The sequence below is a fragment of the Cryobacterium luteum genome, from assembly GCF_900110125.1.
GTDB classification, from domain to species: Bacteria; Actinomycetota; Actinomycetes; order Actinomycetales; family Microbacteriaceae; genus Cryobacterium; species Cryobacterium luteum.
This window is the reverse complement of the sequence record NZ_FOCN01000004.1, coordinates 114,074-229,416: the sequence shown is the minus strand read 5'-3', so window position 1 is coordinate 229,416 and position 115,343 is coordinate 114,074. Positions and strand designations below refer to the sequence as shown.

The 115,343-nt window shown below is 66.2% G+C and carries 98 protein-coding genes, 4 tRNA genes, 1 other RNA gene and 2 pseudogenes (2 of these 105 running past the window's edge); 53 read left to right on the top strand and 52 right to left on the bottom strand.

Annotated elements, in window-relative coordinates; genetic code table 11:
* Together BMW72_RS06745 and BMW72_RS06740 are read left to right on the top strand one after the other, a co-directional pair.
* On the top strand, positions 1–838 hold the 3' portion of the coding sequence (locus BMW72_RS06745) for a sensor histidine kinase (RefSeq protein WP_092108541.1). Its footprint begins 821 nt before the window's first position; the window shows 838 of its 1,659 coding nt (coding positions 822–1,659); the start codon falls outside the window, past its left edge; the stop codon is at positions 836–838.
* Positions 831–1,547 carry a response regulator gene (locus BMW72_RS06740; protein ID WP_370448765.1) on the top strand — a complete coding sequence of 239 codons (717 nt, stop codon included), beginning with the start codon at positions 831–833 and terminating at the stop codon, positions 1,545–1,547. The genes BMW72_RS06745 and BMW72_RS06740 overlap by 8 nt, the downstream gene beginning before the upstream one ends.
* On the opposite strand, the gene BMW72_RS06735 is transcribed toward BMW72_RS06740, so the two are convergent.
* The 3 genes from BMW72_RS06735 to BMW72_RS06725 form a co-directional block, all read right to left on the bottom strand.
* Positions 1,544–2,347, bottom strand: coding sequence for an enoyl-CoA hydratase (locus BMW72_RS06735; RefSeq protein WP_092108539.1), 804 nt, complete (start codon positions 2,345–2,347; stop codon positions 1,544–1,546). The two genes, BMW72_RS06740 and BMW72_RS06735, sit on opposite strands and share 4 nt — an antisense overlap.
* Positions 2,344–3,555 (bottom strand): enoyl-CoA hydratase/isomerase family protein, encoded by a 1,212-nt coding sequence (locus BMW72_RS06730; RefSeq protein WP_338419448.1) that lies wholly within the window; start codon positions 3,553–3,555, stop codon positions 2,344–2,346. The genes BMW72_RS06735 and BMW72_RS06730 overlap by 4 nt, the downstream gene beginning before the upstream one ends.
* A gap of 328 nt (positions 3,556–3,883) precedes the next feature.
* Positions 3,884–7,102, bottom strand: coding sequence for a beta-phosphoglucomutase family hydrolase (locus tag BMW72_RS06725; protein ID WP_134450367.1), 3,219 nt, complete (start codon positions 7,100–7,102; stop codon positions 3,884–3,886).
* Between the two features lie 319 nt (positions 7,103–7,421).
* Here BMW72_RS06725 and BMW72_RS06720 point away from each other — a divergent pair, with 319 nt between their 5' ends.
* Entirely contained in the window at positions 7,422–9,899 is a 2,478-nt protein-coding gene (locus BMW72_RS06720; protein ID WP_092108537.1) for an HAD-IC family P-type ATPase, read from the top strand.
* Between the two features lie 28 nt (positions 9,900–9,927).
* Here BMW72_RS06720 and BMW72_RS06715 read toward each other — a convergent pair whose 3' ends face one another.
* The 3 genes and pseudogenes from BMW72_RS06715 to BMW72_RS18670 all read right to left on the bottom strand — a co-directional run bounded on the left by BMW72_RS06715 (position 9,928) and on the right by BMW72_RS18670 (position 11,773).
* Positions 9,928–10,710: an HNH endonuclease signature motif containing protein gene (locus tag BMW72_RS06715; protein ID WP_166787724.1), complete on the bottom strand. Its 783-nt coding sequence runs from the start codon at positions 10,708–10,710 to the stop codon at positions 9,928–9,930.
* Between the two features lie 56 nt (positions 10,711–10,766).
* A pseudogene (locus BMW72_RS19675) lies at positions 10,767–10,997 on the bottom strand (hypothetical protein); the annotation flags it as partial.
* On the bottom strand, positions 10,934–11,773 hold the full coding sequence (locus BMW72_RS18670) for a hypothetical protein (protein WP_167361060.1): 840 nt from the start codon (positions 11,771–11,773) through the stop codon (positions 10,934–10,936). The pseudogene BMW72_RS19675 and the gene BMW72_RS18670, both read right to left, overlap by 64 nt.
* 268 nt (positions 11,774–12,041) lie before the next feature.
* Here BMW72_RS18670 and BMW72_RS06705 point away from each other — a divergent pair, with 268 nt between their 5' ends.
* Genes BMW72_RS06705 through BMW72_RS06690 form a run of 4 tightly spaced genes read left to right on the top strand, consistent with a single transcriptional unit; the run spans position 12,042 to position 18,013 of the window.
* Positions 12,042–13,616: a class I adenylate-forming enzyme family protein gene (locus BMW72_RS06705; protein WP_092108533.1), complete on the top strand. Its 1,575-nt coding sequence runs from the start codon at positions 12,042–12,044 to the stop codon at positions 13,614–13,616.
* Positions 13,613–15,481, top strand: coding sequence for a helix-turn-helix domain-containing protein (locus tag BMW72_RS06700; protein ID WP_092108531.1), 1,869 nt, complete (start codon positions 13,613–13,615; stop codon positions 15,479–15,481). The genes BMW72_RS06705 and BMW72_RS06700 overlap by 4 nt, the downstream gene beginning before the upstream one ends.
* 4 nt (positions 15,482–15,485) lie before the next feature.
* Positions 15,486–16,829 carry an MFS transporter gene (locus BMW72_RS06695; protein WP_092108529.1) on the top strand — a complete coding sequence of 448 codons (1,344 nt, stop codon included), beginning with the start codon at positions 15,486–15,488 and terminating at the stop codon, positions 16,827–16,829.
* Complete coding sequence (locus BMW72_RS06690; protein ID WP_092108527.1) at positions 16,826–18,013, top strand: acetyl-CoA acetyltransferase; 1,188 nt, start codon at positions 16,826–16,828, stop codon at positions 18,011–18,013. The genes BMW72_RS06695 and BMW72_RS06690 overlap by 4 nt, the downstream gene beginning before the upstream one ends.
* An 86-nt stretch (positions 18,014–18,099) precedes the next feature.
* On the opposite strand, the gene BMW72_RS06685 is transcribed toward BMW72_RS06690, so the two are convergent.
* Positions 18,100–18,175, bottom strand: a tRNA-Lys gene (locus tag BMW72_RS06685).
* A 125-nt stretch (positions 18,176–18,300) separates the two neighbouring features.
* On the opposite strand from BMW72_RS06685, the gene BMW72_RS06680 reads away from it, so the two are divergent.
* Complete coding sequence (locus BMW72_RS06680; RefSeq protein ID WP_092108525.1) at positions 18,301–19,158, top strand: inositol monophosphatase family protein; 858 nt, start codon at positions 18,301–18,303, stop codon at positions 19,156–19,158.
* Between the two features lie 88 nt (positions 19,159–19,246).
* Here the strand turns inward: BMW72_RS06680 and BMW72_RS06675 are convergent, their stop codons facing one another.
* A complete protein-coding gene (locus tag BMW72_RS06675) occupies positions 19,247–19,990 on the bottom strand; it encodes a trimeric intracellular cation channel family protein (protein WP_092108523.1) in 744 nt (247 codons plus the stop codon).
* Positions 19,991–20,044: 54 nt separating this feature from the next.
* Here BMW72_RS06675 and BMW72_RS06670 point away from each other — a divergent pair, with 54 nt between their 5' ends.
* The 4 genes from BMW72_RS06670 (at position 20,045) to BMW72_RS06655 (ending at position 24,634) form a co-directional block, all read left to right on the top strand.
* Positions 20,045–20,488 (top strand): RrF2 family transcriptional regulator, encoded by a 444-nt coding sequence (locus BMW72_RS06670; RefSeq protein ID WP_092108521.1) that lies wholly within the window; start codon positions 20,045–20,047, stop codon positions 20,486–20,488.
* A 116-nt stretch (positions 20,489–20,604) separates the two neighbouring features.
* Positions 20,605–21,768, top strand: coding sequence for a globin domain-containing protein (locus tag BMW72_RS06665; RefSeq protein WP_092108519.1), 1,164 nt, complete (start codon positions 20,605–20,607; stop codon positions 21,766–21,768).
* A 44-nt stretch (positions 21,769–21,812) separates the two neighbouring features.
* A complete protein-coding gene (locus tag BMW72_RS06660) occupies positions 21,813–23,348 on the top strand; it encodes a CYTH and CHAD domain-containing protein (protein WP_092108517.1) in 1,536 nt (511 codons plus the stop codon).
* A gap of 98 nt (positions 23,349–23,446) precedes the next feature.
* Positions 23,447–24,634, top strand: a complete 1,188-nt coding sequence (locus BMW72_RS06655; protein ID WP_092108515.1) for a TerC family protein — start codon at positions 23,447–23,449, stop codon at positions 24,632–24,634.
* Between the two features lie 15 nt (positions 24,635–24,649).
* On the opposite strand, the gene BMW72_RS06650 is transcribed toward BMW72_RS06655, so the two are convergent.
* Positions 24,650–25,630 carry a LysR family transcriptional regulator gene (locus tag BMW72_RS06650; RefSeq protein ID WP_092108513.1) on the bottom strand — a complete coding sequence of 327 codons (981 nt, stop codon included), beginning with the start codon at positions 25,628–25,630 and terminating at the stop codon, positions 24,650–24,652.
* Positions 25,631–25,713: 83 nt separating this feature from the next.
* Positions 25,714–27,438 carry a SulP family inorganic anion transporter gene (locus tag BMW72_RS06645; RefSeq protein ID WP_092108511.1) on the bottom strand — a complete coding sequence of 575 codons (1,725 nt, stop codon included), beginning with the start codon at positions 27,436–27,438 and terminating at the stop codon, positions 25,714–25,716.
* 151 nt (positions 27,439–27,589) lie between these two features.
* Here BMW72_RS06645 and BMW72_RS06640 point away from each other — a divergent pair, with 151 nt between their 5' ends.
* Genes BMW72_RS06640 through BMW72_RS06600 form a run of 9 tightly spaced genes read left to right on the top strand, consistent with a single transcriptional unit; the run spans position 27,590 to position 37,292 of the window.
* A complete protein-coding gene (locus BMW72_RS06640) occupies positions 27,590–28,519 on the top strand; it encodes an FAD binding domain-containing protein (RefSeq protein ID WP_241983904.1) in 930 nt (309 codons plus the stop codon).
* Between the two features lie 6 nt (positions 28,520–28,525).
* Complete coding sequence (locus tag BMW72_RS06635; RefSeq protein ID WP_092108507.1) at positions 28,526–29,026, top strand: (2Fe-2S)-binding protein; 501 nt, start codon at positions 28,526–28,528, stop codon at positions 29,024–29,026.
* Complete coding sequence (locus BMW72_RS06630; RefSeq protein WP_092108505.1) at positions 29,023–31,416, top strand: aerobic carbon-monoxide dehydrogenase large subunit; 2,394 nt, start codon at positions 29,023–29,025, stop codon at positions 31,414–31,416. Before BMW72_RS06635 ends, BMW72_RS06630 begins: the two co-directional genes overlap by 4 nt.
* Position 31,417: 1 nt before the next feature.
* Complete coding sequence (locus BMW72_RS06625; RefSeq protein ID WP_092108503.1) at positions 31,418–32,323, top strand: XdhC family protein; 906 nt, start codon at positions 31,418–31,420, stop codon at positions 32,321–32,323.
* 30 nt (positions 32,324–32,353) lie between these two features.
* Entirely contained in the window at positions 32,354–33,250 is an 897-nt protein-coding gene (locus tag BMW72_RS06620; protein ID WP_092108501.1) for an AAA family ATPase, read from the top strand.
* Entirely contained in the window at positions 33,243–34,499 is a 1,257-nt protein-coding gene (locus BMW72_RS06615) for a vWA domain-containing protein (protein WP_092108499.1), read from the top strand. Before BMW72_RS06620 ends, BMW72_RS06615 begins: the two co-directional genes overlap by 8 nt.
* Complete coding sequence (locus BMW72_RS06610; RefSeq protein ID WP_092108497.1) at positions 34,499–35,362, top strand: SRPBCC family protein; 864 nt, start codon at positions 34,499–34,501, stop codon at positions 35,360–35,362. Before BMW72_RS06615 ends, BMW72_RS06610 begins: the two co-directional genes overlap by 1 nt.
* A 23-nt stretch (positions 35,363–35,385) precedes the next feature.
* Positions 35,386–36,564, top strand: coding sequence for an XdhC family protein (locus BMW72_RS06605; RefSeq protein WP_092108495.1), 1,179 nt, complete (start codon positions 35,386–35,388; stop codon positions 36,562–36,564).
* Positions 36,561–37,292 carry a PIG-L deacetylase family protein gene (locus BMW72_RS06600; RefSeq protein ID WP_092108493.1) on the top strand — a complete coding sequence of 244 codons (732 nt, stop codon included), beginning with the start codon at positions 36,561–36,563 and terminating at the stop codon, positions 37,290–37,292. The genes BMW72_RS06605 and BMW72_RS06600 overlap by 4 nt, the downstream gene beginning before the upstream one ends.
* A gap of 90 nt (positions 37,293–37,382) precedes the next feature.
* Here BMW72_RS06600 and ssrA read toward each other — a convergent pair.
* The 5 genes from ssrA to prfB all read right to left on the bottom strand — a co-directional run bounded on the left by ssrA (position 37,383) and on the right by prfB (position 41,732).
* Positions 37,383–37,757: a transfer-messenger RNA gene (ssrA, locus tag BMW72_RS06595) on the bottom strand.
* A gap of 141 nt (positions 37,758–37,898) precedes the next feature.
* Positions 37,899–38,375, bottom strand: coding sequence for an SsrA-binding protein SmpB (gene smpB / locus BMW72_RS06590; RefSeq protein WP_092108491.1), 477 nt, complete (start codon positions 38,373–38,375; stop codon positions 37,899–37,901).
* A gap of 86 nt (positions 38,376–38,461) precedes the next feature.
* Positions 38,462–39,376, bottom strand: a complete 915-nt coding sequence (gene ftsX / locus BMW72_RS06585; RefSeq protein WP_092108489.1) for a permease-like cell division protein FtsX — start codon at positions 39,374–39,376, stop codon at positions 38,462–38,464.
* Positions 39,373–40,542: a cell division ATP-binding protein FtsE gene (gene ftsE / locus BMW72_RS06580; RefSeq protein ID WP_092108487.1), complete on the bottom strand. Its 1,170-nt coding sequence runs from the start codon at positions 40,540–40,542 to the stop codon at positions 39,373–39,375. The genes ftsX and ftsE overlap by 4 nt, the downstream gene beginning before the upstream one ends.
* A 77-nt stretch (positions 40,543–40,619) precedes the next feature.
* Entirely contained in the window at positions 40,620–41,732 is a 1,113-nt protein-coding gene (gene prfB, locus BMW72_RS06575) for a peptide chain release factor 2 (protein ID WP_092108485.1), read from the bottom strand.
* Positions 41,733–41,772: 40 nt separating this feature from the next.
* Here prfB and BMW72_RS06570 point away from each other — a divergent pair, with 40 nt between their 5' ends.
* From BMW72_RS06570 to BMW72_RS06560, 3 genes are all read left to right on the top strand, one after another.
* A complete protein-coding gene (locus BMW72_RS06570) occupies positions 41,773–43,140 on the top strand; it encodes an MFS transporter (protein ID WP_092108666.1) in 1,368 nt (455 codons plus the stop codon).
* Positions 43,141–43,449: 309 nt separating this feature from the next.
* Positions 43,450–43,887: a nitroreductase family deazaflavin-dependent oxidoreductase gene (locus BMW72_RS06565; protein ID WP_092108483.1), complete on the top strand. Its 438-nt coding sequence runs from the start codon at positions 43,450–43,452 to the stop codon at positions 43,885–43,887.
* A 2-nt stretch (positions 43,888–43,889) separates the two neighbouring features.
* Positions 43,890–44,552: a pentapeptide repeat-containing protein gene (locus BMW72_RS06560; protein ID WP_241983903.1), complete on the top strand. Its 663-nt coding sequence runs from the start codon at positions 43,890–43,892 to the stop codon at positions 44,550–44,552.
* Between the two features lie 32 nt (positions 44,553–44,584).
* On the opposite strand, the gene BMW72_RS06555 is transcribed toward BMW72_RS06560, so the two are convergent.
* The 11 genes from BMW72_RS06555 to BMW72_RS06510 all read right to left on the bottom strand — a co-directional run bounded on the left by BMW72_RS06555 (position 44,585) and on the right by BMW72_RS06510 (position 53,133).
* On the bottom strand, positions 44,585–45,469 hold the full coding sequence (locus tag BMW72_RS06555; RefSeq protein WP_092108481.1) for an EamA family transporter: 885 nt from the start codon (positions 45,467–45,469) through the stop codon (positions 44,585–44,587).
* A gap of 77 nt (positions 45,470–45,546) precedes the next feature.
* Entirely contained in the window at positions 45,547–45,819 is a 273-nt protein-coding gene (locus tag BMW72_RS06550) for a hypothetical protein (protein ID WP_092108479.1), read from the bottom strand.
* 264 nt (positions 45,820–46,083) lie between these two features.
* Positions 46,084–46,530 carry a pilus assembly protein TadG-related protein gene (locus BMW72_RS06545; RefSeq protein WP_092108477.1) on the bottom strand — a complete coding sequence of 149 codons (447 nt, stop codon included), beginning with the start codon at positions 46,528–46,530 and terminating at the stop codon, positions 46,084–46,086.
* Complete coding sequence (locus tag BMW72_RS06540; protein ID WP_092108475.1) at positions 46,527–46,985, bottom strand: hypothetical protein; 459 nt, start codon at positions 46,983–46,985, stop codon at positions 46,527–46,529. The genes BMW72_RS06545 and BMW72_RS06540 overlap by 4 nt, the downstream gene beginning before the upstream one ends.
* The gene (locus tag BMW72_RS06535) at positions 46,960–47,391 is read right to left on the bottom strand and encodes a TadE/TadG family type IV pilus assembly protein (RefSeq protein WP_244151237.1); all 432 of its coding nucleotides are present in this window, start codon (positions 47,389–47,391) and stop codon (positions 46,960–46,962) included. The genes BMW72_RS06540 and BMW72_RS06535 overlap by 26 nt, the downstream gene beginning before the upstream one ends.
* Positions 47,392–47,399: 8 nt before the next feature.
* The gene (locus BMW72_RS18665) at positions 47,400–47,576 is read right to left on the bottom strand and encodes a hypothetical protein (protein ID WP_166787722.1); all 177 of its coding nucleotides are present in this window, start codon (positions 47,574–47,576) and stop codon (positions 47,400–47,402) included.
* Between the two features lie 40 nt (positions 47,577–47,616).
* Positions 47,617–48,564, bottom strand: coding sequence for a type II secretion system F family protein (locus tag BMW72_RS06530; protein WP_092108471.1), 948 nt, complete (start codon positions 48,562–48,564; stop codon positions 47,617–47,619).
* Positions 48,565–48,577: 13 nt separating this feature from the next.
* Entirely contained in the window at positions 48,578–49,435 is an 858-nt protein-coding gene (locus tag BMW72_RS06525) for a type II secretion system F family protein (protein WP_092108469.1), read from the bottom strand.
* Positions 49,432–50,664, bottom strand: a complete 1,233-nt coding sequence (locus BMW72_RS06520; RefSeq protein ID WP_092108467.1) for a TadA family conjugal transfer-associated ATPase — start codon at positions 50,662–50,664, stop codon at positions 49,432–49,434. Before BMW72_RS06520 ends, BMW72_RS06525 begins: the two co-directional genes overlap by 4 nt.
* Positions 50,665–50,812: 148 nt before the next feature.
* Entirely contained in the window at positions 50,813–51,628 is an 816-nt protein-coding gene (locus tag BMW72_RS06515) for a 3-hydroxybutyrate dehydrogenase (protein WP_092108465.1), read from the bottom strand.
* A 98-nt stretch (positions 51,629–51,726) separates the two neighbouring features.
* Entirely contained in the window at positions 51,727–53,133 is a 1,407-nt protein-coding gene (locus tag BMW72_RS06510) for an MFS transporter (RefSeq protein WP_092108463.1), read from the bottom strand.
* A 160-nt stretch (positions 53,134–53,293) separates the two neighbouring features.
* On the opposite strand from BMW72_RS06510, the gene BMW72_RS06505 reads away from it, so the two are divergent.
* From BMW72_RS06505 to BMW72_RS06490, 4 genes are all read left to right on the top strand, one after another.
* Positions 53,294–54,229 carry a LysR family transcriptional regulator gene (locus BMW72_RS06505; RefSeq protein WP_241983901.1) on the top strand — a complete coding sequence of 312 codons (936 nt, stop codon included), beginning with the start codon at positions 53,294–53,296 and terminating at the stop codon, positions 54,227–54,229.
* Positions 54,230–54,239: 10 nt separating this feature from the next.
* Positions 54,240–54,321 (top strand) — tRNA-Leu (locus tag BMW72_RS06500).
* Between the two features lies 1 nt (position 54,322).
* Entirely contained in the window at positions 54,323–54,997 is a 675-nt protein-coding gene (locus BMW72_RS06495; RefSeq protein WP_092108459.1) for a DedA family protein, read from the top strand.
* A gap of 121 nt (positions 54,998–55,118) precedes the next feature.
* Positions 55,119–55,853, top strand: coding sequence for a DedA family protein (locus BMW72_RS06490; protein ID WP_174721745.1), 735 nt, complete (start codon positions 55,119–55,121; stop codon positions 55,851–55,853).
* Positions 55,854–55,874: 21 nt separating this feature from the next.
* On the opposite strand, the gene BMW72_RS06485 is transcribed toward BMW72_RS06490, so the two are convergent.
* From BMW72_RS06485 to murI, 4 genes are all read right to left on the bottom strand, one after another.
* Positions 55,875–56,783 carry a cation diffusion facilitator family transporter gene (locus BMW72_RS06485; protein WP_092108454.1) on the bottom strand — a complete coding sequence of 303 codons (909 nt, stop codon included), beginning with the start codon at positions 56,781–56,783 and terminating at the stop codon, positions 55,875–55,877.
* An 81-nt stretch (positions 56,784–56,864) separates the two neighbouring features.
* On the bottom strand, positions 56,865–57,461 hold the full coding sequence (rdgB, locus tag BMW72_RS06480) for an RdgB/HAM1 family non-canonical purine NTP pyrophosphatase (RefSeq protein WP_092108452.1): 597 nt from the start codon (positions 57,459–57,461) through the stop codon (positions 56,865–56,867).
* Positions 57,458–58,204: a ribonuclease PH gene (gene rph, locus BMW72_RS06475; RefSeq protein ID WP_092108450.1), complete on the bottom strand. Its 747-nt coding sequence runs from the start codon at positions 58,202–58,204 to the stop codon at positions 57,458–57,460. The genes rdgB and rph overlap by 4 nt, the downstream gene beginning before the upstream one ends.
* A gap of 9 nt (positions 58,205–58,213) precedes the next feature.
* Positions 58,214–59,071, bottom strand: coding sequence for a glutamate racemase (murI, locus tag BMW72_RS06470; protein WP_092108660.1), 858 nt, complete (start codon positions 59,069–59,071; stop codon positions 58,214–58,216).
* A 41-nt stretch (positions 59,072–59,112) separates the two neighbouring features.
* Here murI and BMW72_RS06465 point away from each other — a divergent pair, with 41 nt between their 5' ends.
* Positions 59,113–60,474, top strand: a complete 1,362-nt coding sequence (locus BMW72_RS06465; RefSeq protein WP_370448764.1) for a nicotinate phosphoribosyltransferase — start codon at positions 59,113–59,115, stop codon at positions 60,472–60,474.
* Positions 60,475–60,478: 4 nt separating this feature from the next.
* Here the strand turns inward: BMW72_RS06465 and BMW72_RS06460 are convergent, their stop codons facing one another.
* Genes BMW72_RS06460 through BMW72_RS06450 form a run of 3 tightly spaced genes read right to left on the bottom strand, consistent with a single transcriptional unit; the run spans position 60,479 to position 63,100 of the window.
* Complete coding sequence (locus BMW72_RS06460; protein ID WP_092108448.1) at positions 60,479–60,763, bottom strand: DUF3039 domain-containing protein; 285 nt, start codon at positions 60,761–60,763, stop codon at positions 60,479–60,481.
* A gap of 31 nt (positions 60,764–60,794) precedes the next feature.
* Positions 60,795–62,369: a hypothetical protein gene (locus tag BMW72_RS06455; protein WP_092108446.1), complete on the bottom strand. Its 1,575-nt coding sequence runs from the start codon at positions 62,367–62,369 to the stop codon at positions 60,795–60,797.
* Positions 62,345–63,100 carry an ABC transporter ATP-binding protein gene (locus tag BMW72_RS06450; protein ID WP_241983910.1) on the bottom strand — a complete coding sequence of 252 codons (756 nt, stop codon included), beginning with the start codon at positions 63,098–63,100 and terminating at the stop codon, positions 62,345–62,347. The genes BMW72_RS06455 and BMW72_RS06450 overlap by 25 nt, the downstream gene beginning before the upstream one ends.
* A gap of 1,100 nt (positions 63,101–64,200) precedes the next feature.
* Here BMW72_RS06450 and BMW72_RS06440 point away from each other — a divergent pair.
* The 3 genes from BMW72_RS06440 (at position 64,201) to BMW72_RS06430 (ending at position 66,636) form a co-directional block, all read left to right on the top strand.
* A complete protein-coding gene (locus BMW72_RS06440) occupies positions 64,201–64,923 on the top strand; it encodes a phosphocholine cytidylyltransferase family protein (RefSeq protein ID WP_255576205.1) in 723 nt (240 codons plus the stop codon).
* A 142-nt stretch (positions 64,924–65,065) separates the two neighbouring features.
* Positions 65,066–65,866, top strand: a complete 801-nt coding sequence (locus BMW72_RS06435) for an ABC transporter permease (protein WP_241983900.1) — start codon at positions 65,066–65,068, stop codon at positions 65,864–65,866.
* Positions 65,866–66,636 carry an ABC transporter ATP-binding protein gene (locus BMW72_RS06430; RefSeq protein WP_092108436.1) on the top strand — a complete coding sequence of 257 codons (771 nt, stop codon included), beginning with the start codon at positions 65,866–65,868 and terminating at the stop codon, positions 66,634–66,636. Before BMW72_RS06435 ends, BMW72_RS06430 begins: the two co-directional genes overlap by 1 nt.
* Here the strand turns inward: BMW72_RS06430 and BMW72_RS06425 are convergent.
* Positions 66,615–66,953: a helix-turn-helix transcriptional regulator gene (locus tag BMW72_RS06425; RefSeq protein WP_092108434.1), complete on the bottom strand. Its 339-nt coding sequence runs from the start codon at positions 66,951–66,953 to the stop codon at positions 66,615–66,617. The two genes, BMW72_RS06430 and BMW72_RS06425, sit on opposite strands and share 22 nt — an antisense overlap.
* A 92-nt stretch (positions 66,954–67,045) precedes the next feature.
* Between BMW72_RS06425 and BMW72_RS06420 the strand changes: the two genes are divergently transcribed.
* A complete protein-coding gene (locus BMW72_RS06420) occupies positions 67,046–67,891 on the top strand; it encodes a hypothetical protein (RefSeq protein ID WP_241983899.1) in 846 nt (281 codons plus the stop codon).
* 9 nt (positions 67,892–67,900) lie between these two features.
* Here the strand turns inward: BMW72_RS06420 and BMW72_RS06415 are convergent, their stop codons facing one another.
* From BMW72_RS06415 to BMW72_RS06395, 5 genes are all read right to left on the bottom strand, one after another.
* The gene (locus BMW72_RS06415; RefSeq protein WP_092108432.1) at positions 67,901–69,175 is read right to left on the bottom strand and encodes a CDP-glycerol glycerophosphotransferase family protein; all 1,275 of its coding nucleotides are present in this window, start codon (positions 69,173–69,175) and stop codon (positions 67,901–67,903) included.
* Between the two features lie 19 nt (positions 69,176–69,194).
* Positions 69,195–70,088: a glycosyltransferase family 2 protein gene (locus BMW72_RS06410; protein WP_092108430.1), complete on the bottom strand. Its 894-nt coding sequence runs from the start codon at positions 70,086–70,088 to the stop codon at positions 69,195–69,197.
* Entirely contained in the window at positions 70,075–70,899 is an 825-nt protein-coding gene (locus tag BMW72_RS06405; RefSeq protein ID WP_092108428.1) for a CDP-alcohol phosphatidyltransferase family protein, read from the bottom strand. Before BMW72_RS06405 ends, BMW72_RS06410 begins: the two co-directional genes overlap by 14 nt.
* Before the next feature lie 4 nt (positions 70,900–70,903).
* Entirely contained in the window at positions 70,904–71,914 is a 1,011-nt protein-coding gene (locus BMW72_RS06400; protein WP_255576204.1) for a glycosyltransferase family 2 protein, read from the bottom strand.
* A 192-nt stretch (positions 71,915–72,106) separates the two neighbouring features.
* Positions 72,107–73,717, bottom strand: coding sequence for a S1C family serine protease (locus BMW72_RS06395; protein ID WP_092108424.1), 1,611 nt, complete (start codon positions 73,715–73,717; stop codon positions 72,107–72,109).
* A 117-nt stretch (positions 73,718–73,834) separates the two neighbouring features.
* Between BMW72_RS06395 and BMW72_RS06390 the strand changes: the two genes are divergently transcribed.
* Positions 73,835–75,064: an aminotransferase class I/II-fold pyridoxal phosphate-dependent enzyme gene (locus tag BMW72_RS06390; RefSeq protein WP_092108422.1), complete on the top strand. Its 1,230-nt coding sequence runs from the start codon at positions 73,835–73,837 to the stop codon at positions 75,062–75,064.
* Between the two features lie 120 nt (positions 75,065–75,184).
* Here the strand turns inward: BMW72_RS06390 and BMW72_RS06385 are convergent, their stop codons facing one another.
* Positions 75,185–76,273 carry an alkene reductase gene (locus BMW72_RS06385; protein ID WP_198410990.1) on the bottom strand — a complete coding sequence of 363 codons (1,089 nt, stop codon included), beginning with the start codon at positions 76,271–76,273 and terminating at the stop codon, positions 75,185–75,187.
* A 186-nt stretch (positions 76,274–76,459) separates the two neighbouring features.
* Here BMW72_RS06385 and BMW72_RS06380 point away from each other — a divergent pair, with 186 nt between their 5' ends.
* Both BMW72_RS06380 and BMW72_RS06375 read left to right on the top strand, forming a co-directional pair.
* Positions 76,460–77,581: an alpha/beta fold hydrolase gene (locus tag BMW72_RS06380; RefSeq protein WP_092108420.1), complete on the top strand. Its 1,122-nt coding sequence runs from the start codon at positions 76,460–76,462 to the stop codon at positions 77,579–77,581.
* A 143-nt stretch (positions 77,582–77,724) separates the two neighbouring features.
* A complete protein-coding gene (locus tag BMW72_RS06375; protein WP_241983898.1) occupies positions 77,725–78,117 on the top strand; it encodes a DUF7882 family protein in 393 nt (130 codons plus the stop codon).
* A gap of 53 nt (positions 78,118–78,170) precedes the next feature.
* Here BMW72_RS06375 and BMW72_RS06370 read toward each other — a convergent pair whose 3' ends face one another.
* On the bottom strand, positions 78,171–79,016 hold the full coding sequence (locus tag BMW72_RS06370) for a carbon-nitrogen hydrolase family protein (protein WP_092108418.1): 846 nt from the start codon (positions 79,014–79,016) through the stop codon (positions 78,171–78,173).
* A gap of 114 nt (positions 79,017–79,130) precedes the next feature.
* On the opposite strand from BMW72_RS06370, the gene BMW72_RS06365 reads away from it, so the two are divergent.
* From BMW72_RS06365 to BMW72_RS06330, 8 genes are all read left to right on the top strand, one after another.
* Positions 79,131–80,681: a glycosyltransferase family 39 protein gene (locus tag BMW72_RS06365; protein ID WP_092108416.1), complete on the top strand. Its 1,551-nt coding sequence runs from the start codon at positions 79,131–79,133 to the stop codon at positions 80,679–80,681.
* 4 nt (positions 80,682–80,685) lie between these two features.
* Entirely contained in the window at positions 80,686–81,447 is a 762-nt protein-coding gene (locus BMW72_RS06360; RefSeq protein WP_092108414.1) for a polyprenol monophosphomannose synthase, read from the top strand.
* Positions 81,448–81,538: 91 nt separating this feature from the next.
* Positions 81,539–82,258, top strand: coding sequence for an NUDIX hydrolase (locus BMW72_RS06355; RefSeq protein WP_241983897.1), 720 nt, complete (start codon positions 81,539–81,541; stop codon positions 82,256–82,258).
* 41 nt (positions 82,259–82,299) lie between these two features.
* The gene (gene nadA / locus BMW72_RS06350; protein ID WP_092108412.1) at positions 82,300–83,610 is read left to right on the top strand and encodes a quinolinate synthase NadA; all 1,311 of its coding nucleotides are present in this window, start codon (positions 82,300–82,302) and stop codon (positions 83,608–83,610) included.
* Between the two features lies 1 nt (position 83,611).
* Positions 83,612–85,237 carry an L-aspartate oxidase gene (gene nadB, locus BMW72_RS06345; RefSeq protein ID WP_092108409.1) on the top strand — a complete coding sequence of 542 codons (1,626 nt, stop codon included), beginning with the start codon at positions 83,612–83,614 and terminating at the stop codon, positions 85,235–85,237.
* On the top strand, positions 85,231–86,109 hold the full coding sequence (nadC, locus tag BMW72_RS06340; RefSeq protein ID WP_092108407.1) for a carboxylating nicotinate-nucleotide diphosphorylase: 879 nt from the start codon (positions 85,231–85,233) through the stop codon (positions 86,107–86,109). Before nadB ends, nadC begins: the two co-directional genes overlap by 7 nt.
* Before the next feature lie 4 nt (positions 86,110–86,113).
* Entirely contained in the window at positions 86,114–87,256 is a 1,143-nt protein-coding gene (locus BMW72_RS06335; protein ID WP_092108405.1) for a cysteine desulfurase family protein, read from the top strand.
* Between the two features lie 90 nt (positions 87,257–87,346).
* The gene (locus tag BMW72_RS06330; protein WP_092108403.1) at positions 87,347–88,111 is read left to right on the top strand and encodes a GntR family transcriptional regulator; all 765 of its coding nucleotides are present in this window, start codon (positions 87,347–87,349) and stop codon (positions 88,109–88,111) included.
* Positions 88,112–88,132: 21 nt separating this feature from the next.
* Here BMW72_RS06330 and BMW72_RS06325 read toward each other — a convergent pair whose 3' ends face one another.
* Positions 88,133–88,858: a maleylpyruvate isomerase family mycothiol-dependent enzyme gene (locus BMW72_RS06325; RefSeq protein ID WP_166787721.1), complete on the bottom strand. Its 726-nt coding sequence runs from the start codon at positions 88,856–88,858 to the stop codon at positions 88,133–88,135.
* A 181-nt stretch (positions 88,859–89,039) separates the two neighbouring features.
* Here BMW72_RS06325 and BMW72_RS06320 point away from each other — a divergent pair, with 181 nt between their 5' ends.
* Positions 89,040–91,982, top strand: coding sequence for a hybrid sensor histidine kinase/response regulator (locus BMW72_RS06320; protein WP_134450364.1), 2,943 nt, complete (start codon positions 89,040–89,042; stop codon positions 91,980–91,982).
* 5 nt (positions 91,983–91,987) lie between these two features.
* A complete protein-coding gene (locus tag BMW72_RS06315) occupies positions 91,988–92,365 on the top strand; it encodes a response regulator (RefSeq protein WP_092108397.1) in 378 nt (125 codons plus the stop codon).
* Positions 92,366–92,525: 160 nt separating this feature from the next.
* On the opposite strand, the gene BMW72_RS06310 is transcribed toward BMW72_RS06315, so the two are convergent.
* Both BMW72_RS06310 and BMW72_RS06305 read right to left on the bottom strand, forming a co-directional pair.
* Positions 92,526–92,599: transfer RNA gene (locus BMW72_RS06310), tRNA-Met, on the bottom strand.
* A 258-nt stretch (positions 92,600–92,857) separates the two neighbouring features.
* Positions 92,858–93,706 carry an alpha/beta fold hydrolase gene (locus BMW72_RS06305; RefSeq protein ID WP_092108395.1) on the bottom strand — a complete coding sequence of 283 codons (849 nt, stop codon included), beginning with the start codon at positions 93,704–93,706 and terminating at the stop codon, positions 92,858–92,860.
* 226 nt (positions 93,707–93,932) lie between these two features.
* On the opposite strand from BMW72_RS06305, the gene BMW72_RS06300 reads away from it, so the two are divergent.
* Positions 93,933–95,027, top strand: coding sequence for an SDR family oxidoreductase (locus BMW72_RS06300; RefSeq protein ID WP_092108393.1), 1,095 nt, complete (start codon positions 93,933–93,935; stop codon positions 95,025–95,027).
* A gap of 128 nt (positions 95,028–95,155) precedes the next feature.
* Here BMW72_RS06300 and BMW72_RS06295 read toward each other — a convergent pair.
* From BMW72_RS06295 to BMW72_RS06285, 3 genes are all read right to left on the bottom strand, one after another.
* Positions 95,156–95,229: transfer RNA gene (locus tag BMW72_RS06295), tRNA-Met, on the bottom strand.
* 169 nt (positions 95,230–95,398) lie between these two features.
* Positions 95,399–98,323 (bottom strand): UPF0182 family membrane protein, encoded by a 2,925-nt coding sequence (locus tag BMW72_RS06290; RefSeq protein ID WP_174843169.1) that lies wholly within the window; start codon positions 98,321–98,323, stop codon positions 95,399–95,401.
* Positions 98,324–98,447: 124 nt separating this feature from the next.
* Positions 98,448–99,554, bottom strand: coding sequence for a YlbL family protein (locus BMW72_RS06285; RefSeq protein WP_092108391.1), 1,107 nt, complete (start codon positions 99,552–99,554; stop codon positions 98,448–98,450).
* Positions 99,555–99,770: 216 nt separating this feature from the next.
* On the opposite strand from BMW72_RS06285, the gene BMW72_RS06280 reads away from it, so the two are divergent.
* Together BMW72_RS06280 and adhP are read left to right on the top strand one after the other, a co-directional pair.
* Positions 99,771–101,072: a zinc-dependent metalloprotease gene (locus BMW72_RS06280; RefSeq protein WP_092108651.1), complete on the top strand. Its 1,302-nt coding sequence runs from the start codon at positions 99,771–99,773 to the stop codon at positions 101,070–101,072.
* 151 nt (positions 101,073–101,223) lie between these two features.
* Entirely contained in the window at positions 101,224–102,234 is a 1,011-nt protein-coding gene (adhP, locus tag BMW72_RS06275) for an alcohol dehydrogenase AdhP (protein WP_092108649.1), read from the top strand.
* Positions 102,235–103,107: 873 nt separating this feature from the next.
* Here adhP and BMW72_RS06265 read toward each other — a convergent pair.
* Together BMW72_RS06265 and nudC are read right to left on the bottom strand one after the other, a co-directional pair.
* A complete protein-coding gene (locus BMW72_RS06265; RefSeq protein ID WP_241983896.1) occupies positions 103,108–104,835 on the bottom strand; it encodes an ATP-dependent helicase in 1,728 nt (575 codons plus the stop codon).
* Positions 104,832–105,815 (bottom strand): NAD(+) diphosphatase, encoded by a 984-nt coding sequence (nudC, locus tag BMW72_RS06260; RefSeq protein WP_092108387.1) that lies wholly within the window; start codon positions 105,813–105,815, stop codon positions 104,832–104,834. Before nudC ends, BMW72_RS06265 begins: the two co-directional genes overlap by 4 nt.
* On the opposite strand from nudC, the pseudogene BMW72_RS19670 reads away from it, so the two are divergent.
* Positions 105,756–106,652: pseudogene (locus BMW72_RS19670) on the top strand (phosphotransferase); the annotation flags it as partial. The gene nudC and the pseudogene BMW72_RS19670 overlap by 60 nt on opposite strands.
* 290 nt (positions 106,653–106,942) lie before the next feature.
* On the opposite strand, the gene BMW72_RS06250 reads toward BMW72_RS19670, so the two are convergent.
* Both BMW72_RS06250 and BMW72_RS06245 read right to left on the bottom strand, forming a co-directional pair.
* A complete protein-coding gene (locus BMW72_RS06250; protein WP_092108383.1) occupies positions 106,943–110,341 on the bottom strand; it encodes an ATP-dependent helicase in 3,399 nt (1,132 codons plus the stop codon).
* Positions 110,338–113,604: an ATP-dependent helicase gene (locus tag BMW72_RS06245; protein WP_241983895.1), complete on the bottom strand. Its 3,267-nt coding sequence runs from the start codon at positions 113,602–113,604 to the stop codon at positions 110,338–110,340. The genes BMW72_RS06250 and BMW72_RS06245 overlap by 4 nt, the downstream gene beginning before the upstream one ends.
* 95 nt (positions 113,605–113,699) lie before the next feature.
* Between BMW72_RS06245 and BMW72_RS06240 the strand changes: the two genes are divergently transcribed.
* Both BMW72_RS06240 and BMW72_RS06235 read left to right on the top strand, forming a co-directional pair.
* Positions 113,700–113,924, top strand: a complete 225-nt coding sequence (locus BMW72_RS06240) for a DUF3107 domain-containing protein (RefSeq protein ID WP_092108379.1) — start codon at positions 113,700–113,702, stop codon at positions 113,922–113,924.
* A gap of 5 nt (positions 113,925–113,929) precedes the next feature.
* Complete coding sequence (locus BMW72_RS06235; RefSeq protein ID WP_092108376.1) at positions 113,930–114,238, top strand: hypothetical protein; 309 nt, start codon at positions 113,930–113,932, stop codon at positions 114,236–114,238.
* A 28-nt stretch (positions 114,239–114,266) separates the two neighbouring features.
* On the opposite strand, the gene BMW72_RS06230 is transcribed toward BMW72_RS06235, so the two are convergent.
* On the bottom strand, positions 114,267–114,953 hold the full coding sequence (locus BMW72_RS06230) for a ferritin-like fold-containing protein (RefSeq protein ID WP_092108374.1): 687 nt from the start codon (positions 114,951–114,953) through the stop codon (positions 114,267–114,269).
* A 229-nt stretch (positions 114,954–115,182) separates the two neighbouring features.
* On the opposite strand from BMW72_RS06230, the gene BMW72_RS06225 reads away from it, so the two are divergent.
* Positions 115,183–115,343, top strand: partial view of a DEAD/DEAH box helicase gene (locus BMW72_RS06225; protein WP_092108372.1) — the 5' end (the start) only. It continues 1,429 nt past the right edge of the window; the window shows 161 of its 1,590 coding nt (coding positions 1–161); it begins with the start codon at positions 115,183–115,185; its stop codon lies beyond the right edge, outside the window.

The following is a 115,343-nucleotide window of genomic DNA, read 5'->3' as shown; positions in this document are numbered from 1 at the left end:
GCAGAGCGGCCGCACCGCGCACGACGAGATCCATCTCACCGGTACCCGGGTGCTCGTGGTCAACCAGGAACCGGCCCTGGCCCCATCCACCTCGATCGCCGGCGGAAAGCCGATGGGTTTCGTGGCCACGATTCGTGACCACACCGATCTACAGAACCTGGGCAGCGAATTGCAGTCCATGCAGACTCTTTCCGACGCCTTGCGGGCACAGACCCACGAGCATTCCAATCGATTGCACACGATCGTGTCGCTCATGGAACTCGGTCGCACGCACGAGGCCCTCGAATTCGCCACGGCCGATCTTGAGTTAAGCCAGCAACTCGCCGATGAAATGGTCGGTTCGGTCGATGAACCCGTGATCAGCGCACTGATCATGGGAAAGTCGGCGCAGGCCAATGAGCTCGGGGTCACCCTGACGGTCAGCGCGTCGGGCACCCTGGCCCAGTCGGGGTTGTCGATCCAGGATCTCGTGACCGTACTGGGCAACCTGGTCGACAATGCCCTCGACGCGGCGGCCGCCGGCGCCGCCCCCCGGCGGGTGTCGGTCACGGTGTCATCGACCGAGCAGGCCGTCACGATCGAGGTCGCCGACAGCGGAGCGGGTGTGGCACTCGATGTCATCGACGACGTGCTGCGGCTCGGCTTCAGCACCAAGGGTGGCGGCTCGGTGGGTCGCTCGATCGGTGGCCGCGGGCTCGGTCTGGCGCTGGTGCGGCAGGCGGTGACCCGCCTCGGCGGCACGCTCACCATCGGGCGTCGCGAGGGCGCCGTCTTCACGGTGACCATTCCGGCCGCTCTGTGGCCGACCGTTTCGCCGGTGGCGGTCGATCATGACTGAGGCCGCTCTGCCGCTCATTCGTGTGCTCGTCGTCGAGGACGAATCGCTCGCCGCCGAGGCGCACGCCGTCTATGTCGGTCGTCTCGCCGGTTTCGAGCTCGTCGGTACGGCCCGCACCGGGCAAGATGCGTTTCGCCGGGTCGCGGCGGCTGCCTCGGCCGGCACACCGATCGACCTCGTGCTGATGGACATGAACCTGCCCGACAGCCACGGGCTCGACGTGAGTCGGCGCATCCGCGCGGCCGGTCTGGCCACCGACATCATTGCGATCACCGCGGTGCGCGACCTCGACAACGTGCGCGGGGCGATCGCAGCCGGGGTCGTGCAGTACCTGATCAAACCGTTCACCTACTCGACTTTCGCCACGAAATTGACCAGCTACCGGGACTTTCGTGCGGAGCTGAACGCGCAGGCATCCGTTGTGACGCAGTCAGCGGTCGATCATGCGTTCGCGAGCCTGCGCGCGCCCACCGATATTCCCCGGCCCAAGGGGCTGTCTGATTCGACCCTGACCCCGGTGGTCTCCTACCTGCAGGCTCAGGTCGCGCCGGTGTCGGCGAGCGAGCTCATGGAACCGCTCGGCCTGTCGCGGGTGACGGCGCGGCGTTACCTGGAGTATCTCGCCGACATGGGCCTCGTGCTGCGCGCACCGCGTTACGGAACGCCGGGTCGGCCCGAGAACGAGTACAGCTGGAAGAGCGCGCGCTAGCGGTTCGTGAAGACCGGCGTGCGCTTCTCGACGAAGGCAGCCATGCCCTCGCTCTGGTCATCGGTGGCGAACACCGAGTGGAACAGGCGACGTTCCAAGTGGATGCCGCTGCTCAGCGTCGACTCGTACGCCGCGTTCACGACCTCCTTGGCGAGCATGGCGATCGGCGCCGATTTCGCCGCGATGTCTGTAGCGGTTTTCAGGGCATCCGCTTGCAGGTCGGCTGCCGGCACGATGCGAGCGACCAGGCCGGCGCGTTCGGCTTCGACGGCATTGATGGTGCGACCGGTGAGGATCATCTCCATCGCCTTGGCCTTGCCGACGGCGCGGGTGAGGCGTTGGGATCCGCCCATGCCGGGAATGACGCCGAGCTTGATCTCCGGCTGGCCGAAGGTGGCGGTGTCGGAGGCGATGATGAAGTCGCAGATCAGGGCCAGTTCGCAGCCTCCGCCGAGGGCGTGACCGGAGACCGCGGCGATCACCGGGGTGCGCACGGCGGCCAGGCGGTCCCAGCCGGCGAACCAGTCGTTCAGGTACATGTCCATGTAGCTCATCGTCGACATCTCCTTGATGTCGGCGCCGGCGGCGAAGGCTCGCTCCGAACCGGTGATGATGATTGCACCGATCGCGGGGTCGGCGTCGAGCCGGGTGGCAGCATCGACGACGTTCTGCATGGTGGCGAAGTTGAGGGCGTTCAGCGCCTTGGGGCGGTTGAGGGTGATGACGCCGACCCGGCCGTGGCGCTCCAGCAGGATGTTGTCGTAGGAGTCTGTGGTGGTGTCTGTGCTCGTGTCGCTCACGCGGTGGCCTTTCGTTCGGTGGGTTGGTGCTCTCGGTCGGTGGTCACTGCCCGCGGCAGGCGCAGCTCGCGCTCCCCGAGCGGTGCGAAGTGCGCCTGCACGTCGGCGTCGCTCACCGCGGTGAGGGTGCTCGGCTGCCAGGACGGGTTGCGGTCCTTGTCGACGACCTGCGCGCGAATGCCCTCGATCACGTCGTGGCCCGCCACCATGCGCAGGGACACCCGGTATTCCTGCTCGAGGACGTCTTCGAGGGTGTCGAGAGCACGGGCACGGCGGAGGGCTTCCAGGGTGACGGTGACGGCGGTCGGCGATTTGGCCAGAATGCTTTTTGCCGCATCGCGGGCGACGGAGACGGGCGACTGCTGCAATCTGCCGATGATCGTCGGCAGGTCAGCTCCGGCATAGCACTCGTCAATCCACACTCGTTCGGTCAGGAGCGGTGCCGGGGGTGCCGGGGAGGCGAGCTGGGTTATCGCGGCGGCAGCGGGCATCCGTTTGAGGTCGTCGACAAGAGACTCGAGCCGGGCGGAGTCGATGAAGCTGTCGGCGAGGCCGAGCGCGATCGCGTCGGCGCCGGTCATGGTTGCCGCGGTGAGGGCGAGGTGGGTACCGAGTTCGCCGGGGGTGCGCGTGTACAGGTAGGTTCCGCCGACGTCGGGCACGAAGCCGATGGTGGTTTCGGGCATGCCGAGTTTGGTGCGTTCGGTCACGACCCGGTGGGAGGCGTGGCCGGAGAGGCCCACTCCGCCGCCGAGCACGATGCGGTCCATCAGGGCGACAAACGGTTTGGGGTAGCGCTTGATCTGCGCGTTGAGGGTGTACTCGTCGGCCCAGAATCGGGCGTTCTCGTCTGGATCGGTGCGCGCGTCGCGGTAGATCGAGACGATGTCTCCGCCGGCGCACAGGGCGCGGTCGCCGCTTCCGGTGAGCAGCACGGTCTGCACGGCGTCGTCATCGGCCCACTCGGTGAGCGCTGCGGCGATGCTGCGGATCATGTCGTGGGTGAGGGCGTTGAGGGCCTTCGGCCGGTTCAGGATAATGCAGGCCAGCGGTCCGTTACGCTGCAACAGCACCTCGTCGTGCTCGTGTGCTGAAGCGGATGCGTCAGCCCTGCAATTCCTGCCGGATAGGCCTCCGGACTCAGGTTGGGACAATTCGGTGTGAGACAAACGTGACCTTTCCGCGACGATGCGGCCGTACTCCTGCACGGACCCGGACTCCTGGCCACAGTCTAACGAGGCAACTGCCGGCCGGGCGCAAACCACTATCGCCACCGCCCGGCGTCGGGGCAGAGGGCAGCGCACACATAGTCGAACACCGCACACACTCACGCGTTATGGATGCGTCGCCCGCCTGAACCAACGCCGTTACGACGTCTGTTCCGGACGGTGTCGGACGGAGAAGGGTGGCGCGGGAGTCGTCGGGGTCTGGTCGTTTCCCCGTCAGCCCCAGCACGCCGAGGCGGTTGCGCTCGGGCGACAGGGTGACGGGGTGGAATGCGCCCTCTAACGAGGCGAATCAACCGAGGCCGACGGTCTATGAGTTGCTGTAGGCGAACTCGCGCGTCTCGCCAGGACTCAGACGAGCCGCCGTTCCGTCCACCATCACCGTGATCGGCACTGCCCCGCCCGGATAGACGGATAGGCGCAGCACGGCCGAATCCACGGTCACCCGGACCAGCTGTTGCTGGAAATACAGTGTGAAGTCGATCTGTTCGACCTCCGGGGGCAGCACTGGATGCAGCCACAGCCTGCCGTCACGCAACTCCAGACCGGTATAGCAGCGCGTGACCATGTCGATCGATCCGGCCATCGCGCCCAGGTGCACGCCGGTGTGGGTGGTACCGCCCTGGATGTCGGCCAGGTCGCTCTCCAGTGCCTGCACGAGGAAGTCCCAGGAACGCGCCCGGTCGCCGCGCGCTTCCACCCACGAGTGCACCACGTTGCTGAGGGTTGAGCCGTGGCTGGAGCGCTCGCGGTAATACTCCACGGTGCGAGGGATCGCCTCCGCCGGAAAGTCGTAGCCGAGCCCGCGCAGCACCTCGCGCAGCTCGTCGGCGCTGAACAGGTAGAGCAGCATCAGGACGTCCGCTTGTTTGCACAGTTTGTAGTTGTTGGTGCTGTCGCCCTCTCCGGCCAGGATGAGGTCGAGCCGACCGATCGCGCCGTAGCGCGCGCGGTAGCCGGCCCAGTCGAATTCCTTCAGCTGTTCGTAGCCCTCGAATTGGCTGATCACGCCGTCGGCGTGGAAGGGGACGCGCAGCCGGTTGCCGATGAGCCGCCACCGATTCGGCTCACCGGGACGCAGCCGGAGCCGGTTCCACAACTGGTCGGCGTACCGGGGCAGGAGCAGGTCAACGACATCCGCTGCCCGCCGCAACACCCAGGCGGCCATCACATTCGTATAAGCGTTGTTGCGAAGTCCCTTCCCAGGGGCATCCGCATACCCGTCGTGGAACTCATCGGGCCCCATCACGCCTGCGATGTCGTACCGGTCGGCCGCCTCGTCGTGCGTGGCCACGCTGGCGAAATACCGGGCAACCTCGACGATCAACTCGGCGCCCTGCTCGACGAGGTAGCCGAGGTCGCCGGTGGACTCGTAGAACCTCCACGCGCTGTACGCGATGGCCAGTCCCACGTGACGTTGCAGGCGTGAGTTGTCGGGCATCCAAGCGTCGTTGCGCAGGTTGAACAATTCGGTCGGCGTCTCCTCGCGCCCGTCGATGCCGCTCTGCCACGGAAACATTGCCCCCTGATGGCCGGCCGCCCGGGCGGCCGCCCGCGCTTCACCGAGCCGACGGTAGCGGTAGCCGAGCAGCGCCCGGCTCGTCTCCGGGCGGTGCATCGACAACGTCGGGTAGACGAACATCTCGTCCCAAAAAATGTGACCGCGGTAGCCCTCACCGTGCAGACCACGGGCAGGAAGCCCTGCGTCGAGGTCAGCGGTGACGGCGGCGACGCTCTGCAGCACGTGAAATGTGTTGATGTTCAGTGCCAGCTGCTGGCGCCCATCGGTGTGGGGATCGGTCTCCAGCAGCACAGTGAAGTCATTCCACAGCACTCGCCACGCGCTCTCGTGCACGGAAAGCAGTGCCGCCAAGTCGGGCAGCCGGCGCATCCGATTGGTGGCAGCGAGCGTGGGCGACGAGATGGCCCGATCGCGCGACGTGCACACGGCCACGGTTTTCTCCACGGTCAACGGATGCCCCTCTCGGGCCTCCAGGGAGATTTCGTGGGCGACCCAGCCCGCGGCATCCGTCAGCAGAGTGCGGGGCGGATGCTGCACCACCCCGTCAACAAGCACCCGTGTCCGGGCGACCATAACGATGTGAATGCCCGACTGGGAGGTCGCCATTTCAAGCAGCACGGTGTCGGCGTCCGGCTCGGTGGTAGCGCGCGGCACCAGGTGGGTGTCGGCCAGAAGGCGGTACTCTGGCACGTTGCGGTTGGCGACGCGGCCCTCCAACGCCGAGCGCACGGTGAGCAGACCCGACCAGTTTTCGGCCGCGAACGTGACAGTGAGGCCCGCCACCCCGTCGTCGTGCTGCGAGACGAAGCGCTGCTGGGTGATGCGCGTGATGCGGCCGGCAGAGTCCCTGGCACGGAATGTGCGAGTGAGCACAGCGCGACCGAGGTCGAGTGTCTGCTCGTAGTCGAGGAGCTCGGCCGTGTCGACGTCGAACCAGGGCTCGGCGTCGCCGTCGTGGATGCCGCCGGTGCGGAAGGTGAGGGGCAGCCAGTTCGGTGCGTTCACCAGGCTTTCGTCTTCGGTGCTGTGCCCGTTGACCTGGGTGTGGAGCCGGTTGTAAACGCCGGCGAGATAGGTGCCGGGATAATGCAGTGCGGTGGCATCGACCTCCGGGGCAGCACCCCGGGTGGCCCAGTAGCCGGTCCCCAGCGTGCACAGAGTCTCCCGCAACGGCTCGGCCATCGGATCGAATCCGACATAGTGCAGCCGCCACGGGTCGCTCGCGGATTCCCCGCCGGCCCAACCGGGATGGGCGGCGGCAAGGCGGGTGTCGAGGTCGCTCAGGTCGGTCACGATCAGGTGGGCACCCGCAGCACGAAGTCCCCCGTCGGCGCCGTGCCGACTGACGCCGACGACCCAGCCGAAACCTCCGTTCGATGCCGCCGTGACACCGGCCTCTGCATCTTCGAGTACGACGGTCTTCGCCGCGGTCACGTGCAGCTGTCGTGCAGCTTCGAGGAAGGTAGCCGGGTCGGGTTTGCCCGCCAAGTGCATCCGCAGGGCGTCGGTGCCGTCGACTGTGACGTCGAACAGGTCACCGACTCCGGCTGCCCGCAGCACCCGCCGGCCGTTGCGGCTCGACGTGACCACGGCAGTCGGGATGCCCCGAGCCCGTAGGCGGTGCAGCAGTGTCACGGCGTCGGGGTAGGCCCTCACCCCGTTTTCGTCGACCTCTTGGTCGAAGAAGTACTGTTTGCGGGCCGCCAGGGATTGCACGGTGGGGGTGGCCGTTGCGCCGAGCGGGCGGTGCTCCGTTCCTTCGGGCAGCTTCACGCCACGCGAAGCGAGGAAGGTGCGCACGCCGTCCTCGCGCGGGCGACCATCGACGCTGCGCCGGTAGTCCTCGACCTCGTCGAAGGGCGTGGCGTCGGGCGCCAGCATGGGCAACACCTCGTCGAAGAGACGCTTCCACGCCGCGGCGTGGACGAGGGCGGTGTCGGTGACGACGCCGTCCATGTCGAAGATGACGGCCTCGTAGCGCGTAATCGACTTCGAATATCGGGTCACACCAGCCAGTCTAGGAGCCAGCCGATCTGGGGACGCGGCGGCAGGCCGGTCTGCGTGTCCGGCGGGTCGAGGCAATCGTCGGGGTGTCTGATTGGGTGTAGCGTCAGGCCATGAGCCAGCCCCAGCCTATCAGCCGGGTCACCGCCGACGACCTGGTGGTGCTGCGGGAGCTGGTGGCGCAGGAGTTCGGGGCGTTTGAGGCGCTGGCCGAGTCGATTCCCCGCGCTTGAGCTGTCGCCGCATTGGTGGTAACTCTCTCAGTCCGCGCCGAGCCATTCCCGTAGGGTTCAGGCATGGTGAAGTTCGAGGCTGATCCGTCGTGAGCAGGACTGCCAAAATCATCGCGCACCCACACGCGCAGCTCGGCCTGTCGGGCGAGCAGGTAGCACAGCGGAACGCGGCCGGGCTCACGAACCGGTTCTCGCAGGCCTCCAGTCGAAGCTTGTGGGAAATCGTTCGCGCCAATGTGCTCACGCTGTTCAACGCGATTGTGGCGGGGAGCTTCATTCTTCTGCTCGTGCTGGGCCAGTGGAGGGATGCGCTGTTCGGATTCTCGGCCGTTGGCAACGCCGTGATCGGGGTGGTGCAGGAATACCGCGCCAAACGCGCGCTCGACCGGCTCGCCGTGATCAACACCCCGCACGCCCGCGTGCTCCGAGACGGCACCGTGCAGGACATCGAGGTCGAAGCCGTGGTGCACGAAGACATCCTGGTGCTCCGAGTCGGGGACCAGATTCCCGCCGACGCCACAACGATCGACAGCGAAAGCCTCGAAATCGACGAGTCGCTGCTCACCGGGGAGGCCGATCCCGTGCTGAAGGCTCCGGTAGACGATGTGCTCTCCGGATCGAGCGTCGTCGCCGGACACGGGCTGGCTCGAGTTACGCGCGTCGGCGCCGAGTCCTTCGCCAGCCGCCTGACGGCCGAGGCGAAACGGTTTTCGCTGGTAAATTCCGAGATTCGCAACGGACTCAACCGGGTGCTGCGGTGGATCATCTGGGCGCTGCTGCCGATCATGCTGATCGTCGTCAACGGCCAGATGCAGGCCGCGGGCGGGTGGGAACAGGCCATCAGCAGCGGCAGCTGGCGGACCGCGGTGGTCGGCGCCGTAGCGAGCATCATCGCCATGGTGCCGCTGGGACTGGTGCTGATGACGAGCGTCGCCTTCGCCGTGAGCGGCGTGCGACTGGCCCGGCACAAGGTGCTGATCCAGGAGCTGGCCGCAGTGGAGGTGCTCGCCCGGGTGGACATCATCTGCCTGGACAAGACTGGCACGCTCACCGAGGGCGCGATCGTGTTCGATGCCGTGCATTCCCTCGCCGCAACGCCCGAGACGGGGGCCGACGAATGGCCCGGTTGGCGAGAGAGTTTGGGCTGGTTTGGCGCTGACCCGAACGCCAACGCAACAGCCCGGTGCCTCGCCGAGGAATTCACGGCCGACAGCGCCCTCGGTGCCGTTGCCGCGATCCCGTTCTCGTCCGAGCGCAAGTGGAGTGCCGTCGCGTTCGGCGCTGACACTGTCGCCGCAGGAACCTGGGTACTGGGCGCCCCTGAGCTGGTACTGAATCCGGAATCACCCCGGGGGTCGGCCGCAGCCACCGTTCTGGGCGAAGCGAACACCCTCGCGTCGGCCGGTATGAGAACGCTCGTCCTCGCCCACAGCTCGGAGATGATTTCAACGAATGCCGCCGGCGCCGCAGGCACTGCGGCCGGCGCCGGCCTCCCCTCCAGATTGTCGTCGACGGTGCTGCTGACATTCCGGGAGAAGGTCCGCCCCGACGCGGCGCGCACGCTCGCCTACTTCCGCGACCAGGGTGTCGGGGTGCGCATCATCTCCGGCGACGATCCCCAGACCGTCGCTGCAGTGGCGCGGGAGGTCGGTATCCACGTCGAGGAGGGCTACGACGCCCGCACGCTCCCCGCGGACCCGGACCAGCTTGCCGACATGATGGAGCAGCAACTGGTATTCGGCCGGGTCACCCCGACACAGAAGAAGGATATGGTGCGGGCCCTCCAGCGGCGCGGCCACGTGGTCGCGATGACCGGTGATGGCGTGAACGACGCCCTCGCGCTGAAACACGCCGACATCGGAATCGCCATGAACACGGCCGCCGCGGCCACCAAGGCGGTGTCCCGTCTGGTGTTGCTGGACGGCCGATTTGACCGGCTACCGAGCGTCGTGGCGGAGGGCCGCCGCGTGATCGCCAACATCGAACGAGTCTCCGTACTGTACCTGAGCAAGACCGCGTATGCCATTGCCATGTCGATGATCTTCGGGGCGCTGATCTGGGGATTCCCCTTCCTGCCGCGCCAGCTCTCGGCGACCGACGGGCTGACCATCGGGATCCCGTCCTTCTTCCTTGCGCTGATGGCGAATACCCGCCGCTACCGGCCGGGATTCCTGAAACGCTCGCTCTGGTTCGCCGTGCCAGCCGGACTCATCGTCACCGCCGGCATCCTCGCGGTGAACGCCTATGCGCGCCTGGTCGGCGGTTTCTCCACCGAGGATGTTCAGGGGGCGTCGGTGATCACCCTCTCGCTCATCGCGCTCTGGGTTCTGGTGGTGGTCTCGCGACCGCTGAACCTGGCACGGGTCGGCATCGTGCTCGCGATGTACATCGTGCTCGTCGGTATGCTCACGATTCCCCTGCCGAGGGACTTCTTCAATCTGGCGGTGCCGCCGCCGGCGCTGCTGCAGCTGTCGGTGATCACGGCGTTCGTCGGATGCCTCGCGGTCGAGATTCTGGGACGGATCCGAGCGCGGGTCAACGCGCGGTTCCGCGGACGCCCAGTGTGAGGATAGCTTGACTTAGAACGGTTGGGGGTCAGGGTCCCCGCCATTGTCGGTGTCCCAGACGGAGTTCCAAGGGTTGGACTGGGGTGGCGCCGCGGTCGGCGGGAGCGGTGCTGGTGGTGCTTGTTGCAGGTGGGGGCTTCACGCGTGTGGCGGGGTCGGTGGCGTAGTGTTTGCCGGCGGGGCTGGTCCAGTGCAGGGTGCCGTCGGGGTCGGCGATGGGTTTCCAGTCGCTGAAGTGCTTGAGGTTGTGGTGGGCTGGGGAGAGGAAGTGCAGGTTGGTGGCGGTGGTGGGGCCGCCGAATTGTCTGTCGATGGTGTGGTCGAGGTCGCTGTGGCCGGCGGAGCGGGTGCAGCCGGGGAACCGGCAGGTTCCATCGCGCAGCCGCAGGTACTTCTTCAATGCGGCTGGTACCCGGAAGGGTTCGGCGCTGACGTCGAGGACGATGCCGGTGTGGGGGTGGGTGAGGATGCGCAGGAAACTTGTCGCGGTGCCGGCCAGGCGGCGGGCGGTCTCCGGGTCGATCGGCCCGTAGCCTTCGAGCTCGCCCGGCTCCTCACTCTTGCCCATCAGGGTGAGCACCGGCACGGTGATGTTGACGTTGGCGCCCGCAGTGAAGCTAGCGCCGAGTCCGGCGCCGAGGCCGCTGGCGGTGACGCCCTGCTGGAGCAGGTCGATGGCGACGTCGGCGCGCAGTTGACTGAGGGTGCGGGGTTCGTCGGGGCCTTGCAGGCTGATCGCGGCGTCGGTGACGCGGGTGTAGACCGCCTGGAGGTCGTCACCGGCCGCGCGCAACCACGCGTTTGCAAGCACAGGGTGGCCATGCCGTCCTGGTCGGGAAAGAACTCCACCCGGCGATCGGCGAGGCACTTGGCGCGGCGCACGGTGATGCTGTCGGGGTGGAACCGTTCCCGCAGTTTGCGGGCCTTGCCATCGAACTGGGCCGGAGTGAGGCGTTTCGCGTGCGGGAGCAGGACTGCTTCGAGCTCGGTGCGACCGGGCTGCGGGACGGAGCCGAGTTGGTCGAGCAGGCGGCTCAGGTGCCGCAGGGAGATCTCTCCGGTGCGGAGGGCGGTGAGCGTGTCGGGCCGCTCGACCACCAGTTGGCGGCTCTCTCCGAGCAGCCCGGACGCGGTGCCCTGGGGATGCGCAGCGCGCACGCCATCTCCGCGACGAGGCCTTGTTGCGCGGCGAAGGCGGCGTCCCAGTCGTGCTCGTGGCCCGGCCCCGACACGGGGCAGCCGGTTTCGGCGGTGTTGGTGGTGAAGTCCCACGCCTCGGTGAGGACCTCAGCCTTGCTCGCCTGCGCCCAGGCGATGATCTTCTCGAAGAAGAGCACCCGGTCAACGAACTGCGCCTGATGCCGCTGGAACGGACTCAAGTCATCGGCCAGACTGCCATCGGCCAGACTGCCATTGGCCGGACTGCCGTCGGCCGGGAGCTTCGGGCCCGGTTCGTCGTCGCTGTCGTGCTCCGTGCGCAGGTACTCGGCGTAGAGGAACTCCTCCCGCAGGTCATCATCGAACAGGCCCGCGGGCGGCACGGTGGCGAACACCTCGGTCAGGTCCAGGCCGGCCGGAATGGGCGGGCCATCAGGCATCTCACGGCGACAGGACTCCGGGCCGACACATTCCGGACCGACAAGATCTGATAGGAAGGGGTCGGTGCTGAAAGGCTCCGTATCGACATCTTCGAGGGCGTCGTACGGAGCGAACTGACCGAGGCCCTCAGCAATCTCGACCCGCCAGCCTGCCTGGCACCGCGCCCAGAACACTTCGAACTCGGCGCGCTCCTCGGCGGTGGAAGGCCGGTAGCCGTGGGCGGCGAAGAACGGATCGACGAGGCCCGGCTGGGGGGTGTCGCCGCTCTGGCTCATAGAACAAGTGTACCAAGCTCAACCGCTCAAGTCGAGGGATTCTCAGATCTTTTGGGAATTCTGAGCGAAGCTGCATTCGGACGTCCAGTCGCATTTCGCGAACAACATTTTGGGCGCTCTGACGTGCACAGCCGTGATGAGTGCACACCTCAACCGCACTTTTCAGTGAGGAACTCACATCGTGGTTGGGGTTGCGCGGGAATAGTGTGGACACGTCTTCGATCAACGAAGTTCGGGCAGATCCCTAAAGCAAAGGCGCTTGGTTCCCATGCACGACACAGAAACGTTCCACCAGCTATGGGCCGACGCGGTCACGGAGCACAGCAGTCGCGTATTCCTGGTCTTCAGCGACTCGGACTCCGAGCCCACCGCGTGGACCTACCGGGAGTTCGACGATCTCGTCGCCCGCACGGCAAGGACATTGTGCAATCTCGGCGTCCGGCACGGTGATCCCATCCACTTGGCGCTCCGCAACTGTCCCGCCTTCGTACTGCTCTGGCTCGCGGCGACACGACTCGGCGCGTGGATCATTCCCGTCGACCCCGCATCCACTGCTCGAGACCTGGCGTCGCAAATTCGCCGGACCAAGCCCAAAGTGGGGTTTTACGCCGCAGCAAGGCGGGATGTCTATCTTGCCGCCGCGGACGGACAACTGGAATCGGTCGTTGAGCTCACGGAGGCCGCAGCTGACGCCCTGCCCGGTTCCCCCCTTCTGGCTCCGAACACAATGATCGACGATCGTGTCTTCGATACCGTCCTGCCGATGGATCGCCTTGCCGTCATGTTCACGTCAGGCACAACGGCAGAACCCAAAGGAGTAGTGCTCACCCAGCGCAATTACCGCGGGCTTGCCGGCTCGATGGCCGAAATCATCTCACTCCAGCCGCAGCATCGATGGCTGGTCACGCTACCGCTGTTTCACGGGAACAGCCAGTTCTATTGCTTTGCGCCGGCCATCGCGGTCGGGGCCAGTGTTGCCCTCACCTCGACTTTCAGCGCATCGCGCTGGTTCTCACAGGCGGCGAGACTGGCTGCAACCCACGCGAGCCTGTTCGCCGCTCCAATCCGCATGATTCTCGCACGTCGTCCAGCGGATGCGCCGCGTCTGCACCTGAAACACGTCTGGTATGCGCAGAGCCTCGGTGACGACCACTACCGCGAGTTCGCAGACCTCACCGGCTGCCAGCCGCGGCAACTCTATGGCATGACCGAGACCACCGCGATCGTCACCGCTGACCTGGCCGCGCTGCCGAGATCGGACGTCATCGGAACTCCAATTGCTGGCCGACGGCTCGAACTGCTCGACCCAGCGACCGGCCAGCCCGTTTCGACGGGACTACCCGGCGTGATGACCCTGCAAGGCACCCCGGGAGTGGACGTATTCGCCGGTTACCTCGACGACCCGATCACGACAGCGCGCAGTTTCTCGACGAGAAACGGCGAAACGTGGTTCAGCACGGGCGATCTCGCCCGACGAGACAGCGACGGCACGCTCCGATTCGTGGGCCGGGTCGACGACGTCATCAAGGTCGCCGGAGAGAACGTCAGCCTCACAGAGATCGAGGCCGTGATCGCCCAGGCACCCGGCGTGCTCGAGGCCGCCGTTCTGGCGAAACCGGATCCGATTCGTGATCAGGTCCCCGTAGCGTTCGTGGTACCGCGCGATCGCGCTAATCCTCCCCTGCCGGAACAACTTACGATGTGGGCGCAACTCAACCTCCCGCCGCAGAGTCGCCCCCGGGAGTGGACCGTCATCGAAGAGTTGCCCCGAACGAGCGTCGGCAAAATTCGTCGCTTTCAGCTGTCGGGCGAGCTGACCCCCAACGCGCCCACACCATCATGAGCGCCGATACCGAGCCCTCGGGCAGCGCTCTGTACTCCGATCTGCTGACCCGCCTGGCCGACGGAGCCACCACCACCGAACTGCGCGGGCTTGCCGGCAGCAACGCCGTCGACCCCGCAGAAAGCGCTCTCATTGCGGCCGCCGTCACGGTGCGCACTCGAATCGACCAGCTGGAGGAGCGGGAACGGGCCTTGCTTCGGCTGGGCGACTCGGTGCGTGACATCGCCGGGCTGGATGCCGTCGACGGAGTGTTGCAGTCCATTGTCTCGCGCAGCCGCCGACTGCTCATGGCCGACGTCGCCTATTTTCTCACCTTCGATCAGAGCACCGGGGTGGCCGTGATGCGGGTGTCTGATGGCATTATCAGTGAGGCCTTCAACCGCCTCGCGGTTGATCCCGGGCAAGGCATTTCGGGCCACATCGCATCGACCCTGCGGCCAAGTTGGACCAGCGATTATCTTGCCGACGATCAGTACACCCACACCGGCCCGATTGACTCAGCCACCGTTGAAGAAGGCTTACGCGCGATCCTCGGTGTTCCCGTCATTTACGCCGGTCGCATTGTCGGTCTGTTGCTGGCTGGTGACCGGCATCCCCACGATTACCGGCCGCAGGATGTCGAGCTGCTCGTCTCACTGGCACAACACGCTGGGGTGATCATCGAGAACGCTACCGTGCACGCCCAGGACCAGCGCACTGTCGAGAACCTCGAGGCGGCCGTCGAGGCTTTGCGCGCCAGTGAAAACACCTCGCAGACAATCCTGGAATTGCAGGACCGGCTCATGACGCTGCTCATGAGCCGCGGCTCCCTGCAGGATCTGGCCACGTTGACGCAATCGGCCGTGGGCGGCACCGTTGTTCTGTGTGACGAGCGGCGGCGTGAAATTGCCCGAGCGGGACACTCGGACGCGCTGACCACCGCCATCGACTGGAACGCGCAGCCACTCTCGGCGAGCACAGCCACGCTGGGCTACGTGCTGTACCGGCCCGACGAGCTCATCGTGCCTGAACGCGATGAGACCCACATTCGGCAGATTCTGGTGCGGGCAGCATCCGTCGGGTCACTCCTGCTCGAGTCGGTGCTGGCCAGCCTCAATACCTCGCGGCAGGCCGCGTCAAATCTGATCGGTGAGCTGCTGCGGGATCCGCGCAGCGATCGCGTCGCCGTGTTGCGCAGTACGGTCGCAGTCGACCTTGCGGCGTTGGACACCGTACTGATCGCCTCTGGCTGCGACGCCTCGAGCAAATTCGACGTGCTCAGAGCTGCCCTGCGCATCGCAGATCGCCTGGGCGGATTGTCCTGCGAGGTAGAGGGCGAGGTCTTGCTGTGGCTGCCCGGCGCGAATCCACGGCGTTCCGCCGAGCAAACGGCCGCAGCGCTGTGCGCCGCAGTGGATGGCGTGGTGACCGTTGGCGCCAGCCGCAGCCTCGCAACAGCTCAAACCCTTCAAGCCGGCGTGCGCGATGCCCGAAACACCGTGCGAGCGCTCGTGGCACTGGGTCGCGCCGGGCAGGGGGCTGACAGCTCCGGAGTCGCACCGTTCCCTGCAATTCTGGCAAGCACCTCTCCCGATGACCTCGAAGAGTTCGTCCGGGACGTTCTCGGAGAACTCCTCGACTACGACAACGCACACGCCACAGAACTGGTGCGAACGCTGGAAGTCGTCTACCGGCAGTCCTCCAATGTTGCCGCAGCGGCGGAGGTTCTCTACCTGCACCCGAACACCGTTCACCAACGTCTTATCCGGATCGATCAGCTGACCGGTACGAATTGGCGCGACACCGACGTCGCGATTCAGCGCCAACTGGCGCTGACCATCCATGCCCTCCGGGCACCTCGACCCCCATCTCACACTAAGGATTGACGCAATGGCGCTCTCATCTGAAGTTTCATCACCCACCACATGGCACCGCCGCCGGGCGTTCGTCGGCGCGACCACCGGACATCTGATCGAATGGTACGACTACGGAATCTACGGCTTCCTGGCCGTCTACATTGGGCAGGCATTCTTCGTTTCGGACGACCCCATGACCAGTCTCCTCAGCAGCTTCGCCGTTTTCGCGCTGAGTTTCTTCATCCGACCGCTGGGCGGACTCTTTTTCGGCCCGATGGCCGATAAAATCGGGCGGCGCAAGACCCTGGTCACGGTCCTTATCCTCATGGCCGGCTCGACTTTTCTCCTGGGGGCCCTGCCCGCCTACGACGCTATTGGTGTTGCGGCGCCCATTCTGCTCATACTGGTGCGGTGCTTGCAAGGTTTCTCTGCTGGTGGCGAGATCGGCACGATCACGGCGTTCATCTCGGAGTACGCGGGGCCCGGCCGACGTGGGTTCTCGACCAGCTGGCTCATGGTGACTGCGGTGCTGGGTCTGGTGCTCGGCGGCCTGGTCGCCAACGGCATGAGTTTTCTGGCCGGACCCGATGTCATGCAGGCCTGGGGCTGGCGAGTTCCGTTCCTGCTTGCTGGTCCGCTCGGACTCATCTCGCTCTACATCCGCTTGAAACTCGAGGACAGCCCGGAATTCCGCTCCCTGCAGGCGGCCGGCAAAACGTCGAAGAACCCCCTCCGGGAAGTCTTCGCCTGGAAGCGTTCTCTGGCGCTCATCTTCTTCATCATCACCCTGCACAGTTCGATCTTCTATCTGGTGCTCGTCTACGCATCGACCTTCATGTCGACCCTTCTGAAGTTCGATACCGGGACCGTGCTGCTCTATGTCTTCATCGCCAGCCTGCTTTCGGCGGTCGTCATGCCTTTCGGCGGCATGTTGACCGACCGGTTCGGTCGCAAGCCCTTCCTGCTGACGGTCGCGGTACTGTCCGCGGCGACGCTGTTCTGGTTCTTTCAAGCGGCCCCTGGCGCCACTCCGTCCAGCTTCATCTGGCCACTCGTCACCAGCGCCGTGCTGTTCGGCCTGTACGCCTCCTCGACCTATGCCACGATGAGTGAGCTGCTACCGACCCGGGTGCGGTCCACCGGCATTGCCTTGGCCTACAACATCCCCGTCGCGGTCTTCGGCGGCAGCGCCCCGATGATTGCCACCGGGCTGATCTCCCGCACCGGGGACATCACCTCGCCGTGGTACTTCTTCGTTGGCACCGCCGTCGCCTCGATCATCGCCTTGATCGTGCTCCGTCCGAGCGACTTCGCTGACAATTCACCGACGCCGTCGGTCGCGCCAGCACTGGCAGAGGCCGAAGGAGCACGCGTATGAGCCTCAGCGATGAATTCGGCCGAGATGTGCTGCTGACCGGATGGGGGCACTCACGCTTCGGCAAGCTCGTCGATGAGACCCTGGAATCGCTCATCGTGCGCGTGACCATCGAGGCGATCGCACAGGCCGGTATCGAGGCCCGCGACGTGGACGAGATCTACCTCGGCCAGTTCAACGCCGGGATGCAACCGTTGGCGTTTGCATCCTCGCTCGCGCTGCAGGCATCCGCTGATCTGGCGAACGTGCCGGCCACGCGGGTCGAGAATGCCTGCTCGTCGGGCTCCGCAGCCTTTCAGCAGGGGGTGAAATCAGTCCTCGCCGGAACCGCCAGGACGGTGCTTGTCATCGGAGCAGAGAAGATGACCGGCGCCGGCGCCCAGACAGTCGGTGCTGCCCTTCTCGGCGCCGACTACGAAATGGCAGGTAAGGAGTCGCGCACGGGCTTTGCGGGGCTGTTTGCCACCGTCACCGACGCCTACGAACAGCGGTATGGCGCGATCGGCGATCCCCTGGGAACGATTGCGGCGAAGAACCATCACAACGGAATGTCCAACCCGTATGCCCACCTGCACAAGGATCTGGGTGAGGCATTCTGCCAGACTGTTTCCGAACAAAACCCCATCGTTGCCGGCTCACTCCGGCGAAGTGACTGCTCACCCGTGTCAGACGGTGCCGCAGCGGTCATCATCAGCACGCACAGGTCTGCGAATGCCGCCACCACTGGAGTGCGCCTCACGGGATTTGGCCAGGCCAACGATTTCCTGCCCAGCGCCAAGAGAGACCCTCTGGATTTTGCCGGCACGGTCGCCGCGTGGCAGCGCGCCCTGCAGATGGCTGGCGTCGAATTGGACGACCTGTCGTTCGCCGAGGTGCACGATTGCTTCACCATCGCCGAGCTCCTGACCTACGAAGCAATTGGCCTGACCCCCCGAGGTCACGGGCGCCGCGCTCTTGACGAAGGTTGGGTGTTTCGCGACGGCAGACTACCGATCAACCTTTCTGGAGGGTTGAAGTCGAAGGGACATCCCGTCGGGGCGACCGGCGTTTCGCAGCACGTGATATCGGCCATGCAGCTCACCGGAACCGCCGGAGCGATGCAACTTCCCAACGCCCAGCGAGCGGCAATTCAGAACATGGGCGGCTTGGCCGTCGCCAACTACGTCAGCGTTCTGGAAAGTATTTAACTCGAACCAGCATCTGTCACGCACACCACTCATTTGCACAAAAAAACCCGCCGTCACTATGCAGCACAGTGACGACGGGTTTTCGGTGGTGCACCCCCCCGGACTTGAACCGGGAACCCACTGATTAAGAGTCAGTTGCTCTGCCAATTGAGCTAGAGGTGCATGTGAGGCAGCGGATCAACCCGCGGCAACGTGTAACCCTAACACCCCAAGCGGGCTCGATGCCAATCGGGGCCGAAAGGGGGCGATGACCGGCATCCGTTCGCGAAATTACTATCCTTGGAAGCGTGACCGAACCGCGAATTTACGCCCTGTCCGACGACCTAGAGCTCGGCCTGGCCCTCGCCGACGCCGCCGACGCCATCTCCAGCGCCCGCTTCACCTCGCTCGACCTCGTCGTGACGACGAAACCCGACCGCACACCGGTGACGGATGCCGACCAGGCCGTCGAGCGCGCCATCCGCGCCCTGCTCGCCGAGCACCGGCCCGACGACGGTATCCTCGGCGAAGAATTTGGAACGGCCGGATCGACGACGCGCCAATGGATCATCGACCCGATTGACGGCACCGCCGGGTTCCTCCGCGGCATCCCGATCTGGGCCACCCTGATCTCCCTAGCCATCGACGGCGTGCCGGTAGTCGGCGTGGTCAGCGCCCCCGCCCTCGGCAAACGCTGGTGGGCCGCTACCGGCAGCGGCGCCTGGTCCAGCGACCTGACCCAAGCGGATGCCGCCCCCACCCGCCTGCGCGACGCCCCCACCCGCCTGCGCGACGCCCCCACCCGCCTGCGCGTCTCCGGCATCGATACCCTCGCCGAGGCATCGATCAGCTACGGCAGCCTGCAACAGTGGGATCAAGCCGGGCACCTCGACGCGCTCGTCACCCTGTCGCGCCAGGTCTGGCGCACCCGCGCCTACGGCGATATGTGGTCGTATATGCTGCTCGCCGAGGGCCACCTCGACCTGGCCGGCGAATTCGACCTGCAGCCCTACGACATGGCGGCGCTCATTCCGATCGTGCAGGAGGCCGGCGGCACCTTCACCTCGGTCGACGGCCAGCCCGGACCCTGGCACGGCAGCGCCCTGGCCACCAACACACTGCTGCACGCGGCGACGCTCGCCGTGCTGAACCCGGCGTCTTCTTGACCGACCGGCGTTCGTGAAGGGTCGCGAATCGTCGTAAAAGCGGGCCCAGAAGGACGATTGCGACCCCCCGACCGCTGCCCCCACCAAACTAAACCGAAGCAGCCGGATCGTCGGGGAAGATACCGTCGCGCACGTTGCGAGCGTCGAGGCGCCGCTGGCGCCAGGCCCGCGGATTCAACAGCAGAATCGGTTTCGGGATGCGCAGCGCATAGCCGGTCGGCAGAATCCAGCCGTAGCGTTTGGCCAGCAGCGACAGCCCGGCGCCGCTGAGAATGGCCACGCCGGTACCGATCGCCACGAACCCGAGCTTGCTCAGAATGACCATCTCGGTGCTCGCGAGCAGGGCGCTGGTGGCGTAGAGCGTGTTGCCGCCAAAGATGGTCGGCACCTTGAGCAGCATAATGTCGCGCACCATTCCGCCGCCGACCGCGGTGATGATGCCGAGCAGAATCGCCGGGAGCCAGCCCAGACCGGCTTCGAGCGCTTTCTGCGCCCCGACCGCCGACCAGCAGCCCACGGCGAGCGCGTCGAGCAGCAGCAGCACACGGCGGGTCCAGCGCCCGTTGAAGGTGACGAAGTAGGCGATAACCCCGCCGAGAATGGCGCAGATCAGGTAGGCCGGGTCGAGCAACGCGGCCGGGCTGCCCTGCTGCAGCAGCGTGTCGCGGATCATGCCGCCGCCGAGCCCGCTCATGATGGCGAGCACCACAAAACCGACGATATCGAGGCGGGCCGTGCGCGCGGCAACCCCGCCGAGGATGGCGTTGGCGAGTACACCGGCCAGGTCCACGAAGCGGATTACCTCAAACAGCGTCTCCGACTCAGTGATCACTTGCCCCATTCTCTCTTATATCTCGGGTGCAACGAGCGCGCCTACAGTTGAGGCATGAGGATCAACGCTTTTTCGGACGTCTGCCTGCGGGTCGTCATGCTGCTATGTGCCGCGCCGGAGAGCGTCACGTTCACCTCCCGGGTGGTCGCCGCCGAGGTGGGCACCCCCTACAACCACGTGAGCAAGGCGCTGCTCAAACTGCGCGAGCTCGGCCTGATCGAGGCCATTCGGGGGCGAAGCGGCGGCGTGCGCATCAGCGCGCTCGGTCGCGCCGTCACCGTCGGTTCTCTCCTGCGCCAGCTCGACACCCGCACCGACCTCGCCGCCTGCGAATCCCCCAACGGCCCCTGCCCCCTGCTCTGCGGATGCGGCCTGCGCGGCAGCCTGCGCCGCGCCCGCGACGCGTTCTACCGCGAGCTCGACGGTCTCGTCATCTCCACCCTTCCTCACGGAAAACCGAACGGCCCGGTCCTCGTTGAACTCGGTTTGGTGCGGTAGGACTAAAGTCCCTACTTTCTACGACTTGTAGAAAGTATCCGTTTAATTGGCATTTCAAATGCTACTTTTGTAGGAGACCCCCACGAACGGGTGTCTGTTACATAGAAGGAGTATTCATGCTTTCGCCCCAGTCTCTCCCCCTCATCGAAGCCACCCTGCCGCTGGTCGGCGAGCGGATGCCCCAGATCGCACGAAACTTCTACGGCCGCATGCTCACCGCCCACCCTGAATTGTTCGACGGGCTGTTCAGCCGGTCCAACCAGAAGAACGGCAGTCAGCAGCAGGCCCTCGCCGGCAGCATCGCCGTCTTCGCGACCCACCTCGTGGCGCACCCCGACACCACGCCGGAAGCCATGCTCTCCCGCATCGCCCACAAGCACATCTCCCTCGATATTCAGCCCGAGCAGTACGACATCGTCTACAAGTACCTGTTCGAGGGCATCGCCGAGGAGCTCAGCGACGTCATCACGGCCGAAATCGCCGCCGCCTGGACCGAGGTCTACTGGCTGATGGCCCACGCCCTGATCAAGATGGAGAAGGGCCTCTACGCCGGACTCGCCAGCGACAAGCCACTCGCACCCTGGATCGTCGTGAAGAAGGAAGCGGCCGGAACCGACGCCGTGACGTTCACCCTCGAACCCGCCGACGACACCCCCGTGACGCCCGCCCTGCCTGGCCAGTACGTCAGCGTCACCGCCGTCATGCCCGACGGAATCCGCCAGGTGCGTCAGTACTCCCTCTCGGCCGGCACGGCGACCACCCGCGTCTTCACCACCAAGCTCGACGCCGACGGCGAGGTCTCCCCCGTGCTGCACCGCGACGTTCAGGTCGGCGACACACTCATCCTCTCCGTTCCGTGCGGTGACATCACCCTCGACCACGGCACCGGCCCGCTGATTCTTGCCTCGGCCGGCATCGGCTGCACCCCCAGCGCCTCCATCCTGCGTTCCCTGGTGGACACCGGCTCGAAGCGTGAGGTGCTCGTGCTGCACGCCGAGAGCAACCTCGAACGCTGGGCGCTGCGCGACCAGATGAACGAGGACGTCGCCCTGCTGGAGGCGGCCGAACTCGAGCTCTGGCTGGAGATCCCGAGCGAGGGCCACCACGAGGGCTTCATGTCGCTGGACAACGTGACGATCCCGGAGGATGCCTCGGTGTACCTCTGCGGTCCGCTCCCGTTCATGCGCAGCCTGCGCTCCCAGGCGCTCGAGTCCGGCGTGCCGGCCGACCGCATCCACTATGAGATCTTCGGCCCCGACCTGTGGCTCGCCAACGCCTGACGCATGCAGGTTCCAACCTGGCGTGCCCGCGCTAGGTTGGAACAGTGGAAGCTAACGGTGGTATCGAGATAGAACGCAAGTTTGACGTCGACGAGCTGGCGGTGCTGCCCGGCTTGACCGAGCTGCCGGGCGTACACGCCGTGGCCGAACCGATGATTCACGACCTCGAAGCCGTCTATTTCGACACGAGTGACCTCAGACTCACGGTCGCGCACATCACACTGCGCCGACGCACCGGTGGCGACGACGCCGGGTGGCACCTCAAACTGCCCCAGGGCGGCGGGCGCCGCCGAGAAGTCCACGCACCCCTCGGCAAGCATTCTCAGGACGAAGCAGATGCCGTGCCCGAATCGCTCGCCCAGCTCGTGCGGGTCTACGTGCGTGACTCCCCGTTGATACCCGTGGCACGTCTAAACACCACCCGCGTGGTGCGCGCCCTGGTCGGAGCGGGCGGCGAAACCCTCGCCGTGTTCTGTGACGACCGGGTGCAGGCCGAACGGCTCGGTCACGAACCCGCATCCGCGGCCTGGCGTGAATGGGAGCTCGAACTCGTTGACGCACCCGAGGACCTGCTCGATGCGGCACAGGCCGTGCTCGCGAGCGCCGGCATCTTGGTCTCGCAGCACCCCTCGAAACTGGCACGTGCCCTCGGCGACCGGTTTCCGGCGACACCAGCACCCAACCGAAAGCGCCCGACCCCCACGAGGCCGGCCGCCACTGTGCTGCTGGCCAGCCTGCGCGAGCAGATCAGCGTCATTCGCACGCAGGATCCGGAGATTCGCCAACAACGCGCCGGTTCCGTGCACGCTATGCGGGTCGCCACCCGCCGACTGCGTTCGGTGCTGGCCACCTATGAATCCCTCGTCGATCCCGCTGTCGTGCAGCACCTGCGCACCGAACTGGGTTGGCTCGCCGCCGTGCTCGGCGGCGCCCGCGACGAAGAGGTGCTGCACCACCGCCTCGCCAGCCTGCTCGACCACGAGGCCCCGGCCCTGCTGCTCGGCCCCATCCGGGAACGCCTCGAAACCCGCTCGGGGACGGATGCCGGCAGCGCCGGTCGCATACTCGTCGCCGCCCTCGACAGCGGGCGCTACTTTCGGCTGCTCGACGCGCTCGAAGACCTCGAAGTTCCCGACGCCCTGGTCGCCACGCCGCTCTTCACCGCCGCGGCCGGCCAGGATGCCCGCGTCGTCGTTCCCGCCCTGCTCAAGAAGGAGTGGAAGAAACTGCGAAGCGCCGTGCGCCACGCCGCGAAGACCGTGCCGGGGCCGGAGCGCGACCTCGCCCTGCACGCGGTGCGCAAGCGCGCCAAGCGGCTGCGCTACGCCGCCGAGACGGCGCATCCGCTCAACCCGGAGCGTGCCGCCCGGGTGAGCGGATTCGCGCAGAAATTGCAGACCATTCTCGGTGACCAGCACGACAGCGTCATCGCCCGTGATCGCCTGCTGCAGCGCGGCGGGGTCGAGGCCTATCTCCGCGGCGAGAACACCTTCAGTTACGGCCGCCTGCACGCCCTGGAACAGCTCCGGGCAGCGGATGCCGAGGCGCACTTCTGGAAGGCCTGGTCCCGCCGCGCGTAACCCGACCTCCTGCAGCCCCACCTTCCTGGGCCGACCACCCGGGAGCGGATGTTATCGTATGGCAAACGTCCGCGGCTATTCACAGGGAAGCAAGGTTCATGACCGTTTCGCCCCTCGTCTGGGTCTCCACCATCGCCGTCATCCTGGCGCTGCTCGCCTTCGATTACTTCTTCCACATCCGCAAGGCCCACGTTCCCGCGCTGAGAGAAGCGGCCCTGTGGTCCTCGATCTACGTAGGTCTGGCCATCCTGTTCGGCATCCTGGTTTTGATCTTCGGCGGCAGCACCATGGGGTCGGAGTATTTCGCCGGCTACATCACGGAGAAGGCGTTGTCTGTGGACAACCTGTTCGTCTTCCTGATCATCATGGCGAGCTTTCGGGTACCCCGCGAAGACCAGCAAAAGGTTCTTCTGTTCGGTATCGTCTTCTCCCTGATCGCCCGCACCGGGTTCATTTTTCTGGGCGCGGCGCTGATCAACTCGTTCGCCTGGGTGTTCTATATCTTCGGCCTGATCCTGCTGATTACCGCGGGCAATCTGCTCAAGCCCGAAGCTCACGGCGACAACCAAGCGGACAACATCATGATCCGCCTGGCCAAACGGAGCTTCCACACCACCGAGCACTACGACGGCGACAAGCTGTTCACCATGCACGAGGGCAAGAAGGCGCTCACGCCCATGCTGCTGGTCATGGTGGCGATCGGCGGCACGGACATCCTGTTCGCGCTGGATTCCATTCCCGCGATCTTCGGGCTGACCCAGAACGTCTACATCGTCTTCACCGCCACCGCGTTCTCCCTGATGGGGCTGCGCCAGCTGTACTTTTTGATTGACGGGCTGCTCGACCGACTCATCTACCTGTCTTACGGTCTGGCGGCAATCCTGGCGTTCATCGGCGTCAAACTCGTGCTTCATGCCCTGCACGAAAACAACCTGCCGTTCATCAACGGCGGCGAACCGGTGCCGGTCGTGGAAATAAGCACCGGCCTGTCCCTGACCGTCATCATCGGCACCCTCATCGTCACCGTGGTGGCCTCGCTGCTGAGCAAGGCGGGCAAGGCCCAGACTGCCGTCAACAACGCCCGCCGCCACGCGGTGAGCTACCTGGATCTTGACTACACCGCTGATCCCGCCGAGCGCGAGCGGATCTACCGGCTGCTGACCGAGGAGGAAGCGCAGGTTCTGGCCATGGAGTTGAAATACCGCGACAAAGTCAAGGACATCGACCGGATCCGGGAACAGGTAACGCAAGCGCATCGGCAGCACGACGAGTACCTGGCCCGCTAGGGCCACGTGGCGCTATCAACTCCAGAGCGCCACGTGCACCTTGGAACCGCGCCGGGCCACACCACGTGAGCCGCCGGGCGCGAGCATGGCCGCGGTCGCCTCGGCGGTTGTGACGAAGCGTTGCAACGTGCGCGCGGCGGCCGTCGCCCGACCGTGATCGAGGGTGCTCGCACACCACAGCCCGGCGACCGGCGTGTTCGGCACCGAAAGCACTACGAGCGACCCGGCCGCAAGCTCGGCCCGCACAATGTGCCTAAACGCGAGCATGATCCCCTCGCCGGCGCGAACGGCACCGAGGGCATCCGTTTCGCTGCTGAGCGGCACGATGTCCGGAGCACCGATCCCGGAGGCAAGAAATGCGGCTGCGAGCCAGCTGCTCTCTGCCGTGAACTCTTCGACCCCGGCCGGGCCGGTGAACCAGAGGTCCCCCAACAGGTCGGTGAGCGGCACCGACCGCTGCCTCTGGCCCAGCGGATGCTCCGGCGCGGCGACCAGCACCCGTTGGTAGCGCAGGAAGGGCACCACGTCGAGCTGCGTCCCCTGCGGCGGACGGGAGCCAAGCGCCACGTCGTAGGCGTGATCCTGCAACAACGACCCCACATCATCGGCGGATTCGACCACCACGTCGATACCGCCAGCCTGGCCGGGCACCCGGCGAGTGAAAGCGTCGAACAGTCGGCCAGCCGCGTGTTCGGCGAAGCCCGCAGTGGCGACCACGCGCAAGCTCGCCGCAGACTCCGCGGCATGTGCGACCTCCCAACGCACCTGGTCGGCCAGACCGACGATCTCCTGGGCATGATCGGCGAGGGCCCGGCCCCCGGCCGTCAAGGCGATGCCGGACCCGGACCGCACGACCAGGGCATCCCCGAGGTCAAGGCGCAGGGCGGCAAGCGACGACGATACCGCCGGTTCGCTGATTCCGAGCGCCGCGGCGGCGGCCCGCAGCGACCCGAGTCGGGCCACCAGGGCAAAGGTCCTCAGCTGATTCAGCGTCATTGCCACAGCTCATAACCTTTCGCTTAGGTCGATACTGGCAGCCTCGGCAGCGGGGAGCAAGCAGCACGAGCCGGCCGGCCGCGTCAGGCGTCCGGGTCCCATGCGGTGCCGTCGAGGTCACCGCGGAGCGTTCCCGTGGCCTCATCGACCGCCTCTCCAACCGTGCCCGCGAACCGCTCGGCAGCAAACCGCCGGCTCAGCCCGTAATGACGCAAGAGGTCTTTCACCGGGCCTTTCATCTCGGCGAAGATGAGCGTGATGCCGCGGGAGGCCAGAAAATCGTCGAGTTCGAGCAGCTCTTCCACCGCCGTGGTGTCGATGTCGGTGATGGGCTCCGCAGCAAGGATGACCGTGTGCACCCCGCTGCCGGCGGCCGTGACCGTGGCCCGCACATAGTCGTCGAAGATACCGCCGTTGGCAAAAAAGAGCGGCGCATCGAAGCGAACGATGACGATGCCGGGTAGCCGTTCGCCCTCCGGATGCCGCGACAGGTCGTGGTAGCCGCGCAGACCGCGAATCCGGCCGAGCTCAGCCCGGTAGGGCCGCCAGGCCTGGCTGACGAAGGCGCCGAGCGAGAGGATGACGGCCACGGCGATACCCTCAATCACACCGACCACAAGCACCCCGAGGAAGGCCGCGAGCGAGAGCAGCGCGTCGACCCGGTTCATGCGCACGAGTGCGATGAACCCTGTCACATCGATGAGCCCGGCAGCGGCGACGATGACGACCGCGGCGATGGCCGCCGAGGGGAGGAAATCGGTGAGACCGGGCGCCAGCAGCATAAAGGCCAAAACGAGGACGGCGCCAACGACTCCGGTGAGCTGGGAGCGAGCCCCCGCCTGCTCGGCGACGGGGGTGCGCGAAGACGACGCCGAGACGGGGAATCCACCGAGCAGGCCGGTTGCGATATTCGACGCGCCGATCGCCAGCATTTCCTGGCTCCCGTTGACGTTCTCTCCGCGGCGGGCCGCAAACGATCGGGAGAGCACGGCGGTGTCGGCGAAGGCGATGAGCGCGATGCCGAACGCCGGAACCACCAAAGCCGCCGCATCCGCCCAGTTCAGGCCGGCGAGAGCGGGTGCGGGGAGGCCCTGGGGAAGCGCACCGACGACGGGCAGGGCATCCCGCAGCCCGAAGACTGCCGTAGCCGCCGTCGCGAGCACGACCGCCGCGAGAACGCCCGGAATCCGGGCTCGCCGCCAGGACAGCACGACAATGACCGCGAGCGAACCGAGACCGAAGACCGTGGCGGTCAGGTTGACCTGGCCCCCGATGATTCCGGCGACGATCCCGATCACGTCGCCCAGGGCCGAGTCCGTGGTGATGGAGAAACCGAACAGGGCTGGCAGCTGCGACAGGATGACCAGCAGGGCGAGCGCATTGAGGTAGCCGACGCGGATGGGTTTGGAGAGCAGGTCGGTCACGAACCCGAGGCGCAGAATTCCGCCCAGAGCGAGGATCACTCCAACCATGATCGCCAGAAGCCCGGCGAGGCCGACAGCGCGCCCATCGTCGCCGAGAGCGAGAGGCACGATCGCGGCAGCGATGATCGGGGCCAGTGCCGAGTCGGGGCCGAGCACGAGAATGCGCGACGGCCCGAACACGGCATAGGCGGCCAGAGGGATGATCGTGGCGTACAGGCCCGCTGCCGGCGGGAGCCCAGCCACCTCGGCGTAGCCGATACCGACCGGTATGAGCAGAGCGGTGAGTACCGCGCCCGCACGCAGGTCGGGGAACAGCCAGGCACGCCGATAGCCGAACGCCGTGTCGATCCCCGGCGCCCACTTTCGCAGCCTCGTCGCAGCCATGTCGTTTTCTCTCCCTGACCCATCTTGCTGCACGACCGGCGCGGGTACCGCGCCTTACCCAACGATGGCACACTCATAACCTTTCGCTTAGGTCGATGTTGACAGTCACAGGAGCGAGGGCCAAGCTGTGGCACGACGGTGTCGCGCAACGATGCGCACACCCTCTTTCGGTGAGGAGAAGCCCGTGCAGATTCCGGCTCCGTTCGATTATGTCCGCGCCAGTTCGGTCGACAACGCCCTGGCTCTGCTCGATCGCCACGGGCCGGAATCCCGCGTGGTCGCCGGCGGTCACAGCCTGCTGCCCATGATGAAGCTGCGCCTGGCCCGCCCGGACTGGCTGATCGACATCAACGATCTGTACGAGCTCGACTATCTGCTGGTCGACGGCCCGGTGTTGCGCATCGGCGCCATGACCAGGCACACCACCCTGCTCGAGTCCGACGACGTGCGGCGGCTGTTCCCCATCATCACCGACGCCGAACGGGTCATCGCCGACCCGATCGTGCGCAACCGCGGCACCATCGGCGGCTCGCTCTGCCAGGCCGACCCGGCCGAAGACCTCTCCACGGTCTGCCACGTGCTCGAAGCCGTCGCCGTCGTGCGCGGGCCGAATGGTGAGCGGATGCTGTCCATGGCCGACTTCCATCGCGGCCCGTACGAGACCGCCGTCGCCCAGAACGAGCTGCTGATCGAGGTGCGTATTCCCATCCGCGCCCGCTCGGCCAGCGCCTACGAAAAGGTCGAACGACGTGTCGGCGACTGGGCCGTCGCCGCGGCCGGCGCGAGCGTGACGCTCGCCGCCGTCGGCACGATCAGCCACGTGGCCGTCGGGCTCACCGCGGTCGGACTCGACCGGAACGTCACCGAGGTCGAAGCCGTCCTGGTCGGCCAGGCTCCCGGCGAGGAACTCTTCGCCCTGGCCGGCCGCCTGGCTGCCCTCGCCTGCGATCCCCTCGCCGACCAGCGTGGCCCGATCGATTACAAGCGGCACCTCGCCGACGAACTGACCCGCCGGGTGCTGCGAGTCGCGTGCAGCCGCGCCGCGGCATCCGTTTTCGACCTGACACTCCAGGAAGGCTGAGCCCTCATGCAGATCAGCATGACCATCAACGGCACCGAGGTTACCCGCGAGATCGAACCGCGCGTGCTGCTCGTGCATTTCATTCGCGATGACCTGCGACTCACCGGAACCCACTGGGGCTGCGACACGACCAACTGCGGCACCTGCGTCGTGCTCATGGACGGCCAGCCGGTCAAATCCTGCACCGTACTGGCCGCCATGGCCGACGGACACACGATCACGACCGTGGAGGGGCTCGCCAACGGCGCCACCCTCGACCCGGTGCAGCAAGGCTTCATGGAGGAGCACGGGCTGCAGTGCGGCTTCTGCACCCCCGGCATGATGCTCACCGCCCGCGCCCTGCTCGACCACAATCCGCACCCCGAACCGCTCGAAATTCGCGAGGCCATCTCCGGCCAGATCTGCCGCTGCACCGGTTATGCCACCATTGTGCGGTCTATCCAGTGGGCCGCCGCGCATCCCGCCGGCGCAACCGCCGAAACCACAGAAGATGAGGTGCACGCATGACCATCCTTGAGGACCGTCCGTCGAACCCGGCCGCCGGCGACCACGATCGGCCCATCGGCCACGGCCGCATGCAGCGCAAGGAAGACCCGCGCTTCGTGCGCGGCAAGGGCCACTACGTCGACGACATCGTGCTTCCCGGTATGCTGCACGGCGCCATTCTGCGCGCTCCCGTCGCCCACGCCCGATTGGTGTCGATCGACACGACCGAGGCGCTCGCACACCCCAAGGTGCTCGCGGTCATTACCGGAAGCGACCTGCAGGCGCTCGGCCTGGCTTGGGCGCCGACCCTCTCGATGGATGTGCAGGCCGTGCTGGTGACCGACAAGGTGCGTTTTCAGGGTCAGGAGGTCGCGTTCGTCGTCGCCGAAGACCGCTACGCCGCCCGCGACGCCCTCGAGCTGATCCAGGTCGAGTATGACGTCCTTGCGCCCGTCGTCGACGCCCGCAAGGCCATGGATCCGGACGCCCCCGTCATTCGCGACGACCTCGAGGGTCGCACCGACAACCACATCTTCGACTGGGAAGCCGGCAATAAAGCCGAAACGGATGCCGTCTTCGCGAGCGCCGACGTCGTGGTGAAACAGGAGATCGTCTATCCGCGGGTGCACCCGGCGCCGATGGAAACCTGCGGCGCCGTCGCCGACTTCGACCCCATCGAGGGCCGCCTCACCCTGTACGAAACAACCCAGGCCCCGCACGCCCACCGCACCCTGTTCGCCATAGTCTCCGGCATTCCGGAGCACAAGATTCGGGTGGTCTCCCCCGACATCGGCGGCGGATTCGGCAACAAGGTCGGCATCTACCCGGGCTATATCCTCGCCGTGGTTGGCTCCATCGTCACCGGCAAACCGGTGAAATGGGTCGAGGACCGCTCCGAGAATCTCATGAGCACCTCCTTCGCCCGCGACTACATCATGCAGGGCGAGATCGCGGCGACCAAAGACGGCAAGATTCTGGCACTTCGCACCAGCGTTCTCGCCGACCACGGCGCGTTCAACGCCACCGCCCAACCCACCAAATATCCGGCCGGGTTCTTCCATATCTTCACCGGCAGCTACGACCTCGCCGCCGCCCACTGCACCGTCACCGGCGTCTACACCAACAAGGCCCCGGGCGGGGTGGCTTACGCCTGCTCGTTCCGCGTCACCGAGGCGGTCTACCTGGTCGAGCGGATGGTCGATATCCTGGCCCGCAAGCTTGAGATGGATCCAGCCGAGTTGCGTTTGAAGAACTTCATCAAGAAGGAGCAGTTTCCGTACCCTAACAAGACCGGCTGGGAGTACGACTCGGGCGACTACGAACCCACCATGCGGCTGTCGATGAAGATGGCCGGCTACGACGAACTGCGCCGCGAACAGAAGGAGAAACGCGAACGCGGCGAACTGATGGGCATCGGCATCTCGTTCTTCACCGAGACGGTCGGCGCCGGACCGCGCAAGGACATGGACATTCTCGGCCTCGGCATGGCAGACGGTGCCGAACTGCGCATCCATCCCACCGGTAAAGCCGTGGTGCGCATCTCGGTGCAGAGCCAGGGGCAGGGCCACGAAACGACCTTCGCGCAGATCGTGGCGGAGGAAATCGGCATCCCGCCGGAAGACATCGACGTCGTGCACGGCGACACCGACCAGACCCCGTTCGGCCTCGGCACCTACGGCAGCCGGTCCACCCCGGTCAGCGGCGCGGCCGTGGCACTCGTCGCCCGCAAGGTGCGCGAAAAGGCCAGATTCATCGCCGCAGCAATGCTCGAAACCCGGCCGGAGGACCTCGAGTGGGAGAAGGGCCGCTGGTTTGTCAAGGGTGACCCGAGCGTGGGTAAGACCATGGCCGAGATCGCAATGGGCGCCCACGGCACAGTGGCACTGCCGGAGGGCATCGACGGCAACCTGGACGCCGAGGTCACCTACGATCCGCCCAACCTCACCTTTCCGTTCGGCGCCTATATCTGCGTGGTCGACGTCGACCCGGGCACCGGCCATGTGAAGGTACGCCGCTTCATCGCCGTCGACGACTGCGGCACCCGCATCAACCCGATGATCATCGAGGGACAGATTCACGGCGGCCTCACGGACGGTGTCGGCATGGCGCTGATGGAGATCATCGAATTCGACGCCGAGGGCAACTGCCTCGGCGGCTCCTTCATGGACTACCTGATTCCCACCGCCATGGAGGTGCCCGACTGGGAGACCGGCTTCACCGTGACCCCGTCGCCGCACCACCCGATCGGTGCCAAGGGGGTCGGCGAATCGGCCACCGTCGGTTCGCCGCCGGCTGTCGTCAACGCCGTCGTCGACGCCCTCGCCCCGTTCGGCGTGGTGCACATGGACATGCCGTGCACACCCGCCCGGGTGTGGGAGGCCATGCAGGGCCGCACGAGACCGCCGGTGTAACGTGCCCGTCACCCATCCGACCCTCGCGCAGGAACTCATCGAACGCCGCGAACCGTTCGTGCAGGCGACCGTGGTGCGCGCCCAGCGCCCCACGAGCGCGCACGCCGGCGACACGGCGCTCGTGCGGGCGACCGGCGAGATCGACGGGTTCGTCGGCGGAACGTGCGTGGAGGCATCCGTTCGGCTCTACAGCCTGCAGGTTCTCGAAAGCCGCCAGCCGCTGCTGCTCAAGGTCGTCGCCGGCGTGCCGTCGAGCATCATCGAGGACGGCGCGGTCGAGGTCTCCAACCCCTGCGTGAGCAATGGTGCGATCGAAATTTTTCTGGAACCACGCATTCCGCTGCCGCGCCTCGTCGTGGTCGGCTCGACCCCCGACGCCGAGGCGCTTGCCGCCCTGGCACCGCTGGTCGGCTTCGACCTGATACGAGCGGATGGCGCCTCCGCTTCCCTCGAGGCCGGCGACGCCGCCCTGATCGTCGCGTCGCACGGCCGCGACGAGGGGCCGGCCCTGCTCGCCGCCCTGGCCGCCGGGGTGCCCTATGTCGCACTCGTGGCGAGCCCGAAGCGCGGCGCGGCCGTGCTCGCCTCGCTCGACGTGTCGCCGGAGCAGCGCGCGCGAGTGTTCAGCCCGGCCGGCCTCAACCTCGGGGCGCGCACGCCCGGGGAGGTCGCCGTGTCGATTTTTGCGCAGCTGGTGCAGGAACGGGCCGGGCGCGGGCATCCGCTTGGTGCGGAAGTGGATGAGAAGGCGGCTGCGACTGCGATCGACCCGGTCTGCGGCATGGCGGTGGCCGCGCTGCCCACGTCGCTGCAGGTGGAGTACGACGGCTCGACGGTGTATTTCTGCTCGGCGGGCTGCCGCACGGCTTTTCTCGGGCAACCGGAGCGGTATGCGACCGCGCGCTAGCGGCCCGGCCGGTGCTTGCTGGTGCCGGCGATGGTGACCGTGCCCGAGCTGGTGCCGTCCGTCGCCGCCCTGCAACGCTCCCTCGACGCCGAGGATTACCTCGCCGATGAGGGACTCGCGACCGCTGTGTTCCTGGCCGTGCGCATGCGGCAGCCGCTGCTGCTCGAGGGCGAGCCGGGGGTCGGTAAGACCGAGATCGCCAAGGCACTCGCCCGGTTGCTCGAGACCGCACTGTTCCGGCTGCAGTGCTATGAGGGCATCAGCGCCGGGGAAGCGCTCTACGAGTGGAACTATCCGCGGCAGCTGCTCGGCATCCGCCTGGCGGAGGCGCGCGGGGTTTCCCTGGCCGAGACCGAGCTGTTCGGGCGTGATTATCTGCTGCGCCGCCCGCTGTTGCAGGCGATCGAACACCCCGGCCCGCGGCCGGCCGTGCTGCTGCTCGACGAGATCGATCGGGCCGACGCCGAGTTCGAAGCGTTCACCTTCGAGCTGCTCGCCGAGGCGGCGGTCACCATTCCCGAGCTCGGAACCGTCACGGCGCAGCATCCGCCGATCGTCATACTCACGAGCAATCGTACCCGCGACCTGCACGACGCCCTCACCCGGCGCTGCCTGTATCACTGGATCGACTACCCGGGGCCCGAGCGGATCGCGCAGATCGTGCGTCGCCGGGTGCCAAGCAGCTCGCAGGCCCTCGCGACCGAGGCCGCAGCGGCGATCACCCGGTTGCGCTCGCTCGATCTCGTGAAACCGCCGGGCATCGCCGAGGCCATCGACTGGGTGAGCGCCCTCGCCGTTCTGGGCATCGAGGAGCTCAGCGGCCGCGCGGTCGAGCAGACCTGGGGCACGGTTCTGAAGAATCGGGACGACCTCGATTCCGTTACCGCCCGCGGCGGTGCCTGGGTGGCGGAGGACGCGCATGGCTGACCGTGTTCTCGCGCCTGGGATCGAATCTGCCGCCCTCGCCGCCGGCTTCAGCACGGCCCTGCATCGGGCCGGCCTGCCGGTGTCGCCGGACCGCGCGGCGCGGCTGGCCGAAGCACTGCGACTAGTCCCGCCGACCGACCGGGCCGCCCTGTACTGGGCCTGCCGCATCGTCTTCGTTTCGCAGCAGCAGTACCTCGCCCGCTTCGACGCGGTGTTCAGCGCCGTATTCGACGGTCGGCTCGACCCGGCCGAGAGTCGCGGAGACCCCAACGCTCCCCCGGCGATCGGGTCGGAGACGCACACGAAGGCCGCCCCATCAACCAACCGGCCGACGGGAGCTCCCGAACCGCAGCCCGATCGCCCGCCAGCCCCGCTGCCCGGCTCCGACTCCGCCGACGGTGAGAACGACGGCCCGGAACGCGACGCCATCCTCGCCCTGGCGTCCCCCGACGAACACCTGCACGACATGGCGTTCGCCGACCTCAACCCCGAGGAGCTCGCCCGGTTGCAGCAGCTCATCGCCCGCATCGTGCTGTCAACCCCGACCCGGCTCAGCCGCCGCACGCATCCGTCGCCGCACAGCCGTGACCGGCTCGACGTGGCACGCACCGTGCGCGCCGCGCAACGCACCGGCGGCGACCCGATCACCCTGTACTACGCCCGTCGCCGCCCACGCCCGCGCCGACTCGTGCTGCTCTGCGACGTGTCGGGTTCGATGGAACCGTACACCCGGGTGTACCTCTCGCTGTTGCAGGGAGCAGCCTCCGGCGCCCGGGCCGAAGCCTTCGTGTTCTCCACCCGGCTCACCCGGCTGACCCGCCAGCTCGCCCTGCACAACCCGGACCAGGCCCTCGCGCAGGCGGCCGTCACCGCGACCGACTGGGCCGGCGGCACCCGGCTGGCGGCCAGCATTCGTCGATTCATCGACGATTTCGGGCGGCGCGGCCTGGCGCGCGGCGCCGTGATCGTCGTGTTCTCCGACGGGTGGGCGGAGGACGACCCGGCCGACGTCGACGCCCAGATGGCGCGCCTCCGCCGGCTCGCACACCGCATCGTCTGGGTGAATCCGCGCAAGATTGCCGCCGGCTACCGGCCGCTCGTCGGCGGCATGGCCGCCGCCCTGCCCTACTGCGACGCCTTCGTCAGCGGGCACAGCTACGCGGCCCTCACCGAGGTGGCGGCGGCGATTCGCGGCGACCCCTCAGCATCCATTCGACCATCCGTAACCATCCAGCAGAGGACACCCTGATGCAACTCGACAGCACCTTCACCGTCATCGCCCCCGTCGACACGGTGTGGACCACCCTGATGGACTTCGAACGCGTCGCTGGCTGTGTGCCCGGTGCCCAGATTCTGAACAGGCTCTCCGACGACAACTACCAGGTGGGTATGAAGGTCAAACTCGGCCCGGTGACCATGGCGTACCGCGGCCAGATGAACGTCGACGAACGCGACGCCGAGGGCCACCGCGCTGTGTTCTCCGGCAAGGGGCAGGAGACGCGCGGGCAGGGCACCGCCCAGGCAACGGTCACGCTCGTGCTGGTCGAAACCGACGGTGTCACGCAGGGCACGGTCAGCGCCGACCTGTCGTTGTCGGGTAAGGCCGCCGCCATGGGCAAGGGCGTCATCAGCAGCGTCACCGATCAGATGATGGCGCTGTTCGCGGCCAACCTGCAGGATCTCATCGAAGGCGGCGACTCTGATTCCGTCGGCGGCCCAGCCGCTGCGACCCCGGTCGGCGACCATGTCGATGACCCCGCCACCCTCGCCCAGGCCGCCCCGCGGGCGGTCACCGATATGTCCGACATTCCACCCGGGGATGCCCCCGCCGCGGACACACTTCCCGGCGTGCAGGCGGATGCCCCGCCGCAGCCCGGCCTGCCGCCACGCCCGGTCCCTCCCCGCGTCGCACCCGCCGGCGGACACCGGGCCGCGCCGAACCGGTCAGCCCCGCACCTTTCCCACCCGGCCGCCGCGCCGAGCCTCGACGCGATGAGCCTGGTCAAGGGCGTCATCACCGACCAGTTGAGCGACCCGGTGAAACTCCTGGGGCTGCTGGCCACGGTAGCGTTCATCGCATACCGAATTGGTCGGCGCGCGTCCGGCCGCTGACCCGCAACCGAAGGGAGACGGACATGCGTGAAGTTCTGGATACCCTCTTCACCGGCTGGCAGAACGGCGCCACAGCCGGCCTGGCGACGGTGGTACGCACCTTCCAGTCCGCGCCGCGCCCGCCCGGCGCCTCGATGCTGGTGCGCGCCGACGGCACCGTGGTCGGCTCGGTCTCTGGCGGCTGCGTCGAGGGCGCTGTCTATGAACTCGCCACCCAGGTAGCCGAAGACGGCGTACCCGTGCTCGTGCGCTACGGCATCAGCGACGACGACGCCTTCGCCGTCGGGCTCACCTGCGGCGGCATCCTGGATGTCTTCGTCGAGCCCGTCTCCCGGGCCACCTTCGCCCTGCTCGAGGGAGTGCACGCCGACGTCGACGCCGGCCGGCCGGTGGGGGTCGCCACGGTGATCGAGCATCCGGATGCCGCCTGGCTCGGCCACCACCTCGTGGTGCGGCCGCACGGGTTCGAGGGCGACCTCGGGTCGGACCGCGCCAACCACGCCATCGGCGATGACACCCAGGGTTTGCTCGCCGCCGGACGCAACACCACCCTCACCTACGGCCCCGACGGCGAGCGGCGCGGCGCGGGGATGCGGGTGTTCTTCGCGAGCTACGCGCCCCGCCCGCGTCTGCTGGTGTTCGGTGCGATCGACTTCGCGACCGCCCTGGCCCGGCTCGGAACCTTCCTCGGCTACCGCGTAACGGTCTGCGACGCGCGCGGTGTGTTCGCGACCGCGGCCCGGTTTCCCGGTGTCGACGAGATCGTGGTGAGCTGGCCCGACCGCTACCTGCGCGAGCAGATCGCCGGCGGGCTCATCGACCCGCGCACGGTCATCTGCGTGCTCACCCACGACCCCAAATTCGACGTTCCCCTGCTCGAAGCCGCCCTGCACGGACCATCCGTGGCGTACATCGGTGCGATGGGTTCCCGGCGCACCCACCTCGACCGTCTGGAGCGCCTGCGGGCTGTCGGGGTGACCGACACCGAGCTCGCCCGGCTGCGCAGCCCAATCGGCCTCGACCTCGGCTCCCGCACGCCTGAGGAGACCGCCGTATCGATCGCCGCCGAGATCATCTCGCTGCAGTGGGGCGGCAGTGGCGAACCGCTGCACACCCTCGTCGATGCCATCCACCACGACGATCTGGTCGACCCGAACCTGCCGCCGGATCAGACGGCCGGCCAGAAATTGATCGAGGCATGAGCCTGCTCGATGCTGTCACGTCGGTGCTGGTCGTGCACGCGCATCCGGACGACGAGACCATCAGCACCGGCGCGCTGATCGCGTCTCTCACGAGCCGCGGCATCCGCATCAGCCTGGTCACCGCCACCCGGGGTGAGCGCGGGGAGGTCGTCGTCGGACCGCTCTCGGTGCTCGCCGGCACTCCGGCCCTGGCGAAGGAACGCGAGCGTGAACTCGAACGCGCGGCGTTCACCCTCGGCGTCAGCGAAGGGTTTTGGCTCGGCGAGGCGCCGGCACGCGCGCCCGGGTTACCCGCGCGCCGTTACCGCGACTCCGGCATGGAGTGGATCCGCCCCGGGGTGGCCGGACCTGCCGCCGATTCCGACACGGATGCACTCGCCCGCGCGCCCCTCGATGAGGCCACCGCCGATCTCGTGGCGATTCTGCAGCACGTGCGACCGAGCCTCGTCATCAGCTACGACGAAACCGGCGGTTACGGTCATCCCGACCACGTGCGCGTGCACGTCGCCACGATCGCTGCCAGCCGCAGCCTCGGCATCCCCTTCGCCGAAATCCTTGACGCTCCCGCAGCGGATGCCGACTGGTTCGACCTTGAGACCCAGCACGAGACCGTCGTGGCGGCGCTCCGCTGTCACGCGAGTCAGCTGACCGTCGACGGCGACTCGATCGTGCACTCCGGTGGCCAGCGCGACCCGATCCGGACCGCGATCGGCCTGCGCCTGCGCTGAGGGCGCGTAAAACAGCTCAGGCCACCCACTGAACCTAATGGTCAGTGAGCGGCCTGATGAAAGCCACAAAACAGCGTGTGACAGAACCGATGGTGGAGATGCGGGGAATTGAACCCCGGTCCACTGCTGTGGTCATATGCCTTCTACGGGTGTATCCAGTGAAGTCGCTTTCTCGGCCCCGGAATTTGCCACTGGCATCTACTCCGACAGGCCCAGCCTTCGTTTAAGTCCCTCTACACCCCGTGGCTCAATGTAGAAGCAATCTCTCTAAATGGCGTCAGGATCCGGGTAGAGAGCATTCCCGGTCTGGCGGACTTCTTTAGTGCTTTCGCTTAGGCAGCGAGAGCGAAGTCAGTGCGCTTTGAATTGGCACTTATTGTTTTGCAGAGATCGTTTACGAGATAACCCTGCATCCTCGACCCGCTTCTCACAATTGCGCAAACAATGTCGAAACCGATCATCCCCATACACATCGGAGCCCGCGTCATAATCAACACCGCGTTGATAAACACCGGGCCGGCGATGGGTTCGTGTCACACGCTGTTCAGTTACCAAACCGCACATTTCGGTGCAGCCCTCCATCTTACAACAGACCGAGCGAGCTGGCTAGTCGCCGAGGTGGCGCTGCGCCGACATCGCGCGGTCCGATTCGCGCTTGTCGGTGCGTTCGCGCAGCGTCTGGCGCTTGTCGTACTCCTTCTTGCCCTTGGCCACGGCAATCTCCACTTTCGCCCGTCCGTCGGCGAAGTAGATGCGCAGCGGAATGAGCGTGTAGCCGCCCTCTTTGGTCTTGTGGCTGATCTTCACGATCTCCTTCTTGTGCAGGAGGAGTTTGCGCTTGCGGCGCGGCGGGTGGTTGGTCCACGATCCGCCGGAATATTCCGGAATGTGCACCGCATCCAGCCAGGCTTCTCCGCCCTCGATGAAGGCGTAACCGTCGACGAGGGTCGCCCGGCCGGCTCGCAGGGACTTCACCTCGGTGCCGCTCAAGACCATCCCGGCCTCGTAGGTGTCACTGATGAGGTAGTCATGTCGGGCCTTGCGGTTGGTCGCCACGACTTTTTCGCCACGTTCCCTGGGCATGGTTCACCTCGATTCAGATTCGTCAAGCGGATGCCGCCGGCCGATCAGGCAGACAGCCCACCAGTCTAGCGGCATCCGCTCGAGGACTAGACCTTGAGGTAGCGGGTGATCGCGAAGTTGGCCGAGAACGCGGCGAGCACCGCACCGACCACGAGCAGGATGGGCACCACGACGAGCGCATCGTCCATGCCGACCAGGGCGAAGCCGGTGAGCCTGGCCCCGAGGTAGCCCTGCACGAAGAAGTAGACGAGTGCCACGATCGCGCCTCCCGCCAGCAGCGATCCGAGCAGGGCGGCAAACACGCCCTCCAGAATGAACGGCGTTTGAATGAAGCGGTTGCTCGCACCCACCAACCGCATGATTCCGAGCTCCCGACGCCTCGAGAACGCCGACAACCGAATGGTTGTGGCAATCAGCAGCGCCGCCGCGATCAGCATCAACCCGGCAATACCGATGGCCGTGTAGCTCGCCACATTGAGCACGGAGAAGATCTGGTCAAGATATTTACGCTGGTCAGCAACATTTTCGACGCCGGCGACTCCCGACAGGCTTTCCACCAGCACCGCGGACTGGGCCGGATCCTGCAGATTCACCCAGAAGGTCTGGTTGAGCTGGTCGGCCGTGACGTAGTCGGCGACCGGGTTGCCGGCGAACTGCTTCTTGAAGTTCTCGAAGGCCTGCTCGTGCGTCTCGAAGTAGTAATTGTCGATGAATGACGCGAGGGTCGGCGATTTCAGCTGCGCCTCAACGGCGGCGATCTGCTCCGGCGAGGCATCGCCGCCGGTGCAGGTCTCCCCCGGCGAGATATCGGAGCACATGTAGATGCCGACCTGCGCCTTGTCGTACCAGAAGTTTTTCATCTGGCCGATCTGCATCTGCATGAGCACGGCGGCGCCGACGAAGGTCAGGGAGATGAAGGTCACGAGCACGACGGAGACGACCATCGAGGCGTTCCGCCGCAGGCCGTTCGCGGCTTCGGAGAGCACTAGTCCGATCCTCATCGGGTCGGCCCCACGTTCTGCTCGCCCGTTTGATCGGGTTTCTCTCCCGGCGCTCGCAGGCCGAGTTTCTCGGCGAGCGTGAGCTGCTCCGGGTCATCGTTCGCGGCGACCGGCAGCACCGGGCGCGTCATCGGCGGCACCGGGGTGGCCGGGGTGGCCGGGGCCGCCTCGGCTGTCGAAGGCTGCGGCGAGGCGGCGAATGGTGCAGCGAGCGGGGTACCCGGGGCCGGCGCGACCGGTCCGGTCGCCGCGGCGACCGCGGCCGCAGCGGCCTGGTGCAGCGACACGGAGGTCTCCGGAACGGGAGCCGAGGGGTGGGTCAGTGCCGGTTCGGGCTCGGCAGCAGCCGCGGGCCGGGCGTAGACCGGCAGGGCCGGCGCCGGGGCGCCGGCAGGGGCATCCGCTGACGCAGTGGAAGTGGAAGCGGCAGTGGCAGCGGCAGTGGCAGTAGCAGTGGAGGAGGGAAGAATGGTGGGGATGGACGCGGTGGCGTAGCCGCCCTGGCGTTCGTCACGCACGATCTCTCCATTGACCAGTTCGATCACCCGGCGCTGCATCTTGTCGACGATGCCGGCCTCGTGGGTGGCCATGATCACGGTGGTGCCGCCGGCGTTGATGCTCGCGAGCAGTGACATGATCTCGGCGCTCGTGGTGGGGTCGAGGTTTCCGGTGGGCTCGTCGGCGAGCAGAATCTGCGGTTTGTTCACGATGGCGCGGGCGATGGCCACGCGCTGCTGTTCACCACCGGAGAGCTCGTGTGGCAGGCGCTGGGCTTTTTCGGCCAGTCCCACCATCTTGAGGGTGTCGGGTACGGCTTCCTGAATGAAGCCGCGGCTCTTGCCGATGACCTGCAGGCTGAAGGCGACGTTGTCGAACACTGTCTTGTTCGGCAGCAAACGAAAGTCCTGAAAGACCACACCCATGTTGCGGCGAAAGTAGGGCACCTTGCGGTTGGAGATCGACCGCAGGTCCTGGCCCAGCACGTGAATGCTGCCGCTGGTGGGTTTTTCCTCCTTGAGCACGAGCCGCAGGCAGCTCGATTTGCCCGATCCGGAGGCGCCGACCAGAAAGACGAATTCGCCTCGCAAAATCTCGACGTCGATCGAGTTCAGTGCCGGCCGAGAGGTGCCGGGATACTTCTTGGTTATGTGATCAAAACGGATCATAGCTCTTAGAGCCTAGGCATCCGCGGGCGTTTTCCCTACAGCGACATACCCGCAGGGACCAAGCCTCAGCAAGCCCTTTAGTCTTCCGGTGCTTTCTTACGCCAGCGGATGCCGGCCGAAATGAATCCGTCCAGGTCACCGTCGAACACGTTGCTCGGGTTGTTCACCTCGTACTCGGTGCGCAGGTCCTTGACCATTTGGTAGGGCGCGAGCACGTAGCTGCGCATCTGGTCGCCCCAGCTGGCAGTGATGTTGCCGGCGAGTTCCTTCTTGGTCGCGGCTTCCTTCTCGCGTTCGAGCACGAGCAGGCGCGACTGCAGCACGCGCATGGCGGCCGCCCGGTTCTGGATCTGGCTTTTCTCGTTCTGGCAGCTCACCACCGTGCCCGTGGGCAGGTGGGTGATGCGCACGGCGGAGTCGGTGGTGTTGACCGATTGGCCGCCGGGGCCGCTCGAACGGAACACATCGACGCGGATATCCCCGTCGGGCACCTCGATCGACTCGGTCTGTTCGATCAGCGGAACTACCTCGACCGCGGCGAAGGAAGTCTGGCGTTTACCGGCCGAGTTGAACGGGCTCATCCGCACCAGGCGGTGCGTGCCGGCCTCAACGCTGAGCGTGCCGAAGGCGTAGGCGGCGTCGACCTCGAAGGTCGCGCTCTTAATGCCGGCCTCTTCGGCGTAGCTGATGTCGAGCACGCTCGTGCGCCAGTCGTGCTGCTCGGCATAGCGCAGGTACATGCGCAGCAGCATCTCGGCGAAGTCGGCGGCGTCCACTCCCCCGGCGCCGGCGCGAATGGTGATGACGGCGTTGCGTTCGTCGAACTCACCGTTGAGCAGGGTCTGCACCTCGAGCTCGCCGAGCAGCTTTTGCAGGCTCGCGAGTTCCACCGTTGCCTCGTCGGCCAGTTCCTGGTCGCCCTGGCCGTCGTTGGCCATCTCCACCAGGGTCTCGAGGTCGTCGAGCCTGGTGGTGATGCTCTCGATGCGCGCGAGCTGCGACTGCCGGTGGCTGAGATCGCTGGTCACCTTCTGGGCGTGCTCGGTGTCGTCCCACAAATCGGGCATGCCGGCCTCACCGCTGAGGTCGTCGATGTCCGCGCGCAGTCGATCGATGTCGATCACCGAGCGGATGTCGCCGAACGTGGTCCGCAGCGCGGCGATCTGTACTGAGAAATCCAAGTCAATCATGTTCTGTTCAGCCTACCGGGCTGGCGTAGCATCGACTCTGATGAGCAATACGCAGCGCCCCCTCAACCTGCGGTCCATCGCCCTGACCGCGTTTCTGCCCACCCTGCTGTTCTCGGTCGGCGAGGGCGCAATCATTCCGCTCATTCCCCTGGTCGCCAATGACCTCGGCGCCACGCTCGCCGTCGCCGGGGTGATCGCCGCCATGATCATGTTCGGCGAACTGGTCGGCGACATTCCCAGCGGCTGGATCGTCGCCCGCATCGGCGAGCGCAACTCCATGATCTATGCCTCGCTGGTCACGATCGGTGCCGTCATCATCTGCATCGTCGCGCCGAGCCCGCTCGTACTCGGCCTCGGCATCTTTCTGATCGGCATCGCCACCGCCGTCTTCGCCCTCGCCCGACACGCCTTCATGACGAGCTACGTGCCGCTGGTCTACCGGGCCCGCGCCCTGTCCACCCTCGGTGGAGTTTTTCGGGCCGGCTGGTTCGTCGGCCCGTTCCTCTCCGCCGCGCTCATCCACCTCACCGGCAGCACCCAGGCGGCGTTCTGGGTGTTCATCGTCTGCTGCGTTCTCGCCGTCGCGACGCTGGTGATCCTGCCCGATCCCACCCGGGGCCTGGCGACTCCGGGTGCCGGTCCGGCGCGGGCTGGCTCGGAGCAGGCCGGGTCTGGGCGTTCCGGTCCGTCGCGGGCTGGCTCGGAGCAGGCCGGGTCGGAACGTTCCGGGTCGGAGCAGGCTGGGTCGGAGAACGCGGCATCCGCTTTACCGGATGTCGCCACGTCCGGCACCGCTGCCGGTCTCTTTCAGACCATCCGCGCCCACCGCGGCGTGCTCGTGCGCCTCGGCACCGGCGCCGCGCTCGTCGGCGCGATGCGGGCCAGTCGCACCGTCATGCTGCCGCTCTGGGCGGTCAGCATCGGGGTGAGCGCGCCCGACACGGCCCTGATCATCGGCATCGCCGGCGGCATCGACTTTCTCTTGTTTTACGTCAGCGGCCAGATCATGGACCGCTTCGGCCGCATCTGGAGCGCCGTGCCGTCGATGATCGGACTCGGCCTCGGCCACGTCGCGCTCGCCTTCACGCACGACCTGCCGAGCACCGTGGGTTGGTTCATCGGCGTGGCGATGTTCCTCGCCCTGGCCAACGGCATCGGCAGCGGCCTGCTCATGACCCTCGGCGCCGACCTCGCTCCGCAGCGGCATCCGGCGCCGTTCCTTGGTGCCTGGCGGTTCACCGCCGACTTCGGCAGCGCCGCAGCTCCGCTCGCCGTGGCCGGCATCACCGCGCTCGCCTCGCTGTCGATCGCGAGCGGCATCATCGGGGTATTCGGACTGTTCGGCGCCGTGCTGCTCGGCCGCTACATCCCCCGCTTCGCCCCGCACCGCCCACGCAGCCTGCTCTAGCCTCCCCGTTCCCCGCCCTCTCATCCCCCGCCCCGCCCCATTCCCTCACTCAGCCTCTTCTCTTCCCCTCACTCCCCCTCGCTCCCCCCTCATTCCCCTCCCCCTGTGGCCCGTCCCCTGTGGCTAATTCAGGAAAATCTGTCGCATCTTGTCGGCCCGGCCCGTAGTCCCGCACCTGAGGACTGGCCGCACGGCCGGATCTCCTGAACTAGCCACGAGAATAACCCGCCAGCCCAGGACGCGCCGGCCCACGACCCGCCAGCGACGTTGGCGCGGAATGTTCTCGCCAGCCCGGGCGTTGGAGCGACCATGCCCCTCATCGGAGAATACGAACCAAGCACCTCCCAGTGGGTGCGCGACCAGGTCGACCAGATCGAGAAGTCCGGCGGTATGGAGGGCACGACCCTGCGCGGCATGCCCGTCATCGTGTTGACGACGGTCGGCGTGAAGAGCGGCAAGCTGCGCAAGGCCCCGCTCATGCGGGTCGAGCACGACGGCCGGTACGCCGCCGTTGCCTCCCTCGGTGGCAGCCCCAAGAACCCGGTCTGGTACGCGAACGTCGTGGCGCACCCCGAAGTCGAGCTGCAGGACGGCCCGCAGAAGTGGGACATGCGTGCTCGCGAGGTCACCGGTGACGAGAAGGCCGTCTGGTGGGAACGCGCCGTGGCCGCGTTCCCCGACTACGCCGCCTACCAGGTCAAGACCGACCGCGAGATTCCCGTCTTCGTGCTTGAACCCCTCGCCTAAGGGTGGCGAAGCCCAGCACCCGCACCCGCCACGCCTCCATCGACCGCATCACGCTGCCCGACCTCGACGAGGCCGACGGCTCCCTCCTGCGCTCCGGCGATGCCCGTGAGGCCGAGCGGTACACAAACGTTGACCTCGATGGCCGCGACCTCACCGGCATCTCCTTCGGCGAGTGTGAATTCAGCACAGCCTCCCTGCACGAGACCAGGCTGCGCGGGGCATCCTTTTCGGAGTGTCTCCTGGCCGACCTGCACGCGCCGGTGTTCAGCGCGCCGCGCTCCAGCTGGCGGGACGTGCGCATCGAGCACGCCCGGCTCGGTTCGGTCGAGGCGTACGAGGCGACGTTGCGCTCGGTGCACATCGACGGCTCCAAACTCGACTTCGTGAACCTGCGCAACGCGACCCTCACCGATGTGCTCATCAGCAACTGCATCATCGAGGAGCTCGATCTCGGCAGCGCCACCGTGCAACGCCTTGAACTGCAGAACTGCCGCATCGGCACGCTCGATGCGGGCGGGGCCAGGCTCAAAGACGTCGACCTGCGCTCGAGCGACTTCTCGGCGGTGCACGGCCTCGAGGGCCTGCGCGGTGCCACGATCGACGATGCCCAGCTGAGTCTGCTCGCCCCGCTGCTCGCCGCCCACCTCGGCCTGCGCGTCGAATAGCCCGCCGACGAGCGGATGCCGGGGAGCCCGCCCTAGGGGATCGCGGTCGCGGTCAGCTCGAGGTCAGACGTCGGGCGGTCGCGCTGGGTCGCGATCGCCGCTCCGGCGGCGACGCAGACGACGACGATGGCGATCTGCTGCAGCAGGGTGAAGGTCTCGCCGAGCACGAGAGCGCCGAAACCGGCCGCGATCACCGGGCCGAAGCTCGTGATGATCGCGTACAGCCGCGGGCTGATCCGTCGCAGAATGTAGGTGTCGAGCGTATACGGAAAGGCCGAGGACACGATACCCACGAGTACCAGCAGCCCGACCACGCCCCAGGTGAAGACCGAGAGATCGAGGGTGACCAGCGCGATCGGTACCACGATGATGAGGCTGACCACGCTCGCGATCGAGATGCCCTCAAGCCCGGCGAATTCCGTCGCCACGCGGCGGGTCAGCACGATGTAGCAGAACCAGGCGGCCGCCGCGGTGAGCGCGAGCACGATGCCGAGCGGGTCGAGCGTGCCGTCCGACCAAGTCAGTAAGAACACGCCCCCGGCGGCGGCCGCTGCGCAGACGAAGTCCAGGATGCGGCGGCTGGTCACCAGGGCGAGAGCGAACGGCCCGAGAAATTCGATCGTCGCCGCGACGCCGAGTCCGAGCATGCTGACGGCCTGGTAAAAGCTGAGGTTCATGACGGCGAGCACGACACCGAGGGCCAGCGGTGGCCAGGTGTGGGCCCAGGTCAGGTTTCTCAGGCGGGGCCGGGCCAACGGCAGCACCACAATGACCATGACGATCTGGCGGGCCGCGACGACGAGGGGCGAGCCGACGACCGGAATGAGCAGTCCGGCCAGTGACGACCCGAAGTTGATGCTGACCTCGGTGGCTAGCTGCGCTCCGGCGCCGCTCAACTTCTCCCGCTGGGTACGCACACTGCTCCTGTCGGCGCCGTCCGGGCACCTCTCGACAGTACCGCTCGCGGCATCCGCTCGAGAAATGCGGAGGCCGCCTACAGCGCCAGCGGAACGAACTGGTATTCGCTCGTCAGGTGCTCGTGTTGGCAGGCACCGCAATAGAGCACACCGGAGACCCGCATGGCGTCAACCCGCGAGCAGCACTGGATCACCTTGGGGCCGCAGCAGGGGGAAATCACCATGTAGCCGCCCGATTCGGCCGGATCGTGACCGCTCAATCCGCGATCGTGATGCACGCCCTCGCAGGGCAGAAGAGAGTCGAAGTCGAGCTGTTCGACAACCCGATCGTCCAGTAGTACATTCATCATTTCGCAGCCGATCTCGGTGGTACTCAGCCGCCATCCTGGGCCACGTCATCCGGCGGCGACCAGCCCGGGTGAACGACGACCGAGGGTCGCCAGCACTACCAACCGGGGACCGGGGCTGGCACGAGGGTCGACGTCGGTACCAAAGCGTGAAGCCTCCTACGAGGTAGGAGGCTTCATGTCGACTACGTGTCTGTGTATAGTACGCTTTCATCCTGAAATTACCAGTGCCACTTTGCGTGCACCTACTTCGCGGACCGGGACCGGCTAGTGGAACACCGCACGGGAGACCACCGTCACCTCGAGCGGCACACCGTCGGGGACCACGAGCGTGAGTACCGGCGGGCGCCACCACGAGCGCAGCGTCACCGACGCGCTCTGCCCGTCAGCGGATGCCGCGCTCGTCACCGACAGCGCCTCGAACGAGTCGTGGGGCACGAGGCGCAGATACTCATCGACCGCGGCCGCCACGTCATCCGAACGCAGCCGGGGCCGTGGCCCGGCGACGCCGACCTGCACCGCATCCAGGGTGAACGCCTCGGATCCGGCGAGCGCGGCCCCATCGGCGAAGCTCAGCAACCGTTTGTGTTCGAGATAGAGCGACGTCGCCGACAGGGCCACGAGCACGAGGCAGAGCGCCAGAAAGCCGTAGAAGATGACGAGCAGCAGGGTGGATCCGTCCTGGTTCGATGTGTGCGGTCGGCGCCCGGTCATCCGAGGCCGCCGAACCTTGACACGATCTGGGTCGACGCCGCCGTCATTGGAATGCTCGCGCTCTGGTTCACGGCGAGCAGGTCGGGGACCAGCGGCAGAGTGATGCCGATGCGCACGGTGACCGTCACGAGGCCCCGACGGGTCAGGCAGTGACTCGCACCGCCGGCGCAGTCGATCTGCACCTCGGCATCACCCGGGTCGAGGCCGTAGTCCTCGAGCGCGAACGCCACCGCACGGTGGGCCCGCGCGGTGGCGGTGACCGCATCCGGAGACTGCACATAGACGCGGGCTGCCTGTCGGGCGGCGCCCTCCACGGCGAGCGCACCACCCTGCAACGCCGATAGCGCCAGTACCAGGTAGACCAGCGGAACCAGCAGGATCAGGCCCGCCGTGATGAACTCGAGCGACGCCGAACCCGATTCCGAGCCGCTACTCGAGCGTTTCGACCGCGGCACGAGCGACCACCTCCAACCCGCGTGGGGCCCCAAGCAGTCCCATCAGCGGCAGCGGCGCCCTCACCCGCACTTCGACCGTCGGGTATCCGGCGCTCACCCCGTGCTGGGCGGTGACCTCGGAGGCATAGCTCGCCCCGATGGCCGTCGTGATCAGGTCGCGTGTGCGTTGGGCTCCCGCTGCCAGGTTGCTGTCGGCGAGCGTGGCATAGCGGGCCCCCTCGGCGGCGGCGTCGAGCACGGTGTTGCGAATGTGCAGCGCGAGGGCGAGTTGCATGACCATGAGCGTCAGGAAGGTCAGAAGCGACACCACCATGACGAATTCGGCCACGACGGACCCCGCCTCGCCGCGCTGCCGGTGAGGGCGCAGCCGGGCGAGGCGCAGCATCCGCTCGCAATGCGGGTACATGCCGAAGGTCAGAAACTGCTGACGCGGTCCATGGCCTGCTGGAACACCCCGCTGAGGGCGGGGCCGGCGAGTGCCCAGATGATCAGAACCAAACCAGCGGTCATCAGGGTGATCAGCACCCAGCCGGGTACATCGCCCGTTTCATCGCGAAGCAGGCGGTTGAAGCGAAGCATCATTCGGGTCATCTCATTCTCTTTTCTTGAGGGGTGGATGGTGCTGTGGAAATCAGAACCCGGCCTGAAGCACAACGAGTCCGGGGAAAACAGCGAACAGAACGGTCATCGGAAGAATCAGGAAGACCAGCGGCACAAGCATCGCCACTTCTTTTTTGCCGGCCAGTTCCAGCAGCGTGCGCTTGGTCTGGTCGCGGGAATCCTGCGCTTGCGCCCGCAAAACCTCGGCGAGCGGCGACCCCCGGTCCAGGGCACCGGTGACCTGGTCGACGAACCGGGTCACCTCCGGCAGCTGGATGTCCCGTGACAGCGTCTGCAACGCCGCCGCGATCGGAACCCCGGTGTGCACATCGGCGACCACCCCGGCGAATTCCCGCGACAACTCCCCCGAACTCGTGCGCGACACCCGGCGGATCGAATCCAGGATGCCTTCCCCCGCCGACAACGACAGGGTGAGGAATTCCAGAATGGTCGGCAGTTCACTGCGCATGCGGGCCAGTCGTGCGGCCGCTGCCCGCTGGAGCAGCCAATCCCGCAGCATGGCGCCACCAAACGAGGCCACGAACGGTAGGGCAAGGCGGGCGGGCAACAGCAGGTCCGGCAGCACCACGAGGGTGATCACCGTTCCGGCAGCGAAGGCCAGCAGGGCCCAGACGAGCTGAACAGAGCGAAATTCCAGGGCTGTCTTCGCCGACCCCGACTGGTGCAGGCGTCGCGCAATGGTGTCGCTGCCCCCGAGAAGACTCGACAGCCCCCGCGTGAGCGTACGCACCAGCGGCGCGAACAGGCTGCCCAGCACCGGGATCGGGTTCACCGTTCGCCGAGCCTGAACGCGGCGCGCTTCCGGGGAAATGTCGAGGATGTACGGCACCACCCGGTCCATCAGGCGCGGCCGGGTCAGCCGTGGCGTCAGACTCACGAGCGACCACAGCCCCACTCCGAGGGCGCTCCCGCACAGCACGGCCCACCCCAGGGCCGACGAACCCAGCGCGGCGCTCATCGGCCGCGCCGGTTCACGAGAACCACCGGCGTTCCTCGGGCAGGCGACCGAGGGCGATCATCACGCGATACGCGATGACCGACAGCGCGAGGCCGCTCGCGATCACGACGACACCGGCGGGCGAGTTGTAGGCGATGGCCGCTTCGGGACGCGAAGCGAGGAGCACCAGAATGATCCACGGCGCGGCGACTCCCAACCGGGCCGCGTTCACCACCCAGGACTGGCGGGCTTCCACTTCGAGCCGCACGGCGGCATCCTGGCGCAACCAGGCGGCCAGGCTGCGCAGCACGACGGTGAGGTCGCTGCCGCCGACCTCCCGCGCCATGCGCAGGGTCTCCAGAATGCGATCGGCGACCGGGTCGGCGAGGGAACGTTTGAGTTCGTCGACGCAGTAGCTGAAGTTGCCGGTGGCCCGGTACTCGCGCTCGAATTGCGCAAACGCCGTGCGGGTCGCGGCCGGCCCCGCCTGCGCGAGGCTGCTCACGCTGTCGGGCAGGGCCAGCCCGGAACGCAGCGCCGACACCAGGTGGTCGACGACATCGGGCCACACGGTGCGGTTGGCCCGACGCCGCGCTGCCGACCGCCACGACACGATCAGCCACGGCAACAGCAGCCCGGCCAGTCCGGCGACCGCACTGAGCGCGAGAACAGCGAAGATTCCGTGCATCAGTGCAGCGGATGCCACCCCCACGATCACCGACAGCGCCAGGAACGCGGGCACCGGCACCGCCCGCAGCCCGCCCTGAGCCAGGCGCACCCGCATCCGTTCCCCCACTCCGGCCCGCCTGGTTGCAGAATTCGCCGGCCAAAGGAACGGGGCGAGCACCAGCACCAGCCCACTCCCGAGTAGGCACCCCAGCACGAGAGTCATGCGGCTCCCTGCCGCAACACCGATGCCGGGTCGACGCCGGCCGCACGAAACTTGGCGAGTTTGGTGGGGTGGGAGCCGGTCGGTTCGAGGTGGCCGTGTGGCGACAGGAACAGGGGGCTCGCCTCGATGGTCGAGCCGGCGAGCTGGCCGCTCGGTGCGATGATCTCGGTGACCCGGCGGCGGCCGTGCCGATCGATCTCGCAGTGCACCACGATGTCGATACAGCCGGCCACCGTCGGCAGCACAAACGACGAGTCGATGTTGCGACCGGCCAGCAACGGCAGCGTTGAGAGCTTCGCGAGCGCGTCCCTGGCACTGTTGGCGTGAATCGAGCACATGCCGGGCAGTCCGCTATTCAGAGCGATGAGTAGGTCGAGGCTTTCGGCTTCGCGCACCTCACCGACCACGAGCCGGTCTGGACGCATCCGCAGTGACTCCTTGATCAGCCGCCGCAGGGTGATCTCCCCGGTGCCCTCGAGGCTCGGCTGCCGGCACTGCATCGCGACCACGTCACGGGCGGAGAGGTCGAGTTCGAAGGTCTCCTCCACCGTTACGATACGTTCGCCCGGCCGCGTCGAGGAGAGCAGGGCGTTGAGCATCGTGGTCTTGCCGGTCTGGGTGGCTCCGGACACCAGAATGTTCTGGCCGCCCAGCACACAGATTCGCAGAAAATCGGCGGCCTGCTGGGTGAGGGCGCCCAGCCCGACGAGCTGGTTCAGATCACGGATGCGCCGGGTGAACTTGCGAATATTCACCGCCCAGTATTTGCGCGTTATGTCGGGGATCACCACGTGCAGCCGGGAACCGTCCGGCAGCGAGGCGTCGACGAAGGGGGACGAGAGGTCGACTCGGCGACCGGATGCCTGCAGCATCCGCTCGACCAGGTCACGAACGTCTTGTTCGCCGAGCAGCAGCGTGGTCAGTTCGGGTACCCCGTCGCGTGCCACGAACACCCGCGCTGGGCCGTTGATCCAGATCTCTTCGATCTCGGGATCGTCGAGAAACGGCTGCAGTACGCCGAATCCGGTCAGCGCGGCGACGACCTCGCGGGTGGCCTGCTGCTCGTCGGCGATCATCGGGGCGCTCCCGCCGAGCGCCCGCTCACTGTAGCGGCGCAACTCGTCCCGCACGTACTGCTCCACCAATGCGTGGTTGGCCGCGAGGTCGACGCCCTCGCGGCGCACCCGCTGGCGCACCTGATCTGTGATGATACGAACGGCTTCGGTCATCCCCGCATGATGGCCTTATTTACCGATCTTCGTGCGATCTCTCCACAGGGCTTGTGTCTTGGCCTCCTGACCAGCAAAAATACCGACGGCAAAAAATAGGTCGCAACGGATGCCGGGGCATCCGTTGCGACCTAAGGCAGCGCTTGTGCTAGCGGGCCGACCATCCGCCGTCCATCGTGTAACTCGATCCGGTGACCATTGCGGCGTCGTCGGAGGCGAGCCAGGCCACGAGGGAGCCGACCTCGGATGGTTCGACCAGCCGTTTGATCGCACTCTCGGTCAGCATGATCTTGCTGAGTACCTCGGCCTCCGGAATGCCGTGCACAAGGGCCTGGTCGGTGATCTGCTTCTCCACCAGCGGCGTGCGCACATAGCCGGGAGCGACGCAGTTGCTGGTGACCCCGTACGCGCCCCCCTCGAGGGCAGTCACCTTGGACAGGCCCTCCAACCCGTGCTTGGCCGAAACGTAGGCGCTCTTGAACGGGGAGGCTCGAATGCCGTGCACCGACGACACGTTGATGATTCGCCCGAACTTTGCCGCGTACATCTGCGGCAGCGCCGCCCGAATCAGCAGGAACGGTGCCTCGAGCATGAGGGTGAGAATGTTGTGGAAGTCGGCCGGATTGAAATCCTGAATCGGGTTGATGCGCTGGATTCCCGCGTTGTTGACCAGAATATCGACGCCGTGCAGCGCGGTCGCGAGGGTGTCGTCGGTGAGGGCGTCGGTATCCATCAGGTTGACGGTCCAGATTGATCCGCCCACCTCGTCGGCCAGGGCGGTGGCACCCGCGGTATCGATGTCGGCGACCACGACGTGCGCGCCGCGGGCGGCCAGCGCCCGAACAACGGCGGCGCCGATGCCGCTCGCACCACCGGTAACGAGGGCGCGACGCCCGGTGAGGGGCTGCTCGGCCGTTCGGACGGGCACGGTGCTAGTGCTGATGGCGTCGGTGAGGTCAGTCATGGTGTTCCTTTGATCGCGTGATCGCTGCGGGAAGGGTCGGCGAGAGGCGGGGTGCCGTCGACACCCCGCCTCCTGCGAGCCGGGTTACTTGAGCCGGGTCAGTTGCCCGTGCCGACGGGCTCGAGCCCGTGCTTGCGGGCGTCCACGGCGTCGACCTCGCGCAGTGACACTCCCTTGGTCTCCTTGAGGGTGACCACGGCAACCACGGTGATGGCGCAGGCGATCATGATGTAGATCGCGACCGGAACCCAGGTGTTGTACTCCTGCAGCAGTGCGGCGGCGATGATCGGTGCCATCGATCCGGCCAGAATCGACGTGACTTGGTAGCCGAGGGATACACCCGAGTAGCGCATGCGGGTCGGGAACATCTCGGCCATGATCGCGGGCTGACCGGCGTACATCAGGGCGTGGAAGCAGAGGCCGACCGTCACGGCGAGAATGATCAGCACCGGGTTCAGGGTGTCGAACATCGGGAAGGCGAAGAATGCCCAGCTGGCACCCAGCACAGCTCCGGCGAGGTAGACGGGCTTGCGACCGAGGCGGTCGGACAGCCGGCCGACCTGCGGAATCACGATGAAGTGCACGACGTGGGCAATGAGCAGGGCGACCAAGAGCTGGCCGGTGTCGTACTCGTGCACTGTCTTCAGGTAGACGATCGTGAAGCTTACGATGATGTAGTACAGGATATTTTCGGCGAAGCGCAGTCCCATGGCTCCGAGGATGCCCTTGGGGTACTTCTTCACGACCTCGAGCACGCCGTAGTTGACGGCCTTCTCGGCCTCAACCTGGGCACGGGCCTCGAGGAAGATCGGTGCTTCGCTGACGTGCGTGCGGATGTAGTAGCCGATCACGACGATGATTGCGGAGAGCCAGAACGCTACCCGCCAGCCCCAGCTGAGGAACTGTTCGGGCGGAAGGATCCAGGTCATGGTCAGCAGTACGAGGGTGGCGAGCAGATTTCCCACCGGAACGGCGGCCTGGGGCCAGCTCGACCAGAAACCGCGGGAGGCGTTCGGGCTGTGCTCGGCGACAAGCAGAACGGCGCCGCCCCATTCGCCACCGACGGCGAAGCCCTGAATGAAACGGAGGGCAACGAGCAGGGCGGGTGCCCAGTAACCGATGGTGTCGAAACCGGGCAGGCAGCCCATGAGGAAGGTAGCGGCACCGACCATGATGATCGTCACCTGCAGGGTGTGCTTGCGGCCGAGTTTGTCACCGATCTGGCCGAACACGATGCCACCGAGCGGGCGGGCGATGAAGCCCACCGCGTAGGTGAGGAAGGCCGCGATAATTCCGTCGAGTTCGCTGCCGGCGTTCGGAAAGAAGACGGTGCCGAAAACCAGGCTCGCGGCAGTGGCGTACAGGAAGAACTCGTACCACTCCACGACCGTTCCGACCATGGAGGCGGCGACGATTTTCTTGAGGCCGGATTTTTCGGTTTCACTACCGGCGCTGCGAGCGGCCTTACCGGAACCGGCAGTCCCCACGCGTTGATTGACACTCATTGTCTGTCTCCTTTGTGTCGTCGATGACACGTACTTGGCCTGAGAGGTGTGCGGGAAGAAATTGGTCGTTCTAACAGAAGCACGACTTGACTGAGTATTCCCGCAGGACGGGCGGGCAACAAGAGCCAAAACGACAGAGCCCATGTGCATAATTGCAGATATGACCTTTCCGCCGGCTGGCACCGCCCCCACTCCCGATGACCTGCTCATTTTTCTGGCCGTCGCGCGCACCGGGCGATTCACGACCGCGGCGGAGAGCCTGGGGCTCAACCACACCACCGTGTCCCGGCGCATCGCCGCCCTGGAAAAGGCTCTCGACGGTCGTCTGCTGGCCCGCGCCCTGGGCGGCTGGGAGCTGACCGAGCTGGGGCTGCGCGCCCGCACCGCGGCAGAGGGGGTGGAAGCTGCTGTGACTCTGCTGCGCGGTTCCGAGGACGACGCCCAGCAGCTTTCCGGCGTCGTGCGTATGTCGGCTACGGACGGCTTCAGCGCCTACATCGCTGCTCCGGCCGTTGCCGCTCTGCAGCGACGGCATCCGCTGTTGCGGGTCGAAATCGTCACGGTCACCCGGCGCGCCCTGCAGCACCGTTCGGGACTCGACATCGAAATCGTCGTCGGCGAACCTCAGGTGCACCGGGCGGAGTCGATTCTGCTCGGTTACTACAACCTCGGCATGTACGCCTCCCGCCGGTACTTGCAGGGGCACGGCACCCCGACCACGATTGCCGAGCTGACCGAGCATCCGCTGGTCTATTTCGTGGATTCCATGCTGCAGGTCGACGATCTCGACGCGCCGCGGCGATTGGTGCCAGCGATGCGTGAGTCGCTCAGTTCCACCAACGTGTTCGTGCACGTGGAAGGCACCCGGGCGGGTGCCGGAATCGGTTTTCTGCCCTGTTTCATGGCCGATCAGCATGCGGATCTGGTGCGTCTGCTGCCCAAGGAGTTTCAGGAACGGCTGCCGTACTGGATGGTCGTGCGCAGCGAGTCGTTGCGACTGCCGGCGGTGGCAGCGCTCGTGGGAATGATTCGCGCCCAGATGGAATCGTTCTCGGCAGCGCTGCTCGGCGACGGCAGACCCAGCCACGTAGACTAGGACCACACCGGCGGGAGTGGTGGAATTGGCAGACACGCAGGATTTAGGTTCCTGTGCTTTCGAGCGTGGGGGTTCAAGTCCCCTCTCCCGCACATGGTCCAGATTTCAGCACTAGACAGCACGTTGAACGACGTTCTCTCGCACACGGGAGCCGTTTTGTTCTACCTGCTCATTTGGGGTCTGGTGTTCGCCGGTACGGCACTCTTTCTGGGCGTGTTCATACCGTTCATCACCGGGGACTCGCTCTTGTTCGGTTCCGGGCTCGTCGCCGCCTCCACCGGCAATATCAACATTGTGATCCTGGTGATCGGCACCGGCATTGCGGCGTTCCTCGGCGACCAGGTGGGTTTTCTGCTCGGCCGCCACTACGGTCGCGGCTACCTGGAGCGGCACGGCGGCCGACGCACCCAGGCCGCGGTCCTCAAGACCGAGTCGTTCTATCGCAAATTCGGCTGGTGGTCGGTAGTCGTCGCCCGGTTCATGCCGTGGGCCCGGGTGTTCGTTCCCGTCGTCGCCGGCGTCGGCCGCATGAACTATTACAAGTTCCTCTCCAGCAACCTGCTCGGCGCACTGTCCTGGGGGGTCGGGCTCACCCTCACCGGCTACTACGCGGCGACGATTCCCGGCGTCAAGAGTGCGGCCTACATCATCGCGGGGGTACTCATCACGGCCTCGATCGTGGTGGGGTTTCGCACCTGGCGCCTCGACCGCGCGCAGCGCAGAGCGGATGCCGCCGCCTGCGACGACGCACCCCTCTTCGTTCCCTGACCACCCCGATTCGGGGGTGTGACGACGGGCACTTTCTCACGATTAGGCGATACCCTGTGTCTCGCCACCCGCCGTCGTAACCCGATCGTCTGCCCGCACGCCAACAGGAGCTGACTCCGTGATTCACACCGCTTTGATCCCCTGGCTCGACCCGACCCAGATCATTGAATCGGCCGGTCCGTGGGCCCTTCTTGTCGTCTGCGCGATCGTCTTCGCGGAGACCGGGCTGCTCGTGGGTTTTCTGCTGCCCGGAGACACTCTGCTCGTCATCACGGGCCTGCTGGCTTTTCCCGCCGCCGGTGTCATCCAGATCGATATCTGGTGGGTTGCCCTGGCCATCGGATTTGCCGCGTTTCTGGGCGGTGAAGTCGGCTACCTGATCGGGCATAAATTCGGTCCGCGCGTTTTCGAGCGTAAAGAATCCGGCTTGTTCAGCATCAAAAACGTCGACCGGACCAATGCGTTCTTTGTGCGCTTCGGCGGCGTTGCCGTGATCGTCGCCCGGTTCGTGCCGATCGTGCGTACCTTCGCACCGGTGGCGGCCGGCGTCGGCCATATGGATTACCGCAAGTACACCCTGTACAACCTGATCGGGGCGCTGCTCTGGGGCGCCGGACTGACCTTTGCCGGATACTTTCTCGGCTATATTCCGCCCGTGGCCGATTTTGTCACGACGTACATTGACCTGATTCTGCTCGGTGCGGTCGTCATAACCCTCATTCCCACGGTGTACCACTACGTGCTGTCGGTCGTGAAGGCGCGTCGGCTCCGCGGACAGCTCACCGCCGCTACGGGCAGCCACCTGCTCGACCCGGAGACGTTCAACACCAACCATGACGGGCGTCACGAGGCCTGATCGGGTCAGCCTCTGAATCAGTCAGCGGTGCTGGTGGTCTTCGTGTTCGGCGTGCTCGGCCGGTTCCAGCTGAAAGGTGGAGTGGGCGACGTCGAAGTGCACGGCGAGGCACCCGCACAGCTCGTCGAGCAGGGCGTCGGTGCCGGCCGCGAGTACGGTCGGCTCGACGACGATGTGCGCGGTGAACACGTGGGCCCCGCTCGTCATGGCCCAGACGTGCACGTCGTGCACGGCGACGACGCCGGCGGTACCGAGCAGGTGACGCCGAATCTCCGTCACGTCGGTGTCGGCCGGGGTGGACTGACTGAACACCCGAACGACGTCGCGCAGCAGAAGGTAGGCGCGCGGCACGATCATCCCGGCGATGACGAGCGAGGCGACGGCATCCGCTTGGGCGAAGCCGGTGGTGAGAATGATGATGGCGGCGACGATGACGGCGACCGATCCCAACGCGTCGCCGAGCACCTCGAGGTACGCGCCGCGCATGTTGATCGACTTGGCGGCGGCGGGACGGAGCAGCACCATCGCGGCGAGATTGGCGGCGAGCCCGATGACGGCGACGACGAGCATCGGGGTGCCGAGTACCTCGGCGTCACTCGCACTGATCAGCCGAGTGATCGCTGCGACGGAGACGACACCGGCGACGACGATGAGGATCAGCCCGTTGATGAGGGCACCGAAAACCTCGGCGCGTTGAAAGCCGAAGGTGGCCCGGTCGGTGGCCGGCCGCGCCGCCACCATCGTCGCGGTCAACGCCACGATCAACCCCAACAGATCGGACAGCATGTGGCCGGCATCGGCGAGCAGGGCAAGCGAACCGGTGAGCCAGGCTCCGATCACCTCGAGCAGCAGCACCGCTGCCACGATGCCGATTGCGATCGACAATCGCCGCCGGTTCGATCCGGTGCCGTGCGCGTGATCATGGCCCATGGCTCAAGGTTAGGGCTGCGCCGGGTCGCTCGCCAGCCGCGCGTCTAGTTGGGAATGAGTGCCGTTCTCAGCGCTCGACGGCTACGAGCCGAGCACCTCGCGCAGCATCGGAACGAGGCCCTCGAAGGCGATCGCCCGATGGCTGACCTGGTTCTTGACGTGCGCCGAGAGCTCTGCGGCCGAGATCGCGTAGCCCTCGGGCAGAAAGATCGGGTCGTAGCCGAAGCCGTTGGCACCGGCCGGTTCGAACAGAAGCTGCCCCGGCCACTCACCGGTCACGGACCGCTCGGTGCCATCGGGCAGGGCGAGTGCCGCCACACAGGTGAAGTGGGCGTCGCGGTGTTGCTCGGGAACGTCGCTGAGCTGCCAGAGCAGCAGGCGCAGGTTCTCGCCGGCGTCTTTGGCCGGCCCGGACCAGCGCGCCGAAAAGATGCCGGGAGCCCCGCCGAGAATATCGACGCAGATGCCCGAGTCGTCGGCGATCGCCGGTAGCCCGGTTTGGGCGGCGGCTGCGCGCGCCTTGATCAGGGCGTTCTCGGCGAAGGTGGTGCCGTCTTCGATGGGTTCGGGGCCGTCATAGGCGAGCACCTCCACGCCCGGCAGCTGAGGAGCCAGGATGCGCCGCAACTCTTCGACCTTATGGGCGTTGTGCGTGGCGAGAACGATCTGCACGCTCAACGCTCCCGAGCCATGGTCAGCGCACCGGTCTGAAACTCCGTCAGGGTGACGGCGCCCTTGAGGGCGAGGTCGAGCAGCGTGTCGAGTTCGCTGCGGTCGAACGGTGCAGCTTCGGCGGTGCCCTGCACCTCCACGAACTTGCCGCGTCCGGTCACGACGACGTTCATGTCGGTGTCGGCACGCACGTCTTCGGTATAGGCGAGATCGAGCATCGGAACCCCGGCGATGATTCCGACGGAGACAGCCGAGACGCTGTCGAGAAGCGGCTGCGCCTTCTGGGCGATGAATTTCTTCGTGCGTCCCCATTCGAGGGCGTCGGCGAGGGCGACATACGCGCCGGTGATGGCCGCAGTGCGGGTGCCGCCATCGGCCTGCAGCACGTCACAGTCCAGAACGAGCGTGTTCTCGCCCAGCGCCTTCATGTCGACGACCGCGCGCAGGCTGCGACCGATCAGCCGGCTGATCTCGTGGGTGCGGCCACCGATCTTGCCCTTGACCGATTCGCGGTCCATACGGCTGTTGGTCGAACGCGGCAACATCGAGTATTCGGCGGTGACCCAGCCCTTGCCCTTACCGCTCATCCAGCGCGGAACGCCGTTGGTGAATGACGCCGTGCACAGCACCTTGGTGCGGCCGTAGGAGATCAGCGCCGAACCTTCAGCCTGGTCGCTCCAGCCGCGCTCGATGGTGATCGGGCGCAGTGCGTCGTTGGTGCGGCCATCGGCGCGCAGGATCTCAGTCACGGTGTACTCCTAGTGGTTCGGGTGCAGCGGGGAAAAGGTGGGCGTTGCCAGCGCGCTGAGGTTGAGGGTGCCGGTCTCGATCAGGTCGACCCGGCTGACCTCCGGTCCCATGAGGCGGTGGGCGAGGGCGAGAAAATATTCGGCACTGTCGCCGGTGGCCTCGTAACGGTAGCTGGGCGGGCTCGTGCGTGCGCGCTCCAGGCCCTGGCCGACCAGCACCCGGTAGACGTCGTTGGCGGTTTCGGTGTCGCTTGAGACCAGGGTGACGCCTTCTCCCATGACATAAGAGATGGCGCCGCGCAGAAACGGATAGTGGGTGCATCCGAGCACGAGGGTATCGACCTCGGCTGCACGCAGCGGTGCCAGGTATTCTTCGGCGACGGCCAGCACCTCGGCGCCGGTCGTGACGCCGGCTTCGACGAACTCGACGAATCGTGGGCAGGCCTGGCTGATTAGGGCAATCTGGGGCGCTGCGGCGAAGGCATCGTTGTAGGCACGAGAGTTGACGGTGCCGAGGGTGCCGATGACGCCCACGCGCTGGTTACGGGTCGTTGAAACGGCACGTCGCACGGCCGGCTGGATCACTTCGATCACGGGCACGCTGTAGCGTTCCCTGGCATCCCGCAGCATGGCCGCCGACGCTGTGTTGCACGCGATGACGAGCATCTTCACGTCTTGCGCCACGAGATCATCGAGCACATCCAAGGCGAATCCACGCACGTCGGCGATCTTCTTCGGTCCGTACGGCGAGTGGGCCGTGTCACCGATATAGAGAATGGATTCGTTGGGCAGCTGGTCCTTGATCGCCCGGGCGACGGTCAGGCCGCCGACTCCGGAATCGAAAATACCAATCGGTGCATCCGTCACGGAGATCAAGCCTAGCCCGCCAAGCGGATAAGCTGTGCCGGGTGACCCCGTCCCCCGCTTTCTCCGTTCCGGCGCCCCGCGGAACGGCCGCCCGGCCGCCCGCCCTGCGCACCGACCGCTACGAGCTCACGATGGTGGACGCCGCCATCCAGAGCGGTACCGCCGATCGGGAGTGCATGTTCGAGGCCTTCGCCCGACGCCTGCCCACCGGCCGTCGTTACGGCATCGTCGCCGGCACCGGTCGTCTGCTCGAGCTGATCCGCCAATTTCGCTTCGAGACCGAAGAACTGACCTGGCTCGCCGAGAACAACGTCGTGCGCACCCCAACCCTCGACTACCTGGCCGACTATGCCTTCAGCGGCGACGTCTGGGGTTACCAGGAGGGCGAAGCGTACTTTCCCGGCTCACCGTTGCTGCTGGTGGAGAGTACCTTCGCCGAGGGCGTCATTCTGGAGACCCTCATACTCAGCGTGCTCAACTACGACATCTCGGTCGCCAGCGCCGCCGCCCGCATGGTGTCGGTGAGCCTCGGTCGTCCGATCGCCGAAATGGGTTCACGCCGAACCAACGAGCATTCAGCCGTCGCCGCCGCTCGTGCCGCGTACATTGCCGGTTTCGCGTCGACGAGCAACCTCGAGGCCGGCCGCCAGTGGGGCCTGCCCACCATGGGAACAGCCGCCCACTCGTTCATTCTGCTGCACGACACCGAAGAAGACGCGTTCCAGGCGCAAGTGGATGCCTTCGGTTCCGCCACGACTCTCCTCGTGGACACCTACGACGTGCCGGCCGGAATCGCCCTGGCGGTGAAGATCGCGGGGCCGGAACTCGGCTCAATACGCATCGACTCGGGTGATCTGCCCACCGTCGTCGCTGCGGCCCGGGCACAGCTCGACGCCCTCGGCGCGGTCAACACCAAGATCACCGTTACGAGCGACCTCGACGAGTTCGCCATCGCGGCTCTGTCGGCCAGCCCGGTGGATGCCTTCGGCGTCGGCACCTCGGTGGTCACCGGGTCGGGCGAGCCCGCTGCCGGACTGGTCTACAAGCTCGTCGCCCACAAGGGTCACGGCGAAGACTGGATCTCCGTCGCCAAGACGTCGACCGCGAAGCTGTCCATCGGCGGCCGTAAAAGCGCGCTGCGCCGAGTGGACGCCGTCGGTACCGCCCAGGAAGAGATCGTGGTGCTCGGGGACGGTCCCGACGCCCAATTCGATTCCCGCAGCGGACTGGAACGCGCCCTGCTGGTTCCACTGATCGTCGACGGCGCCGTCGATGAACGCTATCTGGGACCGGCCGGAACGCTGCGCGCCCGCGCGCACAACGCATCCGTTATGCAGGAACTGCCGATCGAGGCGTTCCGGTTGGGGCGCGGCGAGGCCGTCATCCCCACGACCTACCGGTGATGGACTACTTGGCTTTCATCTTCTCGTAAATGGCCTTGCAGGTCGGGCACACCGGAAACTTCTCGGGATCGCGGCCCGGCAGCCATTTCTTGCCGCACAGCGCCTTGACCGGCTTGCCCGAGATGGCCGATTCGAGAATCTTGTCTTTGGGCACGTAGTGCGAAAACCGTTCGTGGTCGCCGGGCTCGATCTGCTCCTGGTTCAGCAGTTCTTCGAGTTCACGGTCGAGCGTGGACGTTCCGCCGCCGGGCTGGCCGGGTTCTGCAATGCTCGCACGAAATTCACTCATGGCACCAGTCTAGGCACTCGGCCCGTTTGAGTCAGGCGCGCTGAGCGGAAGCGATCATTTCCGGTCCGCGCCGGTCGAAGGCACGCGAGCCGACCCAGACGCCCACGACGACGGCTACCAGGCCCAGGCCCAGGCCGGCACCGAGCGCGCGCAGATGCCAGACCGGGTCCTCGACGAGTCCGAGGTAGGCGAAGACGAGCGCCGGCAGCGCCACCACGATCGATCCGATGAAGGTGAGCGACTGCACGAGAGCCGAGGCGGTGTCCGAGGCCTGAGGCTGGGCGAACGGGCTGTCACCGGGTTTGGTCACCGGATAGGGAAAACGGGTCGAGGTGTAGCTGGAGAAGCCCAGACCAGCCAGGAGGATGCAGGTACTCACGCCCAGCATCGACGGAAGCACCGACCAGTCCCCATAGACCGAAATGCTGATGGCGGAGCCGATTCCAATCAGAGGGATGCCGACGGAAAGAGCGGGAATGAGGCGTCCGATCCGGTCAGCCGCCCCCCTGGTGCCCGACGCCACGTGCAGCCAGATCGCGGTGCTGTCATAGGCGACGTCGTTGTGCATGGTCCAGCCGAGGAAGATGCACATGAGCGGGACTGGCACCAGGGCGAGGTCGTGCAACGGCACGCCGACGAAGCTCAACGGCAGGATCGCGATGATCGGCACGATCGGAATCATGATCAGCGACACCCAGTAGCGCGAGTCCCGCGCCCAGTAGGTGAAGGTGCGGGCTGCGATCGCGCCGACGGAACTGTGCGGCAGCCGGTCGAACCAGCCCAGCCCGGAATACTGCTTCGCCGCCGCTTCGCGCCCGGGCGACACGAGCATGCGGGCCACGACGAATTGCCAGATCAGCCAGAGGGCGTAGGCCGATCCCACGGCAATGAGCAGCTTCAGAATCGCCGCGCCCCAGGCGCCAGTGGAGGCGTCTCCCGGAACGGCCCAGGCTGCGCCGAGCGGCGTCCAGCCCAGAACCGCCGCCAGGGTGCCGAGCAGGGTGCGGCCGTGACGGCCCCAGTCCGTGCTGAGCAGCACCACGACGATCGGGGAGACCAACACGAGGAGTACGACACCGATCAGCCCGGTGAATTCGCGTGATCGCCTGGTCGACAGCAGAAATGCGGCAACGGATGCGCTCACCCGGGACAGCAGGATGCAGGTAACGAGGATCAGGGCGGCCGAGATCAGGGCGAGCAGGGTCTGCCCGACGCCGCGCGACCAGGTGACAACGGTGCCGAGCAGCACGATCGAAAGCGTGAGGGTCGGAACTCCGATCAACGCCGAACCGGCCAGGCCGAGCGAGAGGGACCGGTTCGGGATTCCCAGAAAGGCGAACTTGCGGGGGTCCATGCTGTCGTCGATACCGACCACGATCGGGATGACCAGAAAACCGAGGATCACGATGGATCCGGCCACCGTGAGCGCATCGCGGATGATGACCGGGTCTCCGACGAAGCGCAGGCTGATCAGGGCGATGAGCAGGGAAACGGCAACGCTGAGGCCGTACAGCAGACCGAGCACGAGGCCGACGACCTGCCAGGGACTACGACGAAAAAGATTGGCGAGGAGCCGGAGTTTCAGTCCGAAAAATTGTGCAACCATTCCATGCCCTCCGCGACCTTGCGCCCACCGGCAAGCTCGACGAATCGATCCTCCAGTGTCTTCTGGCCGCGAACATCGTCGATGGTGCCGGCGGCGAGCACGCGGCCCTGCACGATGATGGCGACGTGATCGCACACCCGTTGGATCAGGTCCATGCCGTGGCTGGACAGCACGACTGTTCCTCCGGCAGCCACATATTTCTGCAAAATCTCCGTGACATTGACCGCCGACACCGGGTCGACCGACTCGAACGGCTCATCGAGCACCAGCACGCGCGGGGAATGAATCATCGCGCAGGCCAGGGCGATCTTCTTGGTCATGCCGGCCGAGTAGTCGGCGACGAGACGATTGAGGGCATCTTCGAGGCCGAACGCCGCGGCAAGGTCAGCCGACCGGCTGCGCACCGTATCATTGTCGAGACCACGCAGGGTGCCGGCGTAATAGAGGAGCTGGGCGCCGGTCAGACGATCGAAGAGCCGAAGCCGGTCGGGAAGTACGCCGATCACCCGCTTCGCCTCGTTGGGCCTGGCCCAGACGTCGATGCCGTGCACGAGGGCGGTTCCGGCGGTCGGACGCAGCAGCCCGGTGATCATCGACAGGGTCGTGGTTTTTCCGGCACCGTTGGGTCCGACGATGCCGTAGAACGATCCGGCCCGAACGGTCAGGTCCAGATCCGACACCGCAACGGTGTGGCCGAAGCGTTTGACCAGACCGCGAGCTTCGATGACAATCGGTGCCGGGGCTGCCGCTACGGGTGTTGCGACAGCCGGTGTCGGCTGGGGCACCGGCTTCGCTGTTGACGTGGTGCCGATCGTCGGTGTCGCTGCCGACGTATCGACCGATTGCCGCACGACCGCGACCGTCGCGGGCGGCGGGGTCGTCACCAGGGCGTCGCGGGTCACGTACGGACGTGTCGTCTCGTCGGTTGCGTTCTCGGCGAGCACCTGCGCCGTGGCCCGAACAACACCAAACGACGTCGGTACCCCCGCGCTTGTCGCCGATGTCGATTCGGACCCAACCGGCTTCCGCACCGCAGGCTTCCGCACCGCTGGCGTCTGCACGGCCGGCGTCTGCACGGCCGGCTTCCGCACGGCCGGCTTCCGCACCGCCGGCTTCCGCACCGCCGGCTTCCGCACCGCCGGCTCGGCAACTCCGGCTTCGGCGGGCGGCTGCCCAGCGGTTGCTCCGATCACCGTGGGCTGAGCCGCCGTTGGCTCGGCTACGGTCGGCGCGGCTACGGTCGGCGCGGCTACGGTCGGCGCGGCTACGGTCGGCTTGGTCACCGTCGTCCTGGCTGCGGCAGGCTTGGCAACGGCAGGCTTGGCAACAGCAGGCTTGGCAACAGCAGGCTTAGCGACTGTTGACTTGGCCGCCGTCGTTGCACGTACGGTCGGTCTAGCACCGGTCGGTTTACCAACCGCCGGCCGACGAACGGCCGGCTTACGAACGGCCGGCTTGGCGACGGGTGGCGTAGCGACCCCTGGCGCGCCAATGGGCTGAGCTTGCGAATCGGCAGCACGGCCCGTGACGGAGTCATCGCCGGATTCGGAGTGGGGCGGCACAAAAGTCACTCCGCTAACCTACCAAGGACCGCCGACCGGGGCGTGCGGACGGGCCAGAAGCACCCGTTTCAACCTGTGAGTGCGCTCCACGCCGGGTCACGAAATGGACACGTGCTGAGCCGTTTCTTCCCTCGGAACAGCCCGACGGGTTATGGTGAGGATGACATAACGGTGTGTCTTTACGTGAACATGTGGGTGAATCCTGGGCAAACTCTTCAGTACTGATGGGGTTTTGCGGCCTAGCCCTAACCATTCTTGAGGAGATAATCGTGACGACGCACGCAGTCAAAGCGCGAGCAACTAAAACGCAGGTGGTCATTCTGGCGGCCGGTATGGGCAGCCGTCTCGGGCGCTCACTGCCGAAGCCGCTCACCGAGCTGAATGACGGCCGCACGATCATGCAGCAGCAGTTCGACAACATCGCACACGCCTTCGGCAAAGCCGCCAAGGTCACGATCGTCGTCGGATACAAGCTTGAGCACATCATCGAAGCGTTCCCGCAGGCATCCTTCGTTTACAACGAAGAATACGACCAGACCAATACCTCGAAGAGCCTGCTGCGTGCCCTGCAGGCCTCCAAACCCGGTGGCGTGCTCTGGATGAACGGCGACGTGGTCTTCGACCCGGCCATCCTCGACCGCGCTGCGGCCATGATGGCTCGCGATCAATCCTTCGTCACCGTGAACACCGACAAGGTGTCCGATGAAGAGGTCAAGTACACGACGAGTGCCGAAGGTTACATCAAGGAGCTCTCGAAGACCGTCAAGGGCGGCCTCGGCGAAGCCGTCGGCATCAACTACGTATCGAGCGCTGACAAGGCTACCCTCATCCGTCAGCTGAACAAGGTGGCCGACCAGGACTACTTTGAGCGTGGCATCGAGCTCGCGATCGAACAGAACCGCATGCTGGTGGAGCCGGTCAACATCTCCGACTTCTACGCCGTCGAGGTGGACTTCGCCGAGGACCTCGAGCGCGCCAACCTGTTCGTCTGACCGACCCGGTCCGGCACCATCCGAAACCCCTGTTCCGCCGGAAACCCCTGTGCCGCCGGAAAGACCTAAGCCACGGCGTCGGGGTTTCGTCACCGGCCAGGCTGGCGCGGAACGCTCCCCGCGCTCCCATACGATAGACCGCGTGAGTAGTTACGCCCAGGTGCGCCCCGAACAGCGCACGCCGATCGCCCGGTATCGGCATTCGCTGTGGTTGCTGACGCAGCGCGACCTGCGGGTGCGCTATTCCACCTCGGTGCTCGGCTACTTCTGGTCCATCCTCGACCCGCTCGTGATGGCCGGCATCTACTGGTTCGTCTTCACCCAGGTCTTTGACCGCAGCGCCGGCAGCGACCCGTACATCGTGTTCCTGCTGGCGGCCCTGCTGCCCTGGATGTGGTTCAACGGTGCGGTCTCCGACTGTACCCGAGCCTTTCTGCGCGAGGCGAAGCTCATCCGCTCGACGCGGATACCCCGCACCATCTGGGTGAACCGTCTGGTGCTGTCCAAGGGCATCGAGTTTCTGGCGTCCATCCCGGTGCTGGTGCTGTTCGCGCTCCTGTACGGTGCCGAACTCAACGTCGACGCCGTGTTCTTCCCCCTCGCCATCGTGATCCAGGCGATATTGACCGCGGGTGTCGGGCTTCTCGTCGCCCCGCTCGTGGTGTTCTTCCGCGACCTGGAACGGGCCGTCAAGCTCATCCTGCGTTTTCTGTTCTATGCCTCCCCCATCATCTATGGCACCAGCGACCTACCGCCCGAGCTGCACTTCTGGGCGGCGTTCAACCCGCTCAGCGGTATTTTCAGTCTGTATCGGGCAGCCTTCTTTCCCGAACAGCTCGACTGGTTTGCCGTCGGGATCAGCGTGATCATGTCCCTCGTCTTCCTCGGGCTCGGACTGCTCGTCTTCCGCCGCACCGAACGCGCCGTGTTGAAGGAGATCTGATGACGCAGGTGAAAGCGCCGCCGACAGTAACGCCGGTTATCTCGCTGCAGGATGTCGGCATCCGCTTTCGCCGGAATCGGCGAGGACGTCGCAATTTCAAGGATCTGTTCGGTGCGAGCAGGAGGCGCAGCCGGCCGGGCGAGTTCTGGGCCCTGCAGCATGTGAGCTTCACCGTGCAACCGGGCGAGGCCATCGGCGTCGTCGGGCGCAACGGGCAGGGTAAGTCCACCCTGCTCAAGCTCGTCACCGGGGTCGTGCTGCCCGATGAAGGTTCCGTGCGCGTCACCGAGGGTGTGGCACCGCTGATCGAGATCACAGGCGGTTTCGTCGACGACCTGAGCGTGCGCGACAACGTCTACCTGACGGCGGGCCTGCACGGGATGACCCGCAGGCAGATCACCGAACGCTTTGACGAAATCATCGAATTCGCCGAGATCGCCGATTTCATCGATACGCCGTACAAGCATCTGTCCAGCGGAATGAAAGTGCGGATCGCTTTCGCGGTGATTTCCCGGCTGGAGGAACCGATCCTGCTGGTCGATGAGGTTCTAGCCGTCGGCGACAAGGCCTTTCGGGAGAAATGTTACCGTCGCATCGAGGAACTTTTGGCCGGCGGTCGCACGCTGTTCATCGTCTCGCACAACGAGCGCGACCTGCGGCGCTTCTGCACCAGGGGTCTCTATCTCGACAAGGGTGATCTGGTGCTCGACGCGCCGATCACCGACGTGCTCGCCCGGTATAACGCCGACTACGGCATCAAACCGGCCTGACCCTCATCGAGTCGTCGACGGACCTGACTGTCCTGTGACCGACGAAATTCGATCGCGAGGTAGCCGTCGTGGGTCGGCGGCAGCTGCTCGACGGCCAGACCGGCAACGAGCTCGCTGATTTCGAGTTGCAGCACGGCCGCAACTCGGATGAGCGTGTACATCGTGGGATTGCCGCGCCCGCGGTCGATTCGGGCGTAATTGGACACGTTGAGTCCGGCGAGCAGGGCGACGTCCTGCTGGTTGAGCGCGAGCGCCAGGCGGCGCTCGCGCAGGCGGAGTCCGAGCAGTCGGGACGCTTCTGACTTAGGCGAAAGCATTCCTCAGTTGTAGCGGCACAGGGGCGTCTTGACTAGCGGGTGGACATTTCGTGAAAGATAGTATTTGTAGACGGGCGCGAGGAAGGCGACTAATGGCCAGGAAGAGTACACCGATGCTGTCGTCAACCGGCGGCACTCCGCAGGGCGGCGCACTACCAACCGGATTCGTCAAGGGTTTCGATCGGATCCTGGCCATTCACCGGCCCGTTGTGCTCGCGCACATTCGCAGCATCCGACGTCGCAATCCCCATGCTTCCCCCGAGCAGATCGTGCGCATCCTGGAAAAGCGCTACGTCGCAGCGGTCACGACCGGCGGTGCCGCCGTCGGCGCCACCGCGGTCATTCCCGGCGTCGGGACTGGAATCACCCTCGCACTCTCCGGTGTGGAGACCGCCGGTTTTCTCGAAGCGACGGCCCTGTTCACCCAGTCGGTGAGTGAGGTGCACGGCATCGCCGTTGACGACCCCGACCGCGCCCGTGCCCTCGTCATGACCATGATGCTGGGTCGGGAGGGCAGCGACCTGGTCCGCCAGCTCGCCGGGCAGGTGACCGGCTCGGGAACGGCACGAACCACGTACTGGGGTGAACTCATCACCAACAGTCTGCCCCGGGCTATTCTCGGCCCGCTCACCGACCGGCTGAAGAGTGCTTTCCTGCGGCAGTTCGCCACCCGGGGCAGCGCCAGCCTGCTCGGCAAGGCCTTGCCGTTCGGCATCGGAGCGGTGATCGGCGGTGCCGGAAACCATATTCTGGGTAAGAAGGTCATGCACGCGTCACGGCTCGCCTTCGGTCCGGCACCAGCCGGATTCCAGCCGGATCTGGACCTGCGCGTGCGGGAGATCTCGGTGCGGGAAAAGCGCGGAGGCCGGTCGGTACGGGCCGGAGCGGCCGAGCCGCCGGCATCCGTTTCAGAGCCGACGGAGCCTGCCGGGTCGTAGCGCTTCGGACTATTCCTGGTCGGGAATCAACGCGGGATCGGGAATGATCGCGATGTCTGCGTCGTGCATGGCCGCGAACCTGTCCCACTCGTCCATCAGGTGCTGCACTGCCGCGTGCAGTCGTTCCGTCGCGACGCCGGGGGTGGTGTCGCCGAAATAGCGCTGTACCCAGCCCTGCAGGCGTTCCACCGCAGCGTCATCGTGGGTGAGCCGTTCAACCTGCGTCACGATATCGGCGGCCTGCTCGGCCGGCAGCCACTCGCAGTCGGAGAGGTAGCCGCTGGTATCGATCACGGCCGTCGGGTTCACCGGTCGGGTGATGATGAGCGGTTTTCCGGTGGCGAGGCGGTCGTAGACCATGGCGGAGATGTCGACGATGGCGACATCCGCTGCGGCGAGTTGCCAGCCGAGGTCGGGGCCAAAGTCGTAAACGTGCTGCGCGGTCACATCGCGGGCGTTCGCCGCAGCGATGGCAGCGATGATGACCTTGTTGGAGGCACCGTAGCGGTGGTCGACGACGCCGCTGCGCGGGTGTGGCCGGTAGATGACCCGGTGCCGGCCGGTGGCCAGCAGAGCGGTGACGAGCGCGACCCCGTGGGTCGCCACGGAGCCGTAGGCGGCGGCGGCCCGGTCCCCCTCCCAGGTGGGCGCGTAGAGCACGACCTGGCGTTCATCGGGCCGATAGGGCAGTTCCCCGCTGAAGTAGTCGGCCTGGGGGCGCCCGATCTTGAGGGCGCGCTTGTCGAAGTCGTAGTCCCAAAGCACCCGGTCGAGTCGGGCCAGTGCGGCGTCGCCGGCAACGAGCGAATAGTCGTAGGCCTTGAACTGGTTGGTGATCATGTACATCTTGTCGCTCTCACCGTGGTTGATGAAAACGTGCCAGCAGCGCCCGTACCGCATCATCTGAAAGTTGCGCGGGTTCTGATTGACATAGAACACGATGCGGATGTCCTGCTCGGCGACGATCTGTTCGAGCTGCGGTACCGTGCGCGCGTAGGCAACCGGGATCGGCGACTCGTCCATGAGTTTGAGGGTGCCGCCGCCGGTGCGGCTGAGCACGAGTACCGGCCAGGTCTTAGCGAGTGTGGCGAGCGGCTGATACCACTGCCGCATCTGGTACATGTTGACCGGTCCGTCGGCAAAGTACACGGCGATCTTGAAGTGGTTGTCGGCGCGGAGCTCTCTTGATTTCAGCGGGCCGCGGAGCTTGTGCTGGGCCTTGCGGGAGGCCACAACATCCTTGACCAGTTTGACTGCACGCCTGACGTCTTTCCGAATTACCACCGAACCAGACTACCTTTCGTTAGATGATCGGCGGTCGCCCCGCGCGGGTCATGCGCCAGACCGTGCGCGCTCGCAGCGGATGCCGCGGCCCCGGGTCGCTGCGCCACCCTTCGCGCCAGCCGCCGAACCAGGCGCGCAGGGCGGGCCGGTTGGCGGGCGCCCAGCGCAGCACCTGGATCGCCGTCCAGGAACCCACGTAGAGCGGCACAAACAGGGCCGGTAAATTGCGGCGGGCCAGCCAGACCCGGTTGCGGGCGTTCAGCCGGTAGTAGTCGGCGTGCCGGGTGGGCAGAATGACCGGATGATGGGCGACGAGGTCGCCGGCATACCAGGCGACCCGACCCTGATCCCAGACCCGCCAGGCCAGTTCGATGCCTTCGTGGGCGTAGAAGAACGGTTCAGCCCAGCCGCCGGTGGCGTCGAAAACGACGCGCGGCAGCAGCACCGCGCCCTCCCAGACCGAGAACACCGGTCCGGGCGTGGTGGCCTCACCCTTGCGAATGCGGGGAATCCAGCGCCGCGGCGACAGAACCCCGGTCGGGTCTTCGACCCGCGGCTGCAGCAGCCCGATGGTCGGGTCGGCGCGCAGCTGCGCAATCGCGTCCCGAAGAAAATGCGGGTCAGGAATGCTCGCGTCATCGTCGAGAAAGAACAGGTAGTCTCCGGTGACCCTGGACACCCCGCGGTTGCGGCCGGCAGGTATGCCGAGGTTGGTCGGCAGAGAGAGCGCCTGCACGCCGACGGGCAGGTCGGCCGGCTGCCAGCCGTTGCCGACACAGACCACGTCGAGGGTCACATCCTGCTGAGCCAGCACCGAGCGGATGCCCCGATCAAGATCCGCCGGCCGGGTGCCCTGGGTGAGCACCACGACGCCGACGGTGGGCAGGTCGGCGTCAGCTTCAGGAACGGACACGCTTGGACGCCATAATGGCCACGAAATGACCGATGAGCGACAAGAATGCGAGCGGCACCAGAACGATGAGTACGGCCCGGTCAACCAGCGGCTGCCCGAGGAACAGCCCGAGGACGGCCGCGGCGAAGATGACCATGGTCAGTTCGACCGAGTGGTACAGCCGGTGGAAGGGCATAAAACGGGCGAGTCGGCGCACCCGGGCGATCACGCTTGAGGTGGGTGTCTTCTCGCCGTGGGTGTCGGCGAGTTTCGTCAAGCCGGCGTTGGCCCGGGCGACGTGCACCATATCGTTGAGGGCTTTGTTCAGCACGATGATGAGCGCGAGCAGCAGCGCCAGGCTGGTCCACAGAAAATCGTTCGGCGACTCGAACGGGTAGGCGGCCGCGCGAATTCCGAGCGCGATCGGGATGAGCGACTCGGTTGAATAGTGACCGACCTTGTCGAGGAATACCCCGGCGGGCGATGATGTGCCGCGCCACCGCGCGACTTCGCCGTCGCTGCAGTCGATGAGCATCTGAACCTGGCTGAGCGCGAGGGCGAGCAGGGCGCCCCAAATTCCGGGGATCAGCAATGCACCGGCGGTCGACCAGCCGGCCAGGATCATGAGCGCGGTCACGCCGTTGGCCGAGATCCGCGTCTTCAGCAGCATCCAGGTGAGGTAGGGCGACAGGTCGCGCAGGTACAGGCTCGCCGTCCAGTGCTCCGCGTTGGCGCGCAGGCGCACCTCGGGAGGCTGCGCGACGGCGCGCAGCTGAGCGATCGACTCCGGTCGGTCTTGCCGGTTGGGCGAGATCTGGGGCGAACTGGTCATCTGCTCACCTTCCCGTGTGTGCCGTGATGTTGGTGGTGAGCTTGAGATAGCCGAGCACGAATCCGATTCCCCAGCAGAAGTGGATGCAGGGCAAGACTACGAGAAAGTGCAGTGACGCACGAAATCCGTCCGGCCTGGCCACCGCGATCGTCGCGATAACGACGATGAGCAGGTAACCGGCGGGTACGACCAGCCCGAGCAGCAGCCACGGCACAGCACCGAGCATGGCCTGCACGATCCCCCCGATCCCCAGGAGCAGGCCGACAGCGACACCGAGCACCATGGCGGGCGGCACGAAGTAACGGATGCCGTTGGCCGCCGGATAGCGCCGCGCCAGCTCGCCACGCCAGAGCCCGGTGGAGAGCATCTGCCGGGCCAGTTGGGCCAGGGTCGGCCGGGGGCGATAGAGCACGCGCAAGAGTGGGGTGAACCAGACCTGGCCACCGGCTTCGCGGAGACGACGGTTCAAATCCCAGTCCTGGCCGCGTTTGACGCCCTCGTCGAACAGTCCGACCTTCAGGATGCTCTCGGTGCGGAAACAGCCGAGGTACACGGTTTCGGCGGCACCTTCCGCGCCACCGACGTGGTGCGGCGTGCCGCCGAGGCCGATGCGGGTGCCGTAGGCGCGGGCAACGGCCCGCTCGAAAGCACTGATGCCGCGGGCATCCATGATGCCGCCGACGTTGTCGGCGCCGGTACGCTCGAGCGTCTCGACCGCGATGCGCGCATAGTCGGGAGGCAGTACGGAGTGGGCGTCCACGCGAATGACAACGGCATACCGGGAGGCGCGGATGGCGATGTTCAGGCCGGCCGGGGTCGAGCCGACATCGTTGGGTACCACGCGGATGCGCGCGTCGACAGCGGCCATTTCCTCGACCAGTTCGGTCGTTCCGTCGATACTCGGCCCGAGTGCGAGGGTCACCTCAAACGGTCCGTCGTAGTCCTGAGCCAGGAGGCTCTCGACGGCGGCCCGTACGTGCGTCGCCTCGTTGAGCACGGGCATCACATACGACACTCCGGGAGGAAGTCCTGTACCGCGTTGGTGCACCTGGCTGGCCAGCCTTCCGGTTATTGGGTAGGACGACCGAGCCTACCAGCCCGGCAATTGGGTGAACGCCCGGTGCCACACGCGCAGAACGCGCCGCCGGCGAGCCGGCGACGCGTTCTGTGCGGTCGTGCTGGGAAGAGCGCAGGAAGGAGCGCGTGCTTAGCTGGCGAGCTCGCCGACCGTGACCGAGACGGTGATCGATTTGCCGTCCCGCACATAGGTGAGGTCGGCGGTCCCGCCGGCCGGAAGCACCCGAACCTGCGCGGTGAGGTCGATGGAATCGGTGATCGGCACACCGTTGAAGTTGGTGACCACGTCTCCCTCGGCCAGACCGGCCTTCTCGGCCGCCCCACCCGAGGTGGCTTCGACGATGAGGGCGCCCACCGTGCTGCTGGTGGAACTCGAGGCGTCCTTAACGCTCGCCCCGAGCAGGCCGTGGGTGGCCGCTCCGTTGGCGATGATCTCATCAGCGATGCGCTTGGCGAAGTTCGACGGGATGGAGAAGCCGACACCGATGCTGCCCGCCGCCGACGATGCCGTGGTGGTGCCGGCGCTCGCAATGGCAACATTGATGCCGATCAGCTCACCCTGGCCGTTGAGCAGGGCGCCTCCGGAGTTTCCCGGGTTGATGGCGGCATCCGTTTGGATGACGGGGAGCGCAATGCTGGCGGTGGCCGACTGGGAACCCTGCGATTGTTCACCGTTTTGGTCGGGGAAGTCGAAGAAGAACGGGTTCTGGCTCTGGCCCTCGTCGGGCACCGTTTCGTCGGGCGAGCTCGGCGCGGCCGAGCTCGCGACGGTGATGCTGCGGTTGAGAGCGCTGACGATGCCGTCGGTGACCGTGCCGGACAGACCGAGGGGGGCACCGATGGCGATGGCACTGTCGCCGACGTTGAGCTCGGAAGAATCCCCCCAGCTGATCGGGGTGAGGCCGCTGGCGTCGGTGAGTTTGATCACGGCGAGGTCGGAGATGGGGTCGGTTCCGACGAGTGTGGCGGTGTACAGCTTGCCGTCATTACTCTTGACCTCGATGGTCACGTCCGACGCTGCACCGTCGAGGGTGACGACGTGCGTGTTGGTGAGGACATAGCCGTCCTCGGTGAGGATGACGCCGGATCCGGTACCGCCGGAGGCACCATTGGCGACGTCGATGGTAACAACGCTTGGCGAGGCCTTTGCGGCGACGGCGGTGATCTGGTTGACGCTCGTGCTGTCATTGACCACGACATTGCTGGGACCGGCCGCCTGGCTGACTGGCACGCCATTGTTCTGGTTGCTCATTATGAGGGCGGTGATGCCGGCTCCGGACGATCCGCCGACGAGGGCGCCGATGGCGAGCGCGGCGATCAGAGCCACGCTGCCCTTGCGTCGACCGGGCTCCCGGGATTTGGCGGCGGGGAACGGCTGCCCGGGGTAGGCGTCCGTTGAAGAGGAGTCGGTGGGGTAAGTATTCGCGGTGGCGTAGGTCGGTGGAGCGACACTCGGAGCGTAGGGGGACGTCGACGCTGTGGGGGTCTCGATCGGTCGACCGAAGGCATCCGTCGGGTAGGCGATGGTCTGCGCCTGGTCTGCTGTGTTTCGGACCGGTGCGGCGTCGGCGCTCTGTGCGTCGGGCTGTGCGTCGGCGGGCTGCGCGGGCGGAGCCGGCGGACCGGTCGGGGCGGCCGGCGAAGTGGGTTGGGTTGCCTCGCCGGACTCAGTCACGGCGAACGCGGCGGCATCATCGGCCGGATCGGGGGTGGTGCCGGAATCCTTGGTGTTATCGGTCATCGGGTGCTCCTTCCAAGCGTTGCCAGCTTTGCGCCCGAACCTGAACGTTCGGTATGTACGCCCTGAGAGCATTCAATGATCGAGCCGAGACCTTGCCGAGGCGATAGTTTGGAACCCATGCAGCACTCCTCACCGGCAGACCAGACACGCAATATTTCCGGCGCCTGGCGACGCACAGCGCGCGGGGCGGGGCTGCTCGCCGAGGACGGCAGCGTCGCAGCGAGTATCTTCGCCGAGATGAGCGCGCTCGCGGTGCGCACCCAGGCGATCAACCTCGGCCAGGGTTTTCCGGATGAAGACGGGCCGGCTCTGGTGCTCGAGGCGGCCCGCCAGGCGATCAGCGACGGGATGAACCAGTATCCGCCCGGCCGCGGCCAGCCGGTGCTGCTTGGCGCGATCGCCCGGCACCAGCAGCGTTTCTACGGCCTGACCGTTGATCCGGGCAGTGAAGTCCTGGTCACTGCCGGGGCCACGGAGGCGCTTGCCGCCACGATTTTGGCGTTGATCGAACCGGGCGACGAGGTGGTCACCTTCGAACCGTTCTACGATGCCTACGGCGGACTGATCGGCCTGGGGGGCGGCATCCATCGTACCGTGCCGCTGCGCGCCCCCGACTTTCAGCCCGACCTCGATGCGCTGCGCGCCGCCGTCACCGACCGCACCCGGCTGATCATCGTGAACGATCCGCACAATCCCACCGGCGCGGTCTTTCCCCGGGCCACCCTCGAGCTGATCGTGGAGCTCGCCCACCGGCACGACGCGATCATCGTCACCGACGAGGTATATGAACACCTCACCTTCGGCGCGCCGCACATTCCCATCGCGACCCTCCCGGGAGCGTGGGAGCGCACGGTCACCATCTCCTCGGGCGGCAAGACGTTCAGCCTTACCGGCTGGAAGGTCGGCTGGCTCAGTGCCCCCGCTGCCATCGTCACGGCAATCCTGGCGGTCAAACAGTTTCTCACCTACGTGAACGCTGCCCCGTTTCAACCGGCCATCGCGGTGGGGCTCGACCTGCCCGACGCCTACTTCGCCACAATCGCCGCGGAGATGCAGCACAAGCGGGACGTACTCGCGACCGGGCTGCAGAGGGCCGGCTTCGACATCAGCGTGCCTCAAGGCTCGTACTTCATCGTGGCCGACGCTACCCCTCTCGGCTTTTCGGACGGCGCCGAGCTCTGTCGCCGTTTGCCGGAGCTGGCCGGAGTGGTCGCGGTACCGATCACCGCGTTCTGTTCCCCCACCCACCGGGCCGAGTACGCGCCCCTGGTGCGGTTCGCCTATTGCAAGAAGGTTGAACTGCTGGAGCAGGCCTCGGCCCAGCTGGCGGCCCTGCCCCGCGCATAACTCCTGCACTTTCTGCGCCAGCCGGTTCTCAACGCCGCAAAGACGCGGAACTTGCACCGCCGCCAGACGAATTGCAGGAGTTATGCACCCCACCCACGTGAAGGGGGGGGTGACGCGGGGTTACGAAGCCAGGGCTGGATAGTCGGTGTAGCCCCGGGCGCCGTCGGCGTAGTAGGTAATCGGGTTGGGCTCGTTCACCGGCAGGTTGTCGCGCCAGCGACGCACCAGGTCGGGGTTGGCGATGGCGGCACGACCGACAACAACGGCGTCGGCAATGTCGTCCCGCACGAGGCCGAGGGCCTCGTCGCGCGCGGTGATGGCGCCGAATCCGCTGTTGACGAGGAAGACCCCGCCGAACCGGGCGCGCAGGTTCTGCACGAGGTCGCCGCGCGGATCGGCATGGAGCACGCTCAGGTAGGCCAGTCCGAGCGGGGCGATCCCATCCACGAGGGCGCCGTAGGTGGCGACAAGGTCAGCGGCATCCGTTTCACGTGCGTCCTGGATGTTGTGTTCGGGTGAGATGCGCAGGCCCACCTTGTCGGCGCCGATCGCCTGAGTGACGGCGGTCACCACGTCGACGACAAACCGGGCACGGTTCTCTGGTGAGCCGCCGAAGGCGTCGTCCCGCACATTGGAGGCAGGCGACAGGAACTCGTGCAGCAGGTAGCCGTTGGCGCCGTGCAGCTCGACGCCGTCGAATCCGGCAGCGATGGCGTTCTTCGATGCGAGCACGAATTCGGCGATGATGCCGGGAAGCTCGTCGTCAGTCAGCGCGTGCGGCACGGGAAAGTCCTGCTTGCCGTCGTAGGTGCGCGTGGTGCCGCTGATGGCGATTGCGCTCGGACCCACAACCGGGAAGCCACCGTTGGTGGACTCGTGGGTGACGCGACCGGCGTGCATGACCTGGGCGACGATGCGACCGCCGGCGGCGTGCACCGAGTCGGTCACAGCCTTCCAGCCGGCCAGCTGTTCGGGCTCGACCAGTCCGGGCTGGCCGGGAAAGCCCTGGCCGGCGTGGCTCGGGTAGGTGCCTTCGCTGACAATCAGGCCGAGCGAGGCGCGCTGCGTGTAGTGCAGGGCCACGAGTTCACCGGGAACACCCGACTGGCCGGAGCGGATGCGGGTCAGCGGCGCCATGACGAGACGGTTGGGAAGTTCGAGGTCGCCCAGGGTCAGCGGGGAAAACAGTTTCACGGGCACTTCTTTCATAATTCGCAGTCGTGGGGAGGCAACAGGTTTGTGCGTCTCCACAGGCGGCAACGGACTGGAGTCACTCGATATTCCTGCCTGCCAATCGGCTGCGCGTTTGTCGCCGTGTCGGCATTTCCCATCGGGCCGTGCCGGTTTGCCGTGCAGGCGGGCAATCCGCTGTGACCGCGGCACCGAACTACAGGCATGAGCATTCTGATGACCCGACCAGCGATCCGAAACCGCTCGACCCAGCCAATCATCCAAGACCGGGCCGTCACGTCCGTCGGCGAACCCGACTCTCCGAAGCCGATTCCGGCGCCGGTTCCGACGCCGCCCCGGCCAAAGCCGGCTCCGCCCGCGACCATGCTGGGCTACAGTCCGTTCCCGCTCGATGCTGACGCCCGCCACTTCGGCCTGACTACGAGCACCATGCGACTGACGGGCGGAACGGTTCGGGTGCGCCACGGTCGCCGCACCGTCAGCACGACGGCGACCATCCTGTTGCACGGCGCTGCCGGGTCGTGGACGACGTGGACTCCCCTGCTGCAGGCCGGCGATGCGACCGCGCGCGACCTGACCGATCTCATCATTCCCGACCTGCCGGGATGGGGCGATTCGCCCGCGCCCGCCGACGAGTCGCCGCTGGGCGTGGAATGGATGGCCGAGCTGGTCGCCGATCTGGCCCGTTCCCTCGGCTACGCGCAATGGAATGTCGTGGGTCATTCGATGGGCGGGTTCATCGCCCTGCAACTGGCGGCGAGTGAAACGCGGGCGACGGCATCCGTCGGCCTGGTCTCGGCCACATCGTTCTCGATCATCGACAGCGTTCGCCAGCCCATTCGCCGGTTCTCGGTAATGCCCGCCTTCACGGCACTGCTGCTGACCATGCGGATGCTGCGCGTCACCGGTTTGATCGGTCGCGGCCTGGTGCGGGCGGCCTCGGGCCTTGGTCTGCTGCGCGGGTTGGTCGCTCCCCTCTTCAGCCGGCCGCGGGCGATCGACGCCACCGTTGTCGCCGCGCTCGGCACGGAGGTACGCCCGGCTGCCTTCGTCCTGGCCGCCGCGCAGGCTGGCACCTACGACGCGGCCGCCTCCTGGGCCCGGATCCGCTGCCCGGTGCGTTCCGTGCACGGAGAGCGCGACGTCTTCGTCACTGCCGCCGACGACGAGCGGATGCTCGCAGCGATCTCGACCTGTCGGATTAGCACCATTCCCGGGGCTGGACACTTCAGCCAAATCGAACGCCCGTTGGAAGTGCTGATCCAGCTGGAATTCGCAGCTCCCCTGCCGATTGTGTCCGCCGCGCACGTGCTGGGTACTTGCTGAATTCCTTGTATTTGTCCCCCGAACGGAGGACAGTGAATAGCAGTACCCGGTTCCACACCAAAGTGCACGCTTCGCTTTCATTCGTTCCGGCCTCAGTGTTCTCACTCAGCGCAACCGATCGCAATGAAATGGAAGTGGCAATCATGGGTTCTCTTACGTACGACCGTGTCGTCGTGGAATTTGAAGATCGGATGCTGGCCCACCTGCAGCTCGTCATCGTTCAGAAGCTGCGCCGCGGTGAGAGCTTTCTGTTGTCCTGGCGTGATGCCGCCGTGGTCGGCGACGGTCGAAGCTCTGCCTGGCTACACCCGGCTATTCCGCTGTACTTCAAGTTCGCCGGCGGCCACGCGCCGACCATCAATCCGAACTGGGTCGCCCAGCTCACTCGCTCCGCCAACAGTTCACAGGGCCTCGTCGTCACCGCAGAGGAAAGCGCAGCGGTCGACGCGGACCTGCCGCCCAAGGTGGAACCGGCCATCGGTATCCGAGCGGCCGCTCAGACCCGCGCGACCAAGGCGAGCGTCACCGAACGCTAGCCGGTGCGCATCCGGGCCTGTTCGCAGCCCCGCCTATTTGCAGCCCGGCCGGATCAGCGTGGAACGACGGCGAACCGCCGAAGCGCGAGGGCCGGATTGATCGCACGCACCGCGGCGACACGAGCCGGCGCCAGAAACGCGACGGCAACATCCGCTGCCTCGCCGAGGCTCGCGACAGCAACCCCCATCGGGTCGATGATCAGGCTGGTACCGACCCCGATCGGCGGGGTGTGATCGGCGGCGGCAACGAAGACGGTGTTTTCCAACGCCCGAGCGGTCAGCAGGGTGCGCCAGTGCTGCTCCTTGAGCGGGCCGCGCACCCATTCCGCCGGCACGAGCACGAGGGTGGCTCCCGCATCGACGAGTCGCCGGGTAACTTCGGGAAAGCGGATGTCGTAACAGGTCTGCAGCGCCACCACGAGGCCGCCGACGACGAACGTTTCAGGGTCGGTCACCGCACCGGGCAGCACCCACTCCGATTCGCGGTCACCGAACGCGTCATACAAGTGAAGTTTGCGATAGGTTGCCACCAGCTGACCGGCCGGATCGACGGCGACGAGGGTGTTCGAAAACCGGGTCGGATCCTCGCACGTTTCGAGCATGCCGGCCACGATGTGGATTCCGAGCTCGGTGGACAGTTCGGCCAGCGCCGTCACGAAATCGCCATCGATCGCTTCGGCTGCGGCGACAAACGCCGGACCGAGTCGCGGTTCGAAGAACGCCGAATACTCGGGAAAGACCACGAGCCGGGCTCCGCGAGCGGCGGCGGTCGTCGCCAGCTGCCGCAGTATCGCGCGATTGTGCGCCCGGTCGTTGCTCGGGGCGAACTGGGCGACCGCCACGCCGACCGCGTCTGCGTGGTGCACGTCGGCGGGGTGCGGATCAACGACTGGAGTCATGGCGAAAGCCTAGCTGGCCCTCCCACGCCGGGGCCGACCTGCGACCGGATTGGTGTTTGCAGACAACTCCGGGGGTTTCGAAGGCTCCCGTTAACCAATGCTGGGTAAGTTAGCATGGTGACCTCCGTTCTCGCCCCACACCTCGCAGCACCCGTCGTGCTGCGGCGACGCCGGATGCGGGGCCTGACACCGGGGCGGTCGGCCGGGCTGGTCGGCTTCGCGGCCTTCCTGATCTCGGTCGCGTGGTCCTGGCAGCCGTCGTTCTGGGGCGATGAGGCGGCGAGCATCATGTCGGCCGAGCGATCGCTTCCCTCCCTGTTCGGCCTGCTTGACAGCGTCGATGCCGTTCACGGCCTGTACTACTTGTTCCTGCACGGCTGGATCGATCTGTTCGGCGCCTCCGAACTCTCCACCCGGCTGCCGAGCGCGATCGCGATCGGGATCGCCGCGGCCGGGACCGTCGTTCTGGCTCGGTTCTTTATGGGATCGCGGGTAGCCATCGGCGGCGGACTGATCTTCGCCCTGATCCCCCGGGTCACCTATATGGGCGCCGAGGCGCGGTCCACCGCCATCGCGACGGCCATCGCGGTCTGGCTCACCGTGCTGCTCGTGCACACGCTGCGCAGCGGCACCGCCGGCCGCGGCCGACTTGTCATGCTGTGGCTGGGTTATTCCGTGCTGCTCGCCCTCGGAATGTACGTCTTCCTCTTCCTGGCACTGCTGCTTCCGGTACACGCGGTCATCGTGGTGCTGGCGGCGAGCCGGCATCCACTCTGGCGCAACGTGGCTGCCTGGCTTGCGGCAAACGTCTTCGGGCTGCTGCTGGCCGCCCCGATCATTCTGATCGGAACGTCGCAGCGCGAACAGATCGCGTTCATCGGCCGACGACCGACGGTCACGGTGACCGAGGCGGCGGTCATGCAGTGGTTCGACACCATTCCCGTGGCGATCATGGCCTGGTCGCTCATCATTGTGGCCGTTCTCGCGGTATTTCTGCGCCGCCCCGGCGCGCATCGCAGCCAGAACCTTCCGGGGCGCGCCGGACTGACGATTTTTCTGGTCTGGCTGGTGGTGCCCAGCGCGATTCTGCTCGTGGGCACCCAACTGGTCACACCGATGTATTCGCTGCGCTACCTCTCACTGTGCGCCCCCGCGGTGGGCGTGGTGATAGCCGTCGGTGTGGCCGCACTCGCCACGAACTGGGTGCGCACTCTGGCTGTTGCGGCGCTTCTGACCGCGATCGTGCCGGCCTACGCCGTGCAGCGCGGTGACTTCGGCAAGAATGAGGGCAGCGACTGGCGACAGGTTGCCGATGTGATCGCGGCCAGGGCCACGCCCGGTGACGGTGTCGTGTTCGACCAGAGCGTGCGTCCGTCGCGGGTACCGCGGCTGGCCATGCACGTGTACCCCGATGCTTTCGTCGGCCTGCACGACGTGACGCTCACCCGGCGCTACGCCGACACGGGGTGGCTCTGGGACGAGGTGGCTCCGCTGAGCGACGTGCTGCCGGCCATTACTGACCTGAACCGCATCTGGCTGCTGCAATACTCGGGCAGTGGCGAGTCGCGCCGCGAAACGGATGTCCACACGCTCACGCTCCAGGGATTCCACGTCGCCGAGACGACACTGGTCAATCGCACCCGCATCATTGAAATGACGAGGTAACCCCATGCCCATTCCTGTGCCGACCACCCTGGTACTGGTCCCGACCTACAACGAGGCCGAGAACATCGCCTCGATCGTGGAACGGCTGCGCTCGAGTGTGCCCCTGGTGCACATTCTGGTCGTCGATGACGCCTCCCCCGACGGAACCGGCGCACTCGCCGACAGCATCGCAGCCCAGGATTCGAGCGTTCACGTTCTGCACCGCACCGAGAAAACCGGCCTCGGCGCGGCGTACCTCGACGGATTCGGCTGGGGCCTCGACCGCGGCTACACGCAACTCGTGCAGCTCGACGCCGACGGCTCCCATCTGCCGGAGCAACTCGCGAGCTTGCTGGCGGCTGCGACCACGGCCGACGTGGTGATGGGGTCACGATGGGTGCCCGGTGGCGCCATCGAGAATTGGCCCTGGCATCGCCGGGCCCTCTCCCGCGGCGGATCGCTGTACTCCCGCCTACTGCTGCGACTTCCGCAGCGGGACGCCACCGGCGGCTACCGGGTCTACTCTGCCCACGCGCTCGAACGTATGGACCTCAACAGCGTGGACAGCCTCGGCTACTGCTTTCAGATTGAGATGTTGCTGCACGCGGTGCGTGCCGACCTGCGCGTCGTCGAGGTGCCGATCACTTTCGTCGAGCGAGTGCGCGGGTCGTCCAAGATGCGTCCCCGCATCGCGGTCGAAGCGATGGCCCGGGTGACGCTGTGGGGCGTCACCGGCATGGGCATCAGCCGGGCCGGTGCCCGTGCTGCCGCCGCGCGCGAGGCATAATTCGTTTTCGTCATACCCGGTGTTTGAGTCAGTTTGACTATATGATGGGACCAGCAGTTAAAGTCACCTCGACCTTTACGACTGGATTTCCGTGCTGGACCATCACCTGACCGAGCAGAGCCCGCTCTCACGCGGCAGCGCTCAGGCGACCCTGGCCGTATCCACGGTGATCTTCGCCCTGCGACCCGACGAGAAATCGGGGCACAAGACTCTCTGGCTGCCGCTGGTGCGCCGCACCCGCGACCCTTTTCTCGGCCTTTGGGCGTTGCCCGGTGGCTGGTTGCCGGCCGACGAGGAACTCGCCTCGGCCGCCGCGCGCACCCTGCGCGAAACGACCGACCTCTCCCCGCGCTACCTCGAGCAGCTCTACACCTTCGGTGATATCGACCGCTCCCCCGGACTGCGGGTGGTTTCCGTGGTGTACTGGGCGCTGGTGCGGTCGGAGGTTGCGGAGCGGGCATCCGTTGGGGAGAACGTGCGCTGGTTCGCGGCCGACGCGCTGCCGCCGCTCGCCTTCGACCACAACCGCGTCGTGGAATACGCCCTGTGGCGGCTGCGTACCAAGGTGGAGTATTCGCGCATCGCGCACGCCTTTCTCGGTGACACGTTCACCCTCGCGCAACTGCGCGAGGTGCACGAGGCCGTGCTGCAGAAGGCGCTCGACCCGGCCAATTTTCGCCGTTCGATCGAGGCGTCGGGCAGCGTGATCAGCACCGATCAGCACGTGGCCGGGGCCCGGCATCGGCCAGCGCGGCTGTATCGGTATGACGATCGGGCCAGCGAGCACGATCCGCCCGGGCCGACGCTCTAACCCGCTTTCTCTCTTCTCACCATCTCTCAAGGAGCACGGCCATGACGATTCCCTCGGTCGAGACCACCATTCGTCTCATCGATACCGGCCAGGCCGCCGGCAGCACCTGCAGCCCCGACCTGGCCGCCCCGCCGTGGGAGTTCGACGCGGCCGCGCCCGGCTACGGCCCGGGTTCGTCGATGGGCGATGTGATTCCGGCCGGGTCCCCCCGGCAGGGCGCGCTGCCGGAGCGCTACCGCACCGCGTCACCCGAGGAACTCAGCGCCCGTATCGTTGAAGCCAAGAACGTGCTCGGCGACTCGGTGGTCGTTCTCGGCCACTTCTACCAGCGCGACGAAGTGCTGCGCCACGCCGATTTCGTCGGCGACTCCTTTCAACTTGCCCAGGCCACCCAGAGCCGCCCCGACGCGGCCGCGATCGTGTTCTGCGGCGTGCACTTCATGGCCGAAACCGCCGACCTGCTCTCCGGGCCCGAGCAGGCCGTCATCCTGCCGAACCTCGCCGCCGGCTGCTCGATGGCCGACATGGCCGACATCGACTCCGTCACCGAGTGCTGGGAGCAGCTCGAAGCGCTCTACGGCAGCGAAGCAGATGCCTCCGGCCGGGTTCCGGTGATTCCGGTCACCTACATGAATTCCTCCGCAGCCCTCAAGGGTTTCTGCGGCGAGCACGGCGGCATCGTCTGCACCTCGTCGAACGCGCAGACCGTGCTCGAGTGGGCCTTCGAACGCGGCCAGCGGGTGCTGTTCTTTCCCGACCAGCACCTCGGCCGCAATACCGCCAAGGCCATGGGCGTTCCGCTGACGCAGATGCCGATGTGGAACCCGACCAAGCCGCTCGGCGGCAACACCGCCGCCGAGCTCGACGCCGCCCGAGTCGTGCTGTGGCACGGTTTCTGCAGCGTGCACCGCCGTTTCACCGTGCCGCAGATCGACGCCGCGCGCGCCGAACACCCGGGCGTGCGGGTCTTGGTGCACCCGGAATGCCCGATGGCTGTGGTCGACGCCGCCGACGCGGCCGGCTCCACCGACTACATCGCCAAGGCCATCGCCGCCGCCCCGGCCGGAACGACCTTCGCCATCGGCACCGAGATCAACCTGGTCAACCGCCTCGCCGCCAGGCACCCCGAGCACAAGATCTTCTGCCTCGACCCGGTGATCTGCCCCTGCTCAACCATGTACCGCATCCACGCCGGCTACCTGGCCTGGGTGCTCGAAGCCCTCGTCGGCGGCGGCGAAGCGCCCTCCCGGGTGCTCAATCAGATCACCGTGTCGGCCGACATCGCCGGACATGCGCGGGTAGCCCTCGAACGGATGCTGGCGGCCCGGCCGCCGATCCTGGTCGGCGCCTGAGATGACGGCGCCTGACAGGACCGCGCCTGACACCCTCTCGATCCTCGTCATCGGCAGCGGCCTGGGAGGTTTGCTCGCCGCGGTGCGTGCAGCGGATGCCGGCCACCACGTCGTGCTCGTCACGAAGTCGGTGCTGCCCGAGAGCAACACCCGTTATGCACAGGGCGGCATCGCCGCAGCCCTGTTCCGGGACGACTCCGTCGACGCACACGTGCTCGACACGCTGCGCGCCGGCGCCGGGCTGTGCGACCCCGCCGCCGTTCGGGTGCTCTGTGCCGAGGGACCGGCGCGAGTGCGCGATCTCATCCGCTTCGGCGTGGATTTCGACCGCGACGAATCCGGTGTCGCCCGCGGGCTGGAAGCTGCCCATTCCCGCTCGCGGGTGGTGCACGCCGGCGGCGACGCCACCGGAGCTGCGGTCGAAGCGGCGCTCGTGGCGACCGTACGACGCCGAGCCGCCATCGACGTGCGGGAGCACACCATGCTCGTCGATCTGCTGGTCGACGACGGCGTAGTGCGCGGCGGCCGCGTTCTGTGCCCGCACGGTGTGCAGCACAACATCGACGCCGACGCCGTCATCCTCGCCACCGGCGGAGCCGGCGCCCTCTTTTCGCACACCACCAACCCCTCGGTCGCGACCGGAGACGGGGTAGCGGCGGCATGGCGGGCGGGGGCATCCGTCGCCGATCTGGAGTTCTACCAATTTCACCCGACCGCCCTCGCAGCACCCGGCACCCCCCTCGTGTCGGAGGCGGTGCGTGGCGAAGGCGCCGTACTGCTGGGCTCCCGCGGCGAGCGCTTCATGCTCGCCGAGCATCCCGACGCCGAACTCGCGCCGCGCGACGTCGTCGCCCGCGCCATCGCCCGCCAGATGGAACGGCAGGGCGGCGCCCCGGTATTGCTGGACGCAACCGCGCTCGGCCGCGAACTGCTCGAAACCCGGTTCCCCACCATTACCGCCGCCTGCCGGGCGGCCGGACTCGACTGGGCCGTCGCTGCCATTCCGGTGGCACCGGCCGCGCACTATTGGATGGGCGGCGTCAAAACGGATGCCTGGGCCCGCACCTCCCTGCCCGGGCTCTTCGCCGTCGGTGAGGTCGCCCGCACCGGAGCCCACGGCGCCAACCGGCTCGCCTCCAACTCCCTGCTCGAGGCGGCCGTGTTCGCCGACCGCGCGGTGCGTGCGCTCGGCGAGCCGGGGCGGGCGAGCACATCCCGGCCGGCAGATCTCCCCCACTCGCTCTCGACCAGCACGATCCCGGGCCTGCTCCCCGAGACCGCCCCAGGTTCATCGCCAGCCGATCTCGCAACGCTGGTCGATCGCCGAAAACTGCAGCGATTCCTCTGGGATTTCGCCGGCGTGCACCGCTCGGGCGCGGGTCTCACGAGTACCGCGGCCAGCCTCGCCGAGTGCACGGCGCCGCCCGCCAGCAGCACCTCGGTCGCCGCCCTCGAAGACCGCAACCTGCTCGACCTCGGCCGGCTGCTCGTGGCCGCAGCACTGGCGCGCGAAGAGTCCCGAGGCGCGCACTTCCGCTCGGACTTTCCCGATACCCGGCCCGACCTGGCCCGCTCAGTCTCGCAAACCCTCGAACTCGTTCCGGCCCGGGAGGCCATCGCATGCTGACCAACCACGCCATCACCGTCGTCGTGCAGGCTGCTCTCGATGAGGACGCCCCCTGGGGCGATCTCACCTCGGCCGTGCTCATTCCCGAAGACGCCGTCGCGACGGCCAGGCTCGAGGCGCGCGAACCCGGCGTGTTCAGCGGCGGCGCCGTGTTCGCCGCCGCGTTCGCGCTGACCGACCCCCGCATCGAGGTGCACCGGTTCGTCACCGACGGCGAACCGTTCAGCACGGGCGCCACGCTCGCCGAGGTGACCGGCCCGGCCCGCGGCATCCTGCAGGCCGAGCGCATCGGCCTCAACTTCGTACAGCGGATGAGCGGAATCGCCACCCTGACCGCCCGATATGTCGCCGAGACGGCCGGCACCCAGGCCCGCATCGTCGACACCCGCAAGACCACCCCCGGCCTGCGCGCCCTGGAACGAGCGGCCGTGCGCGACGGCGGCGGCCACAACCACCGGTTCAGCCTCTCCGACACCGTGATGGCCAAGGACAACCACCTCGCCGTGCTCGCCGCCGGTCCACTCGGCCTCACCGAGGCGCTGCGCGCCGGGCGCGCGAAGCTCTCGCACACCACCCACTTCGAGGTGGAGGTCGACCGCCTCGACCAGATCGAAGACGTGCTCGCCGCCGGTATCGACACGATCATGCTCGACAATTTCAGCCCGGAAGACCTGCTGAAAGGCGTCACACAGGTCGCCGGGCGGGCCACCGTCGAGGCGAGCGGTGGCGTCTCACTGGCGACGGTGCGCGAGATCGCGGCATCCGGTGTCGATGTCATCTCGGTGGGGGCGCTCACGCACAGCGTGCACTCCCTCGACCTGGGCCTCGATATCGCCATTCGGGTGAACACGCCGGCCGGGTTCGCTCTGTGAACCCATGATTTACCTGGACAATGCCGCGACGACCCCGGTGCGTCGGGAGGCGCTCGAAGCCATGTGGCCGCACCTGACCGGCGGTTTCGGCAACCCGTCAAGCCATCACCAGGTCGGCGAGGCGGCGGCGACCGCCCTACGGGAGGCGCGCACCAGCGTGGCCCGATCGCTCGGCTGCCGCCCCGGCGAAGTCACCTTCACCAGCGGCGGCACCGAAAGCGACAACCTCGCCATCAAGGGGATAGCCCTCGGCGCCCCGCGCGGCCGCCACCTGGTGACCTCCCCGATCGAGCACGAAGCCGTGCTGGAATCGTGTGACTACCTGCGCCGGCTGCACGGTTTCGAGGTGACCGTGCTGCCGGTGGATGCCGCCGGCCGCGTCGATCCCGCCGGCCTGGCCCGCGCGCTCCGCCCCGACACCACCCTGGTCTCGGTGCACTACGCCAACAACGAGGTCGGCACGGTGCAGCCGCTCGCCGAGCTCGCCCTGACAACCCACGCGGCCGGCGTACCGTTCCACACCGACGCGGTGCAGGCTGGCGGCTGGCTCGACCTGAACGTCACACGGCTCGGCGTCGACGCGCTGAGCCTCTCCGGGCACAAGCTCGGCGCTCCCCCCGGCATCGGAGCGGTCTTTCTGCGCGGGCGCCTGGTGATCGAACCACTGCTCCACGGCGGCGGCCAGGAACGCGGCAAACGCAGCGGCACCGAAAACGTTGCCGGTGCGGTCGCCCTGGCCGTGGCGCTGCGCCTCGCCGTCGAGGAGCGTGCCGCGTCGGTGAGCCGCACGAGCACCCTCCGCGACGAATTCATCGAGACCGTGCTGCGCGAAACGCCGTCGGCCCAGCTCACCGGCCACCCGACCGAGCGTCTGCCGGGCACCGCGTCCTTCGTCTTTCCGGGCACCAGCGGCGAGGCGGTGCTGCTCGAGCTCGAACAGCGCGGCATCGTCTGTTCGAGTGGGTCCGCCTGCGCGGCCGGCAGCAGCGAGCCCTCGCACGTGCTCACCGCGATGGGCCTGTCGGCCGACGTGGCCCAGACGGCCGTGCGGTTCACGCTGGGCGCCGGTACGACGGCGGCGGAAACGGCCGAGGCCGCGGCATCCGTTCGTGTCGCCGTTGCTGCGGTGGCCAGCCTCGGTACTTGAATTACTATCAACAAAAGCATGACCTGATATTGTCATGACAACTGGCCAAAGCCCTGGGCTGGTCAGTTCACTCGACAGTGAAGGGGTGCCATGAGCGTGCAGGACAAAAAGACCTTACCCATGGAGATGTTCATGGACCTGGAACGATCCGGCCCTATTCCGCTGTATTTTCAGGTGTCCCAACGCATCGAAAAGGCCATCCTCAGCGGCGAGCTTCCCGCCGGGTCGCGGCTGGAGAACGAGGTCGCCCTCGGCCAGCGGCTGGGCCTGAGTCGCCCGACCGTGCGTCGTGCCATCCAGGAAATCGTCGATAAGGGTTTGCTCGTGCGCCGTCGCGGCATCGGCACGCAGGTTGTGCACGGCCAGGTGACCCGCAAGGTCGAACTGACGAGCCTCTACGACGACCTGACGAACACGCACAAGGTGCCCTCCACCCACCTGCTGACCCTCGAATCGCAGGCAGCGGATGTGAGGACAGCGGAGCGTCTCGGCGTCGACGAGGGCAGTCCCACACTCCACCTGCGCCGGGTGCGCCTGGCCGACGACGTGCCAGTAGCCGTGATGGAAAACTGGCTGCCCAAGGAATTCATCGGCATCGAAGCCGCTGACCTCGTCGCGCACGGCCTGTACCAGGTGCTGCGTTCGCGCGGCGTGACGATGCGCGTGGCACGCCAGCACATCGGTGCCCGCACGTCGACCAACGACGAGGCCGGCCTGCTCGAGATTGAGAAGAATTCCGCCCTGCTCACGATGGACCGCACCGCCTTCGACAACTCCGGGCGCGCGATCGAGTTCGGCCGGCACTGCTACCGTCCCGACCTCTATTCCTTCGAAGTTACCCTGGTCGAGAAGTAACAATCGTGGCCGCGTGTGCTTTCAGAGCCAGTTGGGAGCCGTCGGAACGGGTGATTCGCTCGACGAAATTCCCAGCGTTGTGCGGCCCGTGGCCCACCCGGTGACGTCGGCCAGGCTGCCGGAGATTGAGTTCTGAGCGTTCTGGTCGCCGATGCTCTCCACGGTCGGCCCCGTTAAATCGAGACGGATGCGGTCCGCAGGCCACGACGCGACCACGTCGACCAGCGTGCGCCGCAGCATCCGCTCGGGGAGGGCGTCGAACCCCGCACCGGCGTTCAGGTCGACGCCGTGTACCCAAAGCTCCCGGGTGCGCATCCAGAGGGTAGCGGATGCCGGCACCACGCGACCCTGCCCGCCGCGCACCTCACAGGACCACCGCGACTCCGGGAGGGCCAGCCAGGCCTCATCGAGAGCGGTAGCGGTGTCGCGGAACAGTGCGCATAGGGTGCTTGGGGCGAGGAGTGCGGTCTCATCGATATCGCGATCGCGCACCTCACGGGATTCATACATCGGCGTCTCGACCCCGGTCGCCGCCCAGCTCACCAGACGGCCGACGGCCAGCGCGTTCTGGGCCAGGTGCGCTACGACGTGACGCCGGGTCCAGCCTGGGAGGAGAGAATCCGCGTCGAGTTGGGCGTCGGAAAGACTGCACAGAAGGTCGGCCACGAACGTGGTTGCCGCTCGCGCACTGGCCAGCTCGGTATTGGCCGGCTCGGTGTTATTGATTGCTTTGGCGTCATTGCTCATGTCTGCAACGCTACGGCACCACATCACTTCGGAGCGTCTTGTGAAGTTGCCCCCCAAATGGGGTGCACTGGAGGTCATTGTGAGGTAAATTACTCGAGAACTTCTTGCCGCGGGCAAAGGGTCGCCTCGGCACGGTGGCCCTGAAGCTCCCAATCGATTGTTTACGGAAGAGGTGCTGGGCATGACAGAGTCCGGAGTTACAAACCAGTCGACTGACGAGGGAATGGACCCCGAAGAGCCGACCCTCACCAATGACGAGTATTCCACCGCTCAAAAGGACGTGGCCGATAAGAATTTGCTGGAACAAACCGTTAGTTTGCAAAATGCGATCTTCAATAGCGCAAATTTTGTCAGTGTCGCTACCGACGCGAAGGGTGTCATTCAGATTTTCAATGTGGGCGCTCAACGCATGCTCGGCTACACCGCTGACGAGGTAGTCAACAAGGTGGTTCCGGGAATCATGCACGACCCTGCAGAGATCGCTGCCCGGGCAGCGAAATTGAGCGCGGATTTCGGTAAGACAATTCAGCCGGGATTTGAAACCATGGTCTACAAAGCGAGCCGGGGAATTGAAGACGTTTATGAACTCACGGCAATTCGCAAAGACGGTAGCCGCTTTCCGACAACCGTTTCGGTTTCGGCGTTGCGGGACAGTGACGCCGAAATTATCGGCTATTTGCTCATCAGCACCGATAATACGGCGCGCTATCAGGCAGCCCTCGCGCAGTCCGCTCTCGATCAAAAGCTTCGGGATCAGCAGTTCTATACCCGATCTTTGATCGAGTCCAACATCGATGCGCTGATGATGACGGATACGAACGGCATCATCTCGGATGTAAACCAGCAGACGATTGAATTGACGGGGCGCACCAGAGATGAATTGATTGGTGCTCCGTGTCGCAACTTCTTCGTCGACCCCGTCCGAGCAGATACGGCCATCAAACGAGCGCTCAACGAGGGCAGGGTCAGTGACTATGAACTTACAGTTCGGGCGCTCAATGGCGATGATACGGACGTCTCGTATAACGCGGCAACATTTTACGATCGAGATCGGGTTGTGCAGGGCGTGTTCGCCTCGGCCCGTGATGTGACTGAACGTAAGCGTTTCGAACGCGCGTTGCAGAAGACGAATATCGAGTTGGAACGCGCCAACCGAATGAAAACGGAGTTCCTGGCTACGATGTCCCACGAATTGCGGACCCCGCTGAACGCGATCATCGGTTTTTCCGAGGCCCTCAAGGAAGGCTTCGCCGGGGATTTGACTGAATCGCAGCGTGAGTACACCGGAGATATCCATTCCAGTGGCCTTCACCTCCTCTCCCTGATCAATGACATCCTCGATCTGTCCAAAGTTGAGGCGGGAATGGTGGATATCGAGCTGGAACCTGTGGACGTCCGGTTTTTATTGGAGGAAAGCCTCACGATCGTTCGTGATACGGCGGCTCTGCACAGCCTCCAGCTCACCTTCAAGGCTGCGGACTGTGTCGGAACACCGCTGCTTGACCGGCGCAAGGTCAAACAAATTGTGTACAACCTGCTCGCAAATGCGGTCAAGTTCACTCCCGACCATGGGGATGTAACACTGTCAGCGAAGCGAGTGGCACGAAACGCAGTAGGGACGATCGACGGATCGCGGCCCGTTCATGATTTCCCCCTGCCAAAGAGTGATGTCGACACATTTTTGGAAATACGAGTTGATGACACCGGAATAGGTATTTCTCCCGAGAATTTGTCCAAGCTTTTTCTCGCCTTTAGTCAAATCGACAGCTCTTTGGCACGACGATTTGAGGGAACCGGTTTGGGCCTTGCCACTGTGAAACAGCTGGTCGAGATTCAAGGGGGGACCGTAGCCGTTGCCAGCGAGGAGGGCGTGGGTTCCAGCTTCGTCGTCTGGCTTCCGTTGGGTCCGACTGACGACCAAGCCCCGGAGTGGTCGGGCGCGGGTATAAAGATCTTGGAGTCCGACGCTGTTCTCACGGGTAGAGAAACCTCGGGCCCAGCGCCGACTCTGCCCGTCGCCCGGAACACACCTCGACTCGACAGCACCCCCGGCGGCGCACCGAGCGCGGTGGAAGATGGTCAAGCGATAGTCGCCGGCGAGGTGGTGCGTCCACATAACGCGGCGCCGAACGGTGATTACAATGACGTTCAGGTCAGGAGCGGGGCGTCCGACGAGGACCGCAATCCACCGCAGGCGCCACCTATCGATGACAGGGCCGTGGCGTCTGCAGACGCGACAAGTATCAAACCTGACAGCGACACCCGAGCCCGGTCGACGGATAGTCCGGACAGCAAACCAACACGCCCGCCGAGCAGGAGTCGGCAGCAGACGGCGGAAGACGACAATACGCCGGAGCAACACGTCGCCCTGGTCATCGACGACGATGCTGAGGGTGCCCAAATGCTGCAGGTCCTGCTCGAGGCGGAAGATTTTCGTGTCATCGTCGCGGGCACAGGCAAGGAGGGGTTGGAAATTTCACGCACTCAGCAGCTCAGCGTCATCACCCTCGACGTTCGCTTGACCGGAGCCGACGGCTGGGGATTCCTGCTTCGACTGCACGAATACTCGGAGTTCGCTGCCGTTCCGATAGTCCTCATCGCTGGTAATGGCGATGTGAGTCTCGCGTTGACTCACGGCGCGGCGGCCGTGCTGGAGAAACCCATTAGCCAGGAGGCCCTGCAGCAGGCGCTTGAAGCGCTCGGGCTCAGTCCCGACGCCCGCCGTACACGCCGGGTGCTCGTCGCCGACGACGATCCCGAAACCGTTGAGGTGATCGCCCAATATTTAACCAGACCCGAGTACGTCATTGAAAGCGCCTCCTCTAAGGAGGACTCCATTGAAATGGCCTTACGGCTGCGCCCGGATTTGATTCTCCTGAACCTCATGATGGAGGAATTCAGCGGCTATCAGGTTTTGCTGGCCCTGCAGCACGACTCAACGACCGAGCACATCCCCGTGCTCGTCGTTACGGGTAAGGCGCTAACCCATCAGGAGACGGCAGCGGTCGACAGCGACCCGTCCCAGCCGGTAAGCGTTATCGGCGCCAATAGGTTTAATCGGCACGCTTTCCTGGATGAGGTTAGGCGTGCGCTGTCCGCGGGCGCCCGACGCTCAAGGAACTGATACCGGTGGGCAAGATACTGATTATCGAAGACAATGCGATTAACATGAGGCTGGCCAAGCTGCTCGTGCGTGGCGCAGGGCATACCTCCATGGAAGCCGTCGATGCTGAGAGCGGTCTGTTGCTGGCGCGTAGCGAGCTTCCCGATGTAATCCTGATGGATGTTCAGCTTCCTGGTATGGACGGATTCGCCGCGACAGCCCTACTCAAACACGACCCGGTGACGGCCTTCATTCCCGTGATTGCCCTCACGGCGATGGCGACGGCGCGCGATGAAGCGAGAGCGAGAGACGCCGGCTGCGATGCCTACATCACGAAACCACTGAAGGTCCAGGAAGTGCACGATGCTCTCAACTGGCTTATTCCACGCACCGCCACAGACTAGAGCCAAATATCGGCCGAGAAGCGAAGCCGAAGTCACCGGACCTACTTCCGGTCGAGAGATTGGGCTTGGTCTCTTCATTCTCTGGCGATCCATCAGCCGCAGGATTCATCGTTGCGACGATTCTTCCGACGGGCGGGCCACCTGTGGCGCAACTTTTCTGTTGCGGGGGCAGGATTTGAACCTACGACCTCTGGGTTATGAGCCCAGCGAGCTACCGAACTGCTCCACCCCGCGCCGTAAACCGCGACATGGCGGTCATCCTACGAAGAAGCGTGGTCAGATTGAGGGTTTCTGATCCAGCTGTCTACGTTGGTGGTTTTAGTTTACCTCACTTTTCGTGACCGATCGGCCCCGTTGGCACGCTCTCGCCAAGTCATCCGATTGCGGCGGGAGAACGATCCGTGCAGGGGTCGCCGTTCACCACCTGACAAGCGAATGCCACGCCCCCAAGAAGGCCCGTCACCGTCCAGCGACAGGCCGTCCTTGTGGGTGCTACTTACCCAGGAACTCCAGTACATGCCGGTTCCACTCGTCTTTGTGTGAAACGGTGAGTCCGTGCGGGGCATTGTAGATCAGCACAAGTTCGCTGGAAGGTATGGCCTCGTGGGTGCGCTTGCCGCTGACCTCAAACGGAACGATCGTGTCGGAATCGCCGTGTATCACCAGGGTCGGCACGGCAATTCTCGTCAGGTCGTCGCGAAAATCTGTCGTCGCAAACGCGGTCGTGCAGTCAAGCGTGCCCTTGGGTGACGCGATTTCTGCGATGTCGAGGTTGTAGGCAATCTGCTCGGAGCTGACCTTGGGCTTGTTGACCAACGACGGCTTACCGGCGGTAAAGAACATCTGAAGAAATTCGTGCAGGAATGCCGGCCGGTCGCCGGTCAGGCCGTCGTGGAACCACTGAGCCAGTCCCGCATCGACGCCGCCGTCAGGGTTGTCCTCCGACTTCCACAGGTACGGCGTCACCGCGCTCGCGAACACAAGCTTGGCGACTCGGTCAGTGCCGTAAGTGCCGACGTAGCGGGCGAGTTCACCGCCGCCCATCGAGAATCCGATGAGGGTGGCGTCGCGCAGATCGAGGGTGTCAAGCACGGCCTTGAGGTCGGCCGCAAACGTGTCGTAGTCGTATCCGTTCCACGGCTGTGCTGATTGGCCGAAGCCGCGGCGGTCGTAGGTGATCACCCGGTAGCCGGCGTCCACGAGTGCGGGCACCTGGCCCTCCCACGATCTGCCGCTGAGGGGCCAGCCGTGAATCAGCACGACGGGCTTCCCGACGCCGACGTCCTCATAGTGCAGTTCGACGTCGGGATCGGTTGGGGTGGAAACGGTGAGGAACGGCATTTTCTCTCCTTATAGTTGGGATGATGCCTCGAACCTATTCGGGATGGTCGCATGGCGTAATCGAAGTTTGCTAGGAGAAAGCTGAGTCCTGCCCGTCCAGTTGACGACGGCGTTGGGAAATACTGCTGGTCCCTGTCAGGAGCGACACTCCCGCGCGCAGGAGCCTGCCCGGCTTCGCGACTTACCGGCACGGAATACGCTTCACCCCAGGTGGTTGCACTGAGTAATGACTATTACAACTCAGCCCCACACCCGCACCGCCCTCGTCGTCGGAGCCTCCGGCATCACCGGATCCGCCGTTGTCGACCAGCTCTCCGCCGAGGGGTGGCGCGTCTTGGCCCTGGCCCGCCGCAGCGGTCGCAAGCTGCCCGGCGTGCGCTGGATCCAGGCCGACCTGCGCTCCGCCACGGACCTCAACCGAGCGCTGGCCGACGAAATGCCCGAGCAGGTCTTCTTCACGGCGTGGTCCCGTCAGGCCACCGAGGAGCTCAATATCGAGGTCAATGCCGGCATGGTGCGCGACCTCCTCGCTGCGCTCGCCCACGCGCCGGTGCGTCACGTTGCCCTGGTAACCGGTCTCAAGCACTACCTCGGCCCGTTCGAGGCTTACGGGCAGGGCGACATGCCCGACACCCCGTTCAGCGAAGACGTACCGCGACTCGACGTGGCGAACTTCTACTACGCGCAGGAGGACGAGTTGTTCGCGGCATCCACTCGCCAGGGATTCACCTGGTCGGTGCACCGCTCGCACACCGTGATCGGCCACGCGGTCGGCAACCTCATGAACATGGGCCTGACGCTCTCCGCCCAGGCCGCCCTGTGCAAGCACCTGCATATCCCGTTCGTGTTCCCCGGCAGCGCGACCCAGTGGAACGGCGTCACCGACATGACGGATGCGACGATCCTCGCCGAGCAGATGGTCTGGGCAGCGACAACAGATGCCGGCGTCAACGAGGCTTTCAATGTGGTCAACGGTGATGTCTTTCGTTGGCGTGCGATGTGGCCGAAGATCGCCGCCTACTTCGGGGTCGAGCCGGAAGGATTTGTCGACGAGCCGCGCCCACTTGAGGTTCAGATGGCCGGCCTGGAACCGGTCTGGGCTGAACTTGCCGCCCAACACGGCCTTGTCGAATCGGATCTTGGGCGCATCGCATCGTGGTGGCACACCGACGCCGACCTGGGCCGCAACATCGAAGTCTTCACCGATATCACCAAGAGTCGTCTTGCGGGTTTCACCCCGCACCACCGCACGATCGACTCCTTCACATCGCTCTTCGACCGGTACCGCGCCGAGAAGCTCATCCCGCAAGCCGACGTCTGAGTGCCAACGCTCGCCTGCTGCGCAGGCAAGCTGGGGCAACTCCACCGGACGTACAAAAAAACCGGCGTGGCCAAGGGCCACGCCGGTTTTGCGCCGAATCAGACCTTAATCTGATCTGGACTTCTCTGTTGCGGGGGCAGGATTTGAACCTACGACCTCTGGGTTATGAGCCCAGCGAGCTACCGAACTGCTCCACCCCGCGCTACAAGTACAAATTTAGCACACCCTCAAAGCACGGCCGACCACTTTGGAGTTATATCGCAAATTGGTGCCGAGAATTGAACCTCTACAGGTATCAAACACCATGGGCATAACCCAGACAAGCCCCCACCCGAGACGGGTGGGGGCTTGTCTGGGTCGTGCGGGCGGAGTTACTCGCCGAGGAGGGCGAGCATGCTCGCGATCGTCTCTTCCAGCTTGGCGTCTGCCGTGCCGTAGTCGGCGAAGTTTCCGGCGGCCAGGGCCGCCGCCTTTTCAGCGAGCGCCGTCTTGGCGACGGCGAGCAGAGCCTTGAGCTCAGCATCCGTCGTGGCGTCTCCCGTCGAACCGGTCGGCACATCCGTGCTGCCCGTGGTGGGGTCGGTCGATGGTTCGCCGCCGTTGTTCGTCGTGGCGTCATCTGGCACGCCCGTATCACCGGCCGTCGCCCCCGAGTCGCCGCCGAATAGTACGTCGAGTGCACCGTCGAGGGTGTCCTCGAACGCGATCTGGTCGCCGAAGGCCACGAGCACCTTTTGCAGCAGCGGATAGCTGGTCTCACCAGTGGACTTCACGTAGACCGGCTGCACGTAGAGCAGGCCACCACCGACCGGGAGGGTCAGCAGGTTGCCGTTGAGCACGGTCGAGGATCCCTGCCGCAGCAGGTTGAGTTCGGTCGAGACGGTGGGGTCGGCGTTGAAGACGTTCTGCACCTGGCCGGGGCCGGGAACGGTGCCGTCCTTGGGCAGGTTGAGCAGTCTGAGCTGACCGTAGCCATCCGCTCGCACGCCGTCTTCGGCCCCGGCATCGGCGTCCACGGCGAGGTAGCCGTAGAGCACGTTACGGCTGGATTCACCGGTGGCTTCGGGCTGGAACGTCGAGTACAGCGAGAACGACGGTTTGTCGGATCCGGGAACCTGCATGGTGAGGTAGTACGGCGGCTGCAGAGTGGGGTTGGTCGGCGGGGAGTCCGGGTCATTCGGTGAGATCCAGGCGTCGTCCTTGGAGTAAAACGACCCAGGGTCGGTCACGTGATACTGACCGAGAATGGCGCGCTGCACCTTGAACATGTCGGCCGGGTAGCGCACGTGGCTCATCAGATCGCCGCTCATGTCGCTCATGGGCTTGAGCGTCGAGGGGAAGATTTTCTGCCAGGTCTGCAGCAGCGGTTCTTCGTCGTCCCAGGCATAGAGCGTAACCTCACCGCTGTAGGCGTCGACAGTGGCCTTGACCGAGTTGCGCATGTAGTTGATGCTGTCGAGAGCGTACGGCTGCGGCGGGGTCTGCGTGTCGGCGATGGCCTCACTCAGGCTCACCGGCGACGAGTACGGGTAGTTCGCCGAAGTCGTGTACCCGTCCACGATCCACTTCACTCGACCATCGACGACAGAGGGGTAGGCGTCGGAGTCGATCGTCAGGTACGGCGCAACTTTTTGCACGCGAGTGACCGGGTCACGATCGTAGAGAATCTCCGACTGGTCGTTGACCGACGAGGCCAGGAAGATCTGCTCGGACTGGAACTTCAGCGCATAGATGAGTTTTTTGAACGCGTTGTCGAGTTTCGGTCCGCCGTCGCCGGAGAAGGTCGTGTAGGTCTGGCCGGCCCCCTCTTCGCCCGACGGATAGTCGAGTTCGATCGGGTCAGCACCATCTTCGTCACCCACGATGGAGTACTCGGGCGAGGTCTCACCGAAGTAGATGCGCGGTTCGTACTTACCGAGGGCACCACTCGTGGGGATGCCCGATTCGAGGAACACCGGCTGCCCGTCGACCGAGCGCTGGTTGCCGTAGGCGGCCACCACGCCATAGCCGTGGGTGTAGACGGTCTTCGAGTTGACCCAGGTGTTACCGGTATTCAAACCATCGATGTTGAGGTCGCGCACGGCAACGACGGTATCCTGAGACACCCCATCGATCATGTATCGGTCGACGTTGAGGTTGTCGGGAAACTGGTAGTACTGACGGAACTGCTCCAGCTGGCGGAAGGAGTCGCTGACCAGGGCCGGGTCGAGAATGCGAATGTTCGCGGTCGTCGCGGCGTCCGCGCGGAGGGCACCCGGTTCTGCCGTGGTCTTCGCGTTGTAGGGGATCTCCTCGATGTCGGCGACGTCATAAGCATCCCGGGTGAGATCAATATTCCGTTCGATATATTGAGCTTCAAGCGCCTTGGCGTTCGGCTCCACCTGGAACCGCTCCACGACCCACGGGTAGAGCGAGCCGATCAGCAGGCTCGAGACGATTAGCAGGGCGGTGCCGATGACCGGCAGGCGCCAGCGGCCGATGATGGCCGTGAGGATGAAGAGCAGAGCGACGACGGCGGCGATTCCGGCAAGGATAGCCCGGCCGGGAATGGTGGCGTTCACATCGGTGTAGCCGGCGCCGGTGATGAGGGAACCCTGGTTGGTCAGGGTGGAGTACTGGTCGAACCAGATGCTCACGGCCTGCAGCAACAGGTACAGTGCCGCGGTGACGGCGATCTGCACGCGCGCAGCTTTGGAGATGAGTACCTCACGGCCGGACACCCGGATGGAACCGTACAGGTAGCTCGTCGCAACAGCGACGAGCGCCGCGATGAGTACCACAGCGGATGCGAAGGCGAGCACGGCCTGGTAGAACGGCAGGTCCATCAAGTAGAAGGAGATGTCCAGGTTGAACTGGGGGTCAACGCGCCCGGTCTCGGTGCGGTTGAGCCACATGAGCACGGTCTGCCAGCGGGTGGCGGCAGCGACACCGGCGAAGAGGCCGAGGAGAGCGGGGATACCGTACATCGCCAGGCGGCGCAGCGGCTCGATGACCTGCTGGTAGCGATCGAGCTGCGAGTTGAGCTTTGCGTAGACCGGGCGCAGGCGATAGGCCAGCTGAATGCTCACCCAGACCGGCACAGCCATGGCGACGAACCCGATCAGAAAAAGCAGGGTTCCCGCGATCCACTGGGTGGTCAGCACGCTCAGGAACCCGAGTTGGTCGAACCACAGCACATCGGTATACAGACCGGCGAAGATAAAGAACAGGATCACCAACCCCGCGATAATCGCTGCGGTGATTGCTAGCGGGGCTCGGCCGCGCCGGGGGGCGTTGTCGGCTGCTGATGAACTCACGTATTGGCCTCTTGCGCTCAGTCATTAGGTACAGGGCGATCACTAAAGAACGCTGTGATCAGGGTCAACCTCCATCTTACTTAGGCGCTCCTGAGAGAGTCATCATTGCGAGCTTTTCGCTGTGCTACCCGGCCGGGCAGCTCGGCAGGGCGCTCGTATCGGCGCCGGTTTTGATTGCGTCGAGGACGGTGAGCGCCTCGTCGAGGGTTGCGACGGAGAAGACCGTCAGGCCGTCGGGGATATTGCCGGTCACCTCATCGCAGTTGTCGGCGGGGGCGAGAAACCAGGTTGCGTCGTTCTCAACCGCACCAAAGAGCTTCTGTTGAATGCCGCCGATCGGGCCGATCGCGCCGGATTGGTCGATCGTTCCGGTGCCGGCCACGTTCTCGCCGCCTTGCAGTTCTCCCGGGGTGAGCTTGTCGATGATGCCCAGCGCGAACATCATGCCGGCGCTCGGCCCGCCGACCTTGTCGAGCTGGATCTGCACGTCGAAGGGAAAATCGTAGGCGACCGTCACATTGACCCCGGCCACGATCGTGCCATCGTTGTCGATCGGGGTGACCTCGACGGTCTGGGCGGCCCCGCCCCGCACGATGTCGAGACGCGCCGCCGTCTCGGCGCCGTTGGTCTGCAGTGCGGCACGCAGCTCGGCGACGTTGGCCACCGATGTCCCGTTCACAGCGGAGATCTGGTCCTCGGGTTCGATCACTCCCTTGGCCGGGGAGCCGTCGGGCAGGCTGACCACCGAAACCGTCGTGGGGTAGTCGTAGCCGAGGTGAGTGAGTGCGGCAGCGATGGCATCCTGTTGGGAGTTGATCATGTCGGCGCTGGCCCTGGCGTCCCGCTGTTCGGTGCTGACGTTCGCGGGGAAAACCTGGTCGATGGGCAGAACGGCCTCACTCGGGTCGAGCCAGGCTCTGGCGACGCTGAGCCAGCTTGGGCGGTTCTCCCTGTTGCCGAGCAGGGACACGGTGAGCAGGTCGAGCCTGCCGCCGGTCGGGTAGGTCGTCTCATCGGGAATGGTGATGAGCGCGGTTTCGACGTCGTCGGCGTCGGTGGCGGAGCCGAGGGTGTTGTAGACCGGGCCCGGCTGCTCGATGACGTACGGGGCCGGCATGATGCCGAGGATCACACCGGCGACCAGAGCGATCAACAGTGCCGTCCAGCCGATCGATGGGCGACCACGCCGTGCACCCTGAGATGCCGGTGAGTCATCGGTGAAGAGAGCCACCGTGCTCCTTCCGTGTTGAGGTTTCTGGCCGTGTTCGCGACGGGCGCACAGCAAGCCCTTCAGCCTAGGATATTTCCCAGCCCCGGGCGGGCTACTCGCACTAGCGTAGAAGTATGCAACTGAGAGGGGCCTGAAGTGGCCGAAGACTCCTTACCCCCGAAGGATCAGAACCCGGGCGAGCCCGGAGATAACAACCCCGGCGATGAGTTCCGGGACATGCTGCGCGACATTCTGAGCGGCAAGAGCGGCATCGACCCGAGCCAGCTTGCCGGTGCTGCCGGTCTGCCCAATGACCCGGCCAGCGTCGCCGCCCTCATGCAACAACTGCAGGGCGCCATGAACGCACAGGGCACCGGAGTGGACTGGCAGATTGCGCTCACCCAGGGTCAGCAGCGAGCGGCCAACGGGCAGCTCCCGGCGACCGATGAGCAGCAGACGCAGCTGCGTCAGGCCTTCCACATCGCAGCACTCTGGCTCGATGACGTCATCACCGTGGCCGAACTCACCGTCGAACCACGCCTGATGACCCGTCGGGAGTGGGTCACCGCCACGATGCCGCTGTGGACCCAACTCGCCGAACCCGTCGCGACGAGCATCTCCGATTCCCTCACCCGGGTGTTCGCCGAGCAGGTGCCCGAAGAGATGCAGGGCATGGTGGCCAATGCGAGCCAGCTCGTGCGCAGCATCGGCGGCACTCTGTTTGCCATGCAGCTCGGCCAGGTCGTCGGCCAGCTGGCCAGCGAGGTCGTCAGCGGCGGCGACGTCGGCATTCCGCTGCTCGGCGAGCAACAGGCCGCTCTGCTCCCTCAGAATGTCGCTGATTTCGGCGCCGGCCTCGACGTTCCCGCCGACCAGGTGCAGATCTATCTCGCCGTGCGTGAGATCGCACACGCTCGTCTGTTTCGGCATGCCCGCTGGTTGCGCCTGCACCTGACCAGCGCGGTCACCGCCTACGCGCGCGGCATCAGCATCGACTCCAGCCGGCTGGAAGAGCTGGCCGGCAGCTTCGACCCGTCCAACCCCGAAGACCTGCGGCAAGCCATGGTCGACGGTTCACTCATCCAGCAGAAATCCGAATCGCAGATTTCGGCCCTGTCCAGGCTCGAGACCATGCTCGCCCTGGTTGAGGGCTGGGTCGACGTCGTCACCGCGCGTGCCACCGTCCGACTGCCCAAAGCGGATGCCATCGCTGAGACGGTCAAGCGCCGCCGGGCCTCTGGTGGGCCGGCCGAATCGGCTTTTGCGACGCTCGTCGGACTCGAACTGCGTCCACGACGCCTGCGCGAGGCCGCAGCCATGTGGCAGGCCGTGACGGATGCCGTGGGTAACGAAGCGCGCGACGCGCTCTGGTCGCACCCCGACCTGCTGCCGACATCGGAGGACATCGACGATCCCCAGCGGTTGATCGCCCGTCTCATGAGCGTGGCTCGCGGCGAACCCGAGGTGCTCGATGACGTCGACCAGGCGCTCGAGGACCTGCTGCGCGACGACGGAGCCGAGCGTCCGCACGAGGAATAGGTTTCGTCCTACCCCGCAACGAGGGCCGCAACGTTGCGGCAACCTTTGCTGATCTACCGTCGTGCAACGGACGAAATGTCCCAAACGAAGGAGTTTGGCAATGACAATAACCGAGAGCACCACGAGCACGTCGACCCGAGTGCCGACGACCATGCACGCGGCCGTCGTGCGCGAGTTCGGCCAGCACCTCACCATTGATGAGGTTGCCGTACCAACACCCGGCCCCGGCCAGGCCCTGGTGAAACTAATCAGCAGCGGTGTCTGCCACACCGACCTGCACGCTGTGGAGGGTGACTGGCCGGTGAAGCCGAGCCCGCCGTTCATTCCCGGCCACGAAGGTGTCGGCGAAATCGTTGCCCTCGGCGCGGGCGTCGACGACCTCGCCATCGGCGACCTCGTCGGCAACGCCTGGCTGTGGAGCGCCTGCGGCAGCTGCCAGTACTGCCGCACCGGCTGGGAAACCCTGTGCGAAGCCCAACAGAACGGCGGCTACAGCGTCGACGGTTCGTTCGGGCAGTACATGCTCGTCGATTCCCGCTTCGCTGTGCGCATTCCCCACGGCGCCGACCCGGTGGAGATCGCCCCGGTGCTGTGCGCCGGCGTCACCGTGTACAAGGGCCTCAAGATGACCGAGGCGCGTCCCGGCCAGTGGGTGGTCATCTCCGGTATCGGTGGCCTCGGTCACATCGCCGTGCAATACGCCAAGGCGATGGGCCTGCGCGTTGCGGCCGTCGACATCGCCGACGACAAGCTCGCCCTCGCTCGTAAGCACGGTGCCGAAATCGTGGTCAACGCGCGCGACGAAGACCCCGTCGCGGCCATTCAGAAAGCAACCGGCGGTGTGCACGGCGTGCTCGTGACCGCGGTACACCCGGCAGCTTTCGGCCAAGCCATCGGCATGACCCGGCGTGGCGGCACCATCGTCTTCAACGGCCTGCCGCCGGGAGACTTCCCCGCTCCGATCTTCGACATCGTGCTCAAGGGCCTCACCATTCGCGGCTCCATCGTGGGCACCCGTCAGGACATGGAAGAAGCCCTGCAGTTCTACGCCCGCGGACAGATTCACCCCACGGTCTCCGAACGCCGCATCGAGGAGGTCAACGAGGTGCTCGACGAGATGAAGCGCGGCAAGATCGACGGTCGCGTGGTCATCCGCTACTAGCGACCACTCATCGAGGTGCGGGCCGCGTGAACACTGAATCCCAATATTCGATGTGAGCGCGCCCGCACCCTCTTTGTGGCACAAACTCGCCTGTGGAGAACCGATTATGCGCGCGACAAGTGCGTCATCATGTCGGCATGGCCCTTCGACTGAATCCTCGATACCCACTGGTGTGGCGCACACCGAATTGCGTACAGCTGGGCGTGGACGAGGCTGTCGTGACCATCGGCGGGTTGACCGTCGCCCACGAGGCCGTACTGTCAGCCCTCGCCGCGGGCGTGCATCGATCGGGCGCGATGCTGCTCGGAACGCTGGCCGGGGCATCCGCTGCCGAGGTTACGCACCTGCTCGAGCTGCTCGAACCGGTTTTGATCTACGTTGCCGACGACGCGGAGACGCCGGTCACCCCGCCGGCGCGCACCGTGCTCGTGGACGGCGTCGGACCCACCGCACTGCGTGTACGGAGCCTGCTCGCCAACCTCGGCATCGAGGAGCCGCCACCGGGCCAGGACCCCGAGCTGGCCGTGCTGATCGGCCAGTATGTCTTCTCCCCCGAGCGTCACGGGCGCTGGTTGCGCCGCGACATTCCGCACCTTCCGGTGGTGTTCAGCGACAGCGCCGTGCGGGTCGGACCGCTCGTCGAACCGGGCCTCGGTCCCTGCCTGACCTGCCTCGAACTCGCACACGTCGACGACGATCCGGCCTGGCCGGCGATGGCCTGCCAACTCGCGCCACGGCAAGCCCCGAGTGAAACCGCGCGGCTGAGCTTTGAAGTCGCCGCCCGGGTGGCCGGGCTCGTACAGGATCGGCTGGAAACCGGCCGATCCACTGTGTTCGCCCGGTCGCTGCGTCTGAACGCCGTGACCGCGAAGGTCACCTGGTCTGCCCACCGGCACCACGAACGGTGCGGCTGCCAAGCTCTTCCAGAAAGCGGGACCGTACCCGCGCTGCGCGAGCCTGCGGGCCCGACGACGACCAGCTCAGCGCGAGTCGTCGTCGGGCCCGAGTGATGCCGACGTAGAGCAACCGGCGTTCCTCGTCGACCTGCTCGAACGTGCTCGCGTAGCTGATCGGCACGAGACCCTCGCTGAGTCCGACCACGAACACGACGTCCCATTCGAGACCCTTGGCCGAGTGCATGGTGGCCAGGGTCACCGCAGACACCGTCGGTTCGTGCTGGCCGGCCTGCCGTTCCATCAGCTCATCGGTGAACTGCCGAAAGGTGGTACCGGGGGCGGCCTGGTCGACCAGGCCCATTAGGGCGTTGAGTGATTCCCACCGGGACTGCACCGCCCCGCGGGTCTCCGGCGCAGTCTGGCTCCAGCCGAGGGAACGCAGCACGTCGCTGACCGATTTGAACAGCGGTTCCCCGATGATGGAAACGGATGCCGCGCGCAGGCTCATCACGGCCTGCTTCACCTCGGGCAGGTCGAAGAACCGTTTGGCCCCGCGAATCTGGTAGCTCACCCCCACCTCGGTCAGCGCCGTTTCGAGCAGCGCCGCCTGCACGTTGACCCGGAACAACACGGCCACGTCTTCGGGTTTCGTGCCGGTGTCGATGAGCTGCAGAATCTGCTCGGCGACGCCACGGGCCTCGGCCATATCGGAGGCATACCCGCGCACCGTCGGATCGGCACCGGTGCGGGTTTGCGCGGCGTGCAGGGTGAGGGCGCCGGAACGGCCGCGCATGAGCTGGTTCGCCGTGGCGACGATCGGCGCGGTCGACCGGTAGTTCTGCTCGAGCCGCACGACCGTGGCGTCTTCGTAGTGCTTGGGAAAATCGAGAAGATAATCGCTGCGGGCGCCGGCGAAGGAGTAGATGGTCTGGCTGGCGTCGCCGACGACGCACAGGTCGCGGCGATCACCGAGCCAGAGCGCGAGCAGGTCGTGCTGCAGCGGCGAAACGTCCTGGTATTCGTCGACAACGAAGAACCGGTACTGCTCGCGCACCTGCAGGGCCACCGACGGTTCGGCTTCGATCATGCCGGCCATGGCGAGCAGTACGTCTTCGAAGTCGATTTGTTTGCGTTCGTCTTTGAGCTTCTCGTAGGTCTGTTGCAGAGCCACGACCTGGTCGATATCGAGCCGGCCCGGCAGGCTGCGGCGGGAGCTGCCGGCCGCGTACTGCTCGATGCTCAGGCCGCTGGTTTTGCGCCATTCCACCTCGGCGGCGAGGTCGCGCAGGGTGGCCGTATCGATTTTGAGGTGCAGGGCCTCGGCGGCATGGCCGAGAATGCGGCCCTTGCCGTCGAGAATGCGCGGCGCCTGGCCGCCGACGACGTGCGGCCAGAAGTAGTTCAGCTGCGACAGCGCGGCGGCGTGAAAGGTGCGGGCCGCCACTCCACCGGCACCGAGCTGACGCAGCCGACCGCGCAATTCGGCGGCTGAACGGCTGGTGAAGGTGAGCGCCATGACCCGGTTGGGGGCGTAGGCACCGGTCAGCACACCGAGCGCGATGCGGTGGGTGATGGCGCGGGTCTTGCCGGTGCCGGCGCCGGCGAGCATGCACACCGGGCCGATGAGCGCCTCAGCCGCTATGCGCTGTTGTTCGTCGAGGCCGTTCAGCAACGAATCGGTGGTGACCTGGACGGGCACCGTCACGGACGGATCAATTCGGGTGCGGCCGAAAGTGGAGCGCCGAGCCAGCGTTCGATCATGGCGTGCGCGATGGAGGACGGGCCGGGCAGCAGCATCCACTCGCCGGCCTCGCTCAGTTCCTGACGGCTGAACCAGCGCAGCGCCAGAATCTCCGCACCGTCCGGCAGCAGGTCATGAGCCTGCTGGTCGTCGGCGAGTCGGGCGGTGAAGCCGCACATGACCGAGGCTGGGAATGGCCACGGCTGCGATCCGACGTAGACCGGATCGGTGACTCGGAGGCCGGATTCCTCGAACATTTCGCGGATCACGGCCGCTTCCAGTGCCTCGCCGGGTTCGACGAAGCCGGCGAGCAGCGAATAGCGGTTGTTCTCCCACATGGCGTTGGAGCCGAGCAGGATACGGTCGTCGGCGTCGGTGATGAGCACGATCACGGCGGGGTCGGTGCGCGGAAAAACCTGGCTGTTATCGACGGGGCAGCGACGCACCCAGCCACCCTCTTCGACCGTGGTGGCGGCACCGCAGCGCGGGCAGTGCCCGTGCGAGGCGTGCCAGTTGAGCACCCCCAGGGCTTCGGTGAACAGACCGGCGTCCCGGTCGCCGAGCACGGTCGCGACCGTGCGCAGGCCCACCCAGCGGTCCTCGTCGGGTTCGAGCCGCACGGCGGCGTCGTCATCCAGGTTCACGGCGACGATGCGGGTGCCGAATTCTTCGGGCAGATTCGTGGGCAGCGACCGGCCGAGGTAGACGCGCAGGCCGACGTTCTGTGGGCTCATCAACAGGCCCATCGGTGGCAGCAGGGCCAGGCGCGGCCCCGTGCCGGGATCGTGCGGCGCGAGCAGCATTTTGCCGTGCCAGACCGGAAGAACGCGGGTGGAATCATCCGCCCAGAGCTGATCGAACAGCTCCGGCAGGCCGCGACTCAGATGGTCGCGGTCGACCGCCTGGCGAGACAGCGGCAACCCCGTCGTGAAAGTGAACGACATGGTTTATCTCCGAGCTCTGCGAGAACGTATACGTGTGTAGGGAGGCGTGGCGTGGCGAATAACCACCAGACCGCAAGTCGATCTAACCTAGTAGGCATGGCCAGAACTCAACTCACTCTAGCCGCGTTAGCCACCTCCGCTGTTCCGGGGCTCGACGTGGCCTACGCCCGTAAGCACAGTGCCGGCGCGCACGGATTGTTCGACTCGGCGCTCGTCATCGACAAGGCCGGGCGGGCGCTGATCATTCGCGTTCCCACGAGCCAGTCGGCCGAAACCGAGCAGTCCGCCGATCTCGTGGCGTTGCGCGCGCTCACCACCGGCAATCGCAGCCGGCTGCCGTTCGACGTGCCGGAATATGTCGGCCAAACACCGATTCAGGGCACGCGCGCGGTCGTGTACGAGCTGCTCGCCGGTGACAGTTTCGATGCGGATGCCCTCACCGGGCACGAGGGCGTCTCCGGGTCGATCGGGCGGGCCATCGCCGCGATCCACTCCCTGCCGAGCGCTTTCATCGGCACCGCCGGGCTGCCCCAGCAGAGCGCCGAACAGTGCCGCAAAGACGCGATCGATCTGATCGACCGGGCCGCCAACACCGGCTACCTGCCCGCCGCGCTGCTGCGCCGCTGGGAACAGGCCACCGACGACGAGGCACTCTGGCAATTCGCCCCGGCCGTGGTGCACGGGTCGATGTCAGCCGATTCCATTCTGATCACCGACGATGCCGTCTCGGGCATTCTCGGCTGGTCCGGCCTGGCCGTCGGTGACCCGGCCCGCGACCTGCACTGGCTGCTCGCCGCGCGCGGCGATGCCGCCGAACTCGCCCTCGACGCCTACTCGAACGCCCGCCAGGGCAGCGATACCCACATCACCCAGCGCGCCATGCTCTACGCCGAGCTGGAACTGGCTCGATGGTTGCTGCACGGCGTCAGCAGCCACGATCAGACCATCGTCGATGACGCCGTCGCCATGCTCGATGGTCTCGTCGACACGGTGCACAGCCACACCCAGCAGCCGCTCTCCCCCGAAACCGGTCCGATCATGAGCGTGGGCGACGTGGAGAACATGCTCGACCACATGCCGCGCGCCGCTCGCGATTACGACCAGCATGCGGCGATGCACACCGACAGCTACAACTTCTCCGGGCTCACCATCGATTCCGAGTCGGAATCGGATGTCGATTCCGATTCTGACTCCCCGCGTTCCGGACGTATCGCGCCGGACCAGGCGGCGAGCAGGTCGGCCTCAGAGTAGAGCCGTTCGGGCGCGATGATGGTGTCGTCGGCGACGAAGTAGAACACGGCGTCGACGAGGCTCGGATCGATGCCCTTGAAACGGGCATAGGCCAGCCGGTAGAGCGCGAGCTGGGTCTGTTTGAGCTCGAGGTCGGCGGCATTCTTGGGTGCCCGCCCGGTCTTCCAGTCGACCACCTGGTACCCAGTTTCGGTGCGATAGACAGCGTCGAGCTTGCAGACGAAAACCTGGTCAGCGAGCACATGGTGAATTTCAATCTCAACGTCGACCGGCCGGCGCTCGGCCCACTCTGAACGTTCGAAGGTGGCCTGGAGCACTGCGAACTGTTCCTGCTCCGGCACGTCGAGGTCACTCAGCGTGCCGGTGCCGCCGGCATATCCGTCGTCATCTCCGAAGTCCAGTTCGTTCAATTGGGCGTCGATGCGGTCGGTGCCGGTAGCACCGCCGGCCCGACGCTCCACCCAGGAGTGGAACAGAGTGCCCAGCCGGGTGGCCCGATAGGGGCGCTGCGGCATGGGGCGCCGAAGTTCGGCGGCGACGCCGGCCGGGTCGTCGACGTAGTCCTTGAACCGGGAGGCCGGGATGCGGGTGGGCACGGGGGCAGCCCCGCCACCGGCCAGCCGCAGGGCCCTCTCCTCGAGCAGCAGGGTAACCGCGTGGGACCAGCGGGTGGGGGCATCCGCTTCGCTGGTGCGCACCCGGGTCGCGGCGGCTTGCACCAGCCCGCGGCGCGTACCGAGCGGGTCGAACGGCCACAGTTCGGTGCCGTCGCCGGCAGACTCGGGTTTGTCGGCTTCGGCGCTCGTGTCGGGCACGGCGGTGATCAGCCCCGCCTCGCCGAGTTCGGTGAGGTAACGACTGGGTTTTCGCACGGTCGATCCGGGGCCCCAGAACGAGCCGGTCAGCAAGAGTTGCTGCTTGGCGCGGGTGGTGGCCACGTAGATGAGGCGACGTTCTTCGTCATCGTGGCGCGTCGCCAGGTCAGCCTTGTACGTTTGGAAGGCCAGGTCGTAGTCGAGCTGCGTGTCGTGCCCGGATACCTCGAGTTTTGGCAGCTCGGAGCGGTCGCCGCGAAACGCGTAGGGCAGTTCGCCGAAACGCAGCCAGCCGCTCGTATCGCGGGAGGCCGCCGGCAGGCTCTTCTCCTCGAGGTTGGGAATGGCGACGAAATCCCATTCGAGGCCCTTGGCTCCGTGAATGGTGAGTAGCTGCACGGTGCCCTGTTCGGAAAGTTCGGCGCGCGGGCCGAGGTCGTCCTGCAGCTCAGCCCGCCTCAGCCAGCGCAGAAAGCTCGCCAGTGTGCCCTGCTCGTCGCTGTCGAGAAAGGCAGAGACCGTATCGTGGAAGGAGTACAGGTTGGCGAGGCCCAGATCGTTGGCCTCGTTCGCGATCAGTTCGATGTCGAGCCGAAATTCCTGCTCGATCAGGCGCACAAAGTCGAGCAGGGGCAGGCCGGCACGGGAGCGCAGCCAGGCCAGCTGTCGCCCGGCCGACTGCACGCGAGCACGCCCGAGCTCGCTGAACCCGGCAAACTGACTGTGGGATTCGGGCGCCGTTCCGAGAAAATCGAGCGCGTCGACGAGGGAGCTGGTCTCATCACCGGCAACGGATGCCCGCAGTTTTCCCCGCAGGTCGGCCGAGATGGCTTTTTGCGCCCAGTCATGGGTAGCCAGCCAGCTGGCCACCCCGGCGAGCGCCTGCAGGTCGCGCGCGCCGACCCGGTAGCGCGCTCCGCTGAGCAGGCGCACGAGTTCACTGCCGGCGGCGGGATCGTGCACCACCCGCAGCACGCTCACGACGTCGGCGACCTCCGGTGTCGACAGCAACCCGCCGAGACCGAGCACATGGGCGCGTACGCCGTGTGCCCGCAAAACCTCGGCGAAGTAGTCCATCTCACGCCGGGCGCGAAACAGCATGGCGCCACTGCGCTCAACCTGAGCGTGCTCACCGCCCAGCCGGGCCGCGAACCAGTCGGCGACGGCGCCGGCCTCCTCGGCGATGGTTTGCGCCATGAACGCGTTCACCGCACCGGGCCGGGTTTGGGCCGGAACCTTCAGGGTTTCGACCTGGATTCCCCCCGGTTTGGCGCGCAGCGCCGCGCTCAGCGGAGCGACCAGGGCGTTGGCGGCGTCGAGCACGCTCGCGGGGTTTCGCCAGGTGAACGACAATGACATGGTCGGGGCTGCGACTACAGGGCCGAATTGGCCGGTAGTGAAGTCACGCGCGAAGCCGAGCAAGTTTGCGGAGCTGGCACCGCGCCATCCGTAAATGGACTGGTGCGGATCGCCGACAGCCATGACCGGGTGGTCCCGGAACAGGGTGTGCAGCAGTTCGGTCTGCAGTACCGAGGTGTCCTGATACTCGTCGAGGAGCACGACCCGGTACGCGTCGCGGTAGCGGCCGACCACCGCATCGACCTTCTGGCATACCTGCAGCGCCAGCGCCACCTGGTCGGAGAATTCGATCAGGCCGAGCCGGCGTTTCTCGCTGCTGTAGCGGGCGGCGAGCTCGGCGAGCACCGGCAGCGGTGCGACCGCTGCGACGGAATCCAGCACCGAATCGTAGGGCTTCTTCTTGCGCGGGTTGCCGTAGGGCAGGTTGGGCAGGTAGACGAAACTGTCGGCCAGGGCCGTCAGATCGTGCGGGGCGCCCGGTGCGCCGCTCTGCCAGGCCGGCGGGTTCTCGGCGAGGGAACGGCTGAGCTGCAGCACGGCGTCGGTGACGAGGTCGACGCTCTTGCCGAACGGCACCAGCCGGCCGTCACCGTGGTCGATGACAACGCGCCGGGCGAGCAGCCAGGCGCTCGTGTCGCTCAGCAGCACCGACTCGGGTTCCCGACCGAGCAGCAGGGCATTGTCGGTGAACAGCCGACTGGCGAAGGAGTTGTAGGTGGAGACGCTCGGGGTGTTGAACAGGTCGGAGCCGGCGGTGCCGTCGTCGTCGGAGTCAGCGCCGGAATGGATGGTGACCGGCATGAGGCCGGCCGCGTCGAGATCGGTGATCCGCCTGTTGATGCGGTCGCTCAGTTCGCCGGCGGCCTTGCGCGTGAAGGTGAGTCCGAGAATCTGGTCGGGGCGGGCGTGACCATTGGCGAGGAGCCAGAGCACCCGGTTAGCCATGGTCTCGGTCTTGCCGCTACCGGCGCCGGCCACGACGAGGGTGGGCGTGAGCGGTGCCTCGATCACCGCCTGCTGCTCAGTGGTAGGCGGTGGCAGTTCGAGCTTCGCGGCAATGTCGAGGGCGGAAACCCGCGTGGAAGTGGTGACAAGACTCATGAGCTGACCTGCTTGATGACGTGGATTTTGCAGGACCCGTGGCTGCGCGGGTCGAGGCAGTGCGAGGTGATCTCGGCGATGAAAGTAGCGCCGCCCATGCCGGCGGCGTCAACACCGACCCGGGTGCGAAAAGCATCGAGCTGTTCGGGGGTGAATGCGGGCTGGGTGGGATTGCGGTAGTTCTGTTTGACCGTGCCGGAGGAGACGATGACGAGGCGGGCACCGGCCAGGGCCATGTCCCCGGGGAGGCCGTCGATGGCCCCCTCCTGAAAAGCCAGCTGGTAGGCGCCGAGTTGCGGATGCTCAGCGACGCCGCTGTCACTGATCGCGTCACCCTTGCCGGTTTTCAGGTCGACGATGACAGCGCGTCCGTCGAATTGGCGTTCAACGCGGTCGATCGTGCCCGAAAGCACGGCACCGCTCACCTCGAGTTCAAACCTGCCCTCGGCGCTCAGCAGCTCTCCGCCGCCGTGTTCAAAATCAAGCAGGTACGAAGCGAGTCGATCGGTGAGCGCCCGGGCGGCGGCTTTCTGTACCCGCGACTGCCAGTCGGCGTCGAAGTCGAGTTCGTTCCAGCGGTTTTCCACCCCCTGCCAGAGCGCTTCGGGCCGGCGGTCGGTCGCGTCTTCCATCACCTTGTGAATGATCGTGCCGAGGTTCGCGGCGGTGTTCGAGCTGCCGCCCCCGACCTGGCCGATCAGCCAGTGCAGCGGGCAGGTCTCGAAGGCGGCCATGCGCGACGGCGACACGCGCACCGGCTGGTCGCCGGCCTCCGGGTCGTTGAGTGGGCGCACGGTGCTCGGCTCGGCCAAACCGTACCACTCGTCGGGCGCGGCGCCCGGCACGCTGTCGCGGGCCAGGCGGGCCAGCGTGGCCGCGGCATCCGCTGCCCGGGAGCTGGTCTCGGAATCGGTGCGGGCCGGCGAGCGGATGGCGCGGGTCAAGTCGCGGCGCAGCCGCCCGGCCAGACCGCGCAGCGACAGGGGGTAACGAGCGAGGTCGTCGATGTCGCGCTCAGGTTCGGGTTGCGGCAGCAAGCGCAGGAACACGGACGGTTCGTTCTCTTCATTGCTGACGGCGGTGACGAGTAGTTCGGTCGTCGCGCGGCTGGCCGCCTGGGCGAACATGCGCAGTTCGTCATGGAGTACCGCGGTGCGGGCATCAGCGGCGGCGGGCTGACCGGGGGCGACCTGACCGGAGGCGAGCTGGGCGAGGTCGCCCGCGCCGAGCAGGGAGCCACGGATGCGCAGGTCGGGCCAGACGTTGGCCTGCACGCCGGCCAGAACGACCACGTCGAAATCGCGCCCGATGGTGCCGCTCGGGGTGGAGACGGTCACGGCCGCGCCGAGGGCTCGCGGCGCGAGGGTGTCTTCGGGTACATCGGTGTCGACGAGGTGTTCCAGAAACAGCACCGGCGGGGCCGATGGGGTGCGTTCAACGTAGCGTTGCGCGGCCGAAAACAAAGCGACGACGGCGTCGAGGTTGTGGTTGGCTTCGTCGGCGACGATTCCAGTGCCGGTGGATTGTTCTTTCCACTCCCGGTCGAGGCCGCTGCGCTGCCAGAGGCCCCACAACAGCTCTTCGATGGTGGCGCCGGCCTGGTATTCAATTTTCGCTTGGCGCAGGCTTGCCCCGCAGCCGGCCGCACGGCGGGCGGTGCGGTTGTCGATGGCGGCGAGCAGTTCGGGGTTCTGCAGGGCGGCGACGAGCAGGTCGTCGGCGCTGCGTGGTTCGTGGGGCGCGCGCGGCGCGCGGTCGTCGTTGCCCGGTTGCTGCTCGGCAAGCTCCTGTTGACGCAGCGCGGCGCGCAACCGGCGCAACGTGATCGGGTCGAGCCCGCCAAGCGGGCCGCGCAGCAGGTCGATCGCCGCTTCAGGACCCAGCGGTTGGCGACCGAGGGTCACCTCAAGAGCCAGGATGAAGGCCCGCACCGCGTATTCGTCACGCAGCGCGGTGCTCGCCGTCGACACCTGGGTCGGCACCTCCAGGGCGGCGAGCCCCTTGGAAATCGACGGCACGAGCGATCCGGTGCGCACGATCACGGCCATCCGCGACCAGGGCGTTTCGTTGATGACGTGACGTTCACGCAACAGCCGGGCGATCACGGCGAGTTGATCGGCCGGGCTGGTGGCGACGACGGTGTGTACCGACGGCTCGAGCAGCTCAGAATTCTCGAGCAGCTCAGAATTCTCGGGGAGTTCAGGATTCTCGGGTTCGTGCGCCAGGTCGGCATCGACCGTCTCCCTGCTGGCCGCCGCGCGCTGGGTTCCCGCCGCGGCAGCTCCGATCCGGCTCGTGATCTCTGCAATGACCGCACGGATGCCCTCCCCGTGCCGGTAGACCGTCTTCAGCACGATTGGCGCCGCCAGGTCGGCGCCGGCCTTTACCGCCAGGTACGAGCCGAGGCGACCGAGGGAATCCGGGTGGGCTCCGTGGAACGACCCGGTGCTGATGTCGGGATCGCCGACGGCGATGATCGCCACCCCTCGGGCCTGAAACTGGGCCAGCAGGGTCAACGTCGCCTGGGTGACCTCCTGCGCGTCGTCGAGAATGATCAGGCGCAGCCCGGCGAGCGTGCCGAGCTGGGCCGTTCCAGCTGGTCCGGCCGGCGCGCCCGCCACGATGGCGGCGGCATAGCGGGCCAGCTCGGTCGAATCGTATTGGCCGGGTCGGGCCTGGTCCTTGGCCTCTTCGTACCCGCGAATGAATTCGGCGGCCGCGACCCACTCGGGTCGACCCAGGGCGAACCGCTCAAGCTGGCCAGGGGTCACCCCGTATTCCACGGCGCGCATCATAAGATCGCGCAATTCTGTGCGAAACCCCCGCAGACCGCGCACATCCGGCCCGAGCGTGGCCGGCCATGCCGGACCGGCCCCGTCGTCGAGGTGCCCCTGCAACAGTTCGGCGATGATCTGGTCTTGCTCGCCACCGGTGAGCAGCGTCGGCGCCGGCCCGCCGGCCTGCGCAACAGCGGAACGCACGATTTGAAAGGCCACCGAATTCGCGCTGCGAGCAAGTGGCCCGTTCGTCGGCACCCCCAGGCGCAGCGCGATGCGGTCGCGCAGTGCCGTCGCGCCGGCGCGGGTGGGCACCAGCACGAGCACCTCGCCCGGCGAATACCCCCGGGTCAGTACCCGGTCGGCCACGACTTCGACGAGCGTCGTCGTCTTGCCGGAGCCCGGCGCGCCGATCACCGAAACGCTCACCCCGTCGGGGAGGTCGAGAACGGCCTGCTGGGCGGCATCGAGGTGGTGGTTGATCACAATTCAACGGTATCGGGTTGCGCCGACAGTGAACTCTGTCCGGGCCGCGGCGCGTTCTGTCGTACTCTGATCGCACGGCTACGAAAGGCAATTCTGTGGATATTCGCATTGGTATTTTCAACTCCCCCCGGGAAATCGGTTTTGAGACGTCGCAGCCGGCAACCGAGATCGAGGAGACCGTTGCGGCGGCCCTCTCCGGCCAGACCGGTTATCTGAAGCTCAGTGACAGCAAGGGTCGCGTGTACATCGTTCCGACCGTGGGCCTCGCCTACGTCGAGCTCGGCAGCGAAGAATCGCGCCGCGTCGGATTCGTCGCCTAGAGCACATGGAACTTCTGTTCGTCGCGCTGTTCGGCGCGGTCATCGGCCTCGGCGCGCGCTATCTTCTGCCCGGTCGGTCCACCCAGGGCTCGGTGCTTGTTCCGGCCATCGGAACGGCCACGGCATCCGCTGTATGGGTCGGTCTGACCTGGCTGGGTTGGAATTGGGCCGGCGGGTGGATCTGGTGGCTGTCCCTCGGCGCGGCCGCAGCGGCGTCCGTTGTGCTGAATCTTCTGATCGGCCGGCGACGCATTCACGCCGACCAGCGGATGCTGCAACGTCTCGCCAAAACCGGCTCGCCCGACATCGCGTAACGGGTCAGGGCTTGGCGGGCAGCGGCAGTTAGGCCGTGAGGCCGAGGCCGTCCATGCGGCGGGTGTGCGCGGCGATGAGCTCGGTGAAGACCGGTTCGATGCGCGCCTCGGCGCTGGCGCCTGCGGCAGCCGCGGCGTCAGCACCAGCGGCGGAATCGGCGCGCTCGTCGGAGCTGAGGTCGGTGGCCGGCATCGCCGACCGGGCCACGAGCAGGGTGTCGCCGACGAGTCGACGACCCCACAGCGCCAGCCGGGAGCCGAGCGCCCGATCGGTTTCGATCGCGGTCTGCAGTTCGTGCACGAGTACGTCGGTGCCGGAATCCTCGCCGAGCAGTTGTGCCACCCTCGGCCCGATATCGCGGGGCAGGCCGTCGGAGAGACGAATGAAGAAATCGTCGAGCAACCCGCCGGCGAGGTAGCAGCTCAGCAGCAGTTCGTGCCAGTCGGCGCCGCTGGTCTTGCGGCGAAACTCATCGAGGTTCACAACGAATGGGGCCATCTCCGTGGCCGGTTCGTGACCACGACGACGAATCTCGGTGATCAGGCCGTGATGCTTGCTCAGGGCCCGACCGGCAGCAGCGCTGAGGCCTTCCTTGACGGCGAGGTTCGGCGCGGTCGCCACGGCGCGAGCCAGGGCCTCGAACTCGCCCAGCTCGCAGTACGCAGCCTGGCCGAGAAAATGCCGCACGTCCGGTGCCAGGGAGCTGATGTCCACTTTTTCGGTTGTCTGATTCCCCCCGCGGGCCGAAAGCCGCGGAGCTTCATTGCGCTGCGGGCGCCAACCTACGCGAGAGACCACGGGCTTAGCTTAGGACAGCGCGCCTGTGGCTGCGGTCCAGACGGGGCAGTAAGGTGGAATTACGTCGCCGACAAGGATCGGCGACCGCTGCCCGAGACGCAAAAACGGGCGCACTTCGCTTCCAGTTAATGACAGGCATACATTCGTGACTTTCTCCGAACTCAATATTGACCAGGATATGGTCGACTCCCTTGCGGCCAAGGGCATCCTCGAACCGTTCCCCATCCAGACCCAGACCATCCCCCTCGCCCTCGCCGGCCAGGACATCATCGGTCAGGCCAAGACCGGCACCGGCAAGACCTTCGG

What these genes read in the sequence shown, in the direction of transcription:
- BMW72_RS06740 (WP_370448765.1), top strand. Translation starts at nt 831, where the DNA reads ATGACTGAGGCCGCTCTGCCGCTCATTCGTGTGCTCGTCGTCGAGGAC.
- BMW72_RS18670 (WP_167361060.1), bottom strand. Translation starts at nt 11,773, where the DNA reads ATGAGCCAGAGCGGCGACACCCCCCAGCCGGGCCTCGTCGATCCGTTC.
- BMW72_RS06705 (WP_092108533.1), top strand. Translation starts at nt 12,042, where the DNA reads ATGCACGACACAGAAACGTTCCACCAGCTATGGGCCGACGCGGTCACG.
- BMW72_RS06700 (WP_092108531.1), top strand. Translation starts at nt 13,613, where the DNA reads ATGAGCGCCGATACCGAGCCCTCGGGCAGCGCTCTGTACTCCGATCTG.
- BMW72_RS06695 (WP_092108529.1), top strand. Translation starts at nt 15,486, where the DNA reads ATGGCGCTCTCATCTGAAGTTTCATCACCCACCACATGGCACCGCCGC.
- BMW72_RS06690 (WP_092108527.1), top strand. Translation starts at nt 16,826, where the DNA reads ATGAGCCTCAGCGATGAATTCGGCCGAGATGTGCTGCTGACCGGATGG.
- BMW72_RS06670 (WP_092108521.1), top strand. Translation starts at nt 20,045, where the DNA reads ATGAGGATCAACGCTTTTTCGGACGTCTGCCTGCGGGTCGTCATGCTG.
- BMW72_RS06665 (WP_092108519.1), top strand. Translation starts at nt 20,605, where the DNA reads ATGCTTTCGCCCCAGTCTCTCCCCCTCATCGAAGCCACCCTGCCGCTG.
- BMW72_RS06655 (WP_092108515.1), top strand. Translation starts at nt 23,447, where the DNA reads ATGACCGTTTCGCCCCTCGTCTGGGTCTCCACCATCGCCGTCATCCTG.
- BMW72_RS06650 (WP_092108513.1), bottom strand. Translation starts at nt 25,630, where the DNA reads ATGACGCTGAATCAGCTGAGGACCTTTGCCCTGGTGGCCCGACTCGGG.
- BMW72_RS06645 (WP_092108511.1), bottom strand. Translation starts at nt 27,438, where the DNA reads ATGGCTGCGACGAGGCTGCGAAAGTGGGCGCCGGGGATCGACACGGCG.
- BMW72_RS06640 (WP_241983904.1), top strand. Translation starts at nt 27,590, where the DNA reads ATGCGCACACCCTCTTTCGGTGAGGAGAAGCCCGTGCAGATTCCGGCT.
- BMW72_RS06635 (WP_092108507.1), top strand. Translation starts at nt 28,526, where the DNA reads ATGCAGATCAGCATGACCATCAACGGCACCGAGGTTACCCGCGAGATC.
- BMW72_RS06630 (WP_092108505.1), top strand. Translation starts at nt 29,023, where the DNA reads ATGACCATCCTTGAGGACCGTCCGTCGAACCCGGCCGCCGGCGACCAC.
- BMW72_RS06620 (WP_092108501.1), top strand. Translation starts at nt 32,354, where the DNA reads ATGGTGACCGTGCCCGAGCTGGTGCCGTCCGTCGCCGCCCTGCAACGC.
- BMW72_RS06615 (WP_092108499.1), top strand. Translation starts at nt 33,243, where the DNA reads ATGGCTGACCGTGTTCTCGCGCCTGGGATCGAATCTGCCGCCCTCGCC.
- BMW72_RS06610 (WP_092108497.1), top strand. Translation starts at nt 34,499, where the DNA reads ATGCAACTCGACAGCACCTTCACCGTCATCGCCCCCGTCGACACGGTG.
- BMW72_RS06605 (WP_092108495.1), top strand. Translation starts at nt 35,386, where the DNA reads ATGCGTGAAGTTCTGGATACCCTCTTCACCGGCTGGCAGAACGGCGCC.
- BMW72_RS06600 (WP_092108493.1), top strand. Translation starts at nt 36,561, where the DNA reads ATGAGCCTGCTCGATGCTGTCACGTCGGTGCTGGTCGTGCACGCGCAT.
- smpB (WP_092108491.1), bottom strand. Translation starts at nt 38,375, where the DNA reads ATGCCCAGGGAACGTGGCGAAAAAGTCGTGGCGACCAACCGCAAGGCC.
- ftsX (WP_092108489.1), bottom strand. Translation starts at nt 39,376, where the DNA reads ATGAGGATCGGACTAGTGCTCTCCGAAGCCGCGAACGGCCTGCGGCGG.
- ftsE (WP_092108487.1), bottom strand. Translation starts at nt 40,542, where the DNA reads ATGATCCGTTTTGATCACATAACCAAGAAGTATCCCGGCACCTCTCGG.
- prfB (WP_092108485.1), bottom strand. Translation starts at nt 41,732, where the DNA reads ATGATTGACTTGGATTTCTCAGTACAGATCGCCGCGCTGCGGACCACG.
- BMW72_RS06570 (WP_092108666.1), top strand. Translation starts at nt 41,773, where the DNA reads ATGAGCAATACGCAGCGCCCCCTCAACCTGCGGTCCATCGCCCTGACC.
- BMW72_RS06565 (WP_092108483.1), top strand. Translation starts at nt 43,450, where the DNA reads ATGCCCCTCATCGGAGAATACGAACCAAGCACCTCCCAGTGGGTGCGC.
- BMW72_RS06550 (WP_092108479.1), bottom strand. Translation starts at nt 45,819, where the DNA reads ATGATGAATGTACTACTGGACGATCGGGTTGTCGAACAGCTCGACTTC.
- BMW72_RS06545 (WP_092108477.1), bottom strand. Translation starts at nt 46,530, where the DNA reads ATGACCGGGCGCCGACCGCACACATCGAACCAGGACGGATCCACCCTG.
- BMW72_RS06535 (WP_244151237.1), bottom strand. Translation starts at nt 47,391, where the DNA reads ATGTACCCGCATTGCGAGCGGATGCTGCGCCTCGCCCGGCTGCGCCCT.
- BMW72_RS18665 (WP_166787722.1), bottom strand. Translation starts at nt 47,576, where the DNA reads ATGACCCGAATGATGCTTCGCTTCAACCGCCTGCTTCGCGATGAAACG.
- BMW72_RS06530 (WP_092108471.1), bottom strand. Translation starts at nt 48,564, where the DNA reads ATGAGCGCCGCGCTGGGTTCGTCGGCCCTGGGGTGGGCCGTGCTGTGC.
- BMW72_RS06525 (WP_092108469.1), bottom strand. Translation starts at nt 49,435, where the DNA reads ATGACTCTCGTGCTGGGGTGCCTACTCGGGAGTGGGCTGGTGCTGGTG.
- BMW72_RS06520 (WP_092108467.1), bottom strand. Translation starts at nt 50,664, where the DNA reads ATGACCGAAGCCGTTCGTATCATCACAGATCAGGTGCGCCAGCGGGTG.
- BMW72_RS06515 (WP_092108465.1), bottom strand. Translation starts at nt 51,628, where the DNA reads ATGACTGACCTCACCGACGCCATCAGCACTAGCACCGTGCCCGTCCGA.
- BMW72_RS06510 (WP_092108463.1), bottom strand. Translation starts at nt 53,133, where the DNA reads ATGAGTGTCAATCAACGCGTGGGGACTGCCGGTTCCGGTAAGGCCGCT.
- BMW72_RS06505 (WP_241983901.1), top strand. Translation starts at nt 53,294, where the DNA reads ATGACCTTTCCGCCGGCTGGCACCGCCCCCACTCCCGATGACCTGCTC.
- BMW72_RS06495 (WP_092108459.1), top strand. Translation starts at nt 54,323, where the DNA reads ATGGTCCAGATTTCAGCACTAGACAGCACGTTGAACGACGTTCTCTCG.
- BMW72_RS06485 (WP_092108454.1), bottom strand. Translation starts at nt 56,783, where the DNA reads ATGGGCCATGATCACGCGCACGGCACCGGATCGAACCGGCGGCGATTG.
- BMW72_RS06460 (WP_092108448.1), bottom strand. Translation starts at nt 60,763, where the DNA reads ATGAGTGAATTTCGTGCGAGCATTGCAGAACCCGGCCAGCCCGGCGGC.
- BMW72_RS06455 (WP_092108446.1), bottom strand. Translation starts at nt 62,369, where the DNA reads ATGGTTGCACAATTTTTCGGACTGAAACTCCGGCTCCTCGCCAATCTT.
- BMW72_RS06430 (WP_092108436.1), top strand. Translation starts at nt 65,866, where the DNA reads ATGACGCAGGTGAAAGCGCCGCCGACAGTAACGCCGGTTATCTCGCTG.
- BMW72_RS06425 (WP_092108434.1), bottom strand. Translation starts at nt 66,953, where the DNA reads ATGCTTTCGCCTAAGTCAGAAGCGTCCCGACTGCTCGGACTCCGCCTG.
- BMW72_RS06420 (WP_241983899.1), top strand. Translation starts at nt 67,046, where the DNA reads ATGGCCAGGAAGAGTACACCGATGCTGTCGTCAACCGGCGGCACTCCG.
- BMW72_RS06405 (WP_092108428.1), bottom strand. Translation starts at nt 70,899, where the DNA reads ATGACCAGTTCGCCCCAGATCTCGCCCAACCGGCAAGACCGACCGGAG.
- BMW72_RS06395 (WP_092108424.1), bottom strand. Translation starts at nt 73,717, where the DNA reads ATGACCGATAACACCAAGGATTCCGGCACCACCCCCGATCCGGCCGAT.
- BMW72_RS06390 (WP_092108422.1), top strand. Translation starts at nt 73,835, where the DNA reads ATGCAGCACTCCTCACCGGCAGACCAGACACGCAATATTTCCGGCGCC.
- BMW72_RS06385 (WP_198410990.1), bottom strand. Translation starts at nt 76,273, where the DNA reads ATGAAAGAAGTGCCCGTGAAACTGTTTTCCCCGCTGACCCTGGGCGAC.
- BMW72_RS06380 (WP_092108420.1), top strand. Translation starts at nt 76,460, where the DNA reads ATGAGCATTCTGATGACCCGACCAGCGATCCGAAACCGCTCGACCCAG.
- BMW72_RS06375 (WP_241983898.1), top strand. Translation starts at nt 77,725, where the DNA reads ATGGGTTCTCTTACGTACGACCGTGTCGTCGTGGAATTTGAAGATCGG.
- BMW72_RS06370 (WP_092108418.1), bottom strand. Translation starts at nt 79,016, where the DNA reads ATGACTCCAGTCGTTGATCCGCACCCCGCCGACGTGCACCACGCAGAC.
- BMW72_RS06365 (WP_092108416.1), top strand. Translation starts at nt 79,131, where the DNA reads ATGGTGACCTCCGTTCTCGCCCCACACCTCGCAGCACCCGTCGTGCTG.
- BMW72_RS06360 (WP_092108414.1), top strand. Translation starts at nt 80,686, where the DNA reads ATGCCCATTCCTGTGCCGACCACCCTGGTACTGGTCCCGACCTACAAC.
- nadA (WP_092108412.1), top strand. Translation starts at nt 82,300, where the DNA reads ATGACGATTCCCTCGGTCGAGACCACCATTCGTCTCATCGATACCGGC.
- nadB (WP_092108409.1), top strand. Translation starts at nt 83,612, where the DNA reads ATGACGGCGCCTGACAGGACCGCGCCTGACACCCTCTCGATCCTCGTC.
- nadC (WP_092108407.1), top strand. Translation starts at nt 85,231, where the DNA reads ATGCTGACCAACCACGCCATCACCGTCGTCGTGCAGGCTGCTCTCGAT.
- BMW72_RS06335 (WP_092108405.1), top strand. Translation starts at nt 86,114, where the DNA reads ATGATTTACCTGGACAATGCCGCGACGACCCCGGTGCGTCGGGAGGCG.
- BMW72_RS06330 (WP_092108403.1), top strand. Translation starts at nt 87,347, where the DNA reads ATGAGCGTGCAGGACAAAAAGACCTTACCCATGGAGATGTTCATGGAC.
- BMW72_RS06325 (WP_166787721.1), bottom strand. Translation starts at nt 88,858, where the DNA reads ATGAGCAATGACGCCAAAGCAATCAATAACACCGAGCCGGCCAATACC.
- BMW72_RS06320 (WP_134450364.1), top strand. Translation starts at nt 89,040, where the DNA reads ATGACAGAGTCCGGAGTTACAAACCAGTCGACTGACGAGGGAATGGAC.
- BMW72_RS06305 (WP_092108395.1), bottom strand. Translation starts at nt 93,706, where the DNA reads ATGCCGTTCCTCACCGTTTCCACCCCAACCGATCCCGACGTCGAACTG.
- BMW72_RS06300 (WP_092108393.1), top strand. Translation starts at nt 93,933, where the DNA reads ATGACTATTACAACTCAGCCCCACACCCGCACCGCCCTCGTCGTCGGA.
- BMW72_RS06280 (WP_092108651.1), top strand. Translation starts at nt 99,771, where the DNA reads ATGCTGCGCGACATTCTGAGCGGCAAGAGCGGCATCGACCCGAGCCAG.
- adhP (WP_092108649.1), top strand. Translation starts at nt 101,224, where the DNA reads ATGCACGCGGCCGTCGTGCGCGAGTTCGGCCAGCACCTCACCATTGAT.
- nudC (WP_092108387.1), bottom strand. Translation starts at nt 105,815, where the DNA reads ATGTCGTTCACTTTCACGACGGGGTTGCCGCTGTCTCGCCAGGCGGTC.
- BMW72_RS06250 (WP_092108383.1), bottom strand. Translation starts at nt 110,341, where the DNA reads ATGAGTCTTGTCACCACTTCCACGCGGGTTTCCGCCCTCGACATTGCC.
- BMW72_RS06235 (WP_092108376.1), top strand. Translation starts at nt 113,930, where the DNA reads ATGGAACTTCTGTTCGTCGCGCTGTTCGGCGCGGTCATCGGCCTCGGC.